This window comes from Enterococcus sp. AMC1157, assembly GCF_058216555.1.
In genome coordinates, this window is record NZ_CM177099.1 from 807,402 (window position 1) to 922,744 (window position 115,343).

Consider the following 115,343-nt stretch of genomic DNA (forward strand, 5'->3'; position numbering starts at 1 on the left):
GAGACAATCCTGAAATCTGCAACAATTCTGCAAAAGTTGATGGATGAGTTTGATCCAACATTCCTCGTACAAATCGTGTACCAAATTCAGGTATTCCCAGTGTCCCAGTTCTTGAATAAATTTGCTCGGAAGTAACGCCTAAAACATCTGTTCCTTCAAAAATACGCATTACTTCAGGATCATCAGTTGGAATCGTCACTGGATCAATTCCGGATAAATCTTGAAGCATTCGAATAACCGTAGGATCATCATGTCCAAGTATATCGAGTTTCAAGATATTATCATGGATTGAATGAAAATCAAAGTGAGTCGTGCGCCATTCTGATCCTAAATCATCTGCTGGATATTGAATTGGCGTAAAATCATAAACGTCCATATAATCAGGTATAACAATAATCCCACCCGGATGCTGACCAGTTGTTCGTTTTACACCAGTTGCTCCTTTTGCCAAGCGGTCAATTTCTGCACTGCGTAAATGCATGTTATTATCACGTTCAAACGCTTTTACGAAACCAAACGCCGTTTTATCCGCAACAGTACCAATTGTTCCAGCTCTAAATACATAATCTTCCCCAAATAAAACTTTGGTATAGTTATGAGCCTCTGGTTGGTATTCTCCAGAAAAGTTCAAATCAATATCGGGAACTTTATCTCCGTGGAAACCTAAGAAAGTTTCGAAAGGAATATCATGTCCATCTTTTTTCAAGCGAGTGCCACAATTTGGACAAGCTTTTTCTGGCATATCAAAACCAGAACCATAAGAACCATCTTCATAGAACTCTGAATACTTACAATCTGGACAGTGGTAATGAGGAGCTAAAGGATTTACTTCTGTAATCCCCGTCATTGTAGCGACAAAACTAGATCCCACCGATCCACGTGATCCAACTAAATAACCGTCCTCATTACTCTTGTGTACTAATTTTTGAGAAATCAAATAAATAACGGAGAACCCATTCCCAATAATCGAGTCTAATTCCTTCTTCAAACGTTTTTCAACAATCTCAGGTAAAGGATTACCATATAATTCTTTCGCACGATTGTAACTTAAATCAGTAATTTCTTGCTCAGAACCAGGAATTTTAGGAGTATATAAGTCATCTTTGACGGGAACGACTGTCTCACAAGTATCGACTAAAGCATTTGGATTAGTGACAACTAATTCTTTTGCCAAATCACTCCCTAAAAATTGGAACTCTGTTAACATTTCATCAGTCGTTCTGAAATGAACTTTTGGCAATGTGTGGCGATTTAATGGATTGGCTCCACCCATAGAGTTGATTAAAATTTTACGATAAATAGAATCCACTTCATTTAAATAATGAACATTTCCCGTAGCGACTACAGGTTTGCCTAATTCTTGACCAATAGAAACTAATTTTTGAATAATATCTTCCAAATCTTTTTCGCTTTTGACCAATTCTTGTTCAATTAATGGCGCGTAGACTGGTTTAGGCATAACTTCAATATAATCATAAAATTCTGCTAGCTCTTTAGCGGCTTCATAACCTTTTTGCATCATGGCTACAAATACTTCACCCTTGTCACAAGCAGTTCCTACCATCAAACCTTCTCGTAATTTTGCTAATTCTGAACGAGGAATTCGTGGTGCTTTGTCATGGAAATACTTCACATTAGACATTGAAATTAATTTAAATAAATTCTTCAATCCTGCTTGTGTTTTTACAAGAATAGTTGCATGGAATGGACGGGCTGCTTTAATAGAGTTTGCCCCACCCACATGTCGGTTTAAATCCTCATGCAAATACATTTCATGGTTTTCCATCGCTTCCTTAACAAAAATCCAAGCCAAATGTCCGGTTGCTTCCGCATCATAAATCGCTCGGTGATGTTGTTCTAAAGAAACACCAAACTTCTTAGATAAAATTCCCAAACCAAAACGTTTATACTGAGGATACAAATATCTAGCTAACTCCAAGGTATCAATAACTGGATTATCTGCCTCTGGTATGCCATATCTTTTATAGCTCATATTTAAGAAACCCATATCAAAAGAAGCATTGTGGGCAACTAAAATTGCTCCCTCAGAAAATTCTCGGAATAAACGTAAGACTTCTTCTTCAGATTTAGACCCTTTGACCATGGCATCGGTAATTCCGGTTAAATTAACCGTCGTACTTGAAAGTGGATGTCCAGGATCAATAAATTCATCAAAAGAGGCTTCGACGTTTCCTTTGTGCATTTTGACTGCGGCTAATTCAATAATCGTATCATAGACAGCAGAAAGCCCAGTGGTTTCCACGTCAAATACAATGTAAGTAGCATCATTCAGAGGGACTGGCTGAGCATTATAAGCAACTTCTACTCCATCATCTACTATATTCGCCTCTACACCATAAATGATTTTCACCCCAGCTTTTTTTCCAGCTTGATGGGCATCAGGAAAGGATTGGGCTCCCCCATGGTCAGTGATGGCAATTGCCTTATGTCCCCATTTACCAGCTTGAGCAACTAAATCAGCCACATTATTGGTGGCATCCATCGTACTCATATTGGAATGCATATGAAGCTCTACTCTTTTTTCGTCTTCTGGTGCATAATCTTTGCGAGTTTCATGTTGGACTTCCACAATATCTTGAGCCATCATCACTAAATCTCTCATGTAATTATCTTCTTGAATACTACCTCGAGCTTTCACCCAAGATCCCTTAGCAATTGCTTCAAAAATTTGTTTGTCTCTGTCATTATTAGAAAACTTCTTCACAACAAAAGAGGAAGTATAGTCGGTAATTTTTAGAGTTAAAATTGAGCGTCCTGATTTTAATTCAAGGATTTCTTTGTCAAAAATATAACCTTCAATTGTCATTCGACGTTCTTCTTCTAAAATGTTAGCCATCGGTGTCACTATTTCATCCACAGGAATATTTCGACCTAAACTAATTGGACCCTCAAAAGCAGGTTCTTGTTTTTTCTCTTTTTTCCGTTGTTCATGCATAGCTAAACTTTCAGCAGCCTGTTGCATAAAAGCTTCTTGTTGTTCTTGTTGACGTTGTTCTAATTTTTTTCGATCTGCTTCTGCTTGTTTAGCATCTAATACAGGTGAAATTCTGAAACGTCCAAATCCAAAAGCTTGATAATTTTTTTCAATAATTGGCAAATATTGTTGTTGTAAAATTGAAACCACTGATTCATTCGTCACAGATAACAAAATCTTATTTTCTGACATGATGGGTAACTGCGCTCGTAACACCTGTTGAATAAGAGGGGTATCACAGTTTTCATTATTTAATGCCAAGCTCCAATAGTCTTGTAATAATTTTTCGTCAAAACTGTCGTCAGCTACTTGAATAGTTAATTGTGTGCTAGCAATATCTTTGAAAGCAAGTTCTAGATGTTGTCGAAAGTTCTGGTACAACAAACTTGGCAATAATTTGTCAAAATTTAACGTAAAAGACCAACATTTTGATTGACGATGGACAACGACTTCTGTTATTTTTCCGGTTCGAATTAAAGGATGATTTTTAGTTTCTGGATCTAAATTCATTTGCTCCAACAAAATATCGAACTTTTCTTTTTCTTTAGACAAGTCTGTCCCTCCTGTACTTCATTAAATTTTTAGCTACTTTTTCTCACTTTGTTACATAGAATAATTCCTAATAACAAAATCTCTCGTAACTTTTAGTATACTCTTTTTTTCTGATGTTTTCATTAAAAAAATCTAGAACTCCCATCATTTTGATGCTTGTCCTAGATTCCAATTTATTCACTTGTTAATAAAATACTTAAAGTATTTGCTAGCTCTTCTTTACGGACTTCCAAAGTAGCACCAGTCTTTTTAATCTTTACTTCTACAATTCCCTCAAATGCTTTTTGTCCAACCGTAATACGAATCGGACAGCCGATTAAATCTGCTTCATTAATTTTTAAATCCGAATGTATCTTCCGATCATCTACCAATACTTCATAACCAGAATCTCGCATGGCTTCTTCTACTTCTAGTGTCAACCTAGTTTGATAATCGTCTCGCATATCAATTTGAAGAAGATGTAAATCAAACGGTGCAATGGCTTTCGGCCAAGTAATGGTTCCTTCATTGCTATTTTGTTCAACAATTGCTGCCAGTAAACGATTGATATTGAGTTGATAACTACCAATTTGCACTAAAGTATGTTGACCTTCTTCATTTTCAATCGTAGCTTCAATATTTTCTGAATAATCTGTACCCACTTTAAGAAGTTTTGCAACTTCAATTCCTTTTTTGAACACTAACTCGCCAGAACCATCTGGTGAAGGATCGCCTTCTTGAATTAATCGAAAATCCCCATAAGCTTTTGGCTCAAAATCTCGATTGGAATTCACATGAAGATAATGAGCATCTTCTTGATTAGCACCAGCAACAGCATTCACCAAATCGGCTACATAATTATCAGCATAGATACTAATATTGGATACGTGAACTGGCCCAATCCAATCCAATCCAACTCCCAATAAATTTTCTGCCTCTTCATTAGTAGCTGGATTTAATTTCTTAACACCTAAAAAGTTTTTCACTTTGACAAGATTTAACTCATGGTCTCCTCTCATCAATACTAAAACTGGCTCATCATCTGCTATAAATAATAAGCTCTTAATAATTTTTTGCGGTGTAACGTCTAGAAAATGAGCTAATTCGGAAACAGATTTCTGGTTTGGTGTAGCTACTTCCTCCAAATCTACATAGGTCGCATGAGATTTTTTGCCAGTGTATAGACTAGTTGCTCGATCCAGATTTGCAGCATAATCACTTTGATTGGAGACACAAATAGTTGTTTCTCCAATCTCCGATAATGCGATAAATTCTTTGGTATCTTTACCATTAGATAATCCACTGTCACCAACTACACTTTTGAACTCTAATTCGCAACGAGTTAAAATCTTTCGATAGACTTGTTCGTATTTGCGATAGAAATCTTCTAAACTTTTTTCTGAATCATGAAATGAATAACTGGTACAACTTGTAAATTCTCTAGAACCCATCAAGCCAGAATTTGGATACACTTTATCTTGATAATTTGTTTGTATTTGATACAAACTTAAAGGTAATTGCTTATGAGAATGAATTTCAGTTTGAACCAAATCCAAAAAAAACTCAATATCATTACTTCCTAATACATAGTTTTGATTATTTTGATCAACCGTTGTAAAAGTCCCCTGATCTTCTAAATCATCGGATAATCCCATTAACTTACTAGGCATCAATGTTGGCATCTGTAGTTCAGTACCGTCAATCTCAGCAAATTCTTCACGAATGATTGTCTTGATTTTCTTAATCACTCTAACAGCTAAAGGTAAATACATATAGATTCCACTAGAAACTTGGCGAATAAAACCAGCCTGTAATAATAATCTATAGTTACGAGAATCAATTTCTTCTGGAATTTCTCGCAAGGTCGGAATCAGTAATTTCGACTGTTTCATTTTTATCTCCTCTACTTCACCCTATCCAAAGCTTTTTATCTAAAAAAGAATCGTTGGATATCGTTCCAAGTAACAAGCACCATCAATAATAATAATAAACTAAAACCTACCAAGGTAATTAGTCCTTCTTTTTCTTGACTTAAAGGTTTCCCCCGAACACCTTCGAAAATATTCAGTAATAATTTACCACCGTCTAAACCTGGGATAGGTAATAAATTAAAAATCCCAAGATTGACAGAAATCATTGCCATCAAATATATCACAGTCATTGGCCCTTGTCTTGCAGCCTGAGAAGACATTTCCATAATTGCTACGGGTCCTCCCAATTGGTTTAAACTAAAGTTGGTAATCAATCCACGCAAAGCTCGAACAATACCTAAAAACATTTCCAAGCTCTCTCTAAATCCACCTTTTATTTTTGCCCAAAATCCAGTTTCAATAGGGGCTTGAATGCCTAATTGACCAATTGTTTGATCATTTATTTCGACTGCTTCCGGTGTCATTGCAATTGTTTGTGAATCTGTACCACGTTTTATTTCTACTTGTAATTCCTGATTAGGACTTACTCGAACAATTTCTACTACTTCATTCCAGGTAGTGACCTCTTCCTGATCAATAGCAAGAATTTCGTCCCCCTCTTGCAAACCAGCCAATTCTGCCACTCCGTCAGAAACGACACGAACTACTGTAGAATTATTATTCACTACATAGCCACGTACAAACACCATACCCATGATTAAAACTAAGGTTAAAATGAAATTGTTCATCGGTCCTGCAAAATTAGTTAACATTCTTTGCCATAATTTAGCTGATTGAAATTGAACATCTCTTGGTGCAATACGAACTTCTGTGCCATCTTCCTCAATAATCAAGGAATCATGGTTCACTTGGTAAGTCACTGTCTGACTTTCATCGCCATTAATAAAACCCGTCAATATTAACTCATCCAATAAATCAAAACTTGCTACTTCAAAAGGAATTGCATTTGCTAATTGAATTTTTTGACTCGTATTAATTTTGATGACTTGATCTTGTTCATCGAGAACAAGTCCAATAAGCATTCCTGCCTTTAATTCCTCTTCGTCTTCATATCCTGCCATACGGACATAACCGCCCATTGGCAAAGCCCGAATTGTATAAGTAGTTCCATCCTTACCTTGATGACTATATAATTTTGGTCCCATTCCGATTGCAAATTCTCGCACTAAAATTCCTGCACGTTTTGCAAAATAGAAATGACCAAATTCATGGATAACAACCACAACGGAGAAGACGATTAAAAATACTAAAACAGTCCTCATCTGTCCATTCCTCTCTATTTCTTATTTAATTTAGTTTCAATACTCCACTATTTTATCATATCTGTAATGATTCACAATTAATCCCCCACTTTGTAACATGAATTTAACCTAAACAACCGAAATTTCACCATTTTCGTAAAAAAACATTGAAAAGAATCAAATTTTTATTTCAACTGTTTTAAAAACATTACAGACAAAGATAAAAACTGAACTTTTTTCTTTATGAGACAAAGATAATCATCAAGAATTTTCCTCTTAAGTAAAAGTTACGACTATATGTTTTATTTTCAAAAAATGATTTTGAATAAATAGTAGTTTGAAACAAAAAAAGTTATTTCCGAGTCGACATCAGAAATAACTTTCTACTTTTAAAAAATCCCTAATAAGTGCATGATTGGAAAAACAAATAATAAACTGTCAAAGCGATCTAGGATACCACCATGACCCGGCAATATTTTACCTGAATCTTTGACTCCGTAATGACGTTTAAAGGCCGACTCAACTAAATCACCAAATTGACCGACAATCGATAAAATCACCGTTAGTAGAATCATCAAGTAAGATGGATGTCCAAAATATTCTTTCCCCGGATAAGCTAGTAAATAGATTGCTGCAACGACTACTGCACTGAGAATTCCTCCAGCAGCTCCCTCTACCGTTTTGTTCGGAGAAATTTCTGGCCATAACTTGCGACTACCATATTTTCTACCTACCATATATGCACCAATATCTGTCGCCCATACAACAAATAGTCCAAACACTAAAACGGCTAAACTTTCTAATCTCGCATTGACAAAACTTTGGAAACCCATTCCTACATACAGGCTGACAATTACTGGAAATCCAGTTTCATCAATCGTATACGTATTTTTCGAAATAACTGACACACCTAAAAGCAACATAACAATTAGATAATACAGCATAAATTTATCCGTTTTTTCAGGTAAGAATGAAAACCAAGGATCTTGCGGTAAAACTAAAATAATAGCTCCTAAAGCGGATAAAACCCCTTCAAAACTTAGAATAGCTAAGCCTTTCATTCTGAATAACTCATATACTCCTACTGCAGCTAATGCAGCTCCTAATAATGCAACTGAAACCCCACCAAAATCAAAATAAATTAATGGTAAAAAAAGAGCTAGCGCAACAACAGCGGTAATGACTCGTTGTCTCATTTAGTTTCCCCCTTATTTTTAATTCCGCCAAAACGACGGTCTCTGTTTTGAAAACTTGCAATTGCAGTTTCTAGTAAAGACTCATTAAAGTCAGGCCACAATGCTTGTGTAAAGAACAATTCACTATACGCAATTTGCCAAAGTAAGAAATTACTGATTCGTTCTTCCCCACTTGTTCGAATCACTAATTCTGGATCTCTCAGTTCTTTGGATAAGAAACCTGTCATCAAATGATTGGCAATCATTTCTTCATTAATCATTTCTGAATCACCAGACTGGTTAGAAACTTCATCATAGACAGCCTGTACAGCAGAAACAATTTCTGCCCGACTACCATAATTTAAAGCAAAATTTAAGACCATCCCTGTATTATTTTTAGTCTGTTCGATTGCTCTTTCTACCGCATTTTGGGTATGTGCTGGTAAGTATTCCTTGTATCCCATAACATGGACTCGAACATTTTCTTCAATCAACTCTGGTACAAATGTGTCAAAAAAATCTACGGGTAATTGCATCAAAAATTCTACTTCATCAGTTGGACGTTTCCAATTTTCGGTAGAAAAAGCATAAAGTGTTAAGACTTTAACACCTAATTTAGAAGCATGTTTGGTCACTTGTTTGACAGTTTCCATTCCTTCTTTATGTCCTGCTACACGAGGTAAACGTCTATTTTGAGCCCATCGGCCATTTCCATCCATAATAATAGCCACATGCTTAGGAATCGGTCCATTCAATTGAAACTCATGCTCACTATCTTCTTGAGTATATTTGTTTTTTTGTGGAAAAAAACGTAACATCTTGTTCTCTCCTATCATTCGAATTTTCGAGATTAATCTTTATTAGTATAACAATAATCGCTATTCTTGCCTATAAAAAAAGCAATTCATGCTAATTAATTAAAAGAATAACAAGATTTTATTCATCAAAAGACAAAAAAATCACACACTCTCATTTCATGTGTGTGATTTTCCTTTATTAAACTTCTAAAAGTTCTTTTTCTTTTTCAGCTGCGATAGCGTCTAGTGCTTTAACACTGTCATCTGTTAATGCTTGAATTTCTTTTTCAGAATCTTTCAAATCATCTTCAGTGATTTCGCTTGCTTTTTCTTGCTTTTTATATGCATCCATTGCATCACGACGAGCATTTCGGACTGCCACTTTTGCACTTTCAGCAGATTTTTTCACTTCTTTAGCTAATTCTTTACGACGTTCCTCTGTTAATTGAGGAAGTACCAAACGAATCACTGTTCCATCATTACTTGGTGTAATACCTAAATCAGAAGCTAAGATCGCTTTTTCAACTTCTTTTAACATTGTTTTATCAAATGGTGTTACCATCAATACACGTGCTTCTGGAATAGTAATTGAAGCCATTTGATTTAAAGGTGTTGGTACACCATAGTAGACAACTGACACACGGTCTAATAAACTTGCATTCGCACGGCCCGCACGAATTTGTCCAAGTTCCCGTTGTAAACTATCCGCAGCTTTCTGCATTTTGTCCTTTGCTTCTGTTAAGATTTGATCTGCCATGTTATTTCCCCCTTACGGTTGTTCCAATATTTTCACCTAAAATTGCACGTTGAATATTTCCTGGTTCGTTCAAATTGAACACAACCAATGGAATATCATTATCCATGCTTAAAGAACTTGCGGTCGAATCCATTACTTGTAAACCCTTAGAAATGACGTCTAAATGAGTTAGTTCTTCAAATTTAATTGCACTTGTATCAAGTTTTGGATCGGCTGAATACACACCATCAACATTATTTTTAGCCATTAAAATCACATCTGCATTGATTTCAGCTGCTCTTAAGGCTGCAGTAGTATCTGTTGAAAAGTATGGATTACCTGTTCCACCAGCAAAAATAACTACGCGACCTTTTTCCAAATGACGCTCTGCACGACGACGAATATATGGTTCAGCAATTTGACGCATTTCAATTGATGTTTGCACACGAGTTGGAACGCCAGCATTTTCAAGAGTATCTTGTAAAGCTAAAGCATTCATTACAGTAGCAAGCATCCCCATATAATCGGCTTGGGCTCTTTCCATTCCCATTTGTGCACCAATTTGTCCACGCCAAATGTTTCCGCCACCAACAACAATAGCTAATTCTACTCCTAAATCATGTACTTGTTTTAATTCTTTAACGATTTCTTGGATTGTAGGTGGTTTGATTCCAAATCCTTCATCTCCAGCTAAAGCTTCTCCGCTTAACTTTAAAACAACACGTTGATATTTTGGTTTATCCATGACGATTCCTCCGTAAATTCTCTATTCCTATTGTAGCATATTAAAAAAGTTATGACAGTTTAGAACTATAAACTTTATCAAACAATTTTTACTTAAAAAAAGGGAGCGCACTTTCATGCGTTCCCATCTGTTCCAGGAACAGATTTATTTTTTCACTTGGCTCATTACTTCTTCTACAAAGTTATCTTCACGTTTTTCGATACCTTCGCCTACTTCAAAACGAGTAAATGATTTCACAGTTGCACCTTTTGAAGCAACATATTTCGCAACAGTTACATCTGGATCTTTAACGAATGGTTGGTCAACTAACGAAATTTCAGCTTTAAATTTGTTCAAACGACCAACAACCATTTTTTCAACGATGTTAGCTGGTTTGCCTTCGTTTAATGCTTGTTCAGTTAATACTGATTTTTCATGGTCTAATTCCGCTTGAGGAATTTGTGACTCATCTACATAACGAGGGTTGATAGCAGCAACGTGCATAGCTACGTCTCTAGCAACTTCTTCATCAGTTGTTCCTTCAACAACTGCTAATACAGCAATACGTCCACCCATGTGTAGGTATCCGCCAAATGCAGCGTTATCTTCTTTTTCAACAACTTCAAAACGACGGAAGCTGATTTTTTCACCAATTACTTGTGTAGCTTCAATTAATGAATCAGAAATTTTACCAGTTGAAATTTCTAATTCCATTGCAGCATCTAAGTCAGCTGGTTTGTTAGCTGCAACTGCTTCAGCAATATCACTTACTAATGTTTGGAATCTTTCATTTTTAGAAACGAAGTCAGTTTCTGAGTTGATTTCAACGATTGCAGCAGAGTTACCATTTACTGCAACAGAAGCTAAACCTTCAGCAGCAATACGGTCATTTTTCTTCGCAGCTTTAGCCATACCTTTTTCACGTAAGTAATCAACCGCTTTTTCAATGTCACCTTCTACTTCTACTAATGCTTTTTTAGCATCCATCATACCTACGCCAGTCATATCGCGTAGTTCTTTTACTAATTTAGCTGAAATTTGAGCCATTTTTGTATTTCCTCCCGAAATTTAAGTTTGTTTTTTAAAAAAAGCTGTTTCAAAGGAGAGTACGGCTTTTCGCCTAGCCCTTGAAACAGCTCCGTCATTCAATCATTATTATGCTGGTGCGTTGTCGCCTTCTACAACATCAACGATTTCTTCGATTGAAGTTGCAGCATCTTCAGCTACGAAATCATTTTCGCCGACTTGATCTTCACCTTGGTTTCCTTCGATGAAAGCATCTGCCATTTTACCAGTAATTAATTTAACGGCACGAATAGCGTCGTCATTTGATGGGATTATTACGTCGATTTCATCTGGGTCACAGTTTGTATCAACCATAGCAACGATTGGGATATTTAATTTATGCGCTTCTTGAATTGCAATACGTTCTTTACGAGGGTCAACCACGTACATTACGTCTGGAATTCTTGGCATATCAGCAATACCACCTAAGAATTTTTCTAAACGTTCACGTTCTTTGTTCAAACCAGATACTTCTTTTTTAGGTAGAACTTCAAAAGTTCCATCTTCTTCCATAGCATTGATTGATTTCAAACGAGTAATACGTTTTTGGATTGTTTCCCAGTTAGTTAAAGTTCCACCTAACCAACGGTGGTTTACATAGTATTGACCAGAGCGGATAGCTTCTTCTTTAATTGCTTCTTGAGCTTGTTTTTTAGTTCCTACGAATAATGCGATACCGCCATCTTCAGCGATGTCTTTCATGTAATCGTAAGCTGCATCTACTAATTTAACTGTTTTTTGTAAGTCAATGATATAGATACCGTTTCTTTCTGTGAAGATAAATTTCTTCATTTTTGGGTTCCAGCGACGAGTTTGGTGACCAAAGTGTACGCCGGCTTCTAGTAATTGTTTCATAGAAATTACTGCCATTTTTGTTTCCTCCAATTTGGTTTTTATTTTTTCCCTCTCCTACTTCTTAACTCGTTGAAGAACTGATTACTCAGCACCGCTTCGCAGATAAAGTAAGATGTGGATTTTGGTTGTTCAACAAGTATTCTTGCTGAGCCACCTTTAACAGTATACAAGATGATTTCTTAGATTGCAAACTATTTATTCGTTTTTTTTGTTACAAATAAATAGAAAATGTTACCATTCACATGCAAAACAAGAAAATGAGTATCTACATTCAAATAGTCCACATAACTATTACAATATTTATCCATAAAAACAGAAATTTTATTCTATTTCTAACGGTTAAACTATCTATTTCATTAAGGTTTTGGTATGATAGAAATGAATATCTATACATAAAGGAGTGGAAGAAAGTGCGTAAGGCTGATCGCCATGTACTAATTAAACAACTAGTAACTAATCATACAATTCGAACACAAGAAGAATTATTGCATTTATTAGAAAATCAAGGAGTTACTGCAACTCAAGCGACGATTTCTAGAGATATCCGGGACTTACAAATTGTTAAATCTCCAGATGGCAATGGGCAAGCAAAATTCGAATTATTTCAAGAAAATAATTCTCAAACAAATGAATCAGAAAAACAACGTCTAATTCTGATGACCCAAGATGTAGTCACTAAAATTGATCGTGTGCAATTTATGACGATTATCAATACGATTCCTGATAATGCTCCAATTCTAGCAGCTGCGATTGATGAAGTATCGATGGAAGAAAAAGTTTGTTCTTTAGCTGGTTTTGATACAATTGTTATTATTTCCAGAACAGAAGAAGATGCAAAAAAAATGGAAGCTTTCTTTAGAGCACACTCACTATAACTATTTAACAAAAGCTACTGATTAAGTATTCAGTGGCTTTTTCTTATAAAAGGAGTTGATTTTTTTTGAAATGGAACCCAAATACCTATGATGAAAAACATCCCTTCATTTCTGAATATGGAAAAGATTTACTAAGTTTTCTACCGATAAAATCAGGGCAAAAAATTCTAGATATTGGCTGTGGCACTGGAACCTTAACATCTCAACTTGCTTCTTACGGAGAGGTCTTAGGTATTGATGGATCGGAAGAAATGATTCGGCAAGCCCAAGAAAATTTTCCTACAATCAATTTTCAAGTTCAAGATGCATTAACAATGACCTATAAAAATCAATGGGACATCGTTTTTTCAAATGCTGCTTTCCATTGGATTTCCAATCACGAAAAATTAATTTATAACATCGAACAAGCACTAACTTCACAAGGTAAATTGATCTGTGAATTCGGTGCTAAAGGTAATATTAAAATAGTTGAGGAAAGTTTTCAAGAAGCCCTACTTCCTTTCAACGTTGAGTATCATTCAAAATTCACTTTTCCAACTGTCGATTCCTTCCAACATTTATTAAATAAAAATGGATTTACGGTAGATCAGATTTATGATTTCCCTCGCCCGACAGTTCTTTCAGGTGGACAAATCGGCTTAATAAATTTCGCCAAACAGTTTTTTGAAACAGAATTGTCTTCTTTTAATTCTGAGGAACAACTTGAAATTCTTACTCGATTTGAAGAAAACGCTCGAGGAAAACTGTGGCAAAAAACACAGTGGGTAACCGACTATCGACGTTTGCGAGTGATTTCATCTAAACCGTAAAAAGCATGGACTCCAAAACAAAGGAGTCCATGCTTTTTCTATTACATTTTATCTGGTGCGTGTAAACCTAACAAGCGTAGGTCTTCTTTTAATAGTACTGTTACTGCGTAAACAAGTGCCAAACGGGCTTCTTTTTCAGAATCATCTGCTAAAACTTTTACGTTCGCATAATACTTATTAAAGGCTTGCGCTAGTTTAATCGCATGTTTTGCAATCACAGACGGTTCGTATTTTGTAGCCGCTTGTTGAATTGTTTCTGGATAACGTTGAATTAATTTGATAACTTCCCAACTGTCTTCATCATTTAATGCATAGGCAGTCTCTTCATTTGGAGTAAAACCAGCTTTTCCAAGCAAGCTCATCGCACGGGCATGAGCATATTGTACGTAAGGTCCAGTTTCACCTTCAAAACGTACCACTTCTTCCAATGAGAAATCAAAATTATTTAGACGATCATTTTTTAAATCGTGGAAAACAACTGCACCAACACCCACTTGTTTCGCAACTTCCTCTTTGTTTTCCAAGTTTGGATTTTTCTCACTAATTTGTTCTTTCGCAGAATCAATAGCTTCATTTAAAACTTCTTCAAGTAAAACAATTTTCCCTTTACGAGTAGATAATTTTTTACCATCTTTAGTAATCAAACCAAATGGAATATGGTGCATGTCATCTGACCAATCGTAATCCATTTCTTTTAATACAGCTTTTAATTGTTTGAAATGATAACTTTGTTCATTTCCTACTACATACAATGATTGAGCAAAGTCATACGTACGTTTACGATAAATCGCCGCTGCCATATCACGAGTAATATATAAAGTAGCGCCATCAGACTTGCGGATCAAAGCAGGATTTAAGTCATAATTAGAAAGATCAACAATTTCTGCCCCTTGATCTTCTTTTAAAAGATTTTTTTCTGCTAATAAATCCACAACTTCATTCATTTTATCGTTGTAGAAAGCTTCCCCATTTAATGAATCAAAAGAAACTTCTAGCATATCATAAACTTTATTGAATTCTTTCAAAGACTCTTCACGGAACCATTTCCATAAAGCAATTGTTTCTTCGTCTCCATCTTCCAATTTTTTAAACCAAGCACGCGCCTCATCTTCTAGTGATGGATCTGTCTCAGCTTCATCATGGAATTTCACATAGATTCCCACAAGTTCTTTAATCGGATTGCTTTGAACGGCTTCTGCTGAACTCCATTTTTTATAGGCAACAATTAACTTCCCAAATTGGGTTCCCCAGTCTCCTAAATGGTTGATACGAATTGGATTATAGCCAACTTTTTCTAAAATGAAACCAATAGAATTACCGATAACAGTTGAACGTAAGTGTCCCATTGAAATTGGTTTAGCAATATTTGGTGAGGACATATCGATTGGCACATTGGCATTATTTCCTTGTTGAGTATCACCAAAATGATTTTTTTCTTTAATTACTTCGGATAAAACTGACTCACTAACCACTGACTTGTTCATGAAAAAGTTCAAGTAAGGTCCAACAACTTCAATTTTATCAAAAGAAGAACCATCAATTTTTTCTGCTAAATCAGCTGAAATTTGTTGTGGAGCTTTACGATAAACTTTTGCTAATGAAAATGCTGGAAATGCAACATCTCCGTGATCTGCTGATTTCGGATTTTCCAATAATTGTTGAACTTGTTCTAGTGATAAGTCTTCTTTGACAACATCAAAAATGGCTTTTGAGACAATGTCTTTGTTATTCATTCTTTCTTTCCTCCTAATTTTGTTTCATTGATTAATAGCTAAAGGCAAACAAAAAGCCCCTAGCGTTTAAAACACTAGAGACGAGAATTCCCGCGGTACCACTCTGATTGTTCGCTTCATGCGAACCCACTTTATCTGATAACGGTAGATATCCGTTTGCTAAGCAAATTTTCACAAGTACGCTTCACTCTTCTTTTTTAATTCGGCTCTCACCTTCCCGAACTCGCTACATAAAAAATGAACAGCTACTCTCTTGATCACTAAATCATCTATGAAATGTAAAATGATTATAGCAAATCTTGGGAGAATACGCCAGTCTTGTGATTAAGTTTTATTGGTATATTTGACAATTTTACGTTACCATTCACCGCAAATTTGACGCTTCACTACGAGAGAGTCTTGCTTAGGTCAGCCCGGAACCGCTCCAAGCCTGTAGTCTTGGAGCTTTCAAGCTTCACACGCCCAGTAACCAATCAATTGGCAACTGGGCGTTGTTCACATTGAATTCTTGACGTGGCGACAACGCAAGCCTTTCTCTTCGTTACGCTGAATATTGATTGACTAGAGTAATCTTATTGCACTCATTGCTGTCATTAATTTTACAGAATGTCTTCACTTGATTAGTTAACCTACAAAAATGTTAAAAACTAACCAGCGTAATGGAACAACGAAAGCTGCGCCGTCACCTTGAAAGAGGAGCCAATGTGAACTACTGTAACTTATCGTAGCGATTAGTTACAGTTTGAAGCTTGGCAGACTGGAGACTACTGGCTCCAGTTGGTCCCACGGTCGACAAAAGCAGACTTCGTTCTGTAGTGTAGCGAATAGATTAGAAAGATAACTGTGAAGGGTAACGATCTTCCAACTAAATCGCTACGCTACACATCGCTTTCTAATTTGGAATAAATAAATGTCCCAAAGTGGCTGCCATAATTGCCTTAATTGAGTGCATCCGATTTTCTGCTTGATCAAATTGTTTAGCATAGCTACTGCGGAACACTTCATCTGTTACTTCCATTGCTTCTATGTCATACTTTTTAGCTATTTCTAAACCATAACTAGTTTCCGTATCATGAAATGCTGGCAAACAATGTAAAAATATGACTTTTTCATTTTGAGTCAGATCAACTATTTGCTGATTAATTTGATAAGGTAATAATTGCTCAATCCGTTCAGCAAATTTCTCTTCTTCTCCCATTGAAACCCAGACATCTGTATAAAGAACATCTGCATGGAGTACACCTTTTTCTACATCGTCTGTAATTAAGATTTCTGCTCCAGATTCTTGACCGTATTTTTTGGCTAACGCGACAAGTTCTTCATCTGGATGAAGTTCTTTAGGAGCAACAATTCGTACATCCGTTCCTAAAATAGCTCCTGTAATTAACAAGGAGTTGGCAACATTGTTTCGACCATCCCCACAATAAGCTAACTTAACCTTTTTAAGATCTCCAAGATTTTCTTGAATCGTCAAAAAATCGGCAATCATTTGTGTAGGATGCCAGTCATCGGTTAGACCATTCCACACAGGAACTCCAGAATGCTCTGCTAATAATTCCACAATCTCTTGACTAGAACCACGGTATTCGATGCCATCAAACATACTTCCTAAAACTTTGGCTGTATCTTCCACCGATTCTTTGGTGCCAAGTTGAATGTCATTCGCTCCTAAAAATTCTGGGTGTGCGCCTAAATCAACCGTAGCAACGGTAAAAGCGGCTCTGGTTCTTGTCGAAGTTTTTTCAAATAATAATGCAATATTTTTTCCTTCTAAGTAATGATGAGGTATGCCTTGTTTTTTTAATTTTTTCAAATGTTGAGATAGATCAATTAAATATTGTAATTCTTGTTGGTTAAAATCTTTTTCAGCTAAAAAACTTTTACCTTGAAAATCCATATGATTCCTCCTTCTAAACAGCTGCCGAAAATTTAATTTCCGTGCCTTCTTTGTCGATTGAATTACTAATAATAACGGATTTCACTCCTGCGATTAATGCTTTTTGAGCACTTTCCAATTTAGGAATCATGCCGCCTGTCACAACTTTTTTATCTTTTAAATCATCAATTTCTGAAAAAGAAACTTCTTTTAACAGCATTGATTTATTTTTGATGCCTGGAACATCTGTTAATAGAAATAGTTTTTCTGCTTGTACACTGGCTGCAATCTTGCAAGCTACTTCATCCGCATTAATATTTAACCACTGCCCATCTTGTGTAATTCCCAAAGGAGCAACGATGGGAATGTGATTTTTAGTCAACAGCATATTTAATAATTCGGCATTAATATCTGTTACCTCGCCAACCAATCCAAGATTAAGTTCATCCTTTAATTTCCCAACAATCAATTGATCACAGCCTGCGTTCATTCCAAGAGCATGAAAACCAGCTTGTTGAAAACAAGTCGTAATCATTGGTTGGACTTGCCCTAATAAAACCATTCGAGTAACCTCTAATCCTTGACTAGATGTCACGCGCAAACCATTTTTCACTTTTACAGGCAAATTTAAAGTTTCCATCATTTTTGAAATATAATGTCCCCCACCATGGACCACAATTACATGGTATCCATTGGCTTTCCAAGTGGTGATTTGTTCAAAAAATTCTTCATTTAAGTTATCTGAGGCAACGCCTCCCATTTTTACGACTATTGTTTTCATTGTATTTACTCCTTTTTCACATCTGTCATTCAATCAAGTATGATATAACGCATTAATTTTGACATAATCGTAAGTTAAATCGCATCCCCACGCTTGTCCCATTTCATTTCCTAAACCTAAACTAACAATTATTTTTATTTCAGGATCTTCTAACTCTTTGACGATTTTCTCGTGATCAAAAGCAATTGGTTCTCCATCAAAAACCAGAGTATCTGCCAATTGAATTTTGATTGTGCCTGAATCAAAGGGAACGCCACTATAACCAACCGCACATAAAATTCGTCCCCAGTTGGGATCTTTTCCAAAAATAGCAGATTTGACAAGCATTGATCCCACGATTGACTTGGCAATCATTCGAGCCTCTAGAGCATTTCGTGCTTGGATAACATCGACTTCAATTAATTTCGTGGCACCTTCTCCATCACGGGCAATCATTTTAGCCAATTCCGTTAACACAAAATGAAAAGCTGCTTTAAATTGCTGATAATTACTTCCCTCTTCGACAATTTCTGGATTGTCAGCTAATCCATTTGCCATAACCAAAACCATATCATTGGTAGAAGTATCGCCATCTACTGTGATTTGATTAAAAGTAATTTCTGTCAATTCACTCAGACACTTTTGGAGAATACTGGAAGTGATAGCAGCATCTGTTGTAATAAAGCCTAGCATAGTAGCCATATTAGGATGAATCATTCCTGAACCTTTACCACAGGCAGAAATAGTGATTGTTTTCTCTTCAATTTCCGTTTCAACTGTTATGACTTTTTCAACGGTATCGGTTGTTAAAATGGCTTTATGAAAATAACTGGGATCTATATCTGAACTTTTTTGCAAGGTCTTAATTCCTTCTTCAATCGTCGGCATTGGTAATTGTTTGCCAATGATTCCAGTAGAAGCCACTGCGACCAATTCTTTTTCTACTTCCCATATGTCAGCAACATGTTTTTGCATCTCTTGGGCATTGGCTAATCCTTGTTCTCCCGTACAAGCATTGGCATTGCCAGAATTGACGATTACGCCCTTGATTTTTTCTCCAAGTACAACTTCTTTTGTAATTTTGAGAGGAGCTGCTTGTATCTGATTGGTGGTAAATACTCCTGCAACACTGGCAGGCACTTCGGAATAAATCCAGCCAAGATCTAATTTTTTTCTTTTTAAGCCACTATGAATACCATTAGCGAAAAATCCTTTAGGGCTAGCTATGTTACCTTCGACTCTTTTCATCTCACTACTCCTACTCTTATGGAAAAATTGGAGCTTGCATTAAACCAGTTGTTTCGTCTAAGCCTGCCCATAAATTAAAATTCTGAATAGCTTGACCAGCAGCTCCCTTGACTAAATTGTCAATTACCGAGACCACGGTCAATACACGATTTTTTTCATTTAAACCAAAACCAATGTCGCAAAAATTGGTTCCCAACACTTGTCTTAATTCAGGTAAAGAATTTGATGGTTGTAATCGAACAAATGGTCGATCATCATAAGCTTGTTGATAAGCTGTTTGAATTTCTGACCAAGAAATATCTTCTTTGATTTTCACATATAAAGTCATGAAAATTCCTCGTTTCACGGGAATTAAACTTGTGGTAAATTGAATCGTTTCAAGTGCTTTATCCATCTCTTGTAAGGATTGTAGAATTTCAGGAATATGCTGATGTTGATTTAATTTATACATCGTCATATTTTCAGCTGCTGAAACATAATGGGTACTATCTGATAGCTGTTTTCCTGCACCAGATAAACCTGACTTACCATCCAAAATAATGGAATCTAATTCAATCAGCTTATTAGCTACTAAAGGTGCTAAAGAAAGAATTGCCGCTGTGGCATAACATCCAGGATTAGATAATAGATTTCCTTGAACTTGGGTGATTTCAGGTAAAGCATATAAAGCTTTATCAACTATCGACTTAGCAACAGGTGTTTTATGATACCAGCTTTGATAGTCTTGCGTTTCCTTTAAGCGTAAGTCTCCTGATAAATCAATTACAGGGAAATTATTTTCAACAAATACTTCAACCAAGTCTTTACAAATTCCTGAGGGTGTCGCGAAGAAGACCAAATCATTTTTCGCCATAATTATTTCAGCATCAAAAGGACCAACTTCTTGTTCACTAAATTGATCAAGATGAGGAAAAACATCAGAAATTGATTTTTTATGCATTGAATGACTATGCAGTGTCCCAATGGATAATTGGGGATGCAAGTGAATCAATCGAATTAACTCTATACCTGTATATCCTGTTACACCAACAATCGCAGCTTTCATTCACTTCACCTCTTCTTGAAATTAATTAAAATTATAGAGGGAATTTTTAAAAAGGTCAATGGTTTTTTATTAAAAAAACGACATTTTTATGTAAATATATGTATTTTACAACTGATTTGATGAATAAATATAAAAAATCCAGACTATTTAATATCAATAGTCTGGATAATTCAATCTCTTATTTAGTTAACACTTCAGCAATTTTATTGGTTCCTACTATTATTTCCTCTTCAGAAATAACTAAAGGTGGTAACAATCTTAATGTATTCGATCCAGCCTTTAATGCCAATAGTCCTTTTTGTTCTAATTTAGTCAAAATGTCGGCAACAGGAACATCTGCTTTTAGTTCAATTCCCACCATTAAACCCAAACCACGTATTTCTACAATCTTATCAGATTGGATTTTGTTTAACTCTTTAAAAAGTAATTCTGATTTAGCTGAAATTGTATTTAAGATAGGGGAAATTAAATCTAACACTTGATTCCCCACAGCCATCGCCAACTTATTGCCACCAAACGTTGAACCGTGGCTACCTGGTCCAAAAGAAGCCGCTAGTTCTTTTTTTCCAAACATTGCGCCAATTGGAAAACCATTGCCTAATCCTTTAGCCAGTGTGAAAATATCTGGTTCAAAGTCAAACTGCTCAAAAGCATATAAAGTTCCCGTTCTCCCAATACCTGTCTGTACTTCATCAACAATAATCAACACGTCTAATTCATTACAAAGCTTAACAAGCTCTGCTATCCAATCTTTCTTAGCTACGGTAACGCCTCCCTCACCTTGTACTAATTCCAAGATAACGGCAGCAGTTTGATCAGTGATGGCCTCTTTAATTTGAGAATCATTGTAAGTAAGATAACCAAAATCCGGAACCAAAGGAGCAAATCCTTGATGAACTTCCTCCTGACCAGTAGCTGACATGGAGCCATATGTCCGTCCATGAAAAGAATTTTTAAAAGAAATAATTTTTGATTTACCAGTTGCTTTTCTAGCCAATTTAATGGCAGCTTCATTTGCCTCTGCCCCAGAATTACAAAAGAACCCCAAATACTCATCAGCATAACTTAATTTCTCTGCTAATTTTTCTTGCAAGTCACTCAAATATAAATTAGGTGAATGCCAGATTTTTTCCGCTTGATTGACTAAAACTTCATCTAAGCTAGTTTGACTATATCCTAAGTTCATTACACCAATTCCACTAGTAAAGTCTAAGTAAGTCTTTCCATTAGAATCAGTTACATAACATTCTTTCCCTGATGATATTTCAAAGGGTTTTCTAGCATAATTTGGAAATAAATAACTTTGCATATAACCATCTCCTTTTGAATAAAAATACAACAAAAGCGTATGAATAGCAAATGAAATTTATAAAATATCAAAACCATAGCCTTGAATGTGATCTTCTAGCATCTGTAAATATTGTTGAGCAATCTGTGATAATTCTTTCTGTTTATGCTTTAAATAGCCAATTGTCATTTGATCTGGCACATTTAATGGCACGGCAATAATCTTATCATCGTTTAATTTTTTACTTAAAACACCAGAACTAATTGTATAGCCATTCACTCCTACCATCAAATTGAAAATAGTCGCTCGATCACTAACTTTTATGTCTTTCCGATGTTCTAAGGTACTAAGAATCTCTTCCGCAAAATAAAATGAATTTCGTTCTCCTTGTTCATAAGATAGATAAGGATAATCTTCCAAATCCTCTAATTCAACTAATTCTTTTTGCCCCAGTGGTGAAGTGTTGCTGACAAAAACATGTGGTTTAGCATGAAATAAAGGTTGAAACACGAGCTCTCTTTCTTTAAATAATTTCGTCATGACTTTTTTATTGAAGTCATTTAAATAAAGAATACCTAACTCACTTTTAAAATGGCTGAGGTCTTCTAGAATATTCTCCGTCTCTGTTTCTCGTAATTTAAACTGATACTCTTCCACGTCCAAACTATTTATTAATTCGACAAACGCATGGACAACAAAAGCATAATGTTGAGCAGAAACCGAAAAAGTTTGCTTTCTTGGTCGTGTATCTTTGTACTTTTCTTCTAATAGTTGAACCTGATCCATTACTTGTTGAGCATAGGACATAAACTCTCGTCCTTCTTCCGTTAAACGAACCCCCGTCTTACTCCGAACTAAAATTTGAATATTCATTTCATTTTCTAATTCTTTAATCGCACTAGATAAACTAGGCTGAGTCATATACAAAGCTTTTGCCGCTTCATTCATCGAACCAAAAGCCACAATTTTTTCTAAATATTCAAGCTGTTGAATCCTCATCTATTGGTCCTCCTAATTCCCTCAATAAAATTTATTATATTTTATAGAAGTCTATCTTTTATAAATATTATCTATAACCTACCATATTTACTGATAGTTATCCAATGTTTTTTGATGTTTACCATTACTACTATCATACTTTGAAACTTTCAGTACAATATCCCAGATAATTCCCTTTTGGTTCTTTCCTAATGTTGTTGCGTCAATTTTTTGCCTAAGTCGAAAGAATTTTTCCGTTTGTTTATTTTCTAATATTTTTTAAATTAAAAAAAATAAAAAATCCTACACCTCAATCGGCATAGGAATCATTTTTTATTCTTTCCTTTGAAATGCTAAGCTTGGAATCGCATTTAATGACATATCTGCTAAGCGACCTTTAGCCAGTTCAACATGCGCTGCGGCTCCAATCATGGCTGCATTATCCCCACATAAACGCAAAGGCGGTACAATCAGAGTTACATCTGGTAATTCTTTTGCCACTGCCTCACTCAAAGATTCACGCAATCCTTGATTAGCTGCCACTCCTCCAGCAACAATCAATTGCTTCACTGGATACTTTTGGCAAACTCGAATCGTTTTACTAACTAAAACATCGACTACACTAGCTTGAAAACTAGCAGCCAAATTTTCAGTGGAAAGCTCTTCCCCTCTTTGCTCTGCATTATGGACAAGATTAATAAAGGAACTCTTCAATCCACTAAAACTAAAATCAAAATTATCTTCATGAATCATCGCTCTAGGAAACTTATAGGTGTCTTCACCAATATGGGCTAAACGATCAATCTCTTTCCCACTTGGATAAGGTAACCCTAACACTCGACCTACCTTATCATATGCCTCTCCTGCCGCATCATCTCGAGTTTCTCCGATGATTTCAAACTGACCATCCTCTTCCATCAAAACTAATTCCGTATGCCCTCCGCTAACTAACAAAGCCATCAGTGGAAAAATTAAAGGCTGCTCTAGTCTAGCGGCATAAATATGTCCCGCCATATGATTTACTGGAACTAATGGCAAAGCATGAGCCCATGCAAAAGCTTTGGCTGCGGAAATACCAATCAACAAAGAGCCGACTAATCCTGGACCTTGAGTTACCGCAACAGCTGCTAAGTCAGCCACTGTTACTTTCGCTTCCTCTAAAGCCTCTTCAATACATAAAGTAATTTGTTCCACATGATGACGACTCGCCACCTCAGGAACTACTCCACCAAATCGTTGGTGGCTCTTAATTTGTGATGCAACAATGTTACTTAAAATTTCTTCACCATTTCGAATCACAGCCACACTGGTTTCATCACAACTGCTTTCAATAGCTAAAATTAATTCATTCATTTGACCTGTGTTGGCCTCACTTTCTTTATCATAATCAGTGCATCTTCAATTGGTTGCTGATAATAATCTTTTCTTCTTGCAACAACTTCAAAACCATTGCTCAGATATAAATTTTGGGCAGATAAATTAGAAACTCTGACTTCTAATAAAATTTGGGCAATCTGTTCTTCTTGAGCAAGTTTGACCAACTCTTTTAATAACTGAGATCCATATCCCTTTTTCGTCTGGGATCGATCAATGACCAAGTTAAAAATTTCCATTTCATCTAGAAATTGATGATAACCCAGAAACCCAAGAATCTCGGTCTCTTGCAAAAGTAAGTATTCACTTTGTTTATTTCTAATATCTTCCAAAAATTGCTCTTCACTCCAAGGAGATCCATGTTGGTAGCTTCGATTCGCAATTTGATATAAGTTTTTGGCTAATAGCTTAACATCAAAAAAATGTTTACTCTTTAATTCTGTCATTTTAAATATTTCACCATATCTACTGCGTCTTCATTACCTTCATTATAATAAGCTGGCAAAATACGACGAGATTCAAAGCCTAATTGACGATATAATCTCTGCGCATCTCGATTACTAATACGCACCTCTAAAGATAATGATTTACAGCGATTCTTTTTAGCAAATTTCTCAACCTCTTTGATTAAAAAAGAACCAATTCCTCTCCCTTGATACTCAGGTAAAGTTGCTACATTTGTAATGTGACCATCGCCCAATTTCAAACGGATTCCAATAAAACCAATAATCTGATCTTCAAATAAAATACATAAATATTGATGAGTATACTTAGAATATAGTTCAGAAATAAACGCACTTTTGGTCCAGGGAATACTTCCTTTATATACTATTCGTTCAACCGATATCAATTCTTTAATATCGCTTGTCAGCATTTGACGAACAAAATAACTTTCTTCACCTATCGTTACGTATTTTTCATGATAATTATTGCGATTATTGCGATAAAAAGGCAGATAGGTTTTAAATTTTTTCAACATAACTTTCTTCTCCCAATTCGTGGGTTTCTAGCCATTTCTCTTCTGCTTCTACTCGTTTTAAATATCGAGGTAAAAAAGTATGAATATCTGTAGGAGTTGCTGCCAGCCCTAACTCTGCCAACGTGACTCCATTTGGATAATTCCAAATAATTTGCTGATTGATGATAGCTTGAGGTAATTCATTTTGTATTTCCTCAGTGAAGTTTTGAACATCTGCTCCTACGAAATATACTTGTTTGTCTTTTAGTTTGATCAGTAACTCTGACAATGAGATGTGTTGGTCCTCCATCACTTGCGTCAATTGACCATCTCGCCATTGATATCCCCCAGCATAAACATTTTTTCTGCGAGCATCAAAAATCGGCACAATCAACTCTGCTCTGTCAATACAGTTTGCAGCAATAACTTTCAAACTGGAAATGCCCACCAAATCTAAATTCAATGTGTCTGCCAACGTTTTTGCTGTAGTCACACCAATCCGTAATCCGGTATAAGATCCTGGACCTTCCGCTACCACAATTCGATTTAATTCTTGTGGATTTATTGAAATTTCTTTCATCAATGTTTCAATTGCCGGCATCAAACTTTTACTATGATTTTTATTAACCGTTGTCTGGATTTGACCTAGCATTTTCTTTTCTTGAATGACTGCTACAGCCATCGTTTGATTCGATGTATCCATCGCCAATACGTTCATTCTTTTTCCCTACCTTTACAAGTTCTTTCATATTTTACCATAAATTTAACCGTTCTTCGTAGGAAAACTTTCAGAATCAACAAAGTTACCTAGAAAATTAAAAAGAAGCCGATTACTCGACTTCTCTGCTCTTGATTACAGTAGATTGGCGTAAAATTAATTCCGTTCCTACAACCTGACGTTTTGAGATAGGTACTTCTTCACTAATTAAATCTAATAAAGTCGTTACAGACAGTTCTCCCATCCATTCTGTGTAAACACGGATTGTAGATAGTTCAGGACTGACATATTTAGCCACACTCACGTCGTTAAAGCCAATGATAGAAATATCTTCTGGGATTCTTAAGCCTGCATCATGAATCGCACGCATTGCTCCAATGGCTAAAGCATCACTTGAAGCAAACAAAGCAGTTGGACGCTCTTGACTTTGATCTAAAAATACCTTCATAGCTTGATAACCACCGTCAACCGTAAAGGGTCCTTTCAAATGATATTCTTCTCGATAAAGCTTTAGACGTGTGAGCTTATCACGAAAGAATAGCCAGCGAGGATCTTCTATCTCAAACTTGCTGTCTTTGGTATATTCGATTCCGGAAAGAATGGCTATCTCTTGGTGTTTTTCTTTAATGAAATGGTCAATTACAAGTTCTACAGATTGGTTAAAATCAACAATGATAGAATCATGACCTTGAATAATGCCATAATTATCCACAAAAAGTAGCTTACCTTCTAAATTTTCTAGTTGACGAATTTGTTGAGGGTCAAATTTTCCTAAAGCAATCGTTCCTGCAGTTAGTGTATCTGATAACTCATTTAATGATTCTTTTATCAAACGAATATTTAGTTCTTCCGCTTTTTTTTCAATTCCCAAACGAATCGCCAAATAATATAAATCTTCCAGTTCTTCTTCTGTGTTATACCATTGAACCAACCGCAAAACCATTTGTTCTCTTTTTTTCTTGCGATGCTTCGTATAATTTAATGCTTCTGCCACCTCAAAGATTTTTTGCTTAGTATCTTGACTGACAGAAAGCTCTGAATCATAATTCAGCACACGAGAAACTGTTGCCGGAGAAACACCAGCTTGATCCGCAATATCTTTAATTGTTGCCATTGTTTCTCCTCCTTTTTACTTATAAGGTAGCCATAAATTGGTCAAAAGCTTCCTGTCCAGCCGCATCATGCTTAAAGACTCCTGCGTCTTCTAATACTCGTACAAAAATTTTTCCGATTTCTTTTTCAAGAATACCTTTTACATTTTCAGCTGAAAATTGATAATTATTTTTCATACGCTCAACCCAAGGACGATGGTGCTCTGCCACAGTCGCCTCTTGATCCAACAAGAATGCTTCAATTTCTGCAAGTTCTTGCTCTAAACGTGGAGGAAGAATCGCTAATCCCATCACTTCAATCAATCCAATATTTTCTTTCTTGATATGATGGACATCTTGATGAGGATGGAAAATACCATCGGGATGTTCTTCTGAAATATTATTATCTCGCAAAACTAAATCCAATTCAAACATCCCTGCTTTTTGACGAGCAATTGGTGTGACGGTATGATGGGGAGTCCCATCTTCTGACTTAGCAACAATCGACAATTCTGGAGCTGAAAACTCTGTCCATTTTACTCGAATATGTTCTGCTAAGCTTACCAAAGCTTCACGATTTTTAGATTGCAAACGAATGACAGACATTGGCCATTGAACAATACCTACTTGGACTTCAGAATAGTCTTGTAAATCAACGCTTCGATTAATCGGAGCTTTAGCCATGGCAAAATCATGTTTTCCACCTTGATAGTGATCGTGAGACAAGATAGAACCACCAACAATTGGTAAATCCGCATTAGAACCTACTAAATAATGGGGTAAAATTTCAACAATTCTAGTTAATCGTTCAAACGTATCTTGATTAATGGACATCGGACGATGCTCTCCTGACAACACGATACAATGTTCATTGTAATAAGCATAGGGAGAATATTGAAAACCCCAAGCTTCCCCATCGATATTCATGCGAATAATGCGATGGTTTGTTCTCGCAGGATGGTTCACGCGACCACGATAGCCTTCATTTTCCATACAAAGTAAACATTTTGGATAAGAAGAACTTGATGCATTTCGTTCAGCAGCAATTTGTTTGGGATCTTTTTCAGGTTTCGACAAATTAATTGTAATTTCTAGCTGACCATATTTTGTCTCAACAGGAAAATAAATATTCTTGGCAATCGCTCTGGTTTTAATATAATCATTATTTTTACAAAGTTTGAAAAAATAATCCGTCGCATCTTGTGGATCTTTCGCATAGTGTTGTGCAAAAAAAGCATTTGTTACTGAAGGAGGAGGTGTTAATAAATCCATTAACTCTCCTTCCAAAATTTCTGTTGCTGAAAGAGTTTCATCAATTAGTTCATTTCGTTTCGCCACAGCTATTAATTCATCTAATAGCGTCGTTGAAGACTGGCTGACTTTACGAATCTCACTTTTTTCAAATTGATTTTCACCAATCATTGCTAATACACGATTTTGTAAATACAGCCGATCCATTTCCATCCAGCCCCCAGCTTCGATTGCTAGGGTCACAAAATCAGTAATTGTTTGACTCAACATATGTCTACTCCTTATCCATTCACCACATTTTTACATTGGTAAAATTTATTCTAGTCTTCATATCCAGTTGGATGGCTAACATGCCAATTCCAAGCTGTTTCAATAATTTTTTTCACATCTGTATACTCAGGTTCCCAGCCTAAAACTGATTTCGCTTTTTCACTTGAAGCAACTAAAGTACCTGGATCTCCAGCTCTTCTAGGGGCAACCTTAGCAGGAATCTCTTTTTGAGTGACTTCACGAGCGGCTTCTAACATTTCTTTTACAGAGTATCCGTTGTTACTTCCTAAGTTAAAGATATTGCTTTCATTTCCTGCTTTTAAATATTCTAATGCTAAGATATGTGCTGCAATTAAATCTTCTACATGGACATAGTCACGAATGCATGTACCATCTGGTGTATCATAGTCATCACCAAAAATAGCCAATTCTTTTCGTTGACCTAAAGCTACTTGCAAGATGATTGGAACCAAATGAGTTTCTGGATCATGGTCCTCACCAATTGAACTATCCGCTTTGGCACCTGCTACATTGAAATAACGTAGGGCAACAAATTTCATGCCGTAAGCATTGTCACACCATTTCATCATTTTTTCCATCATTAGCTTACTTTCGCCGTAAGGATTTTTTGGATTTGTTGGTGTCGTTTCAGTAATTGGACTTACTTCTGGTTCACCATAAGTTGCTGCAGTTGAAGAAAAGACAATATGTTTCACATCAAATTCTTCCATCACTTCTAATAAAATTTGCATGCCGTAAACATTATTATTGAAGTATTTTAATGGTTTCTCTACTGATTCTCCAACTAAAGAGCTAGCTGCAAAATGAATCACGCCATCAATTTTTTCTTTTTCAAAAACGCTTTGAAGAAATGCTTTATCTCGGACATCTCCTTCATAAAAACGAGCATCATTATGGATTGCATTACGATGACCTGTTAGTAAATTGTCTACTACTACCACGTCATTACCTTGATTGATTAATTGATCTACTGCATGAGAACCGATATACCCGGCTCCTCCTAAGACTAAAATTGACATTTATTATCATCTCTTTCTGATTTAGTTTATCTCTTCTATTCTATAGCTTTCTAGCACCATCATCAATACTTGCTTGGTAAATATCTGTTGCATAGCCAATTTTTTCAAGATATTCAGCTGAAACTTTTTCAACAAAATCAGTCCAGTCGTCTGCTTTAACCAAGGCAATTGCACATCCACCAAAACCTGCACCAGTCATTCTCGCTCCTAAAACACTCGGATGTTTTTGAGCCGCTGCAACTAATGTATCTAATTCTACTCCAGTCACTTCATAGTCTTCTTTTAACGATTCATGAGAGGCATTCAATAATAAACCAAATGTTGTTAGATCCCCTGCTTCCAAAGCTGCTTTTGCTTTTAAAGTTCGTTGATTTTCAGTGACTGCATGTTTAGCACGTTTAATCAAGATGTCATCTTTAATGGTCTTTGTATTTTCATAAAAAGTCGCTTCATCTAGTTCACCTAGAGCTTGAATAGTTAACGTTGTTTGTAAGCGCGCCAAAGCTTCCTCACATTCACTACGACGCTCATTGTATTTAGAATCTGCTAATTCTCGGCGTTTGTTGGTATTCATAATTGCTACAACATATTCACCAAAAGCTGCTGGAATCACTTCGTATTTTAAGGTATTCGTATCTAACAACAACGCATGATCTTTTTGTCCCATTCCAATCGCAAATTGGTCCATAATTCCCGAATTAACACCGATGAATTCATTTTCTACTTTTTTGCCTGTCTTAACTAAATCTAATCGCTCTAAAGTTAAATCAAATAAATCTTCTAATATCACACCTGTTAATAGTTCAATCGAAGCAGAAGAAGAAAGTCCTGCACCATTTGGAATATTGCCATAAAAAACAACTTCAAATCCAGTATCAATAGTGTGACCCGCTTCCTGTAAATAGAGCAATACACCTTTAGGGTAGTTTGCCCAATCATGTGACTTGTCATAAGATAAATCATTTAAAGAAAATTCAATAATCCCTTTCTCAGGAAAATTCTCAGAATATAAACGAACCTTGTCATCTTTTCTTTTCGCAGCTACTCCATAGGTTCCCAGTGTAATCGCTGCCGGAAAAACATTGCCTCCATTATAGTCAGTATGTTCCCCAATTAAATTGATTCTTCCTGGAGCAAAATATTCACCCATTCTTTCATTTCCAAATTGTTGTGTAAAAACCTCCCGAAGCTCTTCCATTTCCTTTTCCTCATTTCTTTTCATCATATTTTTCTCTACTAAAAACTTTTGGTAAATTTATTATATAATATTTACTAAATATTTTCAATTTATTTATTATATTTTTATTTAGTATATCTCTTTTCAAATTCCATCGATTCCTTCATAATAGAAGTAAGATGAAGGAATCGAGGTGAAGGAACAATGAAAAAATTTATGACAGGGTTTGTTGTAGGATCACTTGCTACAACAGCTGCAACTATTGGTTTGCTTGCAACAATTAAAAAGCAAGTCATTGATCCCATCGAAGAAAAAGAAGCGTTGATTGAGGAAAAACGTCGTCATGCGCATCGTAAAAGTTTCGCAAGATAAATAAAAGAAAGGTGAACGATTTTATGTCGTTCACCTTTCTTTTATTTTTTCTTAGTTTTGCCTTCCCAGCTGTCATAACCATCTTTTAGAATATAAATATCAGTATATCCTTTTTTGCGTAACTTATTTGCCGCTCTTGCACTTAATGTACGAACACCATCATATAAATAAACAGGTTTATCTTTACGAATAGCTGTTAATGAATTATCCAACATTGTGTAAGGAATATTACGAGCTCCTAGAATGTGACCTGCATCAAATTCATTTTTTTCACGAACATCAACGACTTGTGCTTTTCTCATTCCTTCACGAAATTCTTCTTGTGTTAGCATTTTAGCTGAACGTTTGCCCATAATATAGTAATACAGCCAGTTAACTCCGATAGCTAATGCGATACCGATTAGTGTAATTGTTAAAACTCTTAAAAAGTTCATTTTATTTCTACCTTCCTATATACCGATTAAGCAAATTTTAATGCCAATGAAGCAGCGCCAATAACACCTGCATCATTGCCTAATTCTGCCAATTTAATTTTTGTACTTTCTTTTACTTGCGGGAAAGTGTATTGATGGAAGTATTCTTCCACTCGGCTACGCAAGAATTCACCTGCCGCAGAAACACCACCACCTAAAACAATACTTGATGGATTTAGAGTGTTCCCTAAATTACCACAGGCTAGACCTAAATAGAAACAAACTTTATCTACAACCATCAAGGCAAAAACATCATCCTTTTCAGCTGCAACAAAGACATCTTTACTTGAAATAGCTTGCCCATCATCCAAACGTTTTTTCAGTTCTGATTCACCAGCAAATTCTTCAGAAAGCTGACGAGCAACACGAACAACGCCTGTTGCACTAGCAACTGTTTCCAAACAGCCAACTTTACCACAAGTACATTCGAAGCCATGAGGGTCCACAGTTACGTGACCAATTTCTCCCGCGCATCCTGCTACTCCGTGTAATAGATGACCTTCCATGATAATGCCGCCACCGACACCTGTTCCTAAAGTCATAAAGACGACGTTCGGATCGTTTTCTCCCGCACCTTTCCAACGCTCACCTAAAGCTGCCACATTGGCATCGTTGTCTAATGCAAAACGAATTCCAGTACCTTCTTCAATCAATTCGCGAACGGGTTGAAGCGTCTTCCAATTTAGATTATACGCACCAATTACAGTTCCCTGATTGATATCGACACTTCCTGGTGTTCCCATTCCAATTCCGATAAAGTCTTCCGCTTTTAAGTCATACAAATCTAAGCGATGGTTAATAGATTCAATAATTTCTGGAACGATATTTGAACCCTCATCTAAAATATTGGTTTCGATACTCCATTTTTGTTGAATGTCACCCTCTTCAGTCAAAATGGCAAATTTTACAGTTGTTCCTCCTAAATCAATTCCAATAATTTTTTTCTCATTCATGTTATAAATCCTCCCTGTTTTCTTCAATGCGATGTTCACGATTTAAAATATGACGTGCTGTCAAATAGGTCTCTTGGTCAATTACCCCAGCTTCAAAAAGTTTCTTTAGCTCAATTGACATCAATTCAATATCGTAAATTCGTTTTCCCACATAAATATAAAGTCCAAATTGTTTAAATAACTGCTGTACATCATATAAAGTTTCCACTAAAGACACTTCCTATTCATTATACAAGTATTTGTTTGTTTTTAAAACCTTAAAATGAACTGTATTTTCTAAATCCATACAACAAACAGAAAATAATGAAAGCGATATAAATAATCCCAGAAAGAATTCGAATATGAATCGAATAATCTTTTAGACTTTTCGGTAAACCCATAATATTTCCCAAAAGCACACCCCCGATTAAACCACCTACATGGCCCAAAATATCAACCGACTGGTCTAAAAACCCAAAGATTAAATTCATTGCTAAAAATAAAGTAAATTGTCGAACCATTCCGCGAATTGCATAATTATCTTTGTAGTAAATACCAAGAATAACAAACGCACCAAACAAACCAAATAACGAAGTACTTGCTCCAGCTGCTTGAACCATCGGTGGATTAAAAGCAAAACCCAAGACATTGCCTGCTATTCCACTAAAGATATAAATTATAAAGAACCGCCAATGTCCGTACAAACTTTCCACTTGTTGTCCCATAAAATAAAGCACCACCGAATTGACCGCAAAATGCATCAATCCATAGTGAATAAAAATAGGAGTAACAAAGCGCCAATATTCTTGAAAATAAGCGATTGATGGACCAAAGACTGCTCCTCTAAATTCTAATTGTAAACGTGGAAACAAAAAAGCTAAAATAAACACTGCGGTTTGAATAGCCAAAAATAAATACGTAAAATAAGGTGTATTTTTTATTTGCTGTAACTTCCTATCCATGACTGACTACCTCTTTCATATAATCTGTATAAATTCGTGCAACTGGTTGATCAAAGGTAAGCGCATCCCAGTCATTATTTAACTGCTCTGAAAAGACTAAGCTACAGGTTTTCCCTTCGAAATCGGCTAAATAACGATCATAATAGCCTCCCCCATAACCAATCCGATAACCTTTATGAGAAAAAATCAAACCAGGAACTACTAATAAATTGATTTCTTCTTTTGAAAGATATTCATTACTAACTGGTTCCTCCACACCAAAGTCGGAAGTTCTGTAAGCAGTTCGGTCATCGACTGCATAAAAAGCTAATTGTCCACCCGATAAAGATTTAGGGACTGCTACGGTTTTCCCTTCTTGCAACGCTCTTTCTATAATCGGTTGTGTATTAAATTCAATTTCTGTCGAACGGATTAGACCGATTGTACTGGCCTCTTTCCATAATCTTGAAGCAAAAAATAGATGTAAAATTATTTCCTCTTTTTGCTTTTTTTTCTTTGGATTTGAAGCTATTTTTTTTAATTGCTGAATGCCAATTTCTCTTAGTTGTGTTTTATCCATGACCTCAACCTCCTAATAAGATTCACTTGCTTTCAAGCTTTAAATTCACCTATCTATTTTAACATGGAATGACTGCTTCGACTATCTTCAACTTTGCAAACTGTTTTTTAGATTAATATTATTTATAATTCTAGGTAAAAAGTATTTTCAAAGAAAAAGCTTTCACTAAAAAAATCAAAGTTTTCATTTTAATAGATTTAACTGTATATAAAATCTCGTCAAGTAAAATTACTTAACGAAATTGTCAAAAAGGCTAGATTTCTAGTTGCAAACGTGATATTATATTTTAGTCTGAGATATGTCTTAGAGGATTCTTGATGTATGGGAGGGAAAACACATGCGCGTAAACATTACTTTAGAATGCACTTCTTGTAAAGAACGTAACTACTTAACAAGCAAGAGCAAACGTAACACTCCGGATCGTTTGGAAAAAGAAAAATATTGCCCACGTGAAAGAAAAGTTACTTTGCATAGAGAAACTAAATAATTCATATAAACAAACGCTGACCCTTGATTTTCAAGCTTCAGCGTTTTTTATTTTTCGTCCACATCAGAATGGAAGCTCTTTCACCTCTATGATATAATCAACTTACTATTGAGGGTTCTCCATCAAAAAACGAGGCTGAAAATGAAAAGACCTTTTTATCAAGATATTAAATTTTGGATAGTTGGTTTTATCTTATTAGGAAGTATCGGTTATTTTATTTTTACCAACCAAGAAAAAAATGAGACGAATCAAGAAATTAAAAACACAAGTACACAAACAAACACTGATGATCATGAAGCTAGCTCTGAGAGTACCATTGAGAACGTCCCTCAATTTACAACAGGCTCTTCCCAAGTAACAGACGATATTGAAGTTATTGTTAAACAAGCCCACGTATCCCAGCAAGAAGGTGAGATTGTTCCTACTGACATTGGAAAAGAACTGGTTGTCTTTGACCTAGTGGTTACTAACCACAGTTCTGAAAGCCTTGCTTTCAATTCTGACGAGCCTCTTCTTGTTGAATATGAAGAACCTGAAGCGAACCATTCTCTTTTTACTGCTTTCAATTTTCTTTCAATTGAAACAGACAAAGAGGCCAACACTAATTTGGTAGCTGGTGAAACAATCGAATTACAGATTATCGGTGAAGCACCGCCTAATTCAATTCTACTTTTACGCCTTTCACCAACGAATCCGGATTTAGAATTTGATTTAAGAAAATAAACATACAGTTTTTAAATTAAAAATATCCAAACAATCTAGAAGTTCTAATTAGATAGCTTGGATATTTCTATTCATTTTGTTTTTTCAGAATTTCCAGTTAGGTAGTCAATCGAGTAACCATCCTGAATATTATACAAAAAAACATTGAAGCTAAGATCATTATTTTCTATACTCTGAGCTTCAATTTGAACGCCTCTTGGCACTAATTCATCTCCTAGAAAATATGGCGTGACTCGATAGCGGACATGATTGGAGGAACTTCTCAAATAATTGGCAACCTGATCTTCATACTCTTTCATAGGTCGTTGATTCATTTGTTGTGTTCCTGTAAATAAATTCTGCCAATTATCATTTTCACCAGTCAAACGAAAAGCAATCAAATGGGAGCGATTATACAACCATTTTCCATCAGTTAGCTTCTTCTGCTTCCAACCAGTTGGATAAACATTCGATATATCTTCTCGTTCAACAGTAGGTGTCATATTTTGATGAAGCATAGCATCAGCAGGTCCAACACGGTTTAAACGATCCAGTGGACTAAACTTTTGCCAAGGTGCATTAGTTAATAAAAGTTCTTCTTCAATAAAATTGGGTTGATTATGATTAATCGTGACAACCGCATGTTCTCCATCATATTCTGGAATTTCCTCTAAACGTCCATAATCCAGAAACTGGCTACCATTTAAATCAAACATATTTACAATTGTGCTTAGATCTGACCAGTCCACTTTTGTTAAGTCTACTTGACCGGCTGTTGCGGTAAAAGCAACTAAAGCGACGATTGTATAAAGTAATGTCTTGGCTTTGTTATTTGATTTGGGTTTCTTTTGTGGCATTTTTTACCTCCACCTTTTTCAGAAAAAAGGCAATGTGACATACATATTTAAACAGTAAAATACCCGAACGATGGAAGCTTGAGTCGGACTCATTCTAACTTGTTCGGATATTTCAATTTATGTCGCAGTCACAGTTCCTTAACTAATTATTCAAAATTTTCAGCGTAGATTGTATCCACTGAGTTGCTAGGATCAATAACAATGTATAGACTTTTTGTTTTTTCACTTACTTTTGTTGATTGATAAACATTATCTAATCCATCAGTTGTTTTATCTTTATAAGGGAAGTAAATCAAATCTGGTGCTCCATGTAGATACAAAATTTCCATGCGCTCGATATCTTGATATTTTAACGCACGTGCAAACATTCCTAGCTCTAAACCACCTAAGTTAATATCATGTGTTGCAACATGATCGCCTTCTTGGAATACTTCAATCTTAAATGCTTCGCAAGGATGAATTTCTACAAAATCTCCACCATTGATACGACCGAAACTTGTTGTGATCTGTTTAATCCATAAGTCCCCAATGTAACGACGATCAATCGTCCAAGTTTCCCCATTACGGAAAAGTAGTTTTAACGCTTTCATTTGTCTAGCCATAATACGCTCTCCTAACTTCAATGTTTGATAATTTATACATATACAGTGTAACATAACAATTGTCCTTAGTAAATAAAGAGCTAAAAACAGAAGCAAAACTTATTCCAGTGAAAACAAGTTCTACTTCTGGTTATTTACTGCGCTAAAAAACTTTTTGCATAGCTTAATAAGGTTTCTTTTTGATTCTCTACTTCTCTATCAATCACTTTTTTTTCACAGGCTGAGAGAGCATCTTTCAACCATTTACCGGGGTTTTTATCAAAAAATTGCATCAAGTCATGACCATCAATCGCTAAATCATGAAGAGAATGAATGGCCAAAGCTTGATAGTCCTTCTTAACTTTCTCACAGTTTGCTTTTAAATTAAAATATGGCAATAACTCTTCTACCAGCAACGCATTATCTTCTCCTAAATTGTATAAATCCCGAGAAGAAAAGAAAGCAGATTTTCTCGCTTGTAATCCCTCAAAAACAGATTGTACCGTGCGAATTAACTCATTCGAACATTTCCAACTTTTTAAAAATGGACGAATTTCCATAGATTTCAAATCTAGGCTATCAATCAACAAGACCCATGCGTGAATCTCTTTGTAGATTTGTTTGTCTGTTAAGTTAATAAATCTTTCAATTCCATTTTTATGCTCGTTTAAATTAGGGCAGTAACGATAACAACCAGTTTCGATAAACATCTCTAGTCCTTGGTTGCGAAATTTTCCTAATAACAATTTAACAAACTCAATCGTGATTCGTTCTACTGAAATTTTTTCTAATAATGCATTGTTCTCTTGAATCGATTCAAAAGTTTCTGATTCCAGCTCAAAACCTAATTGACTGACAAAACGTAACCCTCGCATCATTCGTAAAGCATCCTCATGAAAACGCTCGTGAGGATTGCCCACTGCTCGTAAAATTTTATGTTCTAAATCTGCTAAACCATTAAATAAATCAATGATTTCCCCATTTTCTTTTAAAGCAAAGGCATTTATTGTAAAGTCTCGACGTTTTAAATCCTCTTCTAACGAACGAACAAATTCGACATGATCTGGACGACGAAAATCTTGATAAGTAGATTCTGTACGAAAAGTAGTAATCTCATAACGTTCTTCCTCATCCAAAACTAGAACTGTTCCGTGTTCAATCCCAACATCAATCGTTCGTGGAAAAATTTCTTTGATTTCAGCAGGAAAGGCACTCGTTGCTATATCCACGTCATGAATGGCTTGATGCAATAAGGTATCTCGAACACTTCCTCCTACAAAATAAGCTTCGTAGCCAGCCTCCTCAATTCTTTTTAAAATAGGTAACGCTGTTTGATATTCTTGAGGAATCTTTTCCAATTTCATCCTGTCACTTCCTTGTTAATCTTCTGCTGTTTGTCCGTCTTTTCGTTCAAAACGATAACGATCTCGATGATTGAATTTATCCATATTTTTTTCGAAAACTTCCGTTAGATCGATATCTAAAGAATTAGCCATAATCATCGTTACAAACAAAACATCTCCTAATTCTTCTGCTACAGTATTTTGTTCTTCTGACATTTTTTTCGGTTTCTCACCATAGTAGTGATTGACCTCGCGTGCCAATTCCCCTACTTCTTCTGTTAAGCGAGCCATTTGAGCCAAAGGACCAAAGTATCCCGCTTTAAATTGTTGAATATATGCATCGACTTCTTCTTGCATCGATGCTAATGATCGCTGATTTGTCAAAATGATTCTCCTCTCAATTTCTTCACTGTTCTATATTAACAAATTGAGAAGTGAAATGATAGAAAAGAACTATTGTCATGTGTAGTTTTCCATGCTAAATTGAGTAAGGCAAAATATTAGGAGGTCAACATGAAACAAATTTTTTCACTAAAAACAATACGAGATATTCTTTTTATCATTATTGGAACGGCAATTTATGGGTTTGCCGTCGTATTCTTCAATATTCCCAACGATTTAGCAGAAGGTGGTATTACTGGAATTACCTTAATTTTACGGGCACTGTTAACTATTGATCCAGCAATTAGTACATTATTGTTGAACATCCCTCTCATCTTACTTGGTGGTAAAATTTTAGGACGACGAGCACTTTATTATACAATCATTGGAACTCTTGGGCTTTCTAGTTGGCTCTGGATTTGGCAACAATTTCCACTAATTATTGATCTTGAAGGAGATTTACTAATTGTCGCCTTATTGGGTGGACTAATTGCAGGAATTGGTAGTGGAATTGTTTATAAAGTCGGTGGAACGACTGGAGGCAGTGACATCATTGCTCGAATCATTGAAAAAAATTTAGGAATTTCCGTTGGACGATCATTGTTGATTTTTGACGTGCTAATTCTAATTCTTTCATTAAGTTATATCAATCTACAACAAATGATGTACACCATGATTTATTCCTATGTCTTTTCTAGAATTATTGATTCGATTCTAGATGGCGGCTACTCAGCTAAAGGTATTGTTATTATTTCAGAAAAAAGTGCAGAAATTGCTCCCTTGTTAATGGATGAGTTAGAACGTGGACTAACATATTTAAACGGTGAAGGTGGCTTTGCCAGTGACGAGAAAAAAATTATTTATATTGTTATTACACCTAGAGAAATTTCAGAAGTCAAACGAATCGTAAAAGAAGTTGATTCGACCGCTTTTGTTTCTGTGATTAATGTCCATGAAGTTGAGGGTGAAGGTTTCAGTTATTTAAAACCTAAAATGAGACTTTTTAGTCGAGGTAGAAAAATATAAGAAAAACGATTTGAGCTAGCATACTCAAATCGTTTTTGCTATATATTTTCTATATTACTTTTTTGTAGTCTTATAAAACATTAAAAGAAAGGAAAGATAAAATGAATCCTATTAAAATTATTGATCACTTTGAAAGTTTAAAAGCAAAAAAAATAAGCTATTCAATGTATGGCAGCCGAACTGGGACTGATGGTACAGGCGATTGCAGCGGTGTTTTATACGCCGCTCTCGTCAAAGCAGGAGCATCTACAGAAAAATATCCACCTAGCACAGAAACTTTGCATGCCTATTTGCTGAAAAATGGCTATCAATTGCATGTCGAGAATAGTCAGTGGGTTCCAAAAAAAGGGGATATTTTTATTTGGGGTAAAAAAGGTCACTCTGCTTATGCTGGTGGCCACACAGGTATTTTTCTTGATACTAAAAATGTGATCCATTGCAATGCGGGTCGCAACGGCATTAGCGTTGACGATTACTCTATTATTTTTTTAAACGCTGGACGCATGTATTTTTATTGCTACCGACTTAAAAGTAATAGTAGCAATACTGAAATTCAAAATTTAGGAGGAAAAATAAAATTGAAAAAATATACGCTCGCTGGACCTGTAAAGTTATTGACTAAACCATCTTCAAAGGGAAGTTTGATCGCTCAAATGCGCAAAGGAGACGTCATTAAATTCGACAATATTATCATTACTGAAGGGAAACTGTGGGCCTGCCAGCCACGGACAAATGGCTATGGTTATATCGAAATCGGTTCAATAAATTCCCATGGCACAATCGCTTAAACCATCAAAAAGGAGTGAACACAATGAACTGGGTCCAAAAATATTACGAAGATACGTTATCTGATGTTGAAGAATTTATTGTTACTGATATGCCCTTTTTTTTCAACGGGTTAGAAATACGAGAAAATGATAGTGATATCAGATTATTACTCTATCAAGAACCATTTTCGCCCGTCGTAGTCTCTTTAATTATGGATTGCGATATTGTACTCGATAAAACACGGGTATTTTTTAGTCAAACCTATGATGGATGGGTCTGGTTGGTTGGGTAAAATCAAAAAAAATAACAAAATGATGTTCATTAACAATAATTCACCAGGTCACACCCCCATATACTAATAGGGGGGTGCAGTAATAGGGGGGTGCAGTGTCCTGAGAACATCATTTTTAACGGAGGTTGGATAGTGCAAGAGTTCAATCACAACAAGGGTTTAACTGACTTTTTAAGTGCTAACTTTGACTGGATAGAATTTTCAATATTTAAAGAGTCTTTAAATAACATTATTACAAATATTTTATTGCTAAAGGAAGATGACTTTGAGCCTCTTCCGAGAGGTCGATTTGGATACAACGCTCAATTAAAACGGGCTAATGGTTTAGTTTTTATTTTATATAATACTGATGTAGAAGGAAATGCAATAAAAAATGATCGAAACGGTATTCATATTATTATGACAGGTCGAGGTTGTCGAGCCTTTGAATACAAAGGTAATTTTCGAGAGCTTTTTTATTTAGTTTTAGTTGGTGCAAAAGATAATAAATTTACACGCATTGATCTCGCCATTGACGACAAAAAAGACGAAATTATCAATTTCGAACGCTTTTGGACAGAGTTGGAAGCAGGTAATGTGTCCTCAAAATGGAAAACATGGGATCTCATTTTAAGTCGCAGCCTAGGTGATAATCATTTTAAAGGACGTACTCTCTATTTAGGTAAGCAGTCCTCAGATATTTTTTGCAGAGTTTATGATAAGGGCCATGAAAGATTTTCAAAAAATTGCGTAGAAATCGAATTTGAAAAGCTCGAATGGACTCGACTAGAAATTGTTTTTAGACGAGATCGCGCCAAGTTATTATCAAAATTTTTTTTGGAAAGTGAGGATGGTGTTGGCCAAATTGCCTTAGCTGTTTTAAATCAATACATTCGATTTTTAATTCCAAATCCAGATAATGAAAGAAAAAGGTCCTGGGAAACAGCTGCTTGGTGGGAAGTCTTGCTGCATAATGTGGGCAAACTAAAACTAACGAAAGAAACAACAGAACGTACAATTGAGGATTTTGAGCAGTGGGTTGATAAACAAATAGGCCCAACTTTATCCGCAATTATCAGTGCAAAAGACGGTGAAGTCGATTGGTTATACAAGATCATACACGAATCATCTACACGCTTAAAGCCAAAACATCGAGATGCTATTAACAAGTATCAAATCCAAAATAAGAAAAAAGAGGATTCTTAAGATTACTAAATAAAAGCCACGGATTTAAGGGCTATTAATGAATAATTCCCCATAAAACATTTTGAAATCGTCTCAGAAACGTCATGACACAACGTTTCAACTGAACATTTATGCAAAAACAGCAAATTCATTTGAATTTGCTGTTTTTGCATAAATATTTTTTCTTCCATTATGAATTTTATTTTGACTAATTTTCTTATCTTTGACAACTAAAAAACTGATAAAATTCGATTGTTTCTTGACATGGAGTTAACTCCATGTTGTAAACTATATGATATCAAGGACAGGAGGTACACAATGAAAATATCAGAAGTTAGTCAAATATCTCGCATATCAATCGATACACTTCGTTATTATGAAAAGATTGACCTATTAAATCCTAAACGCATTGGATCTCATCGAGTCTATCAAGATTCTGATTTAGAAACCTTAAAATTCATTCAAATTCTTAAAGAATCAACCTTTTCTCTTAATGAGATTCATATGCTCATTAAGATGGATCAACAATATCTTACGATGGACAGTGTCTTTCAGATGCATCCCAGTGACATTCAAAGTCTCAGAAGCCTATTAAGTACTAAGCTAAGTCATATCGACCAAAAAATTGCCACTCTGTTAGACGCTCAACAACTTATTGGAGTTATGAACGAAAAAATAAATCAATTACCGAATGGAGATATTAACGATGAATCAAACATTTAATATTCTTTTCTATGTATTCATTATTGCTTATAGTTTGTTAACAATTGTCGCTGCTTTACAAGACATTCGCCTACAAGGTTTCCAATATTGGCATAGTTTCTATTTCATTGGATCTATCATTCTTTTAATTTCTTTGCTTCCAACCATGCCCCAATGGGTTCTACCATTATCTTTAGTTCTTTTAGTGATTATTGCAGCTGGAAACGGAATTCTGACTAACACCTTTCAATGGAATCATATTATAGTAAGGACACTCATTAGCTTTGTACTCAGTTTTGTATGGTATAAATATTTCAAGTAATTACAAAGGTAGTTTACTCTCAACAAAATAAAACTCTTATGGTCTAACAAATAAAAAAACCCTCGATCTCTCGAGGGCTCTAAAAACTGTTATTATTTAACAGCGTCTTTCAATGCTTTACCTGGTTTGAATGCAGGAACTTTGCTTGCAGGGATTTTGATTTCTTCACCAGTTTGTGGGTTACGACCTTTACGTTCTGCACGAGAACGTACTTCGAAGTTACCAAAACCGATCAATTGAACTTTTTCACCGTTAGCTAAAGCTTCTTGAATTGTAGAAAATACAGCATCAACTGCTGCAGTTGCGTCTTTCTTAGTTAATTCAGTAGCTGCTGCAACTTTTTCGATTAATTCTGCTTTGTTTGCCATGGATGGTTTCACCTCCTGAAAAATGTTATGATGTCTCGCATCAGCTATAAATCTTTAGTGGTCCAAGACATACAACAAATATTGATTATCATCCATCAATATTCTGATATAACGTTATCACAAGAACCTTTTAATATCAAGGATTTTAATGTACTTCACAGGCTTTTTTTTACATTATTCGATAAAATTCCATAGAAAACAGATTTTCTTTGTCAAATAACAAAAACTATGGTAAAATCCTTTATTTTCTTCTTCTAGGAATGATTCTAATTGGAGTACCTTCAAAGGTGAAAGCCTTGCGAATTTGATTTTCTAAGAACCTTGAATAAGAGAAATGCATCAATTCTTCTTCATTTACAAAAATAACAAAAGTTGGTGGTTTCACTGCTACTTGAGTCGCATAGAAAATTTTCAATCGTTTGCCTTTATCAGTTGGTGTCGGATTGATAGCTACCGCATCCATAATGACATCATTTAAAATCGCTGATGGAATACGTAGGTTTTGATTCATGCTGACTTCTTCAATCATTTCAGGTAGCTTACTTAGACGTTGTTTAGTCATTGCAGAGACAAAGATAATTGGTGCATAATCTAGATACTGGAATTCTTTACGAATTTCCTCTTCAAAGTCTCGCATTGTATTGGTTTCTTTTTTTAGTAAGTCCCATTTATTAACTACGATAATCATGCCTCGACCGGCTTCATGTGCGTAACCAGCAATACGTTTATCTTGCTCGCGAATTCCTTCATCAGCGTTCAAGACCATTAAGACGACATCTGAGCGTTCGATTGCTCGCATCGCTCTCATGACACTATACTTTTCAGTGCTTTCGTAAACTTTTCCACGTTTACGCATTCCCGCAGTATCAATCATGGTAAACTCTTGTCCACTGTCACTAACAAAATGGGTGTCAATCGCATCGCGAGTCGTTCCTTCAATATCAGAAACAATCACTCGTTCTTCTCCCAAGATAGCATTGATTAAAGAAGATTTACCAACATTTGGACGTCCGATTAAGCTGAATTTGATAATTGAATCATCCTCTTCTTCTTGCTCAGTACTAAAATGCTTGATAGCTTCGTCTAAAACATCACCAATCCCTAAACCATGACTTCCAGAAATTGGGTAGGGTTCACCTAGTCCTAAGCTATAGAATTCATAAATTTCTGAACGCATTTCAGGATTATCTACTTTGTTAATAGCCAAAATAACTGGTTTATTACTTCTATATAGAATACGAGAAACTAATTCATCCGCATCAGTGATACCTTCTTTAGCACTAGAGACAAAAATAATTACATCTGCTTCTTCAATTGCAATTTCTGCTTGGTGCTTAATTTGTTCCATAAATGGTTCGTCACCTAAATCAATTCCCCCAGTATCAATAATACTGAATTCTCGACCTAACCACTCACCCGTTGCATAAATACGATCTCGTGTCACTCCTGGAGTATCTTCCACAATGGAAATACGTTCCCCAGCAATTCGGTTGAAAATTGTTGATTTACCGACATTGGGACGACCGACAATCGCTATTGTTGGATTTGCCATTTTATAACCCATTCCTTTCAATTTGCATAACCACTTGATTTTATTTTCAATTATATCAATATCTATAACTTTGTGCCATGCGCTTTCTTAGCCTTACCTAGTTTACCCAATGCGTTAACAAGTTGCAAGTAATCTGAAAAAGAATTAAGTCAAAAATGGAAAAATATAGAGAATTACAATGAAGATTTTTTAGACAAAGTGAATAGGCCTTTTAACATATCGGGTTATGAGTCAATTTTTTTCATAAAACTAAGTCCATTTCATCATTTTCTTTCTTCACCTTACATTCCTAATAACCCAACCTTTCATACAATCATACTAAATGATTTTCTTACAAAATAGTACAAAGTGACCATTCTTGAATAGTCGGATACCTTTCCTCTACTTTTAAAATATGTATCTACTTATTTATCTAGAAAAATTTCTCCAAAAAAAAAAGGGTTGCATCAAGCAACCCTTCTATCATTTACTCTTCTTCTGAATCTTTTAAAGCATCGCCTAAAATATCACCCATAGTGAAACCAGTTGATTCTTCAGGAATATCATAATGTTCTTCCTCTTCAACAACTGCTTCTGCTTCAGGTTTTTCTTCTAGCGCTTTAATACTTAAAGCAATACGATGATCGTCAGGATTTACATCCAATACTTTCACTGTTACTGCTTCCCCTTCAGTTAACACTTCATGAGGAGTTGCAATATGTTTGTGTGAAATTTGAGAAATATGAACTAATCCTTCTACTCCTTGGAATACTTCAACAAAAGCACCAAAACTTGTTAGACGTTTAACTGTACCTTCTAAAACTGTATCTGGAGCAGCTTTTTCTTCGATATCTGACCAAGGCCCAGGCAAAGTATCTTTGATAGATAATGACACACGTTCTGTTGTAGGATCAACTGATAATACAGCCACTTCTACTTTGTCTCCTACGCTTAAAACATCACTTGGTTTTGCTACGTGAGCGTGAGAGATTTCTGAAACGTGAACAAGACCGTCAATACCACCTAAATCAATAAAGGCACCAAAATCTGTCAAACGAGCAACTGTCCCTTCAACTTGGTCTCCTTCACTGATAGAAGAAAGTAATTCAGCTTTTTTCTCTTCTTTTTCAGCTTCAACTACTGCTTTATGAGATAAGATTAAGCGATTTTCTGATGGTTCAATTTCAATGATTTTAAAAGTTAATGTTTTACCTTTATAGTCTTCAAAGTCATCTACGAAATGATCTTCCACCATTGAAGCTGGAACAAATCCACGCACACCAACATCGACCACTAAACCACCTTTAACTACATTGGTTACAGGTGCTTCGATAATTTTTCCTTCTTGGAAATCTTTTTCAATATCTTCCCAAACTTTTTTCGCATCTAAGCGACGTTTAGAAAGTAAGTAACTTCCATTTTCTTTATCTTTACCGATTGCGGAAATAACCACTAAGTCAAGGACATCTCCAACTTTGATTACCTCGTTAATATCTTCAACTGGTAAAGTTGATAGTTCTTTCGCAGGAACTACACCTTCCACTCCAGCACCTTCAATACCAACGATGGCTTGTTTATCCTCAATGGCTAATACTTCACCTTTGACGATGTCACCAACATTTACTTCTTGAAAGCTACTTAAAGCTGCTTCCATCGATTCATTGGCATTTTCTACGTTGTTGTTTTCTAATTCTGTCATAACATATGTCCTCCTAACCAACAATTGTTTGATAAATACACTACATATCTAGTTTATGCTATTCTTACGAAAAAATAAAGCGATTTCTATTTTTTTCATAAAAAAAACCTTGATCTTTAGATGTTTTGCCTAGCAAAAGAGTTCAAAGTGAGAAAAATCACAATTTTTTATACAAGTTAGCGTTCAAATGAGATTTTTTAAAATTTCTGGCTTATATCAGACAGAAATTTCTATCCTCTATTTTTAGATAGAAATGAAAAAAACAGAGCCCACGACCTTGGTCATTCGCTCTGTTTTCTCTTAAAATTTACTATAAGTAAAGACCACTTGATCCCCATCTTCAAGAATGGTGTCATTGGCACCAGTATTTATCATCTCATCATTGATTGTGTATGTCCAATACCAACTATCCGTCGTATCCTGAGCAATTTCAGAAATTGCCGTAATCATTCCATTTTCTTCCTCAATCAGAAAGTTTTCTTTCATTGCTTCCATCAAAGTACTACCGGTTGGTACATTTATGATTTTTTCTTCCAAAACATCATCTTCTTGTTTCAAAGAAATCGTCGCACTAATTTCTTGTTCAGACTTAGCGGTCATTTCTGTTGAACTTGATTGCGTTGCTTCTTGATTTGAACATCCCGCAATACTGATAACACTAAATAATAAAACTAACTGTACTACTAATTTTTTCATTTCTTTACCCCTGTTTCATTTCTATTTCTTGTTTGATTTTGTCTACGACTTGTTTGATACTTAAGCCAGTTGTATCAATGCGAACAGCATCCTCTGCTTGTTTTAAAGGGGATACCTCTCGATGAGAATCTAGATAATCACGCTGTTCAATTTCTTGTTTTAGCGTTTCAAAATCAGTTGGAATTCCCTTTTCTTGATTTTCTTTAAAACGACGTTCCGCGCGTTCCATTACACTAGCAACCAAGAAAATTTTCACTTCAGCATTTGGTAAGACGACCGTACCAATATCGCGACCATCCATAACCACTCCACCTGATTGGGCAATTTTCTGTTGCTGACGAACTAATTCCCTTCGAACTTCTGGATGAGCAGAAACTTCGGATACATTATTAGTAACGTTATGTTGACGAATCGCTTCCGTAACATCTTCAGTCGCTACAAAAATCAACTGTCCTTGTTCCGTTTGCTTAAACGTGATTGGAAATTGCTCAATCAGTTCGACTAGTTTTTTTTCATCACTAAAATCAACTTGATGTTGAATTGCTAGATAAGTAATACTCCTATACATCGCTCCTGTGTCTGTATAGATAAAACCAAAATCTTTGGCCAAGATTTTTGCTACCGTACTTTTCCCAGAGGATGCGGGTCCATCAATAGCAATATTGATTTTTTTCATTTCTTTTCTCCCAACTTAAATTTCTAAATTTGCATAAAAAGAAACCGCCTGAGCGGTTTCCTTATCTCACTCTTAGTTGATCTCCTGGATGAATAATTTCAGTGCCATCTAGACCATTCAATCGTAAAATTTCATCTAACGAAATTCCAGCACGTGCAGCAACTTGCATTGGACCTTCACCAGCTTGAACTGTTTCATACACAGGTTCATCGGGTTGAGGCTCAACTGGTTGTTCATCCACCGGTTGTTCATCAACTGGCTCTTCGTCGACTGGAGACTCAGATGGTTCTGGTGTCTCTGGTTCAGATGATACTGTAGATTCTTCTACAGAGCTACTTGTCTCTTGTGTATCAGTAGAAGTTGACGAAATCGTTGATGATTCGAATGTTGAACTAGATGATTGTGCCGATTCTGCAGGACTGGTATTGTTACGATTCAAAGTCCAAAATCCAGCTACAGTTGGAATAGCAATAATCAAAAATAGTAAAATTAGAACTATTGTTAAAAATGCACTATTCCCTCTTTTTTGACGACGTTCTGAACGAGAATAAGTTTCTTCTTCTGTTTCATAAATCGGTTGTTCCCAAGGTTCTTGTACATCGCGTGTTTTATCTTTTTTACTCAATTTGTATAACCTCCCACTATCTTTCCGCTGTATTATACCATAGGAAATTGCTTGATGTCTTTCAAAACCTCACTTAATTATTTTCTTTAAACAATTTTATCAAAATATCCTGCCATTGACCATTATTCTTTACATTCTGCCAATTATTGGTTTCCTCTGGCAGTTGATAGCCATGATAGTCACAACAATTTTCAACAATAGATGGCTTTTCTTCAAAATAATCTAATAAATATGCTCTGCGACAACCCTCATGATGAATATATCCTAACATTTGGTTCAACTTACGATTTTTTTCTGTTTCATTGACTTTTAATTGATCGATAAATTTCTCTTTGCCATCTCTTTTACTTTGCTGAAACCATTTTTCTTGTAAATCAGTCAAAGAAGCAATCGCCTGATAAGCAATCTTTAATTCAAAATTTTCTCGTTCTTCTTGGCTCGTTCTTTGTAAGAATTGATGAATTCTTTCATCTCCTTGATGATATAATAACAAAGCTTCACTTTGCTGATCGTCTCTACCTGCACGCCCAATTTCTTGCAAATAATTTTCCAAACTATCTGGCAAATCATAATGCAAAACTAAACGGACATCTGATTTGTTGATTCCCATACCAAAAGCATTGGTTGCAATCAAAAACTGCAACTGATTATCCAAAAACTGTTGTTGTAGCATTCGTCGTTGATTATTTTCTAAACCACCATGATAATAGCCAATAGAGAATTGATCTCGTAATTCTTCATAAAGCATTTCCACTTGTTTTCTCGTCGCACAATAGATAATCCCTGAACCTGTTTGTTTTTCCAGAGTGTTTTTTAATTCATTTAATTTGTCCTCCACTTGATCCACTAGTAAAGCAATATTAGGGCGATCCATCGAATGAATCATTTCTTCTGGACGAAACAATAAATTGTTTTTGATATCTTGCCGTACTTCGGCAGTTGCACTGGCGGTTAAAGCCAATGTCACTGGATTTTTTAATTGTTGTTTGGCAAAATCTAAGTTGCGGTATTCTGGTCTAAAATCAATTCCCCATTGAGAGACACAGTGAGCTTCGTCCACGACAAATAAACCAATAGGAACTTGCTGCAAACTCTTTAACACATGTTCTTGTAATAACATCTCTGGACTTAAGAATAAAAATTTATATCGATTCAAATGATTTAGGATAAATTGTTTTTCACTTGCTTGTAAAGTACCATTTAAAGCAATGACTCGTTTTTCTCCCAATCGCAAAAAAGAAAGAACTTGATCTTCCATCAAAGAAATCAACGGTGATACAATAACCACTAACCCCTCTGTCAAATAACCTGTTAGTTGATAACATAAACTCTTCCCTGTTCCAGTTGGTAAAACTGCTAACGTGTCCTTACCAGAAAGTAAGTCAGTGATCACTTCTTTTTGTCCTGGACGAAATTGCTGATAATGAAAATAGTGTTCTAAAGCTGCTTCTAAATTCAGCATTACCCTTTCCTCCAAATCTGATACAAGCGGATTTCTAAAAAATTTGAGTCGAATTGTTCTACTAATTCTTTGTAACTTTGCTTCCACGAATCTTCTGGTAATTCCATTAGATTTTGTTGATTGTCGATAAATTTCTCAAAAGGAAATGTTTCTTCTAATAACGCCCATTCGATGATATGATCTTGAACCGTTCCTAGTTTTAATCGCCTTTGTTGCATCACTTGTCCAACACTCACCCCTGATTGCAGCATTTTTCTAGTCACTAACATACTTTTATTTAAGTTCTGAATAAATAATGGTTTTAAAAATGAATACAAAATTCGTGGTTTTTGTGCTTGTACTTCTGCACAAAACGAATGTAGTCCACAAGAAATACTCAGTTTTTTCCAAGGTTCTTCTTGTAAATCTTCCGGAAGTAACTGAAAAAAGACCTCGCCATTTCGATGATTACCAGAAAATGTCCCTGCTAATAAATTTGCTTGTTCTACTTTCAGTTTGGTAAACACATCCTTTAATTCCACATATAAAGTCTCTTTGATTTCATCCCGATATTGATAAATGACCTGTCGTACCCTTTCTGTATAAAAGGGCGAACTTTCAATCGGTACATAGGTCTTATCGGTAGCTAAAAATGATACTGCTTGAACTAAAAATTGAACAGAGCGCCAAATTTCCATTTCTTTGCGACCAAATTTAAAATAATCTACTTGCTCAAGTAATTCTTTATTTGGAAGTTTCTGCTCTTTTATTAAAATCCACTGACCGTCTTCTTCCTCTAGGATTCCTTGTTCTTTTAATTGGTTCAAACTAGTTTCTAATAGTTCTTCGGTTAAATTTGGCAAACATCCAAATAAATGCAAAAGATCATGGAAATAAGCATAACTTAAAACAGACGAGGTTCGTTTACCAACTAAAATCTGAAATAGGGTTTTAGCCTTCAACTTGTCTTCTTTTGTGAACAAGGATAAAATGAATGTATTCAATGATAAAACCTCCAGAAAGTAGTGACGTAACATGTCTCAATTGTGTAAAATTGTCCCCGAACGTTGTATCGCTTGTGGACTGTGTGCAGTTTATGCGCCAGAAATATTTGATTATGATGAAGATGGGATCGTATTGTTTGCTCAAGAACCAGAAGCTCATCAACAATTTGTAATTGAAGAGCAACAAGCCTCTGTTTTAAACGCATATAAAAAATGTCCAGTAAGAGCTATTTTACTGGAAGCTTAGTCTCTATTAATTATACGCAAAAAAATGAAATTTTCACTGAATTGGGGAAGAAAAAATGATTTTATTAGGTACACTTCATATGAAAAAAGCTCTAATCCAACCAACAGAGCTTAAAAATACCATTCAATTTTTATGTGAAAATTATCAAGAAGTCTTGTTGTCTGTTTCCGATGTTACACATGAGAAGGTTCTTAAAACATTAGCGGAAACTCAACAACAAAATTTTCATTATTTTTTCTTGCCCGTATTGGGAGCTGCTAAAGTTAGAGAAGCCCTTTTAGGAAAAGGATTTCTAAAGTTCGGGATCACTGACTCTTTTCACATTTGTGACTTTGACCGTTTGATTACTTGGCAGCAACACTATCCTGAGGAATTATCGGCTATTGCAAATTACACGGTAAAAAGTAGTTATGTCGTTTTGGGTAGAACAAAGAAAGCCTTTGAAAGTCATCCTATTTCTTGGCAAGAAACCGAACGTCTAACAAATAAAGTCGCTTCTGATTTCTTTTCTATTCCTAATTTAGATATCACCGCTGGGAGTGCCTTAATATCAGGAAAAATCATTCCTGATATTCTGAAAGAACCAGTCTATTCAATGAACGACGGTCAATGGCCACGAATTGCTTTTGAAAAGGGTTTTCAGATTCAATACCAAGCTTGTAACGGCTTAATGTATTTAGGAGAAATAAACAACGACAATCAAGAATACTTTGGTAAACAACTTGCTGACAGATTATATCTGAGTGCTGCCATTACTAATTCTTTATTTCAAACCAAAATCAACAGAACTAAAAAAGCTGAAAATTAAAATATCCAAACAAACTAGAATGAATGCTATTAGAACTGGATGCAATCTTCTTTTTTGTTTGGATATTTTACTATTCAAATTCTTATGGTCACAGACTCTATTTTTCTTCCAACTCCAACTCCCACAAGCAATACTCATGAGTATAGTCTTGCATACCAGTAATATAACTTCCAGTTACAGTTCCTTCATGAATCAAACCACCAACTAAGCCTGCTTGACGATTTTGTACTTCTTTTAAAAGAGGATAATTCATCGCTAAGCCCAATCCTAGATGTTTAGGGTCCGCACCTAAGTATAAAATAATATATTTAGCTGCTTTTTTTCTAAGTCGCAAAAGTTTAAATAGATTTACAGGAGTCATTTTTCGATAAATCAAATTCCCATAATCTGGTAAAGTAATTAAAAAACCGACTAATTCATCGTCTTTATAGGCTAATTTGACCATTGAAAAATCTAATCCTATCTTTAAATCAGCAAACAAGGTTTGAAACTCTGTCGCTGAAATTTCTTGATATAGAGGGAAATCTTTATATAATTGACGCAAGAGTTCAAAGACTTCTACTGAAACTTTTTCCCAGTCTTTCCGTTTGGGAGAAATGATTTGATAGCCTTTTTCTAAGAACAGATTGTATCTTCTGCTCATTTTTTCTGATTCATATTCAGGAGTAATTTCTCGATAAAAATTAGAACGATACTTTTCAGTCATTTCAAAGCCCATATGGTGCCACAAGTTCAGATAATACTCCGGATTGTGAGGTTCATTTGTAAAAATATCATCAAAGCCCTTGATTTTCATTCGATACCCCACCCAAAAGCTTCCCTGAACAGGCCCTATCAATTTACTTACTCCCCAATTTTGGGCTTCTTCACGAAGATGATTTACGAAAGTTTCCATCATTGAAAAATTATTGAATGACTCAAAATAACCGATATAGCCGATATTATCTTGATTAGGTTTAAACAAAATTCCACGAATGACTGGTTGCTCTTTAAAATAACCGATATACCCCTGAGTACGATAAGTATGACTGAGAGGATGAGTTCCACTTAATTGCGCCTTTTCTTCTGAAATAGACTGCATTTGTTCTATTTCAGAGTAGATTTTTTTAGGCAACGCTAAAAAATCTTTTTCAGTCTGCTCGCCAACAATCACTTTTTTCATTTTAATTTGTGTCATCTTTCTCACTCCTCACGTCGAATAATTCCAGTCTGTCCATCAATCGTTACCCAGTCTCCTGTTTGGAATTGACTAGTTGCTTGGGGAACGTTGACCACCGAAGGAATTCCTAATTCTCTGGAAATAATCGCTGTATGAGACAATAATGACCCTTTTTCGGCAATAATCCCTTTGGCTTGTGTCAGCAAATACACCCAACCAGGATCGGTCATTCGTGTAACAATAATCTTGTCATAAGATTCTTGAATCGCTACTTGTTGAATATCTTCTACAACTAAAATTTCTCCTCGTACCACACCTTGAGAACAGCCAATCCCTTGTATTTCTTTTGTCGCAAGTTTGTCAAAGCTTTGTTTATTAATATTTTGTGGATGCTTTTCAATGATTTTTCCAACAAAAATCCACCGAGAAAAAGCAGGTAGTTGTTGATCGATAAATCGTTTTTGTTTGCGATAGTCAATGGTTTCTTGGATATTTTTCTCTTTCGTATCCATAGCCAAAGCAAATAACTCATTCATTTTTAAGTAAAAGACATCTTCTTTCTGCTCAATAACTTGAGTTTCTTGTAATCTAGCGCCCATTGTTAAGAAAATCAAACGCATCATACCGTAAATTCTTGTTCGATTTAAACGAGAACTTTCTCGGTATTTAATACCCATCATCGCTTTTTTTTTTAGATAATTAACTAAGAAATTGCCTTTTTTCATCTCTTTTGGAGTAGCGGCTGTTTCTTTTACTGGCAAAGTTAACTGTTGTTGCATTAATTGAATCAGCGTGAACGGTTGACTGTGAAAAGTTTCCGTCTCTAATTTCAACTCATCTGGTGCTCGATCACCGTATTTTTGAATAAACGTTAAAATCATTGAAGTAATCGGATGTGAATTACTTGCTAAAAATTCGTCAGTAGTTGCTAACGTTAAAGCTTCAATTTCTTTTTGATACGCAAAATCTTCTTTGATTGCTGAACGAATTTCCTCCAATGCAATCACTGGTTTCATACTCTCGATCTGTTCAATACCTGCAATTTCTGCTTGAACATCTGTCGAAGTCACTTTTTTGAGTAATCCTGTAAAAATAAAGGCATACAGATCATTAACCAAAGTAATATCCCATTGTTCCAAAACTTCTTTTTTGATTTCTTCGAACAACTGATATAATTCATAAAAATTGGCCTCTTTGGAAAAATTTTGCTGAAATCGTCTGTCAATCGAAGAAAAGTCTTCATCTAATTGCTTCATTTTTTTTGGTGCTTGGAGAAATGTTTGAATGATTCTCCCCATAATTTTTGTCCGTGACCAAAAACTAATTTTGACTTTTTCTGTTGAAAATTCTTTCACTTGAACACCAAGCATATCTTGCCAAATTGGAATAATTATCTTAGAAAACGGCAATAGCTGCAAAAGTCGATACCAATTATTTATTTGATAAAAAACTCGACTATTTACTTGAGCAATCATATTTTGAAAAGTCGGCTCAAATAAATCTAAGGTCTCTTGATCCTTCCCTAGCATTCGTTTGGCCAATCCACGAAAAATACTACCATAAGCTTCTTGTATAAAACTAAATGTAAGAGGCGTGGTTGTTCCGGGATAACTCTCCACAATATTACTATTGTCTAGAATAATTAATGGTTGCTTTCCAATCGTAGTAATCGGACGTGCTTGTAAAACATACAACTCCTCTTGGAAAAAAGTAAATTCAATGTCTAACCGTTCTCCAAAAATAGCTACTACTTGTTCAGCCATTTTTTCCAAAGCATTTTGTTGCGTGTTAGAAATAATTGGGGACTCTCCACTTGTTTCAAAATAAGATAACTGCTCTTCTGGATGAATAGTCACCATGGTTGTTTCCACACGATCTTCCACGATACCACTACCAATCCCCTCACCAATGACAACCAAGTGTTCATTTAAAATTCCTTGAGGATTGGCAGTAAAATAAACACCTGATAAATCTCCATCAATCATTTCTTGTAAAATAACTGTCAATTCAATTTCAGCTAAAGGAATTTGATGTTCAAAATAATAACTTAAAGCAGCTGGTGTATATAAAGATAATAAAGTTGCTTGGGTTGCTGAAATCAACTGAGCTGGTTCCACATATAATTGGGTTGCAAACTGACCTGCAAAAGAAGTCGCTATACCATCTTCACGATTAGCAGAGGAACGAACGGCATACAAACCCTTGGCTGATTGCTGAAAATCAAGAATCGGTTGAAAAGATTCTGTTGTCATTTCTTCTGTCATATAGTTTTGCAATTTCTGACTTAACTCAGACAGTGTTGATTGATCTGTAAAAGCATCTTGTTGTTCTTTTAAAAATTGCTTGGTATCCGAAGTGAATACATCAAAGGAAAAGACTGAAAAAGCAGGAACATTGAGCCCCTGCTCCTTCATTTTATAGAGATTATAAGCTTTTCCACCAATTTTTTGTTGAGAAAAATCATTGACTAGTTTCATCCAATCACCCTTTGCATCAGTAGATGAACGACAACCGATAGAACCATGGTTGTCTCAGTAATATACGTATAACGTTCGACTCTTGCTTTGATACTAAATTGATTCGGGTCTTTAATAAATTGTTGAAATTGAATCGTCATCCAAATAACATTAGCCACCAGAATCACAACACCCACTTTAGAAATATTCCACAGTAGTAAAACATTCGTTACAATATCAACTAAAGTCAACACTTGAACAAAACGAGTCGCTTTTTGATAGGTAAATAAACGAGAATAGGTTACATATTCTGTTTCGTCTTTTGGTGCGCGAATTTTTCGACTTACTTCCCAGATTAGACTTGGGAAATACATCGTGAAGGCTAATAAAACAGTATGCAAAGAAAGTAAAGGCAAATTGTATTTGTAACAAACAAAAGTAATAATATAAATGTTCATCACCATCATGACTGGATTATGCGTTACTAAGGCCAAAGGTAATGATTTTTGAATTTTTGATTTACTGAAAAACCATAAGGACATTAATGTGCCATATATAAATAAAAATAAAAACCAGCCCACGTTGTTCATAAAGAAAACATTTAAGCCTAATGTAATTGTCACTACCACTGCTAACGCAATAGCTAAATCTTGTTTTTTTACTCTTCCAGAAGGTAATGCACGATGGGCAAATAAGCGTAAATCATGTTCATAATCTTTAAAATCATCCGCTATTCGTAAAGCCATCAAGAATACAAAAATAGTCCAGACACCAATTAACTCTTGCCATTCTACACTAAAATTATATTTTCCTTCGTTGAGTAATAATACAAAGTAAATTTCAAAAAAGTAAATAATTGCTAGAAAAAACCTAGGGACTAACGGGTACATTTCTTTAAAATAAATTCCTAATCTACTAATCATTTTTCCATCCTACTCCTTCTCCAATCTCGACTTGTGTTTCAATGCCCAAAGCAGACTGCTGTTGAATATCTTGATCAACAGTCACAGCCCCTTCAGGATAAGCCACTAAAATAGTCGAGCCACCTAAGCTAAACCACCCTTTTTCTTTTCCCCTTTGGTAGTTTTCTTCTGGTGGATTGATAATTTTTCCAACGAGCAAAGCACCTATTTCCATTTGTAAAATAGTTCCTTGTTGCGTTTGAATCAACGTATACTCTCGTTTATTTTCTTTAAAAACTTTTCTTTTTTTCTGGGCGATTTCTCGAATAGTATGCAACTTTCCGAAAATTTTTCGATTAGTCACGACTTTCCCACTCTCAGCGACCAAATAACGGTGGTAATCGTTCACTGCTAAACGATAGATAAAAAGTGTCCCATTTTTAAAATATCTCGCCCATAATGTATCTTGTAATAGTTCTTCCATTTGATAGTTTTGTCCTTTAATCAAAAAAGACTGGTCTTCTTTGATTGGCAGGACAAGTAGCTTTGCCTGAGCAACCGATAAAACTTGTTTATCTGAAGCAATTGTTAATGCTTCTGGTTTTAATTTTCGAATAAAAAAATCAGCAAAATTTTGATAATCTTCTTCTTGATAATCATTTAAGCTTATTTGGTAAGTTTCCAGAAATTCCGAAATTTTCTTTTTTGACAAAGATGTATAATCAGTGATTGTATAAAGCGTTGAAAACAAACTAGAGGTAACTATAGGTAAAAAAAAATTGCCCCATTTTGTTTCATATAGCTTTTTGAGCCATTCCCCTTGATACTCTGGAGGCTCAACTATTTCACAGCTGTTTCGATCAAAAATTTTAGTCATTTTATAGCACCCACAGACCAATTAAAGTAACCACTGCTAATATCAAAAAGAACAGATACATCTTGCGGTTAGGCTTGGGAATTTTTACATCCCAAACAAATAAAAATGCTAATAAAGGGGCTAACACAAGCAACACGTAATGATAGATATTCGTCCATAAAATTTCACTAAGTAAAAAGCCCACTGGAAAAAATAAGGCTGAATAAGTTACGGGAACGCCTCTAAAATAAGGGGTTCTTTCCTCTAATTTCGCATCACGATTGAAAAAAGCTAATCTAGATACTGCTGCCAGTACATAAACAATCGCTAATCCCACATTCAAAATAAGGTGGGCACCTTGTGTCATAATCAAGACCGCTGGCAAAGCCGCAAAATTAATCATGTCACACAAGGAATCAATTTCTACACCAAATTGTTCCTCTGCTTCTGTTCGGTTAAAGGAGCGAGCGACCATCCCGTCAAACAGATCACATAGACCAGCAATGATAAATAAACTCATTCCTACTACTAAATTTCCTTGAATCATAAAGAACATCGACAACAAGGCCATAGCTGTTCCAAAATAAGTTAAATAGACAAATTTGCCGTATTCCCCAATAAACATTTCTTTTCTCCCCTATTATTGTATCAAGCTACATCAGCTCAATATATTTATTCGTGAACTCTAATTTCTCCAGTTGTTCCATCAACTGACACCAACATCCCCGTTTCTAAATAGTTTGTGGCGCCATCTGCACAAACTACTGTTGGAATACCAAATTCTCTGGCAACAATGGATGCATGACACAAAACGCCACCAGTCTCCGTAATTAGACCAGCAATTGAACTAAAGGCATGACTCCAACCTGTATCGGTAAAGCGGGTCACTAGAATTTCTCCTGATTGTAACTGATCGATTTCCTTTGGATCAAATAAGATCCGAACATTCCCTATAGCAATTCCATCATTAGCGCCAATACCAGTATAACTATCAATTTTTTCCAGAGTATTGTCAATACTAGCAACTGCTGATAAATCGCCCGGTGGAACGAAATCACGATAACTTTGACAATAAAGCTGATTTTCTTTGGCCTTTTCAGCTAATTCATTTGCCGTTAATTTTTGAGTCATGAACGCTTGAATGGTTTCTTTTTCTAAATAAAAAATATCTTCTTGATGCTCTAAATAACCTAAAGTTTGATATTTTCTTCCTAATTTTAGACTAATCTGGCGAACCAGATGATAGTATCGAGTAGAAATATCTTTAAATTCTTCTCGCCACCATAATAATTCACGTAACATTTTAATATCTTTGAAGACTTTCTTCTGTTGCCATTTGGAAATATGAGGAGCTAATAAATCTTGAATTTCTTTATCCGTCAACACTTCGGAAAAAGCCGCAATCGCAGAGGCTAACTTTTCGGGATGTACTAGATAATCTTGAATTAATTCAATGACTAAACGAATATCTTCACTGTAATTTGGAACAAGTAAATTTAATTCTCGAGTTGAATGATAACCAAATTTATCTTGGAATAAGCGAATTTTTAAGGTATCCATCCGTTTCAGATTCTCCGATAATATTTCTTCTAATTCATCAGTAGATAGATTTTGCCAATCTCTAGCGATGTCCTCGGTTGCTTGAATAGAAGAAACAATTTCTAACATTTCTTTTAGTGGTTGCACATGGGAAACATCTCCCAATTTAGCAATCAATTGAAAGAAAGTAGCTAAAGGAAGTTTTTTAAGCAGTGCTGTTTTTTTCATTGATAGTTGCACCGTATTGACAAACACTTGCCAGAAATAACTGGTTTCACTTTGCATATAGGCTTCGTTCACAACTTTGGTCCAAAGCCTTTCAATATTCGCTTCATCCACTTGTTTTATTTCAAAAGCAAGAATTTGATACAACTCTAACAAACGTTGATGTTGCTCATCGGCTGTTTTTCTTTGTAAATTAGTGGTTTTGGTAATTCGCCAGCCTACATTCACTAAATGACTGATGGTTTGTGGTGTCAGCTTTGTTTCACAACCATTGCCTTGATAGTTTTTATACACACCTAGTTCATCATCAAACTCTCGTTCAATATAACTGGGAATCTGAGACATCGCCTCTTTGACCATACCGATATTCCAATAAGGACGAGCAAAGTGATAAATAGCTAATGGCGGTACTTTACCAGAGTATAAGCGATGTTCCAGAAGAAATTTCTCTAAAGCATCTTGCCAAGAGCTTCGGTACAAACTCCACATCAACGCTGGGCAAGGTTGTGCCGCTACTCCTCCATCACGAAAATTAGCGGTCGTCCAATTTCCTTCAGCAATTTTTCGATTGATGCGTGTAATCGGCCGAGCTTGTAGAAAATATAGTTTGTCTTCATCAAAACAAAATTCTACATCAATGGGAAAACCATATGTTGCACTAATCATCACTAGCTTTTCTTGCAACTCTGCTAGTTGTTCTTGAGATATTTTTTTACTAGTTGCCCCTTTATCAAACCAATTAATCGTTAATTGTTCAGGTGTTACTTTACCGCTGGCTAATTTTTCACCTGCACCTTCCACTAGTTCCACTACCATTTGCTCATCCTCGTTTGTTAAAGGATTCATCGAAAAAGCAATCCCACTAGTTTTTGCTTGTATTTGCTTTTGGATAATCACGGACATTCGTAATTGTTGATTACTAATCCCATTTTCCAAACAATAAGCTAATACGTTGGGCTTAAATAAAGAAGCCAAGCATTGCTTGATCCCTTGTAAGATATCTTCTAATGAATGACAATCGCCGATAGAATCAAATTGACCTGCAAAAGATGCTGCATCCAAATCTTCAACCATTCCACTACTTCTCACAATATAGGTCTGATTATTTGAAATAAAGCTAGATAATTCTTCAATTAGTTCTTTCGGAAAAACCAAGGTCTCTAATCGCGTTAAAATTTCTTGATAAGAGATAGTCATTATTTGATTCGTTTCAGCTTCTGGTACCAAAGGCAACCATAAGTTAGTTAAAGATTCCTCTGGTAAAACTAAAGTCTCGGGAACCAATAATCCCATCTGATATAAATCAATTAATCCATTAATTTTTCCACCATAGTCTGTCTTTTTTTCCAATTGTGCTAATGGTATTCCCTGCATAATACTCACCCCTATGACAACAACTAATTCTTAAAAAGGATTTTTTCTTAATTTCATTCGGTATAAAAATTGATTGACCAAAATATGTGTCCCAGAACCAATCACAATACAGCCAATAAACTGTTGAAAAGAAATCTGTACTAAAATTGCTAAAATCAATCCACAACCAACCAGTGAATCCGCTTGATCAATAAAAACAAAAAGCCACTTCCAACGGTCTTCTGCTGGCTTTCCTGGCTGAATTGCCAAGCGACGTTTTATAAAACTATTCGGTAATTCAAATAAAACATAAGCAAATCCCAGTAATAAACCAATCCATAAATTATTAATAACGGAATTATTATATTGCGTATAAAACAAATTAAGTGATTCTAAATAAGGAAAGAATTTTAACAGAAAGCCCCAAAATATCTGGAAAATTCCACCAAAAAGAATCATCCCAAAAAAACCCTTCCATGTTTTATTGTCACCGAAAAGCCGTTTACCATCTTTCAGCTTCTTGCCTTGATCCATTGGAATATACAAATTATTTAACACACCAAATTTACAAAAAGCCATATTTGCAATACCTGCGAAAATAACAGCCATTAAAGTCATATACAGGCTTAAAACAAATTCCCCCACACTACGTTTCCCCTATTTTCTAAAGATTAAAAGTTACCCTAATGTTAAACTATTTCAATGATTTTTTGAATTAAAGAAGCTTGAAATAATAGCATACATTAGAAATTTTCCAGAATTTTCCTACTAGTCTTTTTATGTTTAAAATAAAGAAAATTTACTTACCATTTTATTATCTAAGAAAAACAAAAGATAGACAGTCGATAAGTTCAAACTATCTATCTTTGAATTCTTTTATTTTAAGCTAAACATTATCTTCAAAATCTAATCCGATATTGCCCTCTTACTCATTAACCGAAAAAGTTTCCACATAACCAATTACTTCCATTATGTTGTCTTGGAAAGATTCTGCCGAAATGTAATGTAATCTACCTTCATCATCTTCAAAATGATAGGTCACTAACATCATCCCCATATTCTCATAAACACCATATACTTGATAAGTTTCGTAACCGTCTAGTTCCACCATAGCTCCTTGAATTCCTGTTGCACCATCTTGCTCCATAGCGCCCCAAGAATTTGTTGCCGCTTGTTCTGGATTATTAGGAGGATTTTCAATTACATATAAGGTAATAATCGAGGTTCCGGTTAAATCACTATATTGAATCAATTCTAAATCTGAACCAACATCCTGAAAATTTACCCATTCTGTTGGAATATCTACGAAACCATAGCCTACTTCACCCACTCTTTTAAATTCACTCGATGACTCAGAGCTCTCTTCAAAATCTAACTCTTCAATTTCAGAAGAAATGCTACTTTCTTCTGATTGTATCACCTCGCTAGATTGGCTTTGAATAGTTTCAGTAGTTGATGTATCTGGTTCGGTATCTCCCCCAGAACTACATCCCATTAAGACTGCTCCCAAAGTCAGACAAATCATAGACAACTTGGTCATTCTTTTCATTTTCTACACCTTATCCTTTCTGAATACTCTTATAAGAATATTCACTTTAGGAAACACTGTTTTTCTCATTTTCGAATAATACCCTTAACTATAATATACCTGAATATTCAGACAAATTATATTTTTTTGACTAATCATCAAAAAAAACTCTTAAGGAACACTATCTTCCTTAAGAGGTTTATAATATATACTATTTTTATTTACTAAACGTTTGTTGTTTAGCAAATGCCTGTCTTTTAGATAACCAAGGTAATAATTTGGCATGTAATACTAAAAATACACTACTTACAATAATCCCTTTAATTAGATTGAAAGGAAAAATTCCTATCACTACATAACTTCCTAATGACATGCCTAAAAAATTATCAGCTGATACATGGAAGAAAAAGAGATATAGCGGTGTAATAATAAAATAGTTTGCGATACTCATGATTACACTCATGGATAAAATACCTGTACTTACTCCGAATACTTTATCTTTAGTAGCTGTTCCTCTTTTAAAGAAGTAATACATTGGCAATGTAAATGCACTGGTTGCGACAAAACTGGCTACATCTCCAACCATATTAGAGGGTGAAAAGCCTGTTGTCAGCAAGTGTAAGGTTGAACGAATTAAAGCCGTTAAAATACCTGACACTGGACCAAATAAAAACATACTTAACATTACCGGAATGTCACTAAAATCAATTTTTAGAAACGGAAACATCGGCATGATTGGGAATGATACATATTGTAAAACCAATCCCATTGACGCAAATAAAGCAATTGACACCATTTTTTGTACTTTGTTGTTCTTCATAAACAAATCCTCCTAATTGAAAGGACTCCTCTTCAAACGAACCTATTTTGTCCATCTTGCATTTGTTAAACAAAAAATACCCTATTTTTCCACAGGGAAAAATAGGGTATTTGATTAGCAAAATTAGATACACCAAATACGCCCTATCTTCTTTATCCAGACTATACTGTCGGTACCGGAATTTCACCGATTCAGCCACTTGAAAATCAAGTAGGTCGTGGACTATAACCACCGGTCGGGAATCACACCCTGCCCCTGAAGACGAACCTTTATTCTTTTTATAGTACATTACTCATTATACAGAAAATGGATAGAGTTTCAACTATTTAATTCCAAAACCTGTTATTTCGCTTTTCCTAATAACTGAGAAACTTCTTTTTTGTTTAATTCTCGGTATTCTCCTGGTTTTAGACCAGCTAAAGTTAAATCGCCATATCGTTCACGTTTTAATTTTTGGACTGGTAATCCGACTGCTTTTAACATATTTTTAACCTGATGATTACGACCTTCATGGATCGTTAATTGGACAATACTGGTTTGTGCTTTAACGTCTGTTGATAAAATATCAAAGCGAGCGGGTGCCAATCTTTTACCTTCGATTCGCATACCACGAGTCACTGGTAATAAGGTTTTCTTATCCGCTACGCCTTTAACTTTGGCTACATACACTTTGTCGACCTCATGCTTAGGATGAGTCAATTTTTGAGAAAAATCACCGTCATTGGTTAGTAAAAGCAAACCTGATGTATCATAATCTAAACGTCCGACTGGATAGATTCGTTCCGTTACATCTGATAAATAATCAACTACGACTTTACGATCTTTGTCATCAGTAACAGCTGAAATCACACCTCTTGGTTTATAAAATAGGTAATAAACTGGTTCTTCTTGATAAATCGGAACTTCATCTACTTCCACTCGATCTTTGCTGCTGACTTGGGTTCCTAATTCTCGAATGACTTTGCCATTAACTTTGACACGGCCTTCTAAAATATACGTTTCTGCTTTTCTTCTTGATGCAATCCCTGCGTGGGCAATAACTTTTTGTAATCTTTCCATTTATTCTTCTCCTTCAGTGATTTCAGTCTCTTGATAACGATCAAAAAACAAATCTGTTGGTAATTCTTCTAGTAGTTCTTCTTCCATTGATTGAATATCAGGTAGTTCCTCTAAATCCTTCAAACCAAAATAATCCATAAAATACTCGGTAGTCCCATAAAGAATGGCTCTTCCTGGGCCATCCACCCGTCCTTTTTCTTCAATTAATTGTCTGGCAGCTAATTTTTGAACAGAACCGGCTGATTGTACTCCTCGAATTTCATCCACTTCACTACGAGTGATAGGTTGTTTGTAGGCAACAATCGCTAACGTTTCTAGCGCCGCTTGGGATAAGCGATTAGACATTGGCGACTGGGCATATTTTTTTAACAATGAAGCAAATTCTTTTTTAGTTGTTAGGACAAAGTGATTACCTACTTCTAAAATATTTAACGAAGAATTCTCATTGTCTTGATAATTTTGATTTAGTGTTTGGATGAATTGATAAATTGAGGCGGTCGGTTCTTCTAATAGATAACTTAATTCTTCTAAACCGATTCCTTCATCCCCTACGACAAAAAGGACTGCTTCTAATTGACTAATTTTATTCATGTCTCTCTCCTAAAGGGTATAACAAAATTGTTTCGTAATTTCCGGTTTGCTCTACTCTAATTTTTCCATTTTTCATTAACTCTAATAATGCCATAAAGGTAACCACAATTTCCGGGCGACTATAGGTTGTAAAAAAAGAATCAAAAGTTTTACCAGCGTTTACTGTCAACAGTTCTCTTTCGATATAATTCATTTTTTCTTCAATACTACTTTCATCGGCGCGAATCGTAGTTTCAATCACTTGACGCTTTTTCTTTTTTTCTAGCATTTTGTGAAAAGCCAAAAACAAGTCAATCGTGTTCAATTGATTTTTAGCTAATTCTTGTTCAACTTCTTGGTATTCATCCATATCCATTGGATCTTTAGTGTAATATTGACTGCGCTCTTCCGCTTTTTCTGATAAACGGTCTGCGGCATATTTATATTTTCGATATTCAAGTAATTGGGCTACCAACGCATCTCGAGGATCTTCTTCGTACTCGTCGTCGTAATCTTCTTCCAATTCCTGTTTTGGTAACAACATTTGGCTTTTAATCGCCATTAAAGTTGCTGCCATGACTAAATATTCACCAGCAACTTCCAGCTCCAAAGTTTTCATTGCATGAATATAATTCATATATTGCTCTGTGACGTCCGCAATCGGAATATCATAAATATCAATTTCCAAAGAACGAATGAGATGCAAAAGCAAATCCAAGGGTCCTTCAAAAACATCTAGCTTAATTTTAATTTCTTGCATATTATTCTTCCTTTACGCTCGAGGGAAATGTTGTTTATAGACTTCAGTCATCCGTTTTTTAGTGATGTGAGTATAAATTTGTGTAGTAGAAATATCTGCATGTCCCAATAATTCTTGCACCGTTCTTAAATCCGCACCATTTTCAAGTAAATGGGTAGCAAAACTATGTCTTAATGTATGAGGAGTGACGTTTTTGTTAATTCCTGCTTTACGCACGAGTGCTTTTAAATTCTTCCATATCCCTTGTCTAGAAAGTCCTCTGCCATGGTTATTTACAAATAAATGGACTTCTTCTGGATGTTTGGAGGTTAACAAGGGTCTAGCTTCTTCTAAATAAATTTCTAGCCATTGAATCGCCATATCTCCTAAAGGTACAATTCGTTCCTTATCCCCTTTACCAATCGTTTGCAACAGTCCCATACTTAAATGAAGATCGTTTAGTTTTAAGCCAATTAATTCGCTCACCCGCAAACCAGTAGCATACAACACTTCTAAAATCGCTCGATCACGAATACCCAGAAGTTCTTTGGTATCGGGTGTTTCAATCAAGCGTTCCACTTCTGCTAAACTAAGGGTATCTGGGAGCTTTTGCACTTTTTTGGGAGAATCTATATGTTGCATCGGATCGTGATCGGTATAACGTTCTTGTCTAAGAAATTGATGGAAACGTCGTAAACTAGTAACCATTCGGGTGATCGTAGCTGGAGACTTTTGATTTTCTTGCAATTTTTGTAAAAAGCTGACAACAACAAAACGATCCACTGCTTGCCATTCGTCAATTTTTTGTTTTTTTAAAAATTCTAAGTATTGTTGCAAGTCCCGTTGATAACTCTTTCTGGTGTTTTGTGCCAGTCCTCTTTCAATCGTTAGAAAATGTAAATAATCAATGACTTGTTCTTCCATCTATCATTCACCCTCACTTTCGCCTTTCCTATCATAACAAATTCTTATAGGGAATAACAGAAATTCTCACTAGTTTACATAAATTTCTTTCGATCTATCTTTTTATTCCTATTTGAGTGTGAAACTTCCGAAATAAATTTCCGAAATTCCCTTGTGATGGGAGACCGCCACGAGCCTCCATAGAGTCTCTTTGGCTGCTGACGTTCAAACTCTGACTAAGTGCTAATCGCACTAATTCAGAGTAATTCATTCAGCTCTCTAACCCATGACAAGGAAATTTCTCCAATTTTTTTCTCCAGTTTTTATCAAAATTTATCTCTATTCGATGGAGAACTAAATCATCAAGCTGGAAGTCTATAGCTGGTAGTAAAAACAGGTATCACGAGCTAAAGATGAGGATGAATTACACAATATTGGAAGTAGTGAATTTCTACTTCCTAAATTGTGTTTGAACGCCGAAAGGTTTGAGACTCTCGAGGCTCAAACCGGTCTCTCTTAATACCTGCTTTTTACGGACAACTAGACTGTAAGTTTATAGCATTATAAAATTAAAAAAGAAGACAAAAGCTTGAGGGCTTCTATCTTCTTTTTCTGATTTAACTAATTTGATAGACTTGAACGGTTCTTCGATGGATGGGTAGTTGCCAATTAGGCTCGGTTGATAAATCTACTTTATGCGGATGTTCTTCTTCGTAGCCTCCAAAGTTTTGCCATTGAGAATGTAATACCAACTCGGCTTGGTCACTTCCTACGCTTAAAGGAACATCAAAGCTTTCAACTGGATGGAAATTGTAAACAAAAACAAAGTTTCCTATTTTATAAGCCAATAGTTTGTGATCTTCATGATGATAGATAAGCTCAGAAGGTTGACTCAACAAATCATTCTCTTTTACTAAATGAACCATCTCTTCATCAAAATTCTGTAAGAAGCGATAACGTAAATTGGTATCATCTGCTAAATCCCAACGTCTTCTTGCATGGGAGTAGCTCCAATTGTTATCTAAGCTTGGAAAGTCAATCCACTCTGGATGACCAAACTCATTTCCCATAAAGTTCAGGTATCCCTCTCCTGCACAAGAACAAGTAATCAAACGAATCATTTTGTGCAGAGCGATTGCCCGATCGATATTATCACTTTCTGAAAAGACATCCATATTCCAATACATATCTTGGTCAGCCAAGCGGAACATAATTGTTTTATCGCCCACCAATGCCTGATCGTGAGACTCACAATAACCTACTACTTTTTCTTGCGGGCGTCTTTGAGTTAGCTCATGCCAAATTGTCCCTAGACTCCAATCATAGTCGGTATTGCTTTTTAAGGTTTTGATCCAAAAATCAGGAACACCCATTCCCAGTCGATAATCAAAACCTATTCCTCCAATTTCAATTGGTAAACACATACCTGGCATACCACTCATATCTTCTGCAATTAAGATACTGTTAGGATTGACTTCCTTAGCCAAATCAGCTGCTAATTGCAAATATGTCACTGCATCGGTATCCGTATCCATTGAAAAATACTTATCGTAATTATCAAAAGAAATACCTAAACCATGATGATGATACAACATCGAAGTTACCGCATCAAAACGGAAGCCATCAAAATGATACTCTTCTAACCAATATTTGACATTGGACAATAAAAAGTGAATGACTTCGGTTTTTCCATAATCAAACAGTTTTGAACCCCATTCTGGATGAATTCCTTTTTCTCCAGAATGAAAATATTGATAATCAGTACCGTCAAAAGCCGCTAAACCTTCCACCACATTTGTCGCTGCATGAGAATGTACAATATCTAATAAAACACTAATTCCCATTTGATGCGCCGTGTCAATGAGTCGTTTTAATTCTTCTGGTGTACCAAATTTTGAAGAGACTGCAAAAAAGTTAGATACTTGGTAGCCAAAAGAACCATAGTATGGATGTTCTGCAATCGCCATTAATTGAATCGTGTTATAACCTAATTTTTGGACTCTAGGTAAAACGGTTTCAATATAGTCTGTAAAACTAGAAATTCCTTCTTTGACACCTGCCATGCCCACATGACTTTCATAAATAAGCAGTGGTTCATCTTTCTGTTTAAAATCTTGATCCTGCCATTGGAAAGATTCCTCAGGAGCCCACACTACACCATTAAAATCTATCGAACCTTCTTTTTGAACAACACGCCTGCAATACGTGGGAATTCGTTCAAAAATTTCTCGTTCAGTTGTAATCTCAATTCGAACAAAAGATCCATGTTCAAGATGATCTTTTTCAGTTAAATGAATTTCCCATACGCCATTTTCGATTGGTTTTAACTGGTGACTTTTACGATTCCAGTCATTAAAATCTCCGATCAAAGCAATTCTTTGTGCATTTGGTGCCCATTCACGGTATACCCAGCCGTTATCAGTTCTTTGAAATCCATAATATAAATGACCATTAGCAAAATTCGCAAGATTTTCGCTTTCTTTGATCAATTGATTTTTTTTCTCAACATAATTTTTATTTCTTAGCTGAATATCTGCTGAATAAGGCTCTAAAAATGGATCAACTTCTAGAATTTTTTCATTCATTATTTGCTACCTCCTATTATAATTATGTTACTAAAATACATCTCTCTCTTTAATTTTAGAGTAGATTGGAGATAAATACAATTCAAACTAAAAAACTTTTTAAGTAGATAGAAAATTGGTCTAATTTTACAATATTTTCTGTCATATATTTAAAATAAAAGGAGTCCCAAAAGCTAGCCACCGCGATTAAAAATTAGTAGGGACACAAAGTATTATAATGATAAAAAAAAAGAAGCGATATACTCACTTCCTTTGAAAACAATCGTTTCAAATTTTAATAGTAAGTCTACGCTTCTTTTTTTGATTGACACTTTTGGCAAATTCCGTGAAAGGTTAATCGGTGATCCTTAATTAGGAAATGGAATCGCTCCTCTACAATCTCTTCCACACTACCTAACAGATCTTCTTCAATTTCTTCAATATTTCCACATTCAAGACACAACAAATGATGGTGAAAATGTTTGGCCCCTTCTTTACGTAAATCATAGCGGGCAACCCCATCATCAAAACTAATTTTATCAACAATTTTCAATTCTGTTAGAATTTCTAACGTACGATAAACCGTAGCCAAGCCAATATCTGCATTTTTTCGTTTCACAAAAAAGTAAATTTCTTCTGCTGATAGATGGTCTTTTTCATTTTCTAATAAGACTAATAATGTTGCTTCTCTTTGAGGAGTTAATTTGAAACCTGATTCATGGAGTTGTTTTTTTGTTTTTTTCAAAGCTTCAGTTGTATTCATATAAACCTCCATTTTAATTATAATAATTCTAATCTAAGAGAGATTAGAATCTCTTAAACATTAAAATAATTATAAATTAGAATCAGTTTTTATACAAGCATTCTCAATTAGATTTCTTAATTAATGTCGTTACGCCATCTTCTTGTTGAATCATTCGTTGCTTCATTAGATTTCCTAGTGCTCGTTTAAATTGACCTTTACTGATTCCAAACATTTGTTGAATCTCTTCTGGAGAAGATTTATCTGTATAATTCATCTTGTTTTCTGGTGCTCTTTCCAAAAAGGCAACAATCATCGCTGCGTCATCCCCAATTGCTTCATGGGCACGTGGTTTCAAAGATACGTTTAACGCGCCATCTGGACGTACACCAATCACACGACCTTTTACTTGTTCACCTAAACGAGGCTCTTGAAAACGCTCAGAAGGATGAATAAAGCCAATATAAAAATCATCTGTCAGAATATAAGTTCCTGCTAGTTTCAAACGATAAACCGTTCCTGATACATCGCTGTTTTTTAATGTTTCTCCGCCACGTTTACTTAGGGCTTGAAAAATCTTTTCATCTGCTACATTTCCCCAAATACGATCTTTAGGATCCACTCGTAGGGAAATCATCAGTTTGTCTCCTTTTTTGGGCCATAATTCTCTCATTGTAGGTAACTCATCTAAAGAAACCGCAATGTCTTTATCAGGCAAACCAATATTCACAAATACTCCTAGATCACGACGGCTATCGGTTACTTCACCAAATGCATAATGACCTTTACGACTTTTAGGAATCACAGTGGTAAAACAATTGTCCTGTTTTTGGTTTTGATAAGCAAAACCTTCTACTGCTTCTCCTAATGTGTGCTCACCTTCAGATTTTGGAAGCTTGAATGTAAAACCATTCTTTTGTACAAAATAACTTTTTTCATTTTCATCGGTAATTAATCCGCTAAAGACGGATGCTAATAATTCATTCATATTTTTCTCCTTATTCTGTTAAATTTTCTCTTTAACAATCATTTCTGGATATTTTTTTCGTTCAATTACATAATAAATCGAATAGCTGCTATCGCTATAATACCTGTAATAACAATCTTCATCAAATCTTTCGTATAATCACCCACAATTAAGGTCGGGATAACTGCTAAAGTTTCTTCCAATTTTAAAATCGGAGCCTTGCCAGTCGGAACCGTTAATAAACTTTGAAATAATAAGGCCGCTAAAATACATAAGGGTAAATAACTTAAAAACAATTCTAATTTTTGGGGAAATTCCAATTTTTTAGCAAATACAAAAGGTAAAATTCTTGGAATCCAAGTAACGATACTGCAACCTACAATTAACATAAAATAATTACTCATTATGCGTCAACACTCCCATCAAACAACCTAATAGTGTGGATAAAATGACTGCCACTTCTGGGGTCGTCCACCACATAAATAAATACAAACTAATCAATACTGTCGCTAAAACAAGCAAGGTCTGCTTGGTTCTTTTTTTCAAAGGAATCTCTACTTGAAATAAAAATAACCCTAAAAACATCGCAATCAAGGCAAAGTCCAGCCCTAATAATTCTGGATCTGGAATAAACTCCCCTATTAAAGCACCTAAAACAGTAGAACAAATCCAAGACAAGTAAGCTAAAAGGTTTAAGCCATTCATCCATTTTAATGATGGGCGATGACCATTTTGTAAAGCAGTTGTTAAAACTCCGTAAGACTCATCTGTGAGCAAAGTTCCAATACCGATATTCCCTATCATACTTTCTTTTCTGAAAGCTGGCGCCACGGACAAACTCATTAAGAAATGCCTCAAATTAACTAAAAAAACGGTAATAATGATTGTGGATATTGGTGCTTGTATTGCCAACAAACCACAAATAATAAATTGGGCACTCCCTGCATATACGAGAACAGACATCAACAATATTTCAAAAACTGATAAGCCGATACCTTTTCCAACAACGCCCATAGCAAACCCAATCCCTACATATCCTAAAATGGTTGGGATGCAGGCTTTCACTCCATCTAAAAAACTGTCATATTTTTCTTCAATCAACAAAAATCCCCCTTTATTCTCGATTGATTTTTACCTATCATATCGAAAATAAAGAGGGGTTACAAGACTTTCTAATGATTTTCGTCGTGACCATTTCCACGGAAGAAGCCAGTTTTATTATTTACTGTAAATAAATAGAATGGCATTGATGAACTTGGCATTCCTTGCATCAAGGAAGAACTGTTACTTGTTGCATATAAATTATAGTAGCCTTCACCATTTTCAATTCTAACTGGCTCTAAATAGAAACCACCTTCTACAACATAACCACGGGCGATGGCTTTATTAATAACTTCTTCGTAAATACCTGGAGCCCAACTCCAAGCAGCATTATTCACATCATTTAAATCACTTTGACGATAAGAAATAATCGGTTGAGAATTCTGATTCTTAGGCGTGCTTGGACTCAAAATTTCTTGACCTTCATTGAAGGAAGAACCAATAACAGTCACTTGTTGTTCAGCAGCTTCTTGTGCAGCCTCTTCAGCAGCAATACGTTCCTCTTCTGCTCTTTCTTCGGCAGCAGCGACTCTGGCAGCTTCTTCTGCAATTTCTCTATTGACTAGTGCTTTTTCAACGACTAATAAATCAGCCAACATGCTTTCTTTTTCTTGACCGTCAAAAAGACTATTTACTTCTTCTTTAGCAGATTCAAAGTCATCACGACTCACATCTTCAGCTAAGGTTTCATTTCTATAATGAGCCATTAAATCTTGGATAGATTTTTCGGCTGCTAATAATTGATCAACCTCATCATGACCTTTTTTGATTGCTACATTCACAAGTTCAGCAAAGGCATTTTCTTCAGATAAAGGTGCTAATTCAACCGTAGCTCCTTCATTGATATGAGCAGATTCAATTAACTCATCACCAACAATAACAGGCTTAGAAAAATAACTATTAATTTGATCTAAAACTGCTAATTTTATCTGGATTTTTTGACCTTTGGCTACAAGTGCATCATATTCTTCCTCTTTAGAAAATTCGTCTAGTTCTTGCATCAATTGAGCAATTTCTTCTGATGTTTTTCCTGGAACAATAAATTGTTGATCTGAATCTAAGAAAAATTGATCCATGGTGGAGTCTATATCCGCAATCGCTGTTTCAATTCTAATTTCTTCTTGTCGTGCCGCTTCTTCTTTTTGTTGATTGTCGTAATACATCCAACTACCTCCTGCAACAACTAAGGCTACAGCAACTAATAAAAGATATTTTTTAGTATGATTTTTTTTCGGTTTTTCTTCTGATTTTTCAGAAGGCTCTTTCGTTTCTGGTATTTTATTTTCTTCAGGAACAGTTATCGATTCTTCTTTAGCAACAGGAATGGGTACAATAGTTTCAGACTCTTCTTCAGTTTTAGTTTCTACTTCTGAATCTTGCATCTCTTCAACATGAGGTTCTTCTTTTTCAGTGATGCTCTTCTGTCCATCCTCTGCCTCTTTATGCTTTTTAATATAATCAGCTAGTATGGAGGTATCTGGAGTAGTAGTGTCAGAGTCATTTTCCTCAGGGTCTTCTTGTAAGTCAGATAGTTCTTCCATCACTTCACCAATAGGTACATCTCTAAATTCAGACCAATTGATATTATCATTGGATTCAGAAGGTTTATCAGATGAATGATTTTCAGTAGTTGCATTTATTTCATGACCACAATTTGGACAAACATTCTGGTCTTCAGTTAATTCATATTGACAATTTGGACATTTATTCATCAATTTATCGATTGCTCCTTTTATTTTATCAAGAATAAATCTACCATAGTTTGCTTCTTTAGCCAATACCCAAGAAATTACGTTTATATTAAGTTCTGATTGACTTTTACTAACCTAAGCCAGAAAAAAGCTAGTTTAAAAACGATTTCCCAAGGTTTTACGATTGATAAAAAAATAGAGAAAAGCATCAAAATGAATGCTTTTCTCCATCTCAGTTTGTGAGTTTAATTAAAAATTAACACTTTACAATTATTCTAAGAAATCTTTTAACTGTTTAGATCGTGATGGATGGCGTAATTTTCTCAAAGCTTTTGCTTCGATCTGACGGATACGTTCTCGAGTAACACCGAATACTTTTCCAACTTCTTCTAATGTTCTTGTGCGTCCATCATCAATCCCAAAACGCAAACGTAAAACATTTTCTTCACGGTCAGTTAAGGTATCCAAGACGTCTTCCAATTGTTCTTTCAGCAATTCATAAGCTGCATGTTCTGCAGGACTAGTTGCTTCTTGGTCTTCAATGAAATCACCTAAGTGAGAATCATCTTCTTCCCCAATTGGTGTTTCTAATGAAACTGGCTCTTGAGCGATTTTTAGAATTTCACGAACTTTTTCAGTTGGTAGATCCATTTCTGCCCCGATTTCTTCAGGTGTTGGTTCTCTACCTAAGTCTTGTAGTAATTGACGTTGAATACGAATTAATTTATTAATCGTTTCTACCATGTGAACCGGAATTCGGATTGTTCTTGCTTGGTCAGCAATCGCACGAGTAATCGCCTGACGAATCCACCAAGTTGCATAGGTAGAAAATTTAAATCCTTTACGGTAATCAAATTTTTCAACGGCTTTCATCAAGCCCATGTTTCCTTCTTGAATTAAATCAAGGAATTGCATTCCACGACCGACATAACGTTTGGCAATACTTACTACTAAACGTAAATTCGCTTCAGCTAAACGTTGCTTCGCTTCTTGATCTCCTTGTTCAATTTTCAAAGCAAGTTCAACTTCTTCTTCAGCAGTTAGTAATGGCACACGACCAATTTCCTTCAAATACATACGGACAGGATCGTTAATTTTAACGCCAGTTGGTGCAGATAAATCTTCTTGAGGTGCTGATTTTTCTTTTTTCTCTGCACTCTTTAAACTATGAACAGATGGATCTCCATTTGCATCAACTACGCTAATTCCTGCGTCTTCAACTTTTTGGATTAATTTATCCATTCCGTCAGCATCCAATGAATAAGGTGTTGCTAACTGATTGGATAATTCATCGTAAACCACTTGTCCTTTGGGTTTGTTTGCTTTAATAAAGTCGGTAACGGCTTTATCATATGATACTTTTGTTTTTTCTGCCATGAAAGAAGTCCCCCTTCAATGTGCTATTTGGCTTGTTTCAATTCTCTGGTGAGATTTATTATTTCAACTGCTAATTCCAATTCTAATTGTTGATTCCCTTTTTGGCTAGCTTCTTGCTGCTCAATACGCTTTTTATTTATTTCTTCAACTAAGCTAGACATTCGGATAATGCGAATTAAATCTTGGAACTCTTGATCCGTACTTTCTTCCGGAACTTTGAGTGAAGCAATTGTAATCACTAAATTTTTTAATGGCCCATCCTTTAGAAAATCTAGAAACTTGGCGACATTAAATTCGCCTTCTGTTTCTACATAGGTATCAAATAATAAATATAAATCTTGATACCTTTCATGAGGAAAGGTTAAGTTACACTCCTTAAATCGTCTATTAAAGGAGTTTTCCGTAAACAAACGATAAAGTAATAGTTCTTCTGCTTTCTCCAGCTGCGTTTTACGAACAACTTGAATAGGTGGTGACGATGGTGCCACAAAATCTTCTGTAGGTGGCGAATATCTTGCTTCGACACGTTGATTTTGATTTAGCTGCCTCAACTGTTGTTGTAAGGTGTCACGACTAATATGAAATTCTGTTGAAAGCTGTGTTAGATAACGATCTTGTTCAATCAAAGAATCCACTTGCAATAAATCTTGCAAAAGTGCTTGAACATACTCCAGCTGTTCAATATCATTTGCTAAATTACGATTCAAACGACGATACTTCATTTTAAAACTAAAGACCGTTTCTCGTCCATGGAAAGCTAATTCTTTAAAGGCCTCAATTCCATATTTACGAACGTATTCATCTGGGTCTAAACGTTCAGGAACACTCACTACATGTAACTTCAAGCGACTGTTTTCTTGCAACAATTCAATCCCGCGATTAGTCGCCTCAATTCCAGCCTTATCTCCATCATAACAAAGAATTAATTCATTTGTTATTCTTTCGATCGAGGAAATCTGTTGATTTGTTAAACTCGTCCCCATCGAAGCAATTCCATTTTGAATTCCTGACTGCCAAGCAGCTAAAACATCCATAAACCCTTCAAATAAAAAGACGGTTCCTTCTTTTCTGATAATGCTACGCGCTTTATCAAAATTAAACAAAACCTCTCGTTTATTAAAAAGTGTCGTTTCGGGACTGTTTAAATACTTTGGCTGATCTTCTCCAGGAAATGCATCCGTTGCTAACCAACGTCCTGAAAATCCAATAATCTTCCCTTGTGCATTGCGAATTGGAAACATGATGCGTTGATAAAATCGATCCGCTAAGCGACCATCATCTCTTTCAACAAATAGACCTGATTCAGAAAAATGTTCCTGATTCAACGATTCATTCTGAAAAATTTTTTCTAGAAATTCTCGTTGATTTGGTGCAAAACCAATCTGAAACTCTTCAATAATTTCTTGTGTTAGTCCACGTTTCAGCAAATAATCCAATGCTTCTTGTCCAACCGCAGTATGCACGAGCATATGATGATACACTTCACTCGCTTTTTCGTGTAGTTGAATGAGCTGTTGATGTTTGGAATTTTCTTCAGTTGCAGGGGCTTGACGATAAGTGTCTGGTAATGAAATTTGCTCTAAATCTGCGACTTTCATCACAGCTTCAGAAAAAGTAATGCCTTCAATTTCTTGAAGAAAACTAAATACATTCCCTCCTCGACCACAGCCAAAACAATGATAAAATTGTTTATCTTCAGCTACTGAAAAGGACGGTGTTTTCTCATTATGAAAAGGACACAATCCTGAGTAATTCTTACTGCCGGATTTTTTTAACTGAACATACTGTCCAATCACCTCAACGATATTCGTCCGACTACGGACATCGTCAATGACCTGTTGTGGAATCCTCGCCACGGAGACTCACCTCCTATATGGATTAAGATGAGCTTATCTATTCGGGAAAAAATCGCACTAATCGAAATCAGTGCGATTGTAAAATAGACAGTTTTTCACATCATTCATTGTATCACATTCTGACTATTTGGCAAGCCTTTTGTCTCGGTATTTTGGGTAAAAAAAAGAGCATTCATATAATTTATAAGCACTAATTAGAGCTAGCAATTTTTTTTAATGAGACTTCCTGGACAGAAAAAACGACCTCCGAAAGTTAGATTTTTTGGTCTAACTTTTGGAGGTCGCTTCATACAGCCACAGCTCTTCGTATTTATTTATATTTTTCTTCTAGACTACTCATCCAAGCACCTAATGCGATACCGGCAAAACATAGGGCTACACATGATAGGTAATTTAAAAAAGTAAATCCAGCATAATTTGTCGGAACAATCATAATTGTTGAAGCAAAAACAATCCCCATAATAAAGTGGAATAATTGCGAATAAGCTTTACTAAAAATATAATCCATTACTTTTGACAAACCTAATACTGTTACAAGTCCACCAATAGCAATTGGAATAATGACTGAAAAATCGACATTTTTGATCCCATCAGACATTGCTTTGTACATGCCCATATAAACTAGAAAGTTAGAAGGACTTAAACCAGGTACAATCATTCCCAAGCCAATCAAACCACCTGCGATTACCCAAGTCCAAAAGTTTTGAGGGACTTCCGAAAATAAAGCAGAACCTTGCCATAAAAAGAGAAATCCTGCAATAAAACTAACAAACAAAATAACAATATCTCTAGTTGAACGTCCTTGTTTACCGGCTTCTTTCCATAATGCCGGTACAGTCCCAATAATACAACCCACGAAGAACCAAAGAATGATCGTTTCATAGGTTCCTAATAAAAAACTTACCGCAAATGAAAGTAAAAATACTCCTGTGATCCCACCAAGACCCACTGGGATAAAGAATAATACGTTCTCTTTAAAATTCTTAGTAATATGAGCTAAAAAAGTAATAATACGTTCATAAATACCAAAAATAGCTGCTAATGCACCCCCACTGACTCCAGGTAAAATAAAACCAGAACCAATAAACATCCCTTTAACAAATCGTAAAATCCAATCTTTTGTATTTCCTTCTTGCTTTTTTTCCATCAATCATTCCACTCCTACATTCCTAATTTAAAATAAAAAGTTCGTTGCCTTGATTTTAAATTCATTAAATTTAACGATATCCGCATAAAAAAGATTCCCACCATTGTGGTATAAAAATCCACCATTATACGTAATCGAACGAAAACCCCAATAACGATATTGACTTTGTTCATCATTTCCTAACAGTGGCGATAATACTTCTTTAGAATATTCTTCCGCCAATTCTAGAGAATTAAATTTCCCTCGTTCTGCTACATAATCAATATATTCTAAACCGAAATTATAGGCTTGGACGGCTGTCCAAATATCGGTTCCCATAGACTCTGCTCGTTCAATCGCTTGCGCTAAATATAAAACACCTTGCTCAATACTACTTTCTGGATCGTCAAATTGATTGGGTTCTCCAAAAGCACTCTCTGAGCTTTGCATGGGATCATTTCCTAAACCTTTTGATTCAGTAAAGATAATTCCCATAGCCAATTCTTTGTATTCACTAATTCCGTTATCTGCTGTTGCCTTCTCTACTTGGCTCTCAAATTGATAAACCTGTTTTAAAATTTGATAATTACGATAGCTATAATAGCCAACACCTAATAAAATACACAAAAACAGGAAACCAAAGAATTTTTTAAAGAAAGATTTTTTTCTTCTCATAAATTATCATCCAACCTTTTTAATGTCAGAGTTCAGACTACTATTTATTGACGATCTTGTCTATTTGGAAATAAAAAAAAGAAAAATTCTTAAAAAAAATTACAAGCTTTCTTCCTAGTTAGCTAAAAGAGGACTGTGACATAAGTAAAAATAAAACAAAAATATCTGAACAACATAGAATGAATTTCGTCCATTCAAGGCGAAATTACGACGAAGCCCCACTGAACCGCAGGAGCAATCTTCTATCATTTGGATATTTTACTGTTAAACTACTTGTATCACAGTCCACTTTATTCATTAACGATTGGCAATTTTTGTATTAGCAAATGCTTCGATAACTGGAATTACTTCTAATTTTAGTTTATATTTTCGCTCTAACGCCGTTTCAGTAGAATACGTTGCTTCCTCTTTCATAGAAACAGTCGCTAATAATCTTTCTTGGGCAGCTTTTTCATAAACTTGCACCTCATCCTCTTTTTCCACTACATGGAATTTTGGAAAGTTTGAGATTTGCTCAATGAAAGTAGCTAATGTCATTTCTTCAGTATCCGTCGCTTCTACATCAGTAGTCACTTCGACTTCTTCAACTACTGTTTCTTCAGTTTTTTCCTCAGTAGTTGTTGGTGTTGTTAACCAGTAACTTGCCACTTCTTCTGCTAAATTACTACTAAAACGTTCTAGTAACCCTTTCTCTTGTGATTGGATACGTCGAACGACTGTGTCAAAGTTTTCATCTAAAGGTACAGAAACGATTTGATCTTTACTCGTTTCACCTAATAATTCAATCGCCAATTCTTCTTGATTTGTTGGTTTGATATAAACACGAATGGATAAGTCATACAAAGACTTTGCTTGCTTTTCCATTGAATCAAAAAGTTGCTTGCGGGCAGTTTCAAATGACGGACGGAATTGTTTTCTTAATTTTTCTAATTGTTTCTTTTTCATAATGTTCCCCTTTCAATACTTTTAAATTATATGAAAAAAAAGCCTGATTGAACAGTGATTTTCATGAAAAAGTGTTGAAAATTAGAATTCTATGAAAAGTAATCCTCTTTCAATTGAGAAATTGTCGTAAATTTAGGCATAATAACAATTAACTCTGAATGATTAGCAATCGCAACAACGTTTCCTTGCCACTCCATTAAATCATATTCACCAGCTTTTTCTTCAAGCATCGATAAGTATTTTGCTGTGTCCCATTCTCTAGCTGGAAAATGTTGAATCCGATCTCCAGATACTAAATAAACAAAATCAGAACTAAAGCTAGTGATAATTTCTTTTGGCAAATGATTTAAGCGTTCTTGACTGTCCATAATAAATCTCTCCTATCATTTTCGTTATAATAAGTGTATCAAGACAGCTTTTTAAAGACAACTTTGATCTTTTACTTTCGATAAATTGTTTTTTCTTGTACACTATGAAATGGAAATTATGTTGCCATTCACTGTTACTATTCACGGCAAGCCTGACGCTTCACTACGAGAGATGCTTTCTTAGGTCAGCCCGGAACCGCTCCAATCCTGTAGTCTTGGAGCTTTCAAGCTTCACACGCCCAGTAAATCAATTAGCTGTTCACATTGTATTCTTAACGTGGCGACAAAAGCAGAATTCGTTGTGTAGTGTAGCGATTGGATTATAAAAATAATCGTGAATCAACGTTACATTCAGCTCAAATTTTTAGTATAACCCGTCCAATCGTTTTTTGACGACTGTGAATCGAAAACATAATTATTATGACAAATCTAAAGGAGTACATCCATGGATATTTATTTAAAACGTGCCATTATGCATATCATCGACCGCGAATCAGGAGATCCCGTTTATTCTCAAGTAGAACTAGATTTGACTACAGAGTATATTCGTGATTATTTAACCAAAAAAATCCAAAAATTATCCACCCCTCAAACAAAAACAGGGCTTTTAGTCGAAGATTCTCAAGTTGCTCAATTAACACAAACAGCTGATTCAGATTTTAATCAATTTAGTGAACATTTAGTTGCTCGCTGGTATGATATTTATCATCAAAGTGAAGATGCTCCTAGTGCCGATGTTTTTGTCGTTCTTTATGAAATGGACACAAAAATGTACGTAGCCTTTCTTAAAGTCATCTACACCGATGCATATACCCATTTTGTGGAAGCCGACGAAAATGGCATTCAAAACAAGCTAATTATTAATCGCGCAATTCTTGGTGGAAAAACACAAAAAGCCGATGAAGGGATCGCTATTGAATTGGAAAGTTTAACCTATGAGTTGATGGAAAAAAAATACACTTTTTCTGGAGACAAAGATTTTTATTTTTCAACCAAAGTCATCGAATCTCAACCAATTCCTTCACTAGAAGAAAATGTCAAAGTTATCAAAAAAGTAGCTGAAAAAATTGGTCAAAAATTTGAGACTCCTTCTTACGACGTTGTGGCAGATGTAAAAGAAGCTGTTTTTGAGACAATCGAGGAAACGGGTCAAATTGATGCCAAAGAAGTCGCTGAAAAAGTATTTAAGGACAACATCACCGCACAAATGGCTTTTCAAGAAGAAGTCAAAGAAAAAGGTTTTGTTGATCGAGCGCCGATGCTAAGAGAGGTCAAAGAAATTTCTGAAAAAAAATACGGCAAACAAAAACTAAAACTTTCTAATGGTATTGAATTGATTGTTCCTTTAGAGGTTTACCGAAATACCGACTTAATTGAATTTATCAATAATCCTGATGGCACAATTTCAGTGACAATTAAAAATGTCGATGAGGTTATTAATCGCTTGTAATTTTTTCAAATCAAAATCCCCTATGAAATCCACAAACATGGTAGATTTCATAGGGGATTTAGTTTATCATCGTCTCAGTTCTGCTAAAATTTCTTTGGCGGTTGCTTCATTCATAGTTGTCTGTTTCAATTTTTCAGTAACCAAAGAAATTTCTTCACCACTTGCTCCTACAGATAAAGCTAAAGATCGAGCTTGCAAGGACATATGACCTTTTTGAATGCCTTCAGAAACAAGTGCTCTTAAAGCAGCTAAGTTTTGTGCTAAACCGACGGAGGCAATCACTTCTGCCAATTCTTTTGCACTTTTGATTTGTAACATTTCTAAAGCAATTTGGGCTTTTGGCAAAACTTTTGTTGCACCACCGACAATTCCTAAAGCTAAAGGTAATTCAATAATTCCCTCTAATTGTTGATCTACAATCCGCCATTGGCTCAATCCTCGATATTGACCATCTCTCGCTGCATAAGCATGAATCGCAGCTGAGGCAGCTCGAGTGTCATTTCCCGTTGCTAAAATTACCGCTTCTATCCCATTCATAATCCCTTTATTGTGTGTCGTTGCTCGATAAGGGTCCAATTGAGCATAAGTTGAAGCAGCTGCAATTTTTTCTGCAATGAATTGCCCGTTTTTACCAAATGAGTCAAAACTAATTCGACAACTTGCTTTAATAATTGATTCTGTCGCATAATTGCTGAGAATACTAAACAAAATATCGACTTCTGAAAACCATTCTCGAAAGGCTTGTGCAACGCCTTCTAAAACAGTATTCATCATATTCGCTCCCATCGCATCTTTTGTATCCATCACAATGTCGACAGATAAAAAGTGTTCCTCCTGAAAGTCTCGAACAATTAGTTTGCGGATTCCTCCACCACGTTTGACAATCGAGGGATATGCTTTTGTCGCTACTTCAAAAATTTCTGATTCTTTTTCCAAAATCGCTTGCTTCAATCCTTCCCCATCTTGTACATTCATAAATACAATTTGTCCGCGAAGTAATTTTTCACTCATTTCGGTCGTAAATCCTCCTGAAGAAGCGACAATTTTCCCACCATTACTGCAAGCAGCAATCACAGAAGGTTCTTCCGTTGCCATTGGAATCACGTAATTTTTTTGATTGATGGAAAAATTCAAAGTCACACCCAAGGGAATGGAAAATTCACTGATTTGATTTTCAATTAAATGATTGGCAATCTCTTTTGATAAACTCATGTTCTTCAATTCGGTTTTCATCTCATGGGTCAATTTTCCTTGATGAACTAATTCCGTTAACCGCTCTTCTTGACTTAATTCGTAAAATTTTTTACCCATGTCACTCACTTCTTTCCAATAAGATGGCTAAACCTAAACCACCACCTACACATAAAGAAGCAACACCATAACGTCCCTTAATTCGCTCTAATTGATAAGCTGCTGTGGTGACAATTCGTGTGCCACTTGCACCAATCGGATGACCTAAGGAAATTCCGCCACCACAAATATTTACTTTATCAGGATTTAAACCGAGTTCCTTTTGAACAACAATCGAGGAAACGGCAAAAGCTTCATTAATTTCAAATAAATCAATCTCCTCAATTGAAAGATGATTTCTTTCAATTAATTGTTGAATAGCTTTAATCGGAGAAATTCCCATAATACTTGGATCAATTCCAACTTCCGTAATATCTTTAATGACAGCCAAATAAGAAAGTCCGTGTGCTTCAGCAAAACTTTTTGAAGCCAATAATACTCCAGCTGCTCCATCATTAATTGTTGAGGCATTGCCTGCAGTGACCGTTCCCGCTTCTTTAAAAACTGTACGTAAGGTACTTAATTTTTCTATTGAAGTATCTTTTCGGACTCCTTCGTCTGTGTCAATCAATTCTCCATTTACATCTACAGCAAAAATTTCTTGATCAAAAAGACCGTCTTCTTGTGCTTTAGCTGCTTTTAGTTGTGATTGCAACGCAAATTCGTCTTGCATCTCTCGGGAAATTTGAAATTGTTCAGCTACGTTTTCAGCAGTTAATCCCATATGTTTGCCACTGAAAGCATCAGTTAAGCCATCTTGAATCATGACTGGTTTCGGATTAGAATACGAATCGGTTTCTTTGTCATATTGAGCGATAACTGGTGCTTGGCTCATGCTTTCTACTCCACCAGCTAAAATAACCTCAGCTTCTCCTAAACGAATTGCCTGACTTGCTAAAGCAATTGCCTTTAATCCTGAACCACAAACTTCATTGATAGTTGAAGCCGGAACATCATTTGATAAACCACTTTTTAAAGCAATTTGACGAGCTGGGTTTTGACCATTACCAGCTTGTAATACATTCCCAAAAATGACTTGTTTTATTTCTGACTCTAGCGCAGAATTTCTTGCTAATAACGCTTTTGTCACACTAGTTCCCAAATCGACTGCGGATACTTGTCCAAATTGTCCTCGATACTTACCGATTGGGGTTCTCAAAGCATCAATTATTACAACTTCTTCCACTACGTCACCTCCAAATTGACTATAGCATTCTTCTTTCAAAAAAAGAACTTTCTCTTTATTATAACTAATTTTCTGAGAAGATTCTTTAACAATCTTTAAATTCTCTTACTTTTCTTCCCTAAATTTCACAAATTTATGGTATCTTTATGGGAGTAAAACTATCGTTAAAGGAGACTAACTATGACTGTTGGTATAGATAAAATCAGTTTTTTTGTTCCACCTTACTTTATTGATATGACCGATTTAGCGAATGCTAGAGGTGTCGATCCTAATAAGTTTCATATTGGTATCGGACAAGACCAAATGGCAGTGAATCCGAAAACACAAGATATCGTCACTTTTGCTGCTAATGCAGCAAAACATATCCTTGATGAAGAGGATTTAGCAAAAATTGATACGATTATTGTTGCTACTGAATCAGGCATTGATGAATCAAAAGCGACATCCATTATTTTGCATCGTTTATTAGGAGTGCAACCTTTCGCTCGCTCATTTGAGATAAAAGAAGCTTGTTATGGAGGAACTGCTGGTTTACAATTTGCTAAAAACCATGTTGCCTTACATCCTGAAAGTCGTGTCCTTGTCGTAGCCACAGACATCGCTCGTTATGGTTTAAATTCTGGTGGTGAACCTACCCAAGGTGTGGGAGCAGTTGCCATGTTAGTTACGACCAATCCACGGATTTTAGCATTTAATGATGATAGTGTCATGTATACAGAAGACATCTACGACTTTTGGCGACCAGTTGGACACGATTATCCCTTAGTTGACGGACCATTATCGAATGAAACCTACATTAATGCTTTCCAAAAAGTTTGGGGAGAAAGTCTTCGTCGACACCAACGTAGCCTAAAAGATTATCAAGCACTAGCCTTCCATATTCCTTATACAAAAATGGGAAAAAAAGCGCTACTTTCGATTTTAGAAAATGAAACTGAAACAGAGCAACAACGAATTTTAGCTAGATATGAAGAAAGTATTGTCTACAGTAAACGTGTCGGAAATCTATATACCGGATCACTTTATTTAGGACTGATTTCATTATTAGAAAATTCTTCTAGCTTACAAACTGGCGATTTAATCGGTTTGTTTAGTTATGGTTCCGGGGCCGTGGCTGAATTCTTTAGCGGTACATTAGTGGCTGGTTACCAAGAACAGTTAGAAAAACAAATCCATCTCGAATTATTAGATCAACGAAAAAAATTATCCATTACTGAATACGAGACTATTTTTGAAGACAAGTTAGATACAAGCCTCGATCAAGTCTTTAATGATGAACAATTATTTAGCCTTGAAAAAATCCAAGGAACCGTCCGTTATTACCAAGAAATTCAATAGCTTCCGTCACACAAGCTTTCATAAAAGATGCCAACAAAAGCTATCTCTTATGAGAGCTTTTTTGTATTCATAAGTCAAAGAGTAAAAGTGACTTTCAGTTGACCGGTCAAAAAATAACCATTGTAGTAGACCGCTCCAAGCTTCCTTTTAAGAATTTCCCAGACTGCTAATTTGATTTTGACTAAATGTAATTCATCTTTTGCCACACGACAAAAAGTTTTCTTCATTTTTTGAAGAATGTTTAAACACTTTTCGTAATGCTTAGAAAAAACTGGAAGTTTTCTGGGAGAAAAATCACTCATCGCAGGTTAAAGATGAAGATGAATTACACTTTGTTGAAAGGAGTGATTTTCTACTTTCTACAAAGTGTTTGAACGCCGAAAGCTATGAGACTCCTTAGAGACTCAAAGCGGTCTCTTGCAATGAGTGGTTTTTTCGGACAGAATAACTGGAAGTTTTTTTCTTGCTTGCGAACAGACGTATCATATCTCAAAAAATTCAGAAAATTTCCATTTTTCAATTGACTTTCCTACCCACTTTCTTTTATACTGAAAGCAATTCAGTGTGGAGGGAATCTTATATGAATAACCAATTACATTCACAATTGAATCACGTTTACTTTAGCTATTTTAGATAGGCTTGTATTCAAGGATTTGGATACAAGTACCCATGTATTCTTATCTATTTTGGCTAAAGCAGTTTATTGTGTATTAAATTAGCCATATGGACAAATCCTAAAATGGCTGAATTTTTTAAGAATGTTCTTTCATCCATTTAGACATTTGTCTAAGTGGATTTTTTTATCGAAATAAATGTAAACAAAATTTTAAAACATCCTAGGGGGAAGAAAATGAAAATTAAGAAAATAATTACTGGTGGTTTATTAGCAATGAGTCTTTTAGCACTAGCGGCTTGTAGCAATGGAGGTTCTTCAAGTAATACTGATGAGAATGTAAAAAGAGTCGGTGTCTTACAAATTGTTCAACATGATTCATTAGATGCAGCTTTTGAAGGCTTTAAAGAAGGTTTAGCTGAAGGTGGTTATGTTGAAGGCGAAAATCTAGAAATTGATTATCAAAATGCTCAAAACAACCAAGATAATTTAAAAAGTATGAGTGAAAAACTAGTTAGAGATCAATCCGATTTGTTATTGGGAATTGCAACACCTTCTGCTCAATCTCTAGCGAATGAAACTAGTGAAATTCCAATTGTTGTTACAGCGGTTACTGACTTAGTGGAAGCTAAATTAGTTGAGTCAAATGAAAATCCTGGCAGAAATGTCACAGGAACAACGGATATGGTACCAATTGAAAAACAAGTTGCTTTGTTATTGAGTGTCATTGATAACCCTCAAACTATTGGCATTATGTATAATGCTGGTGAAGTGAACTCTAAAATCCAAGCCGATTTAGCTCAAGCCGCTTTGGAAGCAGCTGGCGTTGAAGTCAAAGTTTTAACTGCCAACACTACAAATGACGTCCAACAAGTAACGACAAGTTTAGCCAAAGATGTGGATGGTATTTATATCCCGACCGATAATACTTTTGCAAATGCAGCTGCCGTTGTTGGTGAAGTCGCAAAAGAAACAAAAACACCAGTTGTTGCTGGTTCTATCGAACAAGTTGAAACAGGTGGTTTAACTACTTTTGGGATTGACTACACTTCTTTAGGAAAACAAACAGGTTTAATGGCTGCTAAAATTTTAGATGGTGAAGCTACACCAAGCGAAATGTCTGTTGAAACAGCTCATGATTTATCATTAGTTGTCAACGAAGAAATGGCAGAAGCTTTAGGAATTGATCCAGCTAGTATTACAGCACCAGAATAAAATAACATTGAGCGGGCTACGACATAATAATCATGTCATAGCCCTTCTCATCCATTATGTTAGATTTGAGGAATGAATATGGGATTATTAAATAACTTTTTTATTATTTTACAGTCAGCTACCTCTCAAGGAGTTGTCTGGGCTTTATTGGCAATTGGTGTCTTTATCACTTACCGTATTTTAGATATTGCTGACTTAACCGCTGAAGGAAGTTTTCCATTAGGCGCAGGTATCGCAGCGATGAGTATTACAAGTGGTTTATCTCCAATTACTGCAACGCTTTTGGGATTTATTGGCGGGGTTTTTTCTGGTTTAATTTCTGGTCTTTTACACACAAAATTAAAAATTCCTGCTTTATTAGCCGGAATTATCACTATGACCGGACTTTATTCTATTACTTCCCGTGTAATGAAAGCACCTAATATTGCTTTATTGGGAGAAAAAACAATTTTCACTTGGCTTCAAAATCAAAATTTCAGTAAAATTAATGCCACTATTATTATTGGAAGTTTAGTTGTTTTATTCGTTGTCGCTTTACTGTTCCTTTTTTTCCGAACAGAAATTGGACTTGCGATTCGTGCCACTGGAGATAACTTAGATATGAGTGAAGCAAATGGGATCAATACTGACAATATGAAAATGATTGGTTACATGATTTCGAATGGTTGTATTTCACTATCTGGTGCATTGATTGCTCAGAATAATGGCTTTGCAGACTTAAACTCTGGTGTAGGAACCATCGTTATTGGTCTTGCTTCTATTATTATTGCCGAAGTACTTTTTAGAAATCAACCTTTATTGACACGCTTGTTAACCATTGTCTTAGGGGCAATTATCTATCGCTTTATTTTAGCCGTTGTATTTGAATTTAATGTACAACCTGCTGATGCAAAAATTGCTTCCGCTATTGTCCTAGTATTATGTCTTTCACTACCTCAATTTACTGGAAAACTAGGACGTAAAAAACGACCAAATGGAGGTGCTCGCAAATGAATCCAGTTTTAGAAATCAAAGAATTACATCAGGTTTTTGAAGAAGGAACCATTAACGAAAACCACGTATTAAAAGGTATTGATCTAACTATCCAACCAGGAGAATTCGTCACAATTATTGGTGGAAATGGCGCTGGAAAATCGACCTTATTAAATAGTATCGCTGGAGCTATTCCCACTAAAAGAGGAACCATTCTGCTTGATGGCAAAGAAGTTACGAGTCAATCTGTAATCAAGCGTTCCAAGTCAATCAGTCGTGTTTTCCAAGATCCAAAATTAGGAACAGCTGTCCGCTTAACAGTAGAAGAAAATCTGGCTTTAGCTTTTAAAAGAGGAAAAAGTCGTGGCTTTGGCTTAGCCGTTAAAGTAAAAAATCGTCCTTTCTTTAAAAAGCAACTAGCTTCTTTAAATCTTGGTTTAGAAAATCGTTTAACAGCTGAAATCGGTTTGTTATCCGGTGGTCAACGTCAGGCAATCACCCTTTTAATGGCAACCCTAGAGCGTCCTGAGCTTATTTTATTGGACGAACATACGGCTGCTTTAGATCCAAAAACCTCTATTACCGTAATGCAACTAACAGACCAATTAATTAAAGAGCATCAACTTACAGCATTTATGGTTACCCATGATATGGAGGATGCCATAAAATACGGTACACGTTTAATTATGTTGCATCAAGGAAAAATTGTGGTAGATATTTCAGGAGAAGAAAAACAAAAACTTACCGTTCCACAATTAATGGAGATGTTCCAAAAAAATAGTGGGTCTGAATTAAAAGATGATCAATTATTATTAAAATAACAAAAATATTTAAAGAAGATAGGACACATCATTAGGTGTTCTATCTTTTTTTATATCATAATTTTTGAAGAGAATAAAAACAGCTATCTTTTTTGCGAACAAAAAAACAGCACTCGTTTGAGTACTGTTTTGAGACTGGGGTAGCTGGATTCGAACCAACGCATGAGGGAGTCAAAGTCCCTTGCCTTACCGCTTGGCTATACCCCAAGGTTAAATTTCAAAGGGCGACCGATGGGAATCGAACCCACGAGTGCCGGAGCCACAATCCGGTGCGTTAACCACTTCGCCACGGTCGCCATTTTGCAACAACTAGTATATAATAACATGTGAGATTTAAATTGTCTAGTAACTTTCATCATTTTCTTTTAGCTATTTCTAAGTTTCGTTACCATTCACAGTTACCTTTATAATCCCTTCGCTACATTTGTCAATCATCAACTTAAAGAAAAGACAGCCTTGTGTTGTCGCCGCGTCAAGAATTCCAGTTGAATTTTTGACGTATTTTTCTACTCTAATTTAATCAACAATTTGCTGTTTAAAATTACAAGTTACTCGCTTTTCTGATATAATTTAAAGTATCAATTAAAAGGATGTGTCCACAAATGATTAGAGTTGGAATTATCGGTTACGGGAATTTAGGTCGTGGTGTAGAAAGAGCCCTAAAACAAACAACCGATATGGAACTAGTAGGAGTATTTACTCGTAGATCTCCAGAAACAGTTACTACCGATAACGCAAACGTATACTCAATGGATCGTTTAACAGATTTCAAAGAAGATTTGGATGTCTGTATTTTGTGCGGTGGTTCTGCTACAGATTTACCTATTCAAACACCCGAATTCACACATATGTTTAATACCGTCGATAGTTTCGATACCCATGCAAAAATCCCTGAACATTTTGCAACTGTTGATAATGTCGCGAAAGAAAATAACACCGTTTCAATTATTTCTACAGGTTGGGATCCGGGTTTATTCAGCTTAAATCGTCTATATGCTCAAAGTATTTTACCACAGGGCGAAACTTATACTTTCTGGGGAAAAGGTGTCAGTCAAGGTCACTCTGATGCTTTACGTCGCATCACTGGTGTAGCTGATGCCACACAATATACGATCCCCAACACAGAAATTATTGAACGATTAAAAGCCGGTGAAGATTTAACCTTAACCACTCGTGACAAACACTTACGTGAATGTTTTGTGGTATTAAAAGAAGATGCCAATGCTGATCACATTCGAGAAGAAATTGTGACAATGCCAAATTATTTTGCTGACTATGATACCAAAGTTCATTTTATTTCTCAAGAAGAATTAAATCGTGATCACAAAACAATGCCTCATGGCGGGACAGTTTTGCATACTGGTACAACCCATGAAAGTACTAAACAAGTCATTGAATACAATTTATATTTAGAAAGTAATCCAGAATTTACAGCAAGCGTGCTTGTTGCTTATGCACGTGCCTGTGCTCGTCTAGCATCCGAAAAGAATTACGGTGCTTACACTGTGTTAGACATCGCACCAAAATATCTATCCCCTTTCTCTGATGAAACACTAAGAAAAGAGCTCCTTTAATATAACAAAAAATGGTAAGCATTCCTCAATAGAGTTTGCTTACCATTTTTATATGTTTCAATCTATCCACGGTCATAAGACCAAAAAGCTAAAGATTCGTCGATAAATACCTCATCATCAAATTCTACCTGATAATGATTTTTTTCAGGATCATCATTTGGATCAAAAACAACTACTTCTCCTTGATCATTCATTTCTAAAACCATAATATGACCAACTTCTGTAAAAGTTCCCGGTCTAACGGATACCACAACCGGTTTGCCAGATTTAACCACTTCTTTTGCCTCATAATAAGAGGATAGTCCGTAATAGTTCAAACCATATTCATGAGCAAAATCTTCAAAAATTTGCCATGATGTTCCTTGTCCAGTCACAAAATAATCGTTTCCAGCCCAATCTAAAATTTCAAGTGGTGTCACTGTTTCTTCTTGCCAATAAGATAAAATCATTGCTAATGAAACAATCGCACACCCATTTATTGCCATGGTATTTTCGTCTTCTCCAGTACCATATGTTTTGTCCGCCCATTTTGGATCATTTTGTAAAAATAACGGCATCGTAAAATTTTCTTGTGCTAAAAAATCATTGGCTTCTTTTCCAAAAGCTATAAAGTCCGGTTCTTCATCCTCTACTGTTTCTTCTGTTTCTTGAATTAGTCGGAATTGTTGAACTTCTTCAATCTTTTCAGTTTCTTTGGTTTCTTCGGTTTCTGCAATTTCTTTCATTCCCCAAATGTCCAAAGTCCCCAAAAATTCGTCTTTGAACTCAACAGCAAGATTGACTTCAGAACTGTTTGTTGTTTCACTCTTTCGCTCTGCGAGTTTTGCATCTATCTCACTATTTCGCTCCACGAAAGTCGATTCTCTTTCTTCTATTTGTGTTTCTTCAATTATATAAAAATAGCCAACAATAGCCATAATAACTACACCAATTTGGACTAGAAAAAAATTTTTATTATTTTGTTTTTCCATTTCATCCTCCCAATAGCTAATCTGCTCTTCATCATAACAGATAGATATTTCTATTTCTATTCATTTAGCTACTTTTTTGATGTATATTTTTTTACAATTAGATGACATATTTTACTGAATCAAAAAATAAACTATTACAATTCTAACAAGCTTTTAGTAAAAATTCAAACATTCCAAATTCAAAAAAAATAGTGAACAATCACTAATCTTAATAAGCACTAGTCTTTGTTCACAATTTATTTTTTTATTTTTACTATTCACGCTTCACTGCGAGAGCTTCTTGCTTAGAACGGCTCGGAACGATCCAGTCTTTTTGTAGTGTAGCCCACGGATTAAACAGATAACTGTAAACGGTAATTATTTATTCTACTGGAAGTGAATTTTTTCCTAGTAACTGATTGACCTCATTAGATAACTTAATAAAAGCTTCCTGATCTTCTGCTTCAAGAGCTTGATCGATCTTCTGATACAACTCAGCCACTTGTGCTTCTAGATTTTTCTGATTGAAAAATTCATCCACTCGTTGTAGCATCTGTTCATCCATTGTTTCATTCCAACGATAAAAAGGATTATCTTCTAAAACAGATAAATAAAGCTGATTTTCCCATGATTTTTCAAAACGACATTCTAAATATAACGGTTTTTTCCAATTCAAACGAATTTCATGAAAAATTTGATCACTATCCACAAACACACTGCCTTCTAAAAATAAAGACATCGGTTCCCCAGTATTTTTAGAAGTTTGGATACATAGCCCTCTTGGTGTTTTTTCAGAATGTTCGATAAAATGAACATTCTTAAGAATGGTTTCATGATTAGACAGATAATTTAAAATCCATGATACTTCTCGTCTTGCAAATGTTTCATGGGATACCAACCAGTTTAAAAATTTTTTCTTATCTAAGATATTCATCGCCACTATTCTCACCTATCTTTCTGTAATGTCATCTAGGATTGATTGAGCCTCCATATCCCCTGGTTCATGGGCTAAATAATGGCTCAACAATGCCGCGGCTTCTTCTAATCGTCCTTCTTCTCTTAAGAAAATTCCATATTCTTTCATAAAATCTGGTTCATGATTTAATGCTTCATTAGCCTCTTCATAATATCTTGCCGCTTCTTCAAATTCTTCCAATTCGTTGTAAGCATGAGCCAAGTTCCATTGTGCATATGGATTATCTATTTCTTCCATTCGTTGAAGCGCATCAATTGTTTCTTCAAACATGCCTTCATTCAAGTATAAATTACTTAATGTTAATAAAGTATCATCAATTTTTTCGCCCGTTTCCAAAGCTTTCACTAAGAAATTTTCAGCCTTGGTGAATTCATGCAAACGATAGCTATTTTCTGAAGCAAAATGATAAAAGTCCACTTCGTAAGGGTTAATTTCTAAACCTTCTTCAATGACAGCTTGTGCTTCTTCCAGTAACTCTTCTTCTTGTAAAGCTTGTGCTAAATACAAGTAAACCGCTTGATATTGCGGATTTAAAGCTCTTAATTGTTGTAAATAATAAATGGCTTTCTCATTTTCTGATAATTGCAAATAAACAAAGGCTAATTGGAACAAGCGGTCATCCGTCTGTTCTTCTTCTAACGCTTTTTCAAAATAAACAATCGCTTCTTCAAATTGTCCTTGCATACTCAATGTAGAACCAATCCGTTCAGTCAAGGAAACTTCTGGAAAGTCACTCTTTTGCTGAAGTAACTCTTGGTAAATTTGACGAGCATCTTCAAAACGATCCATTGAAAAATACAATTCAGCTAATGCAAATTGAATTAACTCCTCACCTTTTAGAATTTCAGCAGCTTCTTTTAGTTTTACTTCGCTCACTTCAGGAATTCCTAAGACTTGATATAAGTCTGCTGTAATAATCAAAGCATGCGGATAAGACTCATCATCAGTCGGAATGCTTTCCAATAATTCAAAGGCATCTTCCATTAAATTATTTTCAATCGCAATCTCTGCTAAAGGTAAGTTATAAGAAAGTTCTTTTGGTTGGCGTTCTTTCATCTGTTCAAAGATTACTTTCGCTTCTTCTAAAAATCCTATTGAAAGCAATTCCTCACCCAGTGCAACTAACACTTCATCAGAATCTTCTTTTAAAGCAATATTTAAATTAAGTTGCGCTTCTGCTAAATCTTCTTCATGTAAAGCTTGCAACATTTTTTCACTATACGTCATGTTTAATTACCCTTCAATCTCTAAAATTATTTGTTGATATGTCTCCATAGCTTGTAAAAGCTCTTTTTCGGATATTTTTTGTGTACTTCCTATTGTACCAATTTCTGATAAAATGACCAAATCTGGATACTTATTTTGTAAGATCAAAACATTTTCTAAATATTCAGCTTTTGAAATTTGTTCTGGAAAATAGACAGGGAATCCTAAATACTTGAGCCAAATCAAGAAATTTTTAATATGAAATGTCGATTCAATGATTTGTAAGTTCCAAACTAAGTGTAATAGCATTCCTAAAAAACGTTTCATGTTTTCTGAAAGCATGTGTCCATTTTCGGTTAAGTAAAAGGCTTCTTCAAAAACTTTTCCATAACCTTCAATTTCTTTTGATGAGGCACGATAAAAATCTGTCAATTCTTCTACAAAAGCCATAAATGAAGTGGCTTGCAACTGTTTTTTCGTGGAAAAACTTTTAAAAATTTTTCTCAAAAAAGGATAACTACATACTAAACCTGTACGGATAAAAACTTGTAAATCAACTAATTTCCCTTCTGATTGACCAGCAATAATCGTTTGATCAAGAAATATTTTTTCTGGAAGGTTTAATTCCTTTAAAAGAATTTCAGTCGGACGTTTATAGATATAACGTTCTTCCACTAATGCGGCAGCATAGGCTTGTAAAGAAGTTGGCAATACCCAAAATGTTCCCGAGAGAACCGTTGTTTTTTGTAAAAAACCGGTCAATTGAATCACACCTTCACTACCAAAAGCGACAAATAGAAATTCTTTGGTTGGCGAAAACTTACCTAAAAAATGCAACACATCCATAAATTCTTGTAAATGATTTCCATACAATAAATTACTACAAATATACCAATCGATGGTTTGTGGAGCAAAAACACAATGAATTTTTTCAAAAAAACGATCATAGTATCGCTGGTTAGTCAAAATGATAATATGTTTATTTTTAAATAATTCAGCATTGATACTACTGGATAAAGTTTCGCCATAGATAATTTGTGCTGTATTTTCTTTTTTTGAATAGTCCAGTTGCATTTTCTCCACCTCCACACTACTATCCTCATTATATCACGTTTTTTCATTGAATAATCGACTTAACAGTTCAACTTCCAATTCATCTGTCCAAAAAGAATAGGCATTTCGAGAGACCGATCTGAGCCTCCTTCATGGAGTCTCAAATCTTTCGGCATTCAAACGCAATGTAAGAAAGTAGAAGTTCACTACTTTCAACACAGCGTAATTCATCCTCATCTTTAACTCGTGATGCCTATCTTTTCTCCCAAATGAATTTCCAGTTTAGATAAAGTTTTTTTGAAAAAAGTAGAAACTGCAAGAACAAACGGAGAAATACCAGTGTCATGGGTTTAAGAGCTGAATGAATTACTCTGACTTAGTGCGGGTATAACTCCCGTACTTAGTCAGAGTTTGAACGTCAGCAGGCTAAGAGACTCTGAAAAGAGGCTCGTGCCGATCTCCCTTAACACTGGTACTTTCGGAACTTTGTTTTGGAAGTTTCAGCACGCTTTACAATTTCAGAATTTGGAAATCTTGGATAAAAAAATCCGAACTATCTTGAGCAGTTTTAGCTCTTGATAGTTCGGACGATTTGGTTCATTTGTACTTCTTAACTTAGACCAATAAAGTGAATAAAGATTGATTTTCACTAAGGTTGATATAACTTGGATCAAATTTTTTAATGCGTTCAAAAAGACTTGGTACATCTATCGTAGATTTTGACAAGACTCCTAAAACAACTGGACCTGATCCTCGATTAATTTTTTTCGTATATTCAAAACGAGTAATATCATCATTTGGACCCAAGACCTCACTAACAAATTCTTTCAAAGCCCCAGGACGTTGAGGGAAGTTAATAACAAAATAATTCATCAAGCCTTCATAAATTAATGAACGTTCTTCAATCTCAGCCATACGATTAATATCATTATTCCCACCACTGATGATACAGATCACCGTTTTGCCTTTTATCTCTTCTTTCATTGACTCTAAAGCTGCGACACTCAAAGCACCTGCTGGTTCAGCAACAATTGCTTGTTTGCTGTAGAGTTCTAAAATAGTTGAACAAATTAATCCCTCATCTACAGTCAATAACCGATCTACAAATTTCTTTGCATGTTGATAAGTGATTTGTCCGACTTCTCTAACAGCCGCTCCATCCACAAACTTGTCTAATTGCTCCAAAGCAATTGGGCCATCATTGTCAAACGCCTTTTGCATAGAAGGAGCGCCTGCTGGTTCCACCCCAATAATCTGAGTGATTGGACTAACTTCTTTGGCATACGCACTGACACCACTGATTAAACCTCCACCACCAATCGCGGCAAAGATATAATCTGGTTGATAGCTTTCTTCTTGTGCATCCTTCATCATTTCAACAGCCAAGGTTCCTTGACCGGCGATAATTGATGGATCATCAAAAGGATCGATGAATGCCATCCCTTTAGAACTTGCATAAGCTTTAGCTGCTTTTGCCGAAGCGTCAAACGTATCTCCAACAAGTTCAATGGTGACATTGTCTCCTCCAAAGAAAGCCACTTGAGAGACTTTTTGTTGTGGCGTGGTACTCGGCATAAAGATGACTGCTTGAACATCTATTTCCCGACAAGTGTAGGCAACACCTTGTGCATGATTTCCCGCACTAGCGCAAACCACACCATTGGCTAACTCTTCTTTCGAGCGTTGCTTAATCGCATAATAAGCACCTCTGAGTTTGAAAGAGCGAACCTTTTGTAAATCTTCTCTTTTCAAAAGAATGGTCGCTTGATATTTTTCTGACAAATAACGATCATATTGTAATGGTGTATGAGCAACAGCTGATTTGAGTAGCTGGTATGCTTGTTCGACATCATTTCTTGTTACTAACCCCAAATTACTCACTCCTACGTCTTAGTCGATTGTTTTTACAAATGGCATCATTTTTCTTAATTCAGCACCCACTGATTCGATTGGATGTCCAGCGCGTTCTTCACGCATTCTCTTGAATTCTGGGAAACCATTTTCGTTATCTTTAACAAAGTTATTGGCAAAAGTTCCATTTTGAATATCTGTTAGAACTTCTTTCATATTTGCTTTTGCAACATCAGTAATAACTCGTGGACCAGAAACGTAATCACCATATTCTGCTGTGTTTGAGATAGAGTGACGCATTTTCGCAAAGCCACCTTCATAAATCAAGTCGATGATTAATTTCATTTCATGACAAACTTCGAAGTAAGCTAATTCTGGTTGGTAACCAGCTTCAGTTAATGTTTCAAAACCAGCTTCGATTAAGCTTGTTAATCCACCACATAGAACAGCTTGTTCACCGAACAAATCTGTTTCAGTTTCTTCTTTGAAAGTTGTTTCCAATACACCAACACGAGTTGCACCGATACCTTTAGCATATGAAAGAGCTGTTTCTTTTGCTTTACCAGTTGCATCTTGATAGACAGCAAACAATGCTGGTACGGCAAAACCGTCTGCAAAAGTACGACGAACTAAGTGTCCTGGGCCTTTTGGTGCTACTAAGAATACATCCACGTCTGCTGGTGGTGTAATAACGTCAAAATGAATATTAAAACCATGAGCAAATACTAATGAGTTACCTGCTTCTAAGTTAGGTGCAATTTCATTTTCATATAATTTTCCTTGAATTTCATCCGGAGCTAAAATCATGATTACTTCTGCTTGTTTAGCAGCTTCGTTCACTTCAAACACGTCAAAGCCATCTTCACGGGCAGCTTCTGCTGATTTTCCTTCACGAATACCGATGATAACTTGGTGGCCATTATCTCTTAAATTTTGTGCATGAGCATGTCCTTGAGAACCATAACCCACCACTGCGATTGTTTTTCCTTCTAGTGCATTTTCAACGACTGCGTCATCATAATAAACTTTTACCATAAAAATTTTCCCTCCAAAGTTACTCGATTTATTTTTTTCTATATATTAAAAGCAATTGAATGCGATTAACCTCTTTTTAGTCCGGTTACACCGGTTCTTGCTAGTTGTTTAATTCCATATGGACGTAAAACATCGATAAATGCATCGACTTTGTCATGGGTACCAACGACTTGTACTACGATTGTTTTTTGTGCAACGTCCACAATGTCTGCTCTAAACGGTGCAATAACTGCTTGAATCTCAGAGCGAGTGACAGGAGGTGCGCTGACTTTAATTAAAGCCAACTCCCTTTCAATATGTGGATCTTCAGTAATATCTGAAACTTTTACAACTTCAATTTGCTTATTCAGTTGTTTTGTTACTTGTTCAATTTCTGAAAGCGAGTCAGCATTGATAACAATTGTCATGCGAGAAAGTTCAGATTCCACTGCCCCAACAGATATGCTGTCAATATTTACTTGCCTACGATTCAAAATACTTGTAATTCGACTTAAGACACCTGATTTGTTATAAACCATCGCCATTAAAATTCGTCTCATGCTATTCCACCCCTATCATTTGATCATTCGGAGTTCCAGCTGGAACCATCGGCATTACATGCTCAGAATTAGAAACAATCACTTCAATCAACATTGGTCCTTTATTCTCAAAAGCAGCTTCTAATTCACTATCCAATGTTGTCGGATCTGAAATACGAACGGCATCGACGCCATAAGCTTCAGAAAGTTTAACAAAGTCAGGTTGCCCACTAAAGACCGAAGCGGATCGACGTTCGTTGTGGAATCTTTCTTGCCATTGACGAACCATTCCTAACGAACCATTGTTAATGAGTACAAATTTTACGTTTAACTGATTTTCATTCAGAATAGCAAATTCTTGGTTCGTCATTTGGAAACCACCGTCTCCTACAAATACAACGACTGGTTTATCAGGATAAGCAAACTGTGCGCCAATCCCTGCTGGTATACCATAACCCATTGTTCCCAAACCACCACTGGTAATTAATTGATTCGGGAAATTAAAGGGATAATACTGTGCCACCCACATTTGATGCTGACCGACATCAGTAGATACAAAAGCTTGACCTTTAGTAATCTCTCCCACTTTCTCAATAACACGTTGAGGTTTAATTTCCTCAGAGTTTGTTCGGTCGAAAGTAAATGGATAGTTTTTCTTCCGTTCAAAACATAATTCTACCCACTCTTGATGATCTGTTTCAAATTCTTTGTAAGTGAGCATTTTGTCTAATGCTTTTTTAGCATCCCCTACAATTGGAATATCGGTTGAAATAATCTTACCAATCTCAGCTGGGTCGATATCAATATGCGCAATGACTGCTCCTGTTGCAAATTGAGTCGGACAAGTCGCTAATCGGTCATCAAAACGACTACCAATATTTATTAACAAATCACACTCAGCTAAAGCCATATTTGAAGCAAAGCTACCGTGCATTCCCCCCATACCTAAGAAATAAGGAGAATCGGCTGGTAAAGTACCTAAACCTAATAATGTATTAACCGTTGGTAACTGATACTTTTCAACAAAGGCTTTTAGTTCTTCTGAAGCTTTTGCTGCTGTCACCCCTGCTCCAACTAAGACAAGTGGTTTTTTGGCTTTTTTTAACTGTTCCATCAAACGATTAATTTGAAGTTGTGAAGGGACAGTTGTCGGTTGATAACTTACCAGATTCACTGGTTTTGTTCGGTTCGTATAATTTCCTTCAATAATTGAAATATCTTTTGGTAAATCAATTACGACAGGACCTTTACGTCCAGTTGTTGCAATATGAAAGGCTTCATCAATGATTTTTTCTAATTCATTGACGTCACGTACTTGATAATTATGTTTCGTAATCGGTAAAGTAATTCCTAAAATATCCGCTTCCTGGAAAGCATCTTTACCAATTCCCGGCGTAGCAACTTGTCCGGTGAAAACAACTAACGGTACTGAATCCCCCATTGCATCTGCAATACCTGTTACGACATTTGTTGCTCCCGGTCCACTTGTTACAATTACGATTCCCGGTTTTCCAGTAGCTTTTGCGTAACCCTCTGCTGCGTGAACAGCGCCTTGTTCATGACGAGTTAAAATATTAGGAATTTCCCCATCATATAAAGCATCGTATAAAGGTAATACTGCTCCTCCAGGATAACCAAAGACTAATTCGACTCCATGTTTCTTCAAACATTTTAAAAGTATTCGTGAGCCTGACAACTTTTGAGTGGTTTTCGTCTGTTCTTTTTCCTTCATCGATCTTCCCCCTAGTCTTCTGGTATCCGCATAACTCTATCTGTACGAGTAGACGTGACTAATGCGGTATAACGTGCTAACCAACCAATTTTTGCTTTAAATGCAACTACAGAATAACGTTTTTCTTTCTTTAATAATTCCACATTCAAGAAACGATTTGGTAAATTTGCCCCTCTATTATCATTCTCTTGAACGAGTGCTAATGGAACAACATTAACTGCTGATGAAAGGTGACCAACTGCTAAGTCACTATTTGCACAGCTTGTACGAAACAATTGAATCCTATGTTGAATTTTTCTGACTCGATCGGTTGTGTACAGTAACGTTTTGGCTAGTACATTATCCCTTATTTTTTTGTTTCGATCACTTTCCATGGTGTCACTCCTTGCTTACCTTAGCATATCAATAGTTACTTCATTCGATTTTCTCTGAAAAAAAGAGCATCCTTCTAATAATAGAATGGGATGCTCTTTCGTAAGAATCCCATTCATTAACACAAATAGGACTCAAACAACCGGTTTTTTTGCCGTGTTCTAAGTCCAATTACTTAATAAAATGACTAATAAGTGTTGTGTGTTGTGCATATGAATCGTCTCCCTACGAATAAAAAAAATCTCTTTGAATTTATTGATTTTTTACAATATAACGTTATTCAAATTAAATGTCAACAAGTTTTCTGAATATTTTTTATTTTCCATACAAATAAAAAATACAAAACCTTATACTACTCTGAAAATGATATTAAAATGAAAATTAGTTTTTATCATTGTACATGAAAATTTGATGAATGTTAAGTAAAAGAAACATAATTTTTGTCTGTTTTAGTTTTTCTTTACTATCCACAGCAAACTCGACGCTTCACAGTGAGCGAGGCTTGCTTAGGTCAGCCTCGCTCTTCGTTATGCTGAAGGTTGAGCGACTGACGTTACCTATTGAACACACTTCTGTAATTATTCTGTACGTAATCATCTATTTAACCTACAGAAATTTTGACATCTATTTAGGTCTAGCGTAACGGAACAACGAAGACTGCGCTGTCACCGTGAAAAGGAGTCAATGTGAATTGTTTTGAATCACTACGATTGGCTTGCGTAGCAAAACAGAGTAGATGATGAAAAATACCTACTTGGTACTGTCACTTAACGCAGCGATTAGTGACAGTTTGAAGCTTAACAGACTGGAGACTACAGGCTCAAGTTGGTCCCACAGTCGACAAAAGCAGTCTTCGTTGTGTAGTGTAGCGAACGGACTAAAAAATAACTGTGAATGGACACATTTTTTTGGGATAGATGTCATGTAAGTTTAAAACAATTATGCCCTTAATAATCAACCTTTAAATAACTCTTGAAGTAACTCTCCTGTCTGAGAAACCCCTTTGTCATTTAGGCTTTTAACAATTAAGCTTCCAATGACTACGCCATCGCAATATTGGTTAAAAGTTTGTACGTGTTCTGAAGTAGATACTCCGAAACCTGCTAAGACAGGAATTGGACTTACTTTGGTGATTTGCTGTAAATGATCATATAATTTGTCTTGGTATTGGCGATTAATGCCGGTGGTTCCATTAATGGTTACTGCATAAATGAATCCTTCTGCTTCTGTCACTAATTCAGTAATTCGTTCTGGAGAACTAGTTAAAGTGACAAGTTGAATAAAAGCAATGTCGCTCTCTTTAGCAGAATCCATAAATAACTCACGATGTTCGTAGGGTAAATCAGGAATAATTACACCTTTAACATCCGTTTTACTCAAATCTTCTACTAATTTTTCTATCCCATAATGAAAGAATGAATTTGCATAACCCATCAAAATCAAAGGTACTGGTGAATGAATTTCTTGTAAAACCGTCACAATTTTTTTCAAAGTAGTGCCTGCTTTTCGAGAAAGAATACCTGCTTCTTGGATAACTGGTCCATCCGCTACAGGATCAGAAAACGGTACACCAAGCTCAATTGCGTTCGCACCATTTTCTGCTAACATAATGACTTCTTCTTCCAATCGATCTAACCCCTTCGCTCCAGCCATAATATAAGGAATAAACAACTTTTTGTCTTGATCTTTTTGTTGTTGTAAGACTTTTGTTAATGACTTCATGCTTTATCCCCCATTTCTTTGACTTGCTGAACGTCTTTATCTCCTCGACCTGAAAGACAAATTAAGATACTTTCTTCTTTTGCCATCTCAGGCGCTAGTTTCATGGCATAGGCAATCGCATGAGAACTTTCTAGTGCAGGAATAATGCCTTCTGTCCGTGACAATAAGTGGAAGGCTTCCAAGGCTTCTTCATCCGTGATTGTTTTATATTCAGCTCTACCAGAAGTATATAGATGAGAATGCTCTGGACCAATTCCTGGGTAGTCTAAACCGGCTGAAATTGAAAAAGCTTCTAAAACTTGACCGTCATCATCCTGTAATAAGTGCATCTTACTGCCGTGTAAAACACCGACTTCACCTTTAGTGATGGATGCGGCATGTTCTTCCGTATCCAAACCTCTTCCAGCAGCTTCTACCCCGATTAATTTTACAGGATCATTAATAAATGGATGGAACAGTCCAATCGAATTACTTCCGCCACCCACACAAGCTAAGGCAACTTCAGGTAATTGTCCTTCGACAGCTAAAAACTGTTCTTTTGCTTCATTGCCTATGACACTTTGAAAGTCACGAACAATTTCAGGAAATGGATGAGGACCCAGTGCTGAACCCAAAACATAATGGGTATCTTCAACTGTTGCTACCCAATATCTTAAAGCTTCATTAACCGCATCTTTTAACGTTCGACTACCAGAAGTCACGCTCACCACTTTGGCACCTAGCAATTCCATGCGAAACACATTTAGTTCTTGTCGCTTCACATCAACCTCTCCCATGAAAATAATACATTCCATGCCGAACAATGCCGCAGCAGTAGCAGTGGCAACACCGTGTTGCCCAGCTCCTGTTTCAGCTACAATCTTATTTTTACCCATTCGTTTAGCTAATAAGACTTGACCGATCGCATTGTTAATTTTATGAGCACCAGTATGATTTAGGTCTTCTCTTTTTAAATAAATTTTCGCACCATTTAAATGCTTAGTTAAGTTTTCAGCAAAATACAAAGGCGTTTCTCTTCCTACGTATTGCTTCAAATAGTAATCAAGTGTTTCTTGAAATTCTGGATCTTTTTTGGCTGCTTCATAAATTAGTGTTAGTTCTTTGACTGCATACATCAAAGTTTCGGGAACAAATTGTCCACCAAAATCACCGTAGAAGCCTTTATTATTTGGTTGTTGATACATAGTCAAACTCCTTTACTTGATGAATAAATTGTCGAATTTTCGTTAAATCTTTTTTACCATCAGTTTCCACACCGCTAGAAACATCTACTGCATAAGGTTGAAAATAAGCTAATGCTTCTTTGACTTTTTCAGGGGTCAAACCACCTGCGATAAAAAGTTTTTCCTTGGGCAAACGCGCTACTTCCACTTCCTGCCAAGCAAAGGTTTCTCCATTCCCACCATAATATTTTTTTGGTGGCGCATCTAATAACAGAAAATCAGCAGTGGTTTGATAATTAATACTCCCTTTAACACTCTTTGCTTGAATAGAGGGTCTAGGTAGGTTAAATTTGGGAAATTCTCCATGAACTTGAATGAAATCAATCCCAGCAATCTCAACAGCTTTTTGAATTTGTTCTTTTGTGGGAGAAACAAAAACGCCAACTTTTTTGATTTCGGAAGGAAGATTTTTAGTCATTTGATAGACCTTTTCTGGCGTCACTTCTCGCTTACTTTTAGCAAACACAAAGCCGATAAAATCAGGTTGCAATTTAGCCACTTCCTCAACCATTTGTTGATCTATCAAACCACAAATTTTTACTTTGGTCATTTTCGTGCCACTCGTAACTCTTTAATTTTTTCCACTGGATTTCCAGATCGCATCAGTGTTTCTCCCACCAAAATCACCTGATAGTCCTTTGCCACACGAGCTGCATCTTCTCCAGTGACAAAACCTGATTCACTAATATATATCCTTTGATCGTCCTTTTGCGCTAAATCTAAACTGGTTTGAATATCGACTTGAAAGGTTTTAAGGTTCCGGTTATTGACACCAATCACCTTAGCTCCTATTTGTTTTGCTTTTTCCATTTCTTCTGCATTATGAGTTTCTACCAATACTTCAAGATCCAAACCTAATGCTTGTTGATGCAAACTGGCTAATTTTTCAAAAGGCAAAGCTGCAACAATCAATAACACGATACTCGCGCCGGCATTTTTAGCCCGAACCAATTGTTTTTCACTAATAATAAAATCTTTGCATAAAACTGGAACAGACACTTCCTTGGCAATTTGTTCTAAATCAGTGATATTGCCTTTGAAAAAAACTTCATCTGTTAAAACAGAAATCGCAGAAACACCTGCTTCTTGATACGCTTTGGCTTGAGCGATGATATCTACTTGACTATTAATTTCTCCTTTTGAGGGAGAAGCCCGTTTGATTTCGCCGATGACATGCAATTTCTCCGGTTGGTCTTTTACTTTCTGAAAAAAAGGTAAGCTTTTTTCTAGATTTTTACGCGTATCATCAGGAAGTTCCTCTACTTCTTTTCTTTTTTCAATTAAAATTTTCTCTAAGAAATCCATTCGACTACTCCTTCTTTTTGCTTGTCATGCTTTTTGTTGAGCTACTAGCTGAGTCAATTTGTCACGAGCTGCTCCCGAAGCAATAATTTGTCTGGCTAGCTCTACCCCTTCTGGAATCGATGACACTTTCCCATTGGCGAAAAATCCCAAACCAGCATTTAATAAAATTGTATCTAAGAAAGCAGAAGACTGATTTTCCAATACTGAAACTAAAATATCCGCATTGTATTTAGCATCGCCGCCAACAATTGCTTCTAAAGGATATTCTTTCAAGCCAACATCTGCAGGTGATAAACAATATTCTTGAACGCTTCCTTTTTCTAAAAGCGCAAAGCGGGTTTCTCCCGTTAGATTGGCCTCATCCATGCCAAATGCTCCGTGAACCACCACTGCTCTTTTTCTACCTAGTTTTCCTAAGGTTTCCGCAGTTTCATTTAGTAGATGACCAGCAAAAGTTCCCATTAATTGTGTTTCTAAGGAAACCGGATTGGTCAAAGGACCAATTAGATTTAAAATCGTTGGTGTTGCTAAATCGCTACGTACACTACTGACAAAACGCATGGATGGATGCATGGCTTGAGCGAATAAGAACGCAATCCCAATTTCATTTAATTGGTGAGCAATTTGCTCTGGGGAAGTGCTTAACTGAATTCCCAACACCTCTAAAACATCCGCACTACCTGATTGACTAGAAATACTGCGATTGCCATGCTTAGCCATTGGAATACCTCCAGCAGCCAGTACAAAAGCCGCCGTTGTACTGATGTTAAAACTATTTGAATGATCGCCACCCGTACCACAATTATCCATGGCATTCAGCGGTGCGTTCGCAATTTTCACTGCATTTTGTTGCATCACTTGAGCAATAGCTGCCATTTCAATCGAGGTGATTCCATTCATTTTTAAAGCAATTAAAGCTGCCGCAATTTGCGTTTCTTTCAAATTCCCTGAAAACATAAGCTCGGCTAATTGAGTCATTTCTTCTTGTGTTAAATGCTTGGCTTGATATAGTTTTTCAAAAATGTCTTTCATTCATTTTCCTCCACTACTTCTAAAAAGGCATCAATCATCTTTTGACCCTCGATTGTTCCGATTGATTCAGGATGAAATTGTAAACCAAAAATCGGAAAATCTTGATGTTTAATAGCCATAATTTCATCGTCAGCATAACCATAAATATCAAAGCTATCTGGTAAAGTTTCCGGTTCTATAATTAATGAGTGGTAACGCATAATTGCTGTATTGCCACTGACTTCTTGAAAAAGACCTTCTTGTTGATGCACTAATTGTGAAACTTTTCCATGCATGACTTTTGAAGCAATACTAATCTTTCCACCAAAAACTTCACCGATTGCTTGATGCCCCAAACAAATTCCTAGCATTGGCTTTTCTTGGTAATACCGTTCAATAATTTCTTCCATCAAACCCGCTTCACTAGGTCTACCTGGACCAGGTGAAAAAACAATCGCCGAAGCTTTCTCAGCAGTTTCCATCAAGTCAGGATGATCATTTCGTAAAACAATCAATTCTTCTGGAAATTGATGTGCCAAATTATAAGTAAATGAATCATAATTATCTACAAGTAAAATCATTTTCCCACCTCCAAAAGAGCTTTGGCTTTTTGTAACGTCTCAAAATATTCAGATTCTGGATCAGAGTCGGCTACAATCCCTGCACCCGCTTGAATATAGGCAAAACCATCTTTTATTAACATTGTTCGAATGGCAATTGCAAAATCCACTTGGTTGTCCATTGAATAATAACCAACTGCTCCGGCGTATAAACCCCTTTTAACTGGCTCTAATTCGTAAATTCGTTTCATTGCTCTAATTTTTGGTGCCCCACTTACCGTACCTGCTGGCAAAGTAGCTTTTAAAGCATCCATTGGTGTGAGTCCTTCTTTTAACTCTCCTGTAACCAAAGAAACAATATGCATGACATAACGATACTTCTCAATCATCATATAGATCGGTAATCGAACACTGCCTTTCTTAGCAATCTGACCAATGTCGTTACGACCTAAGTCAATCAACATCATGTGTTCTGCCCGTTCTTTTTCATCTGCAAGTAATTCTTCCGCTAAAGCTACATCTTCTTCAATTGTTTCTCCTCGTCTTCTGGTTCCAGCAATCGGATTGGTTGTGACTACACCATTTTTGACACTGACTAAACTTTCTGGTGAACAACCGATCACTTGCATTTCACCAAAATGTAAATAGTACATATAAGAAGAAGGATTCGATAAGCGTAAATAGCGATAATACTCAAACGAATCTAAAGTTAATTTCGCCTTTAACCTTTGGGATAAAACAATTTGAAACAAATCTCCCTCACGAATCAACTCTTTGGCTTTTCTTACTCGATTTTCAAATTCTTCTTGGCTAACATTACTTTCATATTCCAGCTCGACTGTTTTTTTCTCGATTAATTCATTAGGAGAAGGTGTTTGCAGGTAGGCAATAATTTTCGATACTCTGGCTTCTAATTCAACTTCTGTTTGCTGACTGTAAGCATTTGAATGAACAATCGAAACAGTTTCCGTGCGATGATCATAAACGACAAATAGTTCAAAGACATAAAAATAAATATCTGGAACATTCAATTCATCTTTAGGAATTTCTCCAATATCCTCATAACATGCTGCAACATCGTAACCAACGTAACCAATTGCCCCGCCCTGAAAAGGAATTTCTGGAATCAATTCTTCTTCATGGATAATATGTTTTTCAAATTCTTTCAGCGGATCATCACAAGAAAATTGTTGGTGATTGACTGAAAAAATGCCCTCTTGATAACGGATTTCTTTTGCAGGATCAATGGCAATAATTGAATATCTTGCGCCTTCTTCTCCTTCACGAGAATTACTTTCTAATAAAAATTTCTTTTCTTCTTGAATGCGTAAAAAAATCGATACAGGCGTTAAATAATCTCCTTGTAGTTGTCGAATAATTTTCATTTTCTTGTTCCTTTCTTTTTCTAAAGGTTTTGATGGAAAATAAAAAAAGCCCTCAGACTCGTAAATACGAATCTGAGGGCGAGTATCTCACGGTGCCACCTCATTTTAATTAGAGTAGTCTAAATAGAACTTTTTCTAATTATCTCTATCAATCGTCCATCAACGATCTTTCTCTGTAACGGGAGTACCCGGAAACACCTACTTCGCTTTCAATGTTTCAGCCCAAAAGCCCATTCACTAATTCTAACTTACTGACTTCCACCAACCGTCAGCTCCCTGGAAAGTATTGAAAAAGTTACTCTTCTTTTGTTTGCTTAATATTTAAACAGAATATTACTCTACTCCTAAAAGAATGTCAAACCTTTTTGTCTAAAAAGTCAGAATATTTCAAATTTTACGTTACTATTTACAGCAGAATTGACGCTTCGCTGCGAGAGAGTCTTGCTTAGGTCAGCTCGGAACCACTCCAAGCCTGTAGTCTTGGAGCTTTCAAGCTTCACAGTCACAGTAATCAATCAATTGGCAACTGTGCCTGGTTCACATTGAATTCTTGTCGTAGCGACAACGCAATCCTATCTCTTCGTTACGCTAAAAATTGATCGACGGGTATGATTTATTATACTTATTCCTGTAATTATTTTCTCTGCATCACTAAACATATAAATTTTTTTGACATCTAGCTAGCATAACGAAACACCGAAAGCTTCGCCGTCACCGTGAAAGAGGAGCCAATGTGAACTACTGTAACTTAGCGCTTATGCGATTAGTTACAGTTTGAAGCTTGGCAGACTGGAGACTACTGGCTCTAGTTGGTCCCACGGTCGACAAGAGCAGACTTCTTTGTGGAGTGGATTCTAAAACGTCCATTCTAAATAATATTCCATCAATGATTGAAAAATTGGAGAGATTTTTATAGGGTATAATCTTCATCGCGGATGTAGCCTTCGATGACGATATTGGTATCACCAATTAGGTTTAGTTCTTCGGCTAAGACTTCTACTTTCAAGATACCACCTAAAACGTGAAGACTAACAGGATTGTCTTTAATTAAGTTTCGTTGGTGCAATATATACGCAGTTGATCCAGAGCCTGTTCCACAAGCTAAGGTGAAGTCTTCTACGCCTCGTTCAAAAGTACGCACAACGATTTCATTATTTTTAATATCGTAAAAATTGACATTGGCACCTTTTGGTAATTTATCCCAGAAACGCAAGGCTTTTGCCAAATTACGAATAGATGCTAAATCCGTTTCCTCTAAATTTGGGTAGTGCACAACTAAATGTGGGATACCAGGATTACCTAATTCAACATAGTCTACCGTTAATTCTGGTGCATCCGAAAACTCACCATCTAGTTCAACTGTGGTTGGTTGATTTAATTGAACTTTATATAATCTTTCATCTAGACGCCAAGCAGCAACGTCTCCAGCTAAAGTTTCAATCACCATCTGTTCTTTGGCAATACCATTTTCATAAGCGTAACGAGCAATACATCGCGCGCCATTTCCACACATTTCTGCTTCTGTTCCGTCCGCATTATAAAATCTCATGCGAAAGTCTCCTTGATTTTCTGGAAAATCAACTGCCATTACAGCATCTGATCCAACTGAAATTCGATGTTGGCAAACTCTTTTTGCCAAATCAGACAATTCTTCGCCAGATAGTTTTAATTCCATATTGTTTAAGACAATAAAATCATTACCTGTTCCTTGCATTTTATAAAAAGGGATTTTCATTTACTTTACCTCACTTAGTTTAATCGGTTGACGACTCATTTAAAGCCTCTATCAGTTGAATGTAACATTCAATCCCACCCAAAAGATTCTTCTCATCGAACTGCATTTTATTGTTGTGTAATGGATAAGTGTAGCCCTTTTCTTCATTGCGTGTCCCTACAAAGAAAAACATACCGGGAACCACTTGTTGAAACATCGAAAAATCCTCTGCTAACATATAAGGAGGTGTTTCTAGATAAGCTTTATCAGCAATTTTTTCCAAAGCTAGGACCATTTCAGGATTATTGTCCACAACGCGATACATATGATTAAAAATAACTTCGGCTTCACATCCGTAACCTTTAGCAATTTCTGTCGCAAGTAGTGTGATTCTTTCCGTCAATGTATCATAAACACTATCGTCAAAAGCGCGCATTGTGCCTGAAATATTGACATTGCTGGCAATAATATTCATCGCTTCTCCACCAGTAATTTTTCCGAAAGTCAAAACTGCATTTTCCATAGGGCTGATATTTCTAGAAATAATACTATGCAAACCTTGAATAATCGCTGAGGCGGCTAAAATAGCATCCGCCCCTTGATGTGGTTGGGCACCATGAGAACCTTTACCTTTCACTAGAATCGTCACTTCACCATTACGAGCCATCATCGCTCCTGGGCGACAAGCAATTACACCTTCTGGAAAATCAGGAAAAACATGTAATCCAACAATTTGTTCAATTTCAAATTGTTGAATTAAGCCTGCATCAATCATCAACTGAGCGCCACCAGGACCTTCTTCAGCTGGTTGGAAAATTAAAACAATCTTTCCACGAATCACTTCTGGATGTTCACTTAAATATTTCGCAAAACCTAACATGGTTGCCATATGACCATCATGACCACACGCATGCATTTTACCTAGTGTTTTAGAAGCAAAATCCAACCCTGTTTCTTCGGTCACTGGTAAAGCATCGATGTCTGTTCTAAAGCCTAATGTTTTACCCGGTTTTTCTCCTTGAAAAACTGCCACCGTTCCAGTTTCAATAAAAGGATAAATTTCTTTCACTCCAAAAGAGCTTAATTTTTCTCTAATATACTGAGCCGTTTGAAATTCTTCCAGTCCTAACTCAGGAATTTGGTGCAATTCTCTACGATATTTTGTTACATTATCTAACAATCCGAACACTTCAGATGATATTTTCATTAAAAGTCACTTCTTTCTTCCTCATAAAATTCAAGCTTTTCAGTAAAAAAACTTTGATATATCCAAATAGTATAGTATATAATTTCATTATGCTACAAAAAATGTCTGGATTTCCATATTTTTTTGCAGTTTGATAAATTTAAAAATAAAAATGTTAGCATTTTTGACATACTTATTTTTAACCAAAAAATAAACTAGAAAGAGGAATGTCAATGTCAGATTTACAGTTTTCAGATCCGTATCAGTTAGCAAAATACATTAAAGATGCGACCAAACAGACTCCTGTGAAAGCCTATATTAACGGCGATCTATCGAATATTTCCAGTGATAAAGTGAAAATTTTTGGGAATGTTGTGATTGGTGATACAGAAGAAATTATAGCTTTTTTAAATGAACACAAGGATGTCATTGATGATTATTATTTAGAAAATGATCGTAGAAACTCTGCCGTTCCTCTTTTGGATATTACAAAAGTAGATGCTCGTATCGAACCTGGTGCTTTTATCCGTGATCAAGCAATTATTCAAAAAAATGCGGTAATCATGATGGGTGCGGTCATTAATATCGGTGCCGTTATTGGCGAAGAAACCATGATTGACATGGGTGCTATTCTTGGTGCCAGAGCGACTGTTGGAAAACGCGCGCATATCGGAGCGGGTGCCGTCTTGGCCGGTGTTCTAGAACCACCTTCAGCAAGTCCCGTTATCATTGAAGACAACGTATTAATTGGTGCCAATGCTGTTGTTTTAGAAGGCGTTCGTGTCGGTGAAGGTGCGGTTGTTGCCGCAGGTTCCGTTGTTACAGAAGATGTGCCTGCAAATACAGTTGTTGCTGGTTCTCCTGCAAGAGTCATCAAAACAAAAGATGATAAAACAATTTCTAAAACTGAATTTTTAGATGATTTAAGAGGTTAGATAGTTTTTTAGAAGATGAGACAGTTTGCTGTTTCGTCTTCTTTTTTTACGCTATTTATCTAAAAAAAGCTAACGCAAGATTCACGTTAGCTTCATACATTATTATTAGTTCAAATCAACAGATTTCTACTCTTCTTTTTTCCAAAAATCGGTAATCGCACCTTTGGATGAGCTAGAAACAATATGGGCATACTTCCCAAGTGCACCACGAGAAAGCAATGGTGGAATTACTACTTCTGCTTGTCTACGAGCTAATTCTTCGTCAGACACCTTCATAGTAAGTTCTTTGGTATCTTGGTCCACCACAACAGTGTCTCCTGTTTGTAACAAGGAGATTGGGCCACCGTCTTGGGCTTCTGGCGCAATGTGTCCAACAACTAGTCCATAAGTACCACCAGAAAAACGTCCGTCTGTTAGTAAGGCAACTGTTTCTCCTTGCCCTTTTCCAACAATCATACTTGAAAGAGACAACATTTCTGGCATTCCTGGTCCACCTTTTGGACCTACATAACGAACAACAACAACGTCGCCATCCACAATTTCATCGGCTAAAACGGCGTTAATCGCTTCTTCTTCTGTGTTAAATACTTTCGCAGGACCTTCATGACGACGCACTTTTACACCAGATACTTTGGCTACTGCACCATCAGGAGCTAAATTGCCTCGTAAAACAATCAATGGACCATCTTTACGTTTTGGATTTTCTAAAGGCATGATTACTTTTTGACCTTCTTTTAATGAAGGAACATCTGCCAAGTTTTCTGCAATTGTTTTACCAGTAACAGTCAAGCAATCACCATGAATAAAGCCATTTTCATACAAATATTTCATGACAGCTGGTACGCCACCTACTTCATATAGATCTTGGAAGACATACTGACCACTTGGTTTCAAATCTGCTAAATGTGGTACTTTTTCTTGGAAATCATTAAAGTCATCCAGAGTTAAATCAACATTCGCTGCATGAGCCATTGCCATTAAATGTAAAATCGCATTAGTTGAACCACCTAAAGCCATAACAACTGTAATAGCATTTTCAAAGGCTTTACGAGTCATAATATCTTTTGGAAAAATTCGTTTTTCTAATAGATTTAAGACTGCTTCACCTGCAGCTTCAACATCGCGCAATTTTTCTTCTGTAATCGCTGGATGAGAAGATGATCCTGGCAAACTCATACCCATTGCTTCAATGGCAGATGCCATCGTGTTGGCCGTGTACATTCCTCCACAACCTCCAGGTCCAGGACAGGCATTACATTCAATTCGACGTACTTCTTCTTCGGTCATATCATTATGATTCCATTTTCCAATCGCTTCAAAAACTGAAACCAAATCAATATCTTTTCCATCTAATTTTCCTGGCGCAATAGTTCCACCATAAACAAAAATTGACGGGATTTCTGTATTCGCAATTGCAATCATACATCCTGGCATATTTTTATCACAACCACCAATTGCCACAAAAGCATCACAGTTATGACCACCGATTGCTGTTTCCACAGAGTCGGCAATAATATCACGAGAAGGTAAAGAATAACGCATGCCTGGAGTTCCCATCGCAATCCCATCCGCAACGGTAATTGTACCGAATTGCACTGGCCATCCACCTGCAGTAATTACGCCTTCTCTCGCTAATCTTCCTAAATCGTGTAGGTGAATATTACAAGGGGTATTTTCTGCCCAAGTACTAATAACACCAATAATTGGTTTTTTGAATTCCTCATCCCCCATTCCCGTTGCTCTTAACATCGCACGGTTTGGTGATTTTACCACGCTATCATATGCATTACTTCGAATTCGAATATCTTTAGGTTTATCCGTCATTTTAAAAACTCCTTTCGAGTAAAAACTTCCTCATATGTCATTTTAACAGAATTATTAGATTTTTCTAGCAATTAGATGAAAGAAACCTAAAATAATTTTCTTGCCAAAAATCAAATTTCGTGGAAAAATAGACAAGAACTTGATTTTTAATAGTGAAAGGACAGAAACATTATGCGAGAAGATATTAAAATAAATCCACAAGCTGCCGCAATTAGCGAGCAACTTATTGAAAAATTACAAACAATTTATGACCCAGAGATTGGCTTAGATATTTATAATTTAGGTTTTATTTATGAAATCAATTTAGACGATCAAGGTTTTTGTGAAATTGTCATTACCTTTACCGGTATTGGTTGCGAATGTATTGAAGCCGTTCCACAACAAATTAAAGAGGGACTAGAAGAAATTGATGAAATTAAAGAAGTTGAAGTCAAAATTGTTTGGTCACCTGCTTGGAAAATGACTCGCATTAGCCGCTTTGGTCGAATTACTTTAGGCATCAATCCTAAATAGTTTAACTTTTTAACTCAATAAAAATATCCGAGCAAGAGGCGACTCCTAATCTCTAGTTGGACTACATTGAAAGTCTAATTAGAATTAAGGAAAATCATTCGATCTTGTTCGGATATTTTTTATTTAAAGATTTTATTGATCAAATTGTGCTTGGTACAAGTCTGCATAAACACCTCGTTTTAGCAGCAATTCTTCATGAGTTCCTTGTTCAGCAATATTCCCATTTTGAATGACCAGAATGACATCTGCATGACGAATAGTCGATAAGCGATGGGCAATTACAAAAGAAGTTTTTCCTTTCATCAAACGAGTCATAGCCTCCTGAATTAAAACCTCTGTTTGCGTGTCAACGTTTGAAGTGGCTTCATCTAAAATTAATAAATCAGCATCTAACAACATCGCACGAGCAATCGTCAACAATTGTTTTTGTCCTTGAGAAATTCCTCCACCATCCTCAGAAATTACGGTATCGTAACCATCTGACAACCTCATAATAAATTCATGAATATGGGCAGCTTTAGCGGCATTCTGTACATCTTCTAGTGTGGCATTCTCATTTCCATAAGCCAAATTTTCAAAAATAGAGCCTGTAAACAACCAAGTATCTTGTAATACCATTGCGTAACTTTGTCGTAAACTTTTTCTAGTCGCTTTTCTGATATCATGACCATCCAATTTGATTGTGCCACTATCTACATCATAAAAACGCATCAAAAGATTAACAATCGTGGTTTTTCCAGCACCTGTTGGACCTACAATTGCCACTAATTCTCCCGGTGCTACTTTTAAATTAAAGTCTTGAATGATTGGGCGATCTTTTTGATAACCAAAACTAACATCCGTCAATTCCACAAATCCAGAAACCTCAGTAAACTCAAACGCATCTTCAATATCCGCCACTTCCGATGGTTCGTCTAACAATCGAAAAATTCGTTCAGCCGCTGCCAAGGCAGACTGTAATTCACTAAAAATATTCGCCAATTCATTGATAGGTCCTGAAAATCTTCGAGAATATAGTACAAAGGAAGAGACATTCCCTAAGGTCATTTGTCCAAATAAAAATAGTAAGGCACCAAAAACGCTGATTAAGGATAGAGAAATATTATTGATAAAGTTGATAGAAGGTCCCGTCATACTTCCATAATATTCTGCTTGATAGTAGGCATCTACCGCCTCGTGGTTTTTTTCATCAAAACGTTCAATAATTGGTTCTTCTTGATTATAAATTTTTATCGTTTGTTGGCCAGAGATAATTTCTTCCACAAAACCATTTAATTCGCCTAGTTTTCTAGAACGTCGACTGAATAAAGGTTGAAATTTTCCCATTAAATAGCGGGTCAAAAAAATCGAGGCTGGAACTGTTACAACAAAAACTAAGACTAAGGTCGGTGAAATAAGTAACATCATGGTAAAAGAACCCACAATCGTAATCAAACTACTTAGAATTTGAATCGTATCACTCGCCAATGACGTATTAATTGTATCCACATCATAGCTGATTCGACTGATAATATCCCCTGTTTGAACACGGTCAAAAAAGCCTACAGGTAATTCGGTAATCTTATCAAAAATATCTTTACGCATAGCTTGAACAACTTTTTGACTTAAACGAATCATTAATAATGAAATCAAATAACTTAATACCGAGGCACTCAGATAAAATGCGAGCATCAAGCCACAGTAATAAAAAACCGTGCTAAAATCTACTCTACCTTCTCCTGGTTGAATGGCATCAATAGCAAAACCAGATAAAAGCGGTCCTACTAAGGAGAAAAAGTTACTAGCAATTATTAAAAATGCCGCTAAAAACAAAAGCCATTTTGATTTATATAAATACTGCCACAAACGACGTAAAGTTTTTAAACGATTCTTCGGTTTTTCAGCTACTTTTCTATTCTGCAAGTTGTTCACCTCCTGTTTGTGCTTGATAAATCGCCTGATACGTCTGATTATTTTCGAGTAAATAGTCGTGATTGCCTAAACCACTGATTCGACCGTTTTCCAAAACTAAGATTTTATCTGCATGCTGAATCGAACTAATCCGTTGAGCAATTAAAATCGTCGTCGTTATTTGGAACTGATCTCTTAACACTTGCCTTAAATTAGCATCCGTTTTATAGTCTAAGGCACTTGCAGAATCATCTAAGACTAAAATTTCAGGTTCACCAGCTAAAGCACGGGAAAGTAAGACCCTTTGCTTTTGGCCCCCACTAAGATTACTGCCTTTAGTATGAAGTTCATAAGCTAAACGTTCCGGTAACTGATCGATAAATTCTTTTGCCTGAGCTCTCGAAGCGGCTTCATCAATCTCTTCTTCTGAAAATTCTCGCCCGAAATCAATATTCTCTCTCACCGTATCCGCAAATAAAAAATCTCTTTGTAAAACAATACCAAATAACTGATGAAGTTTCGTTGAATCAATTGAGCGAATATCTCTACCATTAATTCGGATCTGACCCGTCTGAGCATCATAGAGCCGTAGCAACAATTTAACAATCGTTGATTTTCCACTTCCGGTGGCACCGATAATTCCCAATGTCTCCCCTTCCTTAAGAGAAAAATTGATATCCTCAACGACTCTTCCTCCAGTTGGGTAATGGAAAGAGACATGATCAAAAACAACATGGGCCTCTTCTTTTTGAATCGGAAGATCCAAAATTTGCATATCTTCTGATAAAGCTAACACTTCGTCAATTCGATCTGCAGAAGCCACTCCTCGCGAAATAATTACAA

Annotated in this window: 108 protein-coding genes, 2 tRNA genes, 1 pseudogene, 1 riboswitch and 2 other annotated features (2 of these 114 cut by a window edge); of the genes and pseudogenes, 21 read left to right on the forward strand and 90 right to left on the reverse strand. The window is 35.8% G+C overall.

Annotated elements, in window-relative coordinates; translation table 11 throughout:
* The 9 genes from AC4BBX_RS03880 to rpsB form a co-directional block, all read right to left on the reverse strand.
* On the reverse strand, positions 1–3,547 hold the 5' portion of the coding sequence (locus AC4BBX_RS03880) for a PolC-type DNA polymerase III (protein WP_490455153.1). 788 nt of this gene lie to the left of the window's left edge; the window shows 3,547 of its 4,335 coding nt (coding positions 1–3,547); it begins with the start codon at positions 3,545–3,547; the stop codon falls past the left edge of the window.
* A 173-nt stretch (positions 3,548–3,720) separates the two neighbouring features.
* On the reverse strand, positions 3,721–5,418 hold the full coding sequence (locus AC4BBX_RS03885) for a proline--tRNA ligase (RefSeq protein WP_490455154.1): 1,698 nt from the start codon (positions 5,416–5,418) through the stop codon (positions 3,721–3,723).
* 35 nt (positions 5,419–5,453) lie between these two features.
* Positions 5,454–6,719 carry an RIP metalloprotease RseP gene (rseP, locus tag AC4BBX_RS03890; RefSeq protein WP_490455155.1) on the reverse strand — a complete coding sequence of 422 codons (1,266 nt, stop codon included), beginning with the start codon at positions 6,717–6,719 and terminating at the stop codon, positions 5,454–5,456.
* A gap of 368 nt (positions 6,720–7,087) precedes the next feature.
* Positions 7,088–7,894 (reverse strand): phosphatidate cytidylyltransferase, encoded by an 807-nt coding sequence (locus AC4BBX_RS03895; RefSeq protein WP_490455156.1) that lies wholly within the window; start codon positions 7,892–7,894, stop codon positions 7,088–7,090.
* Positions 7,891–8,691: an undecaprenyl pyrophosphate synthase gene (gene uppS, locus AC4BBX_RS03900; RefSeq protein WP_490455157.1), complete on the reverse strand. Its 801-nt coding sequence runs from the start codon at positions 8,689–8,691 to the stop codon at positions 7,891–7,893. The genes AC4BBX_RS03895 and uppS overlap by 4 nt, the downstream gene beginning before the upstream one ends.
* A gap of 178 nt (positions 8,692–8,869) precedes the next feature.
* Positions 8,870–9,427, reverse strand: coding sequence for a ribosome recycling factor (gene frr, locus AC4BBX_RS03905; protein ID WP_490455158.1), 558 nt, complete (start codon positions 9,425–9,427; stop codon positions 8,870–8,872).
* A gap of 1 nt (position 9,428) precedes the next feature.
* Positions 9,429–10,151, reverse strand: coding sequence for a UMP kinase (pyrH, locus tag AC4BBX_RS03910; RefSeq protein WP_490455159.1), 723 nt, complete (start codon positions 10,149–10,151; stop codon positions 9,429–9,431).
* Positions 10,152–10,295: 144 nt separating this feature from the next.
* A complete protein-coding gene (gene tsf / locus AC4BBX_RS03915) occupies positions 10,296–11,177 on the reverse strand; it encodes a translation elongation factor Ts (protein ID WP_490455160.1) in 882 nt (293 codons plus the stop codon).
* Positions 11,178–11,285: 108 nt separating this feature from the next.
* Positions 11,286–12,065 carry a 30S ribosomal protein S2 gene (gene rpsB, locus AC4BBX_RS03920; RefSeq protein WP_490455161.1) on the reverse strand — a complete coding sequence of 260 codons (780 nt, stop codon included), beginning with the start codon at positions 12,063–12,065 and terminating at the stop codon, positions 11,286–11,288.
* A 395-nt stretch (positions 12,066–12,460) separates the two neighbouring features.
* Between rpsB and AC4BBX_RS03925 the strand changes: the two genes are divergently transcribed.
* Positions 12,461–12,925: an arginine repressor gene (locus tag AC4BBX_RS03925; RefSeq protein WP_490455162.1), complete on the forward strand. Its 465-nt coding sequence runs from the start codon at positions 12,461–12,463 to the stop codon at positions 12,923–12,925.
* Between the two features lie 65 nt (positions 12,926–12,990).
* Positions 12,991–13,734 (forward strand): class I SAM-dependent methyltransferase, encoded by a 744-nt coding sequence (locus AC4BBX_RS03930; RefSeq protein ID WP_490455163.1) that lies wholly within the window; start codon positions 12,991–12,993, stop codon positions 13,732–13,734.
* A gap of 41 nt (positions 13,735–13,775) precedes the next feature.
* On the opposite strand, the gene argS is transcribed toward AC4BBX_RS03930, so the two are convergent.
* The 15 genes from argS to AC4BBX_RS04005 all read right to left on the reverse strand — a co-directional run bounded on the left by argS (position 13,776) and on the right by AC4BBX_RS04005 (position 30,562).
* Positions 13,776–15,467, reverse strand: a complete 1,692-nt coding sequence (argS, locus tag AC4BBX_RS03935) for an arginine--tRNA ligase (protein WP_490455164.1) — start codon at positions 15,465–15,467, stop codon at positions 13,776–13,778.
* A gap of 73 nt (positions 15,468–15,540) precedes the next feature.
* Positions 15,541–15,737, reverse strand: a binding site (T-box leader).
* A 622-nt stretch (positions 15,738–16,359) separates the two neighbouring features.
* Positions 16,360–17,364 (reverse strand): ornithine carbamoyltransferase, encoded by a 1,005-nt coding sequence (gene argF / locus AC4BBX_RS03940; protein ID WP_490455165.1) that lies wholly within the window; start codon positions 17,362–17,364, stop codon positions 16,360–16,362.
* Positions 17,365–17,377: 13 nt separating this feature from the next.
* Positions 17,378–18,124 (reverse strand): acetylglutamate kinase, encoded by a 747-nt coding sequence (gene argB, locus AC4BBX_RS03945; protein WP_490455166.1) that lies wholly within the window; start codon positions 18,122–18,124, stop codon positions 17,378–17,380.
* Positions 18,125–18,157: 33 nt separating this feature from the next.
* On the reverse strand, positions 18,158–19,351 hold the full coding sequence (gene argJ / locus AC4BBX_RS03950) for a bifunctional ornithine acetyltransferase/N-acetylglutamate synthase (protein ID WP_490455167.1): 1,194 nt from the start codon (positions 19,349–19,351) through the stop codon (positions 18,158–18,160).
* A gap of 16 nt (positions 19,352–19,367) precedes the next feature.
* Positions 19,368–20,396: an N-acetyl-gamma-glutamyl-phosphate reductase gene (gene argC / locus AC4BBX_RS03955; RefSeq protein WP_490455168.1), complete on the reverse strand. Its 1,029-nt coding sequence runs from the start codon at positions 20,394–20,396 to the stop codon at positions 19,368–19,370.
* A gap of 178 nt (positions 20,397–20,574) precedes the next feature.
* On the reverse strand, positions 20,575–21,705 hold the full coding sequence (gene argD, locus AC4BBX_RS03960; RefSeq protein ID WP_490455169.1) for an acetylornithine transaminase: 1,131 nt from the start codon (positions 21,703–21,705) through the stop codon (positions 20,575–20,577).
* Positions 21,706–21,762: 57 nt separating this feature from the next.
* The gene (locus AC4BBX_RS03965; RefSeq protein ID WP_490455170.1) at positions 21,763–22,683 is read right to left on the reverse strand and encodes a LysR family transcriptional regulator; all 921 of its coding nucleotides are present in this window, start codon (positions 22,681–22,683) and stop codon (positions 21,763–21,765) included.
* Positions 22,684–22,995: 312 nt separating this feature from the next.
* Positions 22,996–24,015 (reverse strand): tRNA (adenosine(37)-N6)-threonylcarbamoyltransferase complex transferase subunit TsaD, encoded by a 1,020-nt coding sequence (tsaD, locus tag AC4BBX_RS03970; RefSeq protein WP_490455171.1) that lies wholly within the window; start codon positions 24,013–24,015, stop codon positions 22,996–22,998.
* Positions 24,012–24,482 carry a ribosomal protein S18-alanine N-acetyltransferase gene (gene rimI, locus AC4BBX_RS03975; RefSeq protein ID WP_490455172.1) on the reverse strand — a complete coding sequence of 157 codons (471 nt, stop codon included), beginning with the start codon at positions 24,480–24,482 and terminating at the stop codon, positions 24,012–24,014. Before rimI (AC4BBX_RS03975) ends, tsaD begins: the two co-directional genes overlap by 4 nt.
* Complete coding sequence (gene rimI / locus AC4BBX_RS03980; protein ID WP_490455173.1) at positions 24,479–25,015, reverse strand: ribosomal protein S18-alanine N-acetyltransferase; 537 nt, start codon at positions 25,013–25,015, stop codon at positions 24,479–24,481. The genes rimI (AC4BBX_RS03975) and rimI (AC4BBX_RS03980) overlap by 4 nt, the downstream gene beginning before the upstream one ends.
* On the reverse strand, positions 24,999–25,712 hold the full coding sequence (gene tsaB / locus AC4BBX_RS03985; protein ID WP_490455174.1) for a tRNA (adenosine(37)-N6)-threonylcarbamoyltransferase complex dimerization subunit type 1 TsaB: 714 nt from the start codon (positions 25,710–25,712) through the stop codon (positions 24,999–25,001). The genes rimI (AC4BBX_RS03980) and tsaB overlap by 17 nt, the downstream gene beginning before the upstream one ends.
* A 112-nt stretch (positions 25,713–25,824) precedes the next feature.
* Positions 25,825–26,826, reverse strand: coding sequence for a LacI family DNA-binding transcriptional regulator (locus tag AC4BBX_RS03990; protein ID WP_490455175.1), 1,002 nt, complete (start codon positions 26,824–26,826; stop codon positions 25,825–25,827).
* Between the two features lie 19 nt (positions 26,827–26,845).
* Positions 26,846–28,324, reverse strand: a complete 1,479-nt coding sequence (gene galT / locus AC4BBX_RS03995) for a UDP-glucose--hexose-1-phosphate uridylyltransferase (protein ID WP_490455176.1) — start codon at positions 28,322–28,324, stop codon at positions 26,846–26,848.
* Between the two features lie 50 nt (positions 28,325–28,374).
* Positions 28,375–29,364 carry a UDP-glucose 4-epimerase GalE gene (gene galE, locus AC4BBX_RS04000; protein WP_490455177.1) on the reverse strand — a complete coding sequence of 330 codons (990 nt, stop codon included), beginning with the start codon at positions 29,362–29,364 and terminating at the stop codon, positions 28,375–28,377.
* Between the two features lie 40 nt (positions 29,365–29,404).
* A complete protein-coding gene (locus tag AC4BBX_RS04005; RefSeq protein ID WP_490455178.1) occupies positions 29,405–30,562 on the reverse strand; it encodes a galactokinase in 1,158 nt (385 codons plus the stop codon).
* A 183-nt stretch (positions 30,563–30,745) separates the two neighbouring features.
* On the opposite strand from AC4BBX_RS04005, the gene AC4BBX_RS04010 reads away from it, so the two are divergent.
* The gene (locus tag AC4BBX_RS04010) at positions 30,746–30,913 is read left to right on the forward strand and encodes a DUF3042 family protein (protein ID WP_490455179.1); all 168 of its coding nucleotides are present in this window, start codon (positions 30,746–30,748) and stop codon (positions 30,911–30,913) included.
* Between the two features lie 41 nt (positions 30,914–30,954).
* Here the strand turns inward: AC4BBX_RS04010 and AC4BBX_RS04015 are convergent, their stop codons facing one another.
* The 5 genes from AC4BBX_RS04015 to AC4BBX_RS04035 are packed head-to-tail and all read right to left on the reverse strand — an operon-like array spanning position 30,955 to position 33,839.
* Positions 30,955–31,347, reverse strand: a complete 393-nt coding sequence (locus tag AC4BBX_RS04015) for a rhodanese-like domain-containing protein (protein WP_490455180.1) — start codon at positions 31,345–31,347, stop codon at positions 30,955–30,957.
* A 26-nt stretch (positions 31,348–31,373) separates the two neighbouring features.
* On the reverse strand, positions 31,374–32,339 hold the full coding sequence (locus AC4BBX_RS04020; protein ID WP_490455181.1) for an ROK family glucokinase: 966 nt from the start codon (positions 32,337–32,339) through the stop codon (positions 31,374–31,376).
* Between the two features lies 1 nt (position 32,340).
* Positions 32,341–32,547, reverse strand: coding sequence for a YqgQ family protein (locus AC4BBX_RS04025; protein ID WP_490455182.1), 207 nt, complete (start codon positions 32,545–32,547; stop codon positions 32,341–32,343).
* 49 nt (positions 32,548–32,596) lie between these two features.
* The gene (locus tag AC4BBX_RS04030; protein ID WP_490455183.1) at positions 32,597–33,280 is read right to left on the reverse strand and encodes a rhomboid family intramembrane serine protease; all 684 of its coding nucleotides are present in this window, start codon (positions 33,278–33,280) and stop codon (positions 32,597–32,599) included.
* Entirely contained in the window at positions 33,273–33,839 is a 567-nt protein-coding gene (locus AC4BBX_RS04035) for a 5-formyltetrahydrofolate cyclo-ligase (RefSeq protein ID WP_490455184.1), read from the reverse strand. The genes AC4BBX_RS04030 and AC4BBX_RS04035 overlap by 8 nt, the downstream gene beginning before the upstream one ends.
* Positions 33,840–34,176: 337 nt before the next feature.
* Here AC4BBX_RS04035 and rpmG point away from each other — a divergent pair, with 337 nt between their 5' ends.
* Both rpmG and AC4BBX_RS04045 read left to right on the forward strand, forming a co-directional pair.
* Complete coding sequence (rpmG, locus tag AC4BBX_RS04040) at positions 34,177–34,326, forward strand: 50S ribosomal protein L33 (RefSeq protein ID WP_490455185.1); 150 nt, start codon at positions 34,177–34,179, stop codon at positions 34,324–34,326.
* Positions 34,327–34,467: 141 nt separating this feature from the next.
* Positions 34,468–35,049 (forward strand): hypothetical protein, encoded by a 582-nt coding sequence (locus AC4BBX_RS04045; RefSeq protein WP_490455186.1) that lies wholly within the window; start codon positions 34,468–34,470, stop codon positions 35,047–35,049.
* Between the two features lie 71 nt (positions 35,050–35,120).
* Here the strand turns inward: AC4BBX_RS04045 and AC4BBX_RS04050 are convergent, their stop codons facing one another.
* From AC4BBX_RS04050 to AC4BBX_RS04065, 4 genes are all read right to left on the reverse strand, one after another.
* Positions 35,121–35,885 (reverse strand): DNA/RNA non-specific endonuclease, encoded by a 765-nt coding sequence (locus AC4BBX_RS04050; RefSeq protein ID WP_490455187.1) that lies wholly within the window; start codon positions 35,883–35,885, stop codon positions 35,121–35,123.
* 146 nt (positions 35,886–36,031) lie between these two features.
* Positions 36,032–36,487: a hypothetical protein gene (locus AC4BBX_RS04055; protein WP_490455188.1), complete on the reverse strand. Its 456-nt coding sequence runs from the start codon at positions 36,485–36,487 to the stop codon at positions 36,032–36,034.
* A 134-nt stretch (positions 36,488–36,621) separates the two neighbouring features.
* On the reverse strand, positions 36,622–37,830 hold the full coding sequence (locus tag AC4BBX_RS04060) for a CCA tRNA nucleotidyltransferase (protein WP_490455189.1): 1,209 nt from the start codon (positions 37,828–37,830) through the stop codon (positions 36,622–36,624).
* A gap of 15 nt (positions 37,831–37,845) precedes the next feature.
* Complete coding sequence (locus AC4BBX_RS04065; protein WP_490455190.1) at positions 37,846–38,193, reverse strand: nucleotide pyrophosphohydrolase; 348 nt, start codon at positions 38,191–38,193, stop codon at positions 37,846–37,848.
* A 129-nt stretch (positions 38,194–38,322) separates the two neighbouring features.
* Here AC4BBX_RS04065 and AC4BBX_RS04070 point away from each other — a divergent pair, with 129 nt between their 5' ends.
* The 6 genes from AC4BBX_RS04070 (at position 38,323) to AC4BBX_RS04095 (ending at position 42,464) form a co-directional block, all read left to right on the forward strand.
* Complete coding sequence (locus tag AC4BBX_RS04070; protein WP_490455191.1) at positions 38,323–39,216, forward strand: YitT family protein; 894 nt, start codon at positions 38,323–38,325, stop codon at positions 39,214–39,216.
* A gap of 101 nt (positions 39,217–39,317) precedes the next feature.
* Positions 39,318–40,004, forward strand: coding sequence for a peptidoglycan amidohydrolase family protein (locus AC4BBX_RS04075; RefSeq protein ID WP_490455192.1), 687 nt, complete (start codon positions 39,318–39,320; stop codon positions 40,002–40,004).
* Between the two features lie 23 nt (positions 40,005–40,027).
* Positions 40,028–40,276: a hypothetical protein gene (locus tag AC4BBX_RS04080; RefSeq protein WP_490455193.1), complete on the forward strand. Its 249-nt coding sequence runs from the start codon at positions 40,028–40,030 to the stop codon at positions 40,274–40,276.
* A gap of 132 nt (positions 40,277–40,408) precedes the next feature.
* Complete coding sequence (locus AC4BBX_RS04085; protein WP_490455194.1) at positions 40,409–41,461, forward strand: replication initiation factor domain-containing protein; 1,053 nt, start codon at positions 40,409–40,411, stop codon at positions 41,459–41,461.
* A 297-nt stretch (positions 41,462–41,758) separates the two neighbouring features.
* On the forward strand, positions 41,759–42,163 hold the full coding sequence (locus tag AC4BBX_RS04090) for a MerR family transcriptional regulator (RefSeq protein WP_490455195.1): 405 nt from the start codon (positions 41,759–41,761) through the stop codon (positions 42,161–42,163).
* Complete coding sequence (locus tag AC4BBX_RS04095) at positions 42,147–42,464, forward strand: hypothetical protein (protein ID WP_490455196.1); 318 nt, start codon at positions 42,147–42,149, stop codon at positions 42,462–42,464. The genes AC4BBX_RS04090 and AC4BBX_RS04095 overlap by 17 nt, the downstream gene beginning before the upstream one ends.
* Positions 42,465–42,556: 92 nt before the next feature.
* Here AC4BBX_RS04095 and AC4BBX_RS04100 read toward each other — a convergent pair whose 3' ends face one another.
* The 8 genes from AC4BBX_RS04100 to AC4BBX_RS04135 form a co-directional block, all read right to left on the reverse strand.
* Entirely contained in the window at positions 42,557–42,832 is a 276-nt protein-coding gene (locus AC4BBX_RS04100) for an HU family DNA-binding protein (RefSeq protein WP_490455197.1), read from the reverse strand.
* 241 nt (positions 42,833–43,073) lie between these two features.
* Entirely contained in the window at positions 43,074–44,384 is a 1,311-nt protein-coding gene (gene der / locus AC4BBX_RS04105) for a ribosome biogenesis GTPase Der (RefSeq protein ID WP_490455198.1), read from the reverse strand.
* Positions 44,385–44,850: 466 nt separating this feature from the next.
* Positions 44,851–46,062 (reverse strand): 30S ribosomal protein S1, encoded by a 1,212-nt coding sequence (rpsA, locus tag AC4BBX_RS04110; RefSeq protein ID WP_490455199.1) that lies wholly within the window; start codon positions 46,060–46,062, stop codon positions 44,851–44,853.
* 300 nt (positions 46,063–46,362) lie between these two features.
* The gene (locus AC4BBX_RS04115; RefSeq protein WP_490455200.1) at positions 46,363–46,758 is read right to left on the reverse strand and encodes a DUF4430 domain-containing protein; all 396 of its coding nucleotides are present in this window, start codon (positions 46,756–46,758) and stop codon (positions 46,363–46,365) included.
* Positions 46,759–46,762: 4 nt separating this feature from the next.
* Positions 46,763–47,434, reverse strand: coding sequence for a (d)CMP kinase (gene cmk, locus AC4BBX_RS04120; RefSeq protein ID WP_490455201.1), 672 nt, complete (start codon positions 47,432–47,434; stop codon positions 46,763–46,765).
* Positions 47,435–47,495: 61 nt separating this feature from the next.
* Positions 47,496–48,059, reverse strand: a complete 564-nt coding sequence (locus AC4BBX_RS04125; protein ID WP_490455202.1) for an SAG1386/EF1546 family surface-associated protein — start codon at positions 48,057–48,059, stop codon at positions 47,496–47,498.
* A gap of 73 nt (positions 48,060–48,132) precedes the next feature.
* On the reverse strand, positions 48,133–49,521 hold the full coding sequence (locus AC4BBX_RS04130) for a RecQ family ATP-dependent DNA helicase (protein WP_490455203.1): 1,389 nt from the start codon (positions 49,519–49,521) through the stop codon (positions 48,133–48,135).
* Entirely contained in the window at positions 49,521–50,504 is a 984-nt protein-coding gene (locus AC4BBX_RS04135) for a helix-turn-helix domain-containing protein (protein ID WP_490455204.1), read from the reverse strand. The genes AC4BBX_RS04130 and AC4BBX_RS04135 overlap by 1 nt, the downstream gene beginning before the upstream one ends.
* 31 nt (positions 50,505–50,535) lie before the next feature.
* On the opposite strand from AC4BBX_RS04135, the gene AC4BBX_RS04140 reads away from it, so the two are divergent.
* Together AC4BBX_RS04140 and AC4BBX_RS04145 are read left to right on the forward strand one after the other, a co-directional pair.
* Entirely contained in the window at positions 50,536–50,751 is a 216-nt protein-coding gene (locus AC4BBX_RS04140; protein ID WP_490455205.1) for a ferredoxin, read from the forward strand.
* A 55-nt stretch (positions 50,752–50,806) separates the two neighbouring features.
* Entirely contained in the window at positions 50,807–51,559 is a 753-nt protein-coding gene (locus AC4BBX_RS04145) for a hypothetical protein (protein WP_490455206.1), read from the forward strand.
* Between the two features lie 97 nt (positions 51,560–51,656).
* On the opposite strand, the gene AC4BBX_RS04150 is transcribed toward AC4BBX_RS04145, so the two are convergent.
* The 25 genes from AC4BBX_RS04150 to AC4BBX_RS04270 all read right to left on the reverse strand — a co-directional run bounded on the left by AC4BBX_RS04150 (position 51,657) and on the right by AC4BBX_RS04270 (position 79,080).
* Positions 51,657–52,736, reverse strand: a complete 1,080-nt coding sequence (locus AC4BBX_RS04150; protein ID WP_490455207.1) for a hypothetical protein — start codon at positions 52,734–52,736, stop codon at positions 51,657–51,659.
* Positions 52,737–52,741: 5 nt separating this feature from the next.
* Positions 52,742–55,195 (reverse strand): phosphoenolpyruvate synthase, encoded by a 2,454-nt coding sequence (locus tag AC4BBX_RS04155; RefSeq protein WP_490455208.1) that lies wholly within the window; start codon positions 55,193–55,195, stop codon positions 52,742–52,744.
* Positions 55,192–56,097 carry a UbiA prenyltransferase family protein gene (locus AC4BBX_RS04160; protein WP_490455209.1) on the reverse strand — a complete coding sequence of 302 codons (906 nt, stop codon included), beginning with the start codon at positions 56,095–56,097 and terminating at the stop codon, positions 55,192–55,194. The genes AC4BBX_RS04155 and AC4BBX_RS04160 overlap by 4 nt, the downstream gene beginning before the upstream one ends.
* A complete protein-coding gene (locus AC4BBX_RS04165; protein WP_490455210.1) occupies positions 56,090–56,953 on the reverse strand; it encodes a phosphatidylserine decarboxylase in 864 nt (287 codons plus the stop codon). The genes AC4BBX_RS04160 and AC4BBX_RS04165 overlap by 8 nt, the downstream gene beginning before the upstream one ends.
* A gap of 1 nt (position 56,954) precedes the next feature.
* Positions 56,955–57,557, reverse strand: a complete 603-nt coding sequence (locus AC4BBX_RS04170) for a CDP-alcohol phosphatidyltransferase family protein (protein ID WP_490455211.1) — start codon at positions 57,555–57,557, stop codon at positions 56,955–56,957.
* A 47-nt stretch (positions 57,558–57,604) separates the two neighbouring features.
* Positions 57,605–60,070, reverse strand: coding sequence for a PEP/pyruvate-binding domain-containing protein (locus AC4BBX_RS04175; protein ID WP_490455212.1), 2,466 nt, complete (start codon positions 60,068–60,070; stop codon positions 57,605–57,607).
* Between the two features lie 30 nt (positions 60,071–60,100).
* Positions 60,101–60,658, reverse strand: coding sequence for a CDP-archaeol synthase (locus tag AC4BBX_RS04180; RefSeq protein WP_490455759.1), 558 nt, complete (start codon positions 60,656–60,658; stop codon positions 60,101–60,103).
* A 316-nt stretch (positions 60,659–60,974) separates the two neighbouring features.
* Positions 60,975–61,598: a hypothetical protein gene (locus tag AC4BBX_RS04185; RefSeq protein ID WP_490455213.1), complete on the reverse strand. Its 624-nt coding sequence runs from the start codon at positions 61,596–61,598 to the stop codon at positions 60,975–60,977.
* Between the two features lie 196 nt (positions 61,599–61,794).
* Positions 61,795–62,397, reverse strand: coding sequence for an ECF transporter S component (locus AC4BBX_RS04190; RefSeq protein ID WP_490455214.1), 603 nt, complete (start codon positions 62,395–62,397; stop codon positions 61,795–61,797).
* A gap of 141 nt (positions 62,398–62,538) precedes the next feature.
* Positions 62,539–62,664: riboswitch (FMN riboswitch) on the reverse strand.
* 75 nt (positions 62,665–62,739) lie between these two features.
* Positions 62,740–63,456: a pseudouridine synthase gene (locus AC4BBX_RS04195; protein ID WP_490455215.1), complete on the reverse strand. Its 717-nt coding sequence runs from the start codon at positions 63,454–63,456 to the stop codon at positions 62,740–62,742.
* Positions 63,457–64,047, reverse strand: coding sequence for an SMC-Scp complex subunit ScpB (scpB, locus tag AC4BBX_RS04200; RefSeq protein WP_490455216.1), 591 nt, complete (start codon positions 64,045–64,047; stop codon positions 63,457–63,459). It lies immediately after the preceding gene.
* Positions 64,040–64,786, reverse strand: coding sequence for a segregation/condensation protein A (locus tag AC4BBX_RS04205; protein ID WP_490455217.1), 747 nt, complete (start codon positions 64,784–64,786; stop codon positions 64,040–64,042). Before AC4BBX_RS04205 ends, scpB begins: the two co-directional genes overlap by 8 nt.
* A 12-nt stretch (positions 64,787–64,798) precedes the next feature.
* Complete coding sequence (gene xerD, locus AC4BBX_RS04210; protein WP_490455218.1) at positions 64,799–65,689, reverse strand: site-specific tyrosine recombinase XerD; 891 nt, start codon at positions 65,687–65,689, stop codon at positions 64,799–64,801.
* A 596-nt stretch (positions 65,690–66,285) separates the two neighbouring features.
* Complete coding sequence (locus tag AC4BBX_RS04215) at positions 66,286–68,253, reverse strand: alpha-amylase family glycosyl hydrolase (RefSeq protein ID WP_490455219.1); 1,968 nt, start codon at positions 68,251–68,253, stop codon at positions 66,286–66,288.
* Between the two features lie 286 nt (positions 68,254–68,539).
* On the reverse strand, positions 68,540–68,995 hold the full coding sequence (fur, locus tag AC4BBX_RS04220) for a ferric iron uptake transcriptional regulator (protein ID WP_490455220.1): 456 nt from the start codon (positions 68,993–68,995) through the stop codon (positions 68,540–68,542).
* Positions 68,996–69,098: 103 nt separating this feature from the next.
* Positions 69,099–69,962 (reverse strand): CvfB family protein, encoded by an 864-nt coding sequence (locus tag AC4BBX_RS04225; protein ID WP_490455221.1) that lies wholly within the window; start codon positions 69,960–69,962, stop codon positions 69,099–69,101.
* A 65-nt stretch (positions 69,963–70,027) separates the two neighbouring features.
* Positions 70,028–70,345 carry an AzlD domain-containing protein gene (locus AC4BBX_RS04230; RefSeq protein WP_490455222.1) on the reverse strand — a complete coding sequence of 106 codons (318 nt, stop codon included), beginning with the start codon at positions 70,343–70,345 and terminating at the stop codon, positions 70,028–70,030.
* Entirely contained in the window at positions 70,338–71,042 is a 705-nt protein-coding gene (locus AC4BBX_RS04235; protein WP_490455223.1) for an AzlC family ABC transporter permease, read from the reverse strand. The genes AC4BBX_RS04230 and AC4BBX_RS04235 overlap by 8 nt, the downstream gene beginning before the upstream one ends.
* Before the next feature lie 71 nt (positions 71,043–71,113).
* A complete protein-coding gene (locus AC4BBX_RS04240) occupies positions 71,114–72,754 on the reverse strand; it encodes a cell division site-positioning protein MapZ family protein (protein WP_490455760.1) in 1,641 nt (546 codons plus the stop codon).
* Positions 72,755–73,003: 249 nt separating this feature from the next.
* Positions 73,004–74,110 carry an RNA polymerase sigma factor RpoD gene (gene rpoD, locus AC4BBX_RS04245; protein WP_490455224.1) on the reverse strand — a complete coding sequence of 369 codons (1,107 nt, stop codon included), beginning with the start codon at positions 74,108–74,110 and terminating at the stop codon, positions 73,004–73,006.
* A gap of 23 nt (positions 74,111–74,133) precedes the next feature.
* Positions 74,134–75,966 carry a DNA primase gene (gene dnaG / locus AC4BBX_RS04250; protein ID WP_490455225.1) on the reverse strand — a complete coding sequence of 611 codons (1,833 nt, stop codon included), beginning with the start codon at positions 75,964–75,966 and terminating at the stop codon, positions 74,134–74,136.
* A 310-nt stretch (positions 75,967–76,276) separates the two neighbouring features.
* Complete coding sequence (locus AC4BBX_RS04255; protein WP_490455226.1) at positions 76,277–77,113, reverse strand: DUF368 domain-containing protein; 837 nt, start codon at positions 77,111–77,113, stop codon at positions 76,277–76,279.
* 27 nt (positions 77,114–77,140) lie between these two features.
* The gene (locus tag AC4BBX_RS04260) at positions 77,141–77,767 is read right to left on the reverse strand and encodes a lysozyme family protein (protein ID WP_490455227.1); all 627 of its coding nucleotides are present in this window, start codon (positions 77,765–77,767) and stop codon (positions 77,141–77,143) included.
* 297 nt (positions 77,768–78,064) lie between these two features.
* Positions 78,065–78,712 carry a hypothetical protein gene (locus AC4BBX_RS04265; protein WP_490455228.1) on the reverse strand — a complete coding sequence of 216 codons (648 nt, stop codon included), beginning with the start codon at positions 78,710–78,712 and terminating at the stop codon, positions 78,065–78,067.
* A gap of 89 nt (positions 78,713–78,801) precedes the next feature.
* The gene (locus tag AC4BBX_RS04270; protein WP_490455229.1) at positions 78,802–79,080 is read right to left on the reverse strand and encodes a hypothetical protein; all 279 of its coding nucleotides are present in this window, start codon (positions 79,078–79,080) and stop codon (positions 78,802–78,804) included.
* 445 nt (positions 79,081–79,525) lie between these two features.
* On the opposite strand from AC4BBX_RS04270, the gene AC4BBX_RS04275 reads away from it, so the two are divergent.
* Positions 79,526–80,530: a nucleoid-associated protein gene (locus AC4BBX_RS04275; RefSeq protein WP_490455230.1), complete on the forward strand. Its 1,005-nt coding sequence runs from the start codon at positions 79,526–79,528 to the stop codon at positions 80,528–80,530.
* Positions 80,531–80,596: 66 nt separating this feature from the next.
* Here the strand turns inward: AC4BBX_RS04275 and AC4BBX_RS04280 are convergent.
* Positions 80,597–83,006 (reverse strand): annotated as a pseudogene (locus tag AC4BBX_RS04280) (hydroxymethylglutaryl-CoA reductase, degradative).
* A gap of 180 nt (positions 83,007–83,186) precedes the next feature.
* Between AC4BBX_RS04280 and AC4BBX_RS04285 the strand changes: the two are divergent.
* The 4 genes from AC4BBX_RS04285 to AC4BBX_RS04300 all read left to right on the forward strand — a co-directional run bounded on the left by AC4BBX_RS04285 (position 83,187) and on the right by AC4BBX_RS04300 (position 87,965).
* Positions 83,187–84,344 (forward strand): hydroxymethylglutaryl-CoA synthase, encoded by a 1,158-nt coding sequence (locus tag AC4BBX_RS04285; protein WP_490455231.1) that lies wholly within the window; start codon positions 83,187–83,189, stop codon positions 84,342–84,344.
* An 850-nt stretch (positions 84,345–85,194) separates the two neighbouring features.
* Positions 85,195–86,172: an ABC transporter substrate-binding protein gene (locus tag AC4BBX_RS04290; RefSeq protein ID WP_490455232.1), complete on the forward strand. Its 978-nt coding sequence runs from the start codon at positions 85,195–85,197 to the stop codon at positions 86,170–86,172.
* Positions 86,173–86,250: 78 nt separating this feature from the next.
* Positions 86,251–87,165: an ABC transporter permease gene (locus tag AC4BBX_RS04295; RefSeq protein ID WP_490455233.1), complete on the forward strand. Its 915-nt coding sequence runs from the start codon at positions 86,251–86,253 to the stop codon at positions 87,163–87,165.
* Positions 87,162–87,965 carry an ABC transporter ATP-binding protein gene (locus AC4BBX_RS04300; RefSeq protein WP_490455234.1) on the forward strand — a complete coding sequence of 268 codons (804 nt, stop codon included), beginning with the start codon at positions 87,162–87,164 and terminating at the stop codon, positions 87,963–87,965. Before AC4BBX_RS04295 ends, AC4BBX_RS04300 begins: the two co-directional genes overlap by 4 nt.
* A gap of 135 nt (positions 87,966–88,100) precedes the next feature.
* Here AC4BBX_RS04300 and AC4BBX_RS04305 read toward each other — a convergent pair.
* Positions 88,101–88,172, reverse strand: a tRNA-Gln gene (locus AC4BBX_RS04305).
* Positions 88,173–88,188: 16 nt separating this feature from the next.
* Positions 88,189–88,261, reverse strand: a tRNA-His gene (locus AC4BBX_RS04310).
* 306 nt (positions 88,262–88,567) lie between these two features.
* Here AC4BBX_RS04310 and AC4BBX_RS04315 point away from each other — a divergent pair.
* A complete protein-coding gene (locus tag AC4BBX_RS04315; RefSeq protein WP_490455235.1) occupies positions 88,568–89,539 on the forward strand; it encodes a diaminopimelate dehydrogenase in 972 nt (323 codons plus the stop codon).
* A gap of 62 nt (positions 89,540–89,601) precedes the next feature.
* Here AC4BBX_RS04315 and AC4BBX_RS04320 read toward each other — a convergent pair whose 3' ends face one another.
* From AC4BBX_RS04320 to AC4BBX_RS04405, 18 genes are all read right to left on the reverse strand, one after another.
* Positions 89,602–90,510 carry a C39 family peptidase gene (locus AC4BBX_RS04320; RefSeq protein WP_490455236.1) on the reverse strand — a complete coding sequence of 303 codons (909 nt, stop codon included), beginning with the start codon at positions 90,508–90,510 and terminating at the stop codon, positions 89,602–89,604.
* Positions 90,511–90,871: 361 nt separating this feature from the next.
* Complete coding sequence (locus tag AC4BBX_RS04325) at positions 90,872–91,429, reverse strand: YpiB family protein (RefSeq protein WP_490455237.1); 558 nt, start codon at positions 91,427–91,429, stop codon at positions 90,872–90,874.
* Positions 91,430–91,438: 9 nt separating this feature from the next.
* Positions 91,439–92,692, reverse strand: coding sequence for a tetratricopeptide repeat protein (locus AC4BBX_RS04330; protein WP_490455238.1), 1,254 nt, complete (start codon positions 92,690–92,692; stop codon positions 91,439–91,441).
* A gap of 6 nt (positions 92,693–92,698) precedes the next feature.
* Positions 92,699–93,745 (reverse strand): hypothetical protein, encoded by a 1,047-nt coding sequence (locus AC4BBX_RS04335; RefSeq protein WP_490455239.1) that lies wholly within the window; start codon positions 93,743–93,745, stop codon positions 92,699–92,701.
* Between the two features lie 594 nt (positions 93,746–94,339).
* Positions 94,340–95,596 (reverse strand): threonine ammonia-lyase IlvA, encoded by a 1,257-nt coding sequence (ilvA, locus tag AC4BBX_RS04340; RefSeq protein WP_490455240.1) that lies wholly within the window; start codon positions 95,594–95,596, stop codon positions 94,340–94,342.
* An 18-nt stretch (positions 95,597–95,614) separates the two neighbouring features.
* The gene (ilvC, locus tag AC4BBX_RS04345) at positions 95,615–96,610 is read right to left on the reverse strand and encodes a ketol-acid reductoisomerase (RefSeq protein ID WP_490455241.1); all 996 of its coding nucleotides are present in this window, start codon (positions 96,608–96,610) and stop codon (positions 95,615–95,617) included.
* Between the two features lie 65 nt (positions 96,611–96,675).
* A complete protein-coding gene (gene ilvN, locus AC4BBX_RS04350) occupies positions 96,676–97,149 on the reverse strand; it encodes an acetolactate synthase small subunit (protein WP_490455242.1) in 474 nt (157 codons plus the stop codon).
* Position 97,150: 1 nt separating this feature from the next.
* On the reverse strand, positions 97,151–98,860 hold the full coding sequence (ilvB, locus tag AC4BBX_RS04355; protein WP_490455243.1) for a biosynthetic-type acetolactate synthase large subunit: 1,710 nt from the start codon (positions 98,858–98,860) through the stop codon (positions 97,151–97,153).
* An 11-nt stretch (positions 98,861–98,871) separates the two neighbouring features.
* A complete protein-coding gene (locus tag AC4BBX_RS04360; protein WP_490455244.1) occupies positions 98,872–99,234 on the reverse strand; it encodes a hypothetical protein in 363 nt (120 codons plus the stop codon).
* A gap of 952 nt (positions 99,235–100,186) precedes the next feature.
* On the reverse strand, positions 100,187–100,954 hold the full coding sequence (gene trpA, locus AC4BBX_RS04365; RefSeq protein WP_490455245.1) for a tryptophan synthase subunit alpha: 768 nt from the start codon (positions 100,952–100,954) through the stop codon (positions 100,187–100,189).
* Entirely contained in the window at positions 100,951–102,138 is a 1,188-nt protein-coding gene (gene trpB / locus AC4BBX_RS04370; protein WP_490455246.1) for a tryptophan synthase subunit beta, read from the reverse strand. The genes trpA and trpB overlap by 4 nt, the downstream gene beginning before the upstream one ends.
* Complete coding sequence (locus AC4BBX_RS04375) at positions 102,119–102,727, reverse strand: phosphoribosylanthranilate isomerase (protein WP_490455247.1); 609 nt, start codon at positions 102,725–102,727, stop codon at positions 102,119–102,121. Before AC4BBX_RS04375 ends, trpB begins: the two co-directional genes overlap by 20 nt.
* Positions 102,724–103,482: an indole-3-glycerol phosphate synthase TrpC gene (gene trpC, locus AC4BBX_RS04380; RefSeq protein ID WP_490455248.1), complete on the reverse strand. Its 759-nt coding sequence runs from the start codon at positions 103,480–103,482 to the stop codon at positions 102,724–102,726. The genes AC4BBX_RS04375 and trpC overlap by 4 nt, the downstream gene beginning before the upstream one ends.
* Positions 103,483–103,506: 24 nt before the next feature.
* Positions 103,507–104,514 carry an anthranilate phosphoribosyltransferase gene (gene trpD / locus AC4BBX_RS04385; protein ID WP_490455249.1) on the reverse strand — a complete coding sequence of 336 codons (1,008 nt, stop codon included), beginning with the start codon at positions 104,512–104,514 and terminating at the stop codon, positions 103,507–103,509.
* Positions 104,511–105,074: an anthranilate synthase component II gene (locus AC4BBX_RS04390; protein WP_490455250.1), complete on the reverse strand. Its 564-nt coding sequence runs from the start codon at positions 105,072–105,074 to the stop codon at positions 104,511–104,513. The genes trpD and AC4BBX_RS04390 overlap by 4 nt, the downstream gene beginning before the upstream one ends.
* The gene (trpE, locus tag AC4BBX_RS04395) at positions 105,071–106,438 is read right to left on the reverse strand and encodes an anthranilate synthase component I (RefSeq protein ID WP_490455251.1); all 1,368 of its coding nucleotides are present in this window, start codon (positions 106,436–106,438) and stop codon (positions 105,071–105,073) included. Before trpE ends, AC4BBX_RS04390 begins: the two co-directional genes overlap by 4 nt.
* A gap of 71 nt (positions 106,439–106,509) precedes the next feature.
* Positions 106,510–106,758: a binding site (T-box leader), on the reverse strand.
* Positions 106,759–107,348: 590 nt separating this feature from the next.
* Entirely contained in the window at positions 107,349–108,173 is an 825-nt protein-coding gene (dapF, locus tag AC4BBX_RS04400; protein ID WP_490455252.1) for a diaminopimelate epimerase, read from the reverse strand.
* A 19-nt stretch (positions 108,174–108,192) separates the two neighbouring features.
* Entirely contained in the window at positions 108,193–109,359 is a 1,167-nt protein-coding gene (locus AC4BBX_RS04405) for a M20 metallopeptidase family protein (RefSeq protein ID WP_490455253.1), read from the reverse strand.
* A 212-nt stretch (positions 109,360–109,571) separates the two neighbouring features.
* Here AC4BBX_RS04405 and dapD point away from each other — a divergent pair, with 212 nt between their 5' ends.
* The gene (gene dapD, locus AC4BBX_RS04410; RefSeq protein WP_490455254.1) at positions 109,572–110,273 is read left to right on the forward strand and encodes a 2,3,4,5-tetrahydropyridine-2,6-dicarboxylate N-acetyltransferase; all 702 of its coding nucleotides are present in this window, start codon (positions 109,572–109,574) and stop codon (positions 110,271–110,273) included.
* Positions 110,274–110,399: 126 nt separating this feature from the next.
* Here dapD and ilvD read toward each other — a convergent pair whose 3' ends face one another.
* The gene (ilvD, locus tag AC4BBX_RS04415; RefSeq protein ID WP_490455255.1) at positions 110,400–112,097 is read right to left on the reverse strand and encodes a dihydroxy-acid dehydratase; all 1,698 of its coding nucleotides are present in this window, start codon (positions 112,095–112,097) and stop codon (positions 110,400–110,402) included.
* 171 nt (positions 112,098–112,268) lie between these two features.
* Between ilvD and AC4BBX_RS04420 the strand changes: the two genes are divergently transcribed.
* Positions 112,269–112,610 (forward strand): metal-sulfur cluster assembly factor, encoded by a 342-nt coding sequence (locus tag AC4BBX_RS04420; protein WP_490455256.1) that lies wholly within the window; start codon positions 112,269–112,271, stop codon positions 112,608–112,610.
* Positions 112,611–112,742: 132 nt separating this feature from the next.
* Here AC4BBX_RS04420 and AC4BBX_RS04425 read toward each other — a convergent pair whose 3' ends face one another.
* Positions 112,743–114,512 carry an ABC transporter ATP-binding protein gene (locus AC4BBX_RS04425; RefSeq protein ID WP_490455257.1) on the reverse strand — a complete coding sequence of 590 codons (1,770 nt, stop codon included), beginning with the start codon at positions 114,510–114,512 and terminating at the stop codon, positions 112,743–112,745.
* Positions 114,502–115,343, reverse strand: the 3' end of a protein-coding gene (locus AC4BBX_RS04430; protein ID WP_490455258.1) for an ABC transporter ATP-binding protein. 877 nt of this gene lie beyond the right edge of the window; the window shows 842 of its 1,719 coding nt (coding positions 878–1,719); the start codon falls outside the window, past its right edge; it ends in the stop codon at positions 114,502–114,504. The genes AC4BBX_RS04425 and AC4BBX_RS04430 overlap by 11 nt, the downstream gene beginning before the upstream one ends.

Bases quoted from the DNA above. Each gene is read 5' to 3' on its own strand.
- AC4BBX_RS03885 (WP_490455154.1), bottom strand. From the start codon at position 5,418: ATGAAACAGTCGAAATTACTGATTCCGACCTTGCGAGAAATTCCAGAA.
- rseP (WP_490455155.1), bottom strand. From the start codon at position 6,719: ATGAGGACTGTTTTAGTATTTTTAATCGTCTTCTCCGTTGTGGTTGTT.
- AC4BBX_RS03895 (WP_490455156.1), bottom strand. From the start codon at position 7,894: ATGAGACAACGAGTCATTACCGCTGTTGTTGCGCTAGCTCTTTTTTTA.
- uppS (WP_490455157.1), bottom strand. From the start codon at position 8,691: ATGTTACGTTTTTTTCCACAAAAAAACAAATATACTCAAGAAGATAGT.
- frr (WP_490455158.1), bottom strand. From the start codon at position 9,427: ATGGCAGATCAAATCTTAACAGAAGCAAAGGACAAAATGCAGAAAGCT.
- pyrH (WP_490455159.1), bottom strand. From the start codon at position 10,151: ATGGATAAACCAAAATATCAACGTGTTGTTTTAAAGTTAAGCGGAGAA.
- tsf (WP_490455160.1), bottom strand. From the start codon at position 11,177: ATGGCTCAAATTTCAGCTAAATTAGTAAAAGAACTACGCGATATGACT.
- rpsB (WP_490455161.1), bottom strand. From the start codon at position 12,065: ATGGCAGTAATTTCTATGAAACAATTACTAGAAGCCGGCGTACACTTT.
- argS (WP_490455164.1), bottom strand. From the start codon at position 15,467: ATGAATAACAAAGACATTGTCTCAAAAGCCATTTTTGATGTTGTCAAA.
- argF (WP_490455165.1), bottom strand. From the start codon at position 17,364: ATGGATTTTCAAGGTAAAAGTTTTTTAGCTGAAAAAGATTTTAACCAA.
- argB (WP_490455166.1), bottom strand. From the start codon at position 18,124: ATGAAAACAATAGTCGTAAAAATGGGAGGCGTTGCCTCAGATAACTTA.
- argJ (WP_490455167.1), bottom strand. From the start codon at position 19,351: ATGAAAAGAGTCGAAGGTAACATAGCTAGCCCTAAAGGATTTTTCGCT.
- argC (WP_490455168.1), bottom strand. From the start codon at position 20,396: ATGAAAGCTGCGATTGTTGGTGTAACAGGATATACAGGTATAGAGTTA.
- argD (WP_490455169.1), bottom strand. From the start codon at position 21,705: ATGCAAAGTTATTTATTTCCAAATTATGCTAGAAAACCCTTTGAAATA.
- AC4BBX_RS03965 (WP_490455170.1), bottom strand. From the start codon at position 22,683: ATGAGGATTCAACAGCTTGAATATTTAGAAAAAATTGTGGCTTTTGGT.
- tsaD (WP_490455171.1), bottom strand. From the start codon at position 24,015: ATGAATGAATTAATTTTAGCTATTGAAAGCAGTTGTGATGAAACCAGT.
- rimI (WP_490455172.1), bottom strand. From the start codon at position 24,482: ATGACAGAATTAAAGAGTAAACATTTTTTTGATGTTAAGCTATTAGCC.
- rimI (WP_490455173.1), bottom strand. From the start codon at position 25,015: ATGTTGAAAAAATTTAAAACCTATCTGCCTTTTTATCGCAATAATCGC.
- tsaB (WP_490455174.1), bottom strand. From the start codon at position 25,712: ATGAACGTATTGGCGATGGATACATCGAATCAAACGATGGCTGTAGCA.
- AC4BBX_RS03990 (WP_490455175.1), bottom strand. From the start codon at position 26,826: ATGGCAACAATTAAAGATATTGCGGATCAAGCTGGTGTTTCTCCGGCA.
- galT (WP_490455176.1), bottom strand. From the start codon at position 28,324: ATGTTGAGTCAAACAATTACTGATTTTGTGACCCTAGCAATCGAAGCT.
- galE (WP_490455177.1), bottom strand. From the start codon at position 29,364: ATGTCAATTTTAGTCTTAGGAGGAGCCGGGTATATCGGTTCTCATGCA.
- AC4BBX_RS04005 (WP_490455178.1), bottom strand. From the start codon at position 30,562: ATGGAAGAGCTTCGGGAGGTTTTTACACAACAATTTGGAAATGAAAGA.
- AC4BBX_RS04010 (WP_490455179.1), top strand. From the start codon at position 30,746: ATGAAAAAATTTATGACAGGGTTTGTTGTAGGATCACTTGCTACAACA.
- AC4BBX_RS04015 (WP_490455180.1), bottom strand. From the start codon at position 31,347: ATGAACTTTTTAAGAGTTTTAACAATTACACTAATCGGTATCGCATTA.
- AC4BBX_RS04020 (WP_490455181.1), bottom strand. From the start codon at position 32,339: ATGAATGAGAAAAAAATTATTGGAATTGATTTAGGAGGAACAACTGTA.
- AC4BBX_RS04030 (WP_490455183.1), bottom strand. From the start codon at position 33,280: ATGGATAGGAAGTTACAGCAAATAAAAAATACACCTTATTTTACGTAT.
- AC4BBX_RS04035 (WP_490455184.1), bottom strand. From the start codon at position 33,839: ATGGATAAAACACAACTAAGAGAAATTGGCATTCAGCAATTAAAAAAA.
- rpmG (WP_490455185.1), top strand. From the start codon at position 34,177: ATGCGCGTAAACATTACTTTAGAATGCACTTCTTGTAAAGAACGTAAC.
- AC4BBX_RS04045 (WP_490455186.1), top strand. From the start codon at position 34,468: ATGAAAAGACCTTTTTATCAAGATATTAAATTTTGGATAGTTGGTTTT.
- AC4BBX_RS04050 (WP_490455187.1), bottom strand. From the start codon at position 35,885: ATGCCACAAAAGAAACCCAAATCAAATAACAAAGCCAAGACATTACTT.
- AC4BBX_RS04055 (WP_490455188.1), bottom strand. From the start codon at position 36,487: ATGGCTAGACAAATGAAAGCGTTAAAACTACTTTTCCGTAATGGGGAA.
- AC4BBX_RS04060 (WP_490455189.1), bottom strand. From the start codon at position 37,830: ATGAAATTGGAAAAGATTCCTCAAGAATATCAAACAGCGTTACCTATT.
- AC4BBX_RS04070 (WP_490455191.1), top strand. From the start codon at position 38,323: ATGAAACAAATTTTTTCACTAAAAACAATACGAGATATTCTTTTTATC.
- AC4BBX_RS04075 (WP_490455192.1), top strand. From the start codon at position 39,318: ATGAATCCTATTAAAATTATTGATCACTTTGAAAGTTTAAAAGCAAAA.
- AC4BBX_RS04080 (WP_490455193.1), top strand. From the start codon at position 40,028: ATGAACTGGGTCCAAAAATATTACGAAGATACGTTATCTGATGTTGAA.
- AC4BBX_RS04090 (WP_490455195.1), top strand. From the start codon at position 41,759: ATGAAAATATCAGAAGTTAGTCAAATATCTCGCATATCAATCGATACA.
- AC4BBX_RS04095 (WP_490455196.1), top strand. From the start codon at position 42,147: ATGAATCAAACATTTAATATTCTTTTCTATGTATTCATTATTGCTTAT.
- AC4BBX_RS04100 (WP_490455197.1), bottom strand. From the start codon at position 42,832: ATGGCAAACAAAGCAGAATTAATCGAAAAAGTTGCAGCAGCTACTGAA.
- der (WP_490455198.1), bottom strand. From the start codon at position 44,384: ATGGCAAATCCAACAATAGCGATTGTCGGTCGTCCCAATGTCGGTAAA.
- rpsA (WP_490455199.1), bottom strand. From the start codon at position 46,062: ATGACAGAATTAGAAAACAACAACGTAGAAAATGCCAATGAATCGATG.
- AC4BBX_RS04115 (WP_490455200.1), bottom strand. From the start codon at position 46,758: ATGAAAAAATTAGTAGTACAGTTAGTTTTATTATTTAGTGTTATCAGT.
- cmk (WP_490455201.1), bottom strand. From the start codon at position 47,434: ATGAAAAAAATCAATATTGCTATTGATGGACCCGCATCCTCTGGGAAA.
- AC4BBX_RS04130 (WP_490455203.1), bottom strand. From the start codon at position 49,521: ATGCTGAATTTAGAAGCAGCTTTAGAACACTATTTTCATTATCAGCAA.
- AC4BBX_RS04140 (WP_490455205.1), top strand. From the start codon at position 50,536: ATGTCTCAATTGTGTAAAATTGTCCCCGAACGTTGTATCGCTTGTGGA.
- AC4BBX_RS04145 (WP_490455206.1), top strand. From the start codon at position 50,807: ATGATTTTATTAGGTACACTTCATATGAAAAAAGCTCTAATCCAACCA.
- AC4BBX_RS04150 (WP_490455207.1), bottom strand. From the start codon at position 52,736: ATGACACAAATTAAAATGAAAAAAGTGATTGTTGGCGAGCAGACTGAA.
- AC4BBX_RS04155 (WP_490455208.1), bottom strand. From the start codon at position 55,195: ATGAAACTAGTCAATGATTTTTCTCAACAAAAAATTGGTGGAAAAGCT.
- AC4BBX_RS04160 (WP_490455209.1), bottom strand. From the start codon at position 56,097: ATGATTAGTAGATTAGGAATTTATTTTAAAGAAATGTACCCGTTAGTC.
- AC4BBX_RS04165 (WP_490455210.1), bottom strand. From the start codon at position 56,953: ATGACTAAAATTTTTGATCGAAACAGCTGTGAAATAGTTGAGCCTCCA.
- AC4BBX_RS04170 (WP_490455211.1), bottom strand. From the start codon at position 57,557: ATGTTTATTGGGGAATACGGCAAATTTGTCTATTTAACTTATTTTGGA.
- AC4BBX_RS04175 (WP_490455212.1), bottom strand. From the start codon at position 60,070: ATGCAGGGAATACCATTAGCACAATTGGAAAAAAAGACAGACTATGGT.
- AC4BBX_RS04180 (WP_490455759.1), bottom strand. From the start codon at position 60,658: ATGGCTGTTATTTTCGCAGGTATTGCAAATATGGCTTTTTGTAAATTT.
- AC4BBX_RS04185 (WP_490455213.1), bottom strand. From the start codon at position 61,598: ATGAAAAGAATGACCAAGTTGTCTATGATTTGTCTGACTTTGGGAGCA.
- AC4BBX_RS04190 (WP_490455214.1), bottom strand. From the start codon at position 62,397: ATGAAGAACAACAAAGTACAAAAAATGGTGTCAATTGCTTTATTTGCG.
- AC4BBX_RS04195 (WP_490455215.1), bottom strand. From the start codon at position 63,456: ATGGAAAGATTACAAAAAGTTATTGCCCACGCAGGGATTGCATCAAGA.
- scpB (WP_490455216.1), bottom strand. From the start codon at position 64,047: ATGAATAAAATTAGTCAATTAGAAGCAGTCCTTTTTGTCGTAGGGGAT.
- AC4BBX_RS04205 (WP_490455217.1), bottom strand. From the start codon at position 64,786: ATGCAAGAAATTAAAATTAAGCTAGATGTTTTTGAAGGACCCTTGGAT.
- xerD (WP_490455218.1), bottom strand. From the start codon at position 65,689: ATGGAAGAACAAGTCATTGATTATTTACATTTTCTAACGATTGAAAGA.
- AC4BBX_RS04215 (WP_490455219.1), bottom strand. From the start codon at position 68,253: ATGAATGAAAAAATTCTAGAAGTTGATCCATTTTTAGAGCCTTATTCA.
- fur (WP_490455220.1), bottom strand. From the start codon at position 68,995: ATGAATACAACTGAAGCTTTGAAAAAAACAAAAAAACAACTCCATGAA.
- AC4BBX_RS04225 (WP_490455221.1), bottom strand. From the start codon at position 69,962: ATGAATGAATTATTAGCATCCGTCTTTAGCGGATTAATTACCGATGAA.
- AC4BBX_RS04230 (WP_490455222.1), bottom strand. From the start codon at position 70,345: ATGAGTAATTATTTTATGTTAATTGTAGGTTGCAGTATCGTTACTTGG.
- AC4BBX_RS04240 (WP_490455760.1), bottom strand. From the start codon at position 72,754: ATGAATAAATGTCCAAATTGTCAATATGAATTAACTGAAGACCAGAAT.
- rpoD (WP_490455224.1), bottom strand. From the start codon at position 74,110: ATGGCAGAAAAAACAAAAGTATCATATGATAAAGCCGTTACCGACTTT.
- AC4BBX_RS04255 (WP_490455226.1), bottom strand. From the start codon at position 77,113: ATGGAAAAAAAGCAAGAAGGAAATACAAAAGATTGGATTTTACGATTT.
- AC4BBX_RS04260 (WP_490455227.1), bottom strand. From the start codon at position 77,767: ATGAGAAGAAAAAAATCTTTCTTTAAAAAATTCTTTGGTTTCCTGTTT.
- AC4BBX_RS04265 (WP_490455228.1), bottom strand. From the start codon at position 78,712: ATGAAAAAGAAACAATTAGAAAAATTAAGAAAACAATTCCGTCCGTCA.
- AC4BBX_RS04270 (WP_490455229.1), bottom strand. From the start codon at position 79,080: ATGGACAGTCAAGAACGCTTAAATCATTTGCCAAAAGAAATTATCACT.
- AC4BBX_RS04275 (WP_490455230.1), top strand. From the start codon at position 79,526: ATGGATATTTATTTAAAACGTGCCATTATGCATATCATCGACCGCGAA.
- AC4BBX_RS04285 (WP_490455231.1), top strand. From the start codon at position 83,187: ATGACTGTTGGTATAGATAAAATCAGTTTTTTTGTTCCACCTTACTTT.
- AC4BBX_RS04290 (WP_490455232.1), top strand. From the start codon at position 85,195: ATGAAAATTAAGAAAATAATTACTGGTGGTTTATTAGCAATGAGTCTT.
- AC4BBX_RS04295 (WP_490455233.1), top strand. From the start codon at position 86,251: ATGGGATTATTAAATAACTTTTTTATTATTTTACAGTCAGCTACCTCT.
- AC4BBX_RS04300 (WP_490455234.1), top strand. From the start codon at position 87,162: ATGAATCCAGTTTTAGAAATCAAAGAATTACATCAGGTTTTTGAAGAA.
- AC4BBX_RS04315 (WP_490455235.1), top strand. From the start codon at position 88,568: ATGATTAGAGTTGGAATTATCGGTTACGGGAATTTAGGTCGTGGTGTA.
- AC4BBX_RS04320 (WP_490455236.1), bottom strand. From the start codon at position 90,510: ATGGAAAAACAAAATAATAAAAATTTTTTTCTAGTCCAAATTGGTGTA.
- AC4BBX_RS04330 (WP_490455238.1), bottom strand. From the start codon at position 92,692: ATGACGTATAGTGAAAAAATGTTGCAAGCTTTACATGAAGAAGATTTA.
- AC4BBX_RS04335 (WP_490455239.1), bottom strand. From the start codon at position 93,745: ATGCAACTGGACTATTCAAAAAAAGAAAATACAGCACAAATTATCTAT.
- ilvC (WP_490455241.1), bottom strand. From the start codon at position 96,610: ATGGTAAAAGTTTATTATGATGACGCAGTCGTTGAAAATGCACTAGAA.
- ilvN (WP_490455242.1), bottom strand. From the start codon at position 97,149: ATGAGACGAATTTTAATGGCGATGGTTTATAACAAATCAGGTGTCTTA.
- ilvB (WP_490455243.1), bottom strand. From the start codon at position 98,860: ATGAAGGAAAAAGAACAGACGAAAACCACTCAAAAGTTGTCAGGCTCA.
- AC4BBX_RS04360 (WP_490455244.1), bottom strand. From the start codon at position 99,234: ATGGAAAGTGATCGAAACAAAAAAATAAGGGATAATGTACTAGCCAAA.
- trpA (WP_490455245.1), bottom strand. From the start codon at position 100,954: ATGAAGTCATTAACAAAAGTCTTACAACAACAAAAAGATCAAGACAAA.
- trpB (WP_490455246.1), bottom strand. From the start codon at position 102,138: ATGTATCAACAACCAAATAATAAAGGCTTCTACGGTGATTTTGGTGGA.
- AC4BBX_RS04375 (WP_490455247.1), bottom strand. From the start codon at position 102,727: ATGACCAAAGTAAAAATTTGTGGTTTGATAGATCAACAAATGGTTGAG.
- trpC (WP_490455248.1), bottom strand. From the start codon at position 103,482: ATGGATTTCTTAGAGAAAATTTTAATTGAAAAAAGAAAAGAAGTAGAG.
- trpD (WP_490455249.1), bottom strand. From the start codon at position 104,514: ATGAAAGACATTTTTGAAAAACTATATCAAGCCAAGCATTTAACACAA.
- AC4BBX_RS04390 (WP_490455250.1), bottom strand. From the start codon at position 105,074: ATGATTTTACTTGTAGATAATTATGATTCATTTACTTATAATTTGGCA.
- trpE (WP_490455251.1), bottom strand. From the start codon at position 106,438: ATGAAAATTATTCGACAACTACAAGGAGATTATTTAACGCCTGTATCG.
- dapF (WP_490455252.1), bottom strand. From the start codon at position 108,173: ATGAAAATCCCTTTTTATAAAATGCAAGGAACAGGTAATGATTTTATT.
- AC4BBX_RS04405 (WP_490455253.1), bottom strand. From the start codon at position 109,359: ATGAAAATATCATCTGAAGTGTTCGGATTGTTAGATAATGTAACAAAA.
- dapD (WP_490455254.1), top strand. From the start codon at position 109,572: ATGTCAGATTTACAGTTTTCAGATCCGTATCAGTTAGCAAAATACATT.
- ilvD (WP_490455255.1), bottom strand. From the start codon at position 112,097: ATGACGGATAAACCTAAAGATATTCGAATTCGAAGTAATGCATATGAT.
- AC4BBX_RS04420 (WP_490455256.1), top strand. From the start codon at position 112,269: ATGCGAGAAGATATTAAAATAAATCCACAAGCTGCCGCAATTAGCGAG.